We start from the raw sequence: 115,343 nt of genomic DNA, 5'->3' as shown, positions 1-115,343 counted from the left end.
AATCATTAAAAAAGAAAAAAACTGTGGTTTTACCATTACGTATCCTAAAATGAAAGCGACCATTTTTTTGACCTATAATCCTGTTCGCAACAACATAAACGCGTTATTGCGAGATGCGCAAACACTAACTTTTAAACACGTTATAAAAGCAGATGATATCTTGGAGCAGCCGTACTTGAATCCAGACAAAAAAGTGTATGGTATGTTTTATCAAGTGGATGGGAATGCTGCTACAAATTCACAATTTTATGTAACAGACAGTACGAGACATTTTGTAACGGGATCCGTATATTTTTATGCAAAGCCCAATTTTGATTCAATTATGCCTGCAGCCAGTTATATAAAAAATGATATGCAGCGCCTCATGGAAACTTTAAAATGGAAATAACAGATAGGTTATACTGATAATATCAAAAAAGCGTAACCTCTATCAACAAAAAAAAATCCTCTTTATGAGGATTTTTTCGTTTTGATATTCAATGTTTAAGATTTCATATCTTTTACCTTGTACGTTTTACCATCAGCGGCTGCCTCAACCACTTTGGTTAGTTTTTCAGGTGACTGAATGGTTTTGTCAAAAGTTACTTTGGCTTGTTTTGTTTCAAAGTTTACGGTGGCTTCTTGAACGCCTTCAAGTTGTGTTAAGTCTTCTTGAATGGTTTTGGCGCAACCTATAGCACAGGTCATTCCTTCTACTGCAAAGTTTGCCGTTTGTAAATTTGCTGCAGCAATTTTCTTTGGTTTTGCGTTTGGATCTTTTTTGCCTTCAGCATCAGCAGCAATTTCAGTTCCTGGTTGTTTGTTTTCTGCGTCTTTACATCCTACAAAAAGGGTGCAAGCAAACACTAATGCAAGTATTGATTTATTGAAATTCATGGTGTTATTATTAAAAGTTTATTTTCTAAATGTGTTCACAAAATTAATTAAAAAATGAAGGCGTAATTCATAAAAAAAGTACAATTTTGGAGTAAAATTATCTATATGGAATCAAAGCAGTTAAAGTGGGTGTATCTTGTTGTTCTAGCGCTTGTGTGGGGGAGTTCTTTTATTTTGATCAAAAAAGGATTGGTAGGGTTAACAGCCATGCAATTGGGTTCGCTCCGAATTATATTTGCCTCCATTTTTTTAATTTTTATTGGTTTTAAAAGTGCTGCTAAAATACCTTCGTTCAAATGGAAGTATATTGCGCTAACCTCTTTGTTTGGTACTTTTATTCCAGCCTATTTATTTGCAATTGCACAAACAGAAATTGATAGTTCTGTGAGTTCTATATTGAATTCTTTAACGCCTTTGAATACGCTTGTTATTGGAGCACTTGTTTTTGGTTTACAGTTTAAAAGAAATCAAACCTTTGGGATATTAATAGGACTTTTAGGGAGTGCATTGTTGATTTTGAACGGTGCTTTTCATCATCCTGAGCAAAATTATTACTACGCTATTTTAGTTTTGATAGCGTCAATTTGTTATGCTGTCAATGTAAATCTAATCAAGAAGTACTTGCATGATTTGAGTCCGTTGAGTATTACAACTGGAAATTTCATCGTGCTTTTGGTACCTGCTTTTACCGTTTTACTGTTTACCAATTTCTTTTCGCAAGTGGGTGAACTTAAAGTACAAGAGTCGATCTTGTTTATTATGATTCTTGGGGTAGTAGGGACTGGACTTGCAAATATTCTTTTCTTTAAATTGATTCAAATGTCTTCACCAGTTTTTGCTACATCAGTAACGTATTTAATTCCTGTTGTTGCTTTTTGTTGGGGATTGTTAGATCATGAAATGTTGACACCCGTGCAGCTTTTTGGTGCTTTTATTGTTTTAATAGGAGTCTATTTGTCTGCAAAGAAATAAATACTCTTGTGACGGTTTTGCGTGAGGGAAAGCAGCAAGCTACCGAAGTAGCGCGTATTGCCCGACAGCATAAAAAAAGGGACCAACTAGCCGGTAGTGCTGAGTAGGTCCCTTTTTTTATGGGGTCACGCCCAAGAAATTTTGAATCAAAAAAAGGTTGTCTATTGCTAGACAACCTTTATTATTTATGCGCTGTTTATTTATTGAAAATCAGTAGCAAGTACTCCTTCGTTAATTTTAACATCACTTATTTTAATGTCAATATCAAAACCTACGTTTTGAATCATGTTAAAAGGAACTTTAACGCCTTTTACGTCTCTGTAATCACTGTATGAGGTTGTTTTAGTCATGCTCTTGCCGCCTTGTTCTAATACAACTGATTCAGCTACTTTTAAACCTGAAGCCACATCATAGAACAATGTAGTTTTGCCATTTTTAATAGCGTAAGCATCTTTACCGTTGATTGGTTCAATGTTTACCAATGTAAGACCTTCTTTTGATGATAGTGTTAATTCTTTGAACGGAGTAGCTTCTGCTTTCATATCGTTTAGCATTTCGCCTTCAAGAATTTGTTTTTGTCCTTGTTGCATAACATAACCTCCTTTTTCATTTACCACTTGCTTCATTAAGCTCATCGTTCCCATAGCTAACTCTACCATTAACATTCCTTTTGAATCGGTTTTTGAAACAAAACTCAATGGAGCTGGTGCCTGTGGAATTGTAGTACTACCGTTCATCATTATGGTTTGTACTGCTTGTGCTGCTTGAAGTCCGCCAATAGCTTTGATGTAATTGTCAAGAACACTTTTTACTGTAACTCCTGCAGGAATAGCTTTCTTTAACTCTGGTTTTGCAGTTGGGTTACCGTATTTGTCAAAATATTGTACTGGGTATTTTAGTTTTTCTAATCCAGCAGCTACATCAGCAGCTTTACCAACTATAACAATACGGCTATTATCTGCTAAGAAATATTTATTGGCTACACGAAGAACGTCATCGGCAGTTACAGCACTAATGTTTTTAATGTAGTTTTCGTAGAAATCAGCAGGTAACCCTTGTGATTGTATTCTTAAAGCATAACCAGCAACAGTTTGAGGTTTTTCAATTTGCATTACAAACCTACCAATGTATCCCGCTTTTACGCTTGCTAACATTTCCTCAGAAACTTTTTCAGTTCTAATCTTTTTTAATTCTTTGAAAATTTCAACGACAGTACTGTCTGTAACAGCGTTACGCACCTGAGTAGAAGCGTTGAAAGTTCCAACTTTTTTGTCTCCATAAATGCTACTTCTGGCACCATAAGTCCATCCGTGAGCTTCTCTCAAGTTCATGTTGATGTAACTATTAAAATCACCACCTAAAATTTGGTTTGCAATTAAAACAGCAAAATAATCAGGATCTGTCATTTTAAGTTTAGAAATATTCACCACAGCAACTTCTGATTGTACTGCGTTAGGCATGTCAATAAAGTTAATTTGTGTTTGAGGAACATCCTTTGGATCAGTATATGAAATTGATGGTGCAATGGCTTTTTTCCAGTTGCCAAAGAATTTCTCAACCATTTTTTTAGTTTCGCTAAACTTTACGTCTCCAACAATAATAAGGTAAGCGTTACTAGGAACAAAATAGGTGTTGTAATTTGTTTTTACATCCTCTAGTGTTACATTTTTTAGCGTAGTTTCGCTTACAAACTCACCAGCTGGATGATTTTTCCCGTAGGTTAAAACATTTACAACTCTTCCAGCTACTGCTGAAACGCTTTTTTCATTTGCCTTTAATCCTTCAATAAATTTTGCCTTTTCTTTATCAAATTCCTCTTGGGTAAAAACAGGGTTCAAAGCGCCGTCAGCCATTAATTCTAATACGCGTCCTGCGTATTTTGAAAGAGAACTTGCTGATGCTCCATTAGAACTAAAATTGATGTTTGCTCCAAGAAAATCAACCTCTTCGTTGAAAGCGGTTTTAGAAATTTTTGTAGTTCCACTACCTATCAAAGCGCTTGTCATGTCAGAAACTCCTTTTTTATCCCCTTCAGTGTAAGGATCGTTATCTAAGGAAAGACTAAAGGATACACGTGGTAGTTTATGGTTTTCAACTACCATAACTTTTAAACCATTTTTTAATTCAAATGTTTGTGGTTTTCCAATTTTGATTGTTGGAGCTACTCCAGGTTTTGGCTGTGGGATGATTTGTCCTTGCATAATTATGGTTAAGAACAAGCTTGATATAATTAATATTGATTTTTTCATAATGAGATATCTTAGTTTTGAGCTTTGTCTTTAGATGGAACATAATCCAAAACTAACCTTTGGTTTGGATTCAAATATTTTTTTGCAACATCTCTTATTTCCTCACGAGTAATAGATTGGTAAATTTCTATCTCGGTGTTGATCAAGTTAATATCGCCGTACAATAAATAGTAGGTTGCAAGATTATCTGCAATACCATCAATTGTTGAATTGCTGTTTACGTATTGATTTTCGAACTTGTTTTGTAATTTTTGTAAATCCTTTTCAGAGATCAATTCAGTTTGAAGTTTTGCAATCTCGGTATCAATTTCAGTAAGAATATTTTCAACAGTATTTGGTGCTTGTGGCAAGCCATAAATAATGTAGCTTCCGTAGTCTTCTTGATTATTACTAAAAGCACCTATTTGCAAAGCCATTTTCTTATCGTCTACAATTTTCTTGTACAATCTAGAGCTTTTTCCGTCGCTTAATATTGATGAAATCATATCCAGTACTCTTGCATCTCTAGTTTTCATAGATGGCGTTCTGTAGGCAGCAACTATAGCAGGGATTTGGATGTTTGCATCCTCGTATTTTGCTTTTATAGTTTGTGTAATTGGCTCTTCAACGAATGTTTCTCTTTGTATTGGAGCTCCTTTTTGAATTGGTCCAAAATATTTTTGAATCCATTCTTTTGCTTGTTCTTTTTTGAAATCTCCTGCTACAATTAAAACCGCATTATTAGGAATGTAGTATTTCTTATTAAAAGCTTGGAATTCCTCCAGTGTTGCAGCATCTAAATGACTCATAGAACCAATAGTAGCCCAACGGTATGGGTGTTTTGTAAAAATGTTCTTTTTTACCTCTGCTAAGAAGTTACCATAAGGCTGGTTGTCCACTCGTAGTCTTTTTTCTTCTTTTACCACTTCGTTTTGAGTATCAACACCAATTTGATTGATAACTGGGTGTAACATTCTTTCAGCTTCCATCCACAATCCTAACTCTAAGTTGTTTGATGGGAAAACTTCATAGTAATACGTTCTGTCATCTGTAGTATTGGCGTTATTAACTCCTCCATTTCCAGTTACAATTTTAAACCATTCACCACGTTTGATATTCTCAGTACCTTCAAACAATAAATGTTCAAAAAAGTGAGCAAAACCAGTGCGTTCTGGATTTTCGTCTTTGGCTCCTACATGGTACATCACAGATGTAATCACTGTAGGTGCAGATGGGTCATTGTGTAAAATTACATGTAAGCCATTGTCTAATTTGTATTCCTCAAAAGCTACTTTCTGAGCAGAAGCGACTCCTCCTAGCATAAACAAAGCACCTAAAGCCATTAATGAATTTTTCATAAGGTTAATAATTTTATTAATATGACAATTAGTAGTTCAGATATTTATTTTGTTACAGTAAAAATGCGACCCAAATAAACTTTAACATCTGTTTGATTGATGATAGAGATTATGACCTTGAAAAGAAAAGTAAATCAGGTGTTTAGAGGTTTTAAATATTTTTTATAGTACGAATTGCAGGTTAAAAATATAATTGTATATTTGCAACCTTAAAAATTATTAAAACAATTCAGTATGTATGCAATCGTAGAGATAGCAGGGCAACAATTCAAAGTAAGCAAAGACTTAAAGGTTTATGTTAACCGTTTGACTAATGAAGAAGGTTCAAAAGTTTCTTTTGATAAAGTTCTTTTATTAGATGATAACGGAGCAATCACTTTAGGCGCCCCAGCTATAGAAGGTGCTTCAGTAGAAGCTAAAGTGTTACAACACTTAAAAGGAGATAAAGTTATCATTTTCAAAAAGAAAAGAAGAAAAGGATACAAAAAGAGAAACGGTCACAGACAATATCTTACTCAAATTGTAATTGAAGGTATTAGTGCATCAGGAACAAAAAAAGCAGCTCCAAAAGCTGAAAAAGTTGCTGAAGTTAAAGCTCCAAAAGCATCTAAAAAAGGTGATGATTTAAAAATCATTGAAGGAATTGGACCTAAAGCCGCTGAAGCATTAGTTGCAGCAGGAGTTGATACTTTTACAAAATTAGCTACTGCAACTTCTGAAGCTGTAAAAGCAATTTTAGAAGCATCAGAGTCTAAATTATCTCATTTAGATCCTACTACTTGGGCTCAACAAGCACAATTAGCTGCAGATGGTAAAATGGATGAATTGAAAAAATTACAAGATGAATTAAACGGTGGTAAAGCTGTTTAATTATTTTATTAACTAATATAAAACTTATACGTCATGGCTCACAAGAAAGGTGTCGGTAGTTCTAAGAATGGTAGAGAATCAGAATCAAAACGTTTAGGCGTTAAGATTTTTGGTGGTCAAGCTGCTATTGCTGGGAACATCATCGTAAGACAAAGAGGTTCAAAACATAATCCAGGTGCTAATGTTTACATCAGTAAAGATCACACACTACACGCAAGAGTAGATGGAGTTGTTTTCTTCCAAAAGAAAAGAGATAACAAATCTTATGTTTCTATACTTCCATTTGAAGTTGAAGCATAATTGATTTTCTCAATTATTTAAAACCCATTTCGAAAGAAATGGGTTTTTTGTTTTTAGCTTGATTGTGTTATTTCTGTATAGATACAAGGCAGGTAAATGACTTGGTTTAAAATTTAATTAATATAACGTTTTTGACCTTTTGAAGGCAAGAAGCCAAGAACTGAAATCTACAATAGAAAAAGATGTTGTGTTGATTGTTTTTGTTTTAGATATGAAGTTTTTAACTATTGCAATTTGAAATAAAACAATTCCGGATTTCCGCATACTAATTCAGTATAATTATCATCTATTTTTTCACCTAAATAGTATGCTTTTAATTCGCCGGTAGTTGAATTAATATTATAATCCCAAATTTCATTATTAGAATTCAGAAATTCAGTAAAGGAATATGATTCTGGATTTTCTGAAAATCGGATCTTATCGGTTTGTGTTAGTTTCCATTCTTTGGCATTTTTATACAATTCAAAAAACATAATTGATTCTGTAGTAATATGAATCATCTTGCCAACCAAATTATCTTCTCGTATTGCCCAATTGCCTTCTTTGGGGATCCATTTCCATTTTCCAATTAGTTCGTTGATTTTGTTCTGACGCAATATTCTTTTTAAGGAATCACCTTTTTTAATTGCAAAAGCTGCAATTTTAGCTTTAGGATTGATATTGTTGCTAATTGCAAAAGTTCTTATTGCTTCTAAATAATCACCGCCCTCACTCGTTTTTATTGCTAATTTATACAGCTGAGTTTGGTAGGCGCTTCGATCATTATCTTGTGCAGCCAAGCTTTGAAAAACAATTATTAAAAGTATAACTAAGTAGGGCTTAATGGTAGTCATAATGGTTTTTTTCTTATGATTTATTCTGGTATAATTAAATACATAGTTATGGAGTTTATTTGTTTTAATTTTTCGCTATAAACTAATTTATTTTGAATATCTCTTAAGTGTGATTGTATAACTAGCCCGTTTGGCATTTTCCTCGTTACTCTCCAAACCTCAAAAGCTGTTGAAAATGTCAATAGAGGTTGATGATCAAAATCAGTATCAAAAATATACTGTAAATTGCCTAATTTTTTCTTTTTGGCTCTTTTTAAATCATTACTTAAAAAAGAGATTTGTTTGAACGCTTTGTTGTTTAGAATGGTGTCATTAACTTCTGAAAAATGATAGTTATCTATTTGATATGTAAATGGATAAGGGTAGTTTCTGATCTCATTTTTCGCAATATAGATAATTTTATTGTTAAAAATTTTATGGCTAACTTTCTTTCGTAATATAGCTCCATTCGAGTCGATAAATTCGATTTCTGAATATATACTGTCTAAAACAGTTCTACAAATGGAATAGGAGTTGTCTTTTGAATTTGTGTAGTAGGTTTTAATACAGTTTTTACTTGGATATGAATGATTTGTGAATTCATATTCTATTTTATTATCAAAGAAATATTTGTTCTGGGAATAACAAATTGTAGAAATAAGTATTATTAATATCCAAAGATTCTTCATAACTGTCTTATGTAATTAAGGTTTACTCTAAAGTACTAAATAATTAATTGGCGCGATTGTAAATTTAACTTTTTTTAGCTTTGTATAACTTAACAGCATGAGGGATAGCAGCGGCATCCTTTTATGGAGCGCAGCGCAATAAAAGATACAGCGAAAAGCCCGACCCGCAGTTATGACGGAGGGTCATGCCCAAAAAACAAAAAACCCTCGCATTACTGCAAGGGTTTCTCTATTTTAATTTAGCTAGTCACTAAGGACTAATTTCTAGTATCTGTAGTACTCTGGTTTGAATGGTCCAGCTACTTCAACACCAATATATTCTGCTTGATCTTGACGTAAAGTTTCAAGCTCTACCCCTAATTTAGCAAGGTGTAACATAGCTACTTTTTCATCAAGGTGTTTTGGTAACATGTATACTTCATTATTGTAAGCAGCACTGTTTTTCCACAATTCGATTTGAGCCAAAGTTTGGTTTGTAAATGAGTTACTCATTACAAAACTTGGGTGACCTGTAGCACAACCTAAGTTTACCAAACGCCCTTCGGCAAGAACGATGATGTCGTTTCCAGCAATGGTATATTTGTCAACTTGTGGTTTGATTTCAACTTTTGAAGCTCCGTGGTTTGAGTTTAACCAAGCCATGTCAATTTCGTTATCAAAGTGTCCGATGTTACAAACGATAGTTTTATCTTTCATTTTCTCGAAGTGAGAACCTAAAACGATGTCTTTGTTACCTGTTGTTGTGATAATGATATCAGCGGTAGCAATTACAGTATCTAATTTTTTAACTTCAAAACCGTCCATTGCAGCTTGTAAAGCACAAATTGGGTCAATTTCAGTAACCGTAACAATAGATCCAGCACCTCTAAAAGAAGCAGCTGTACCTTTACCTACGTCACCGTATCCACATACTACAACTCTTTTTGCAGCAAGCATTACATCAGTTGCACGACGAACTGCATCAACTGCAGACTCTTTACAACCGTATTTGTTATCAAATTTAGATTTAGTAACCGAGTCATTTACGTTAATAGCAGGCATTGGTAATGTTCCCGCTTTAACTCTTTCGTATAATCTGTGAACTCCAGTTGTAGTCTCTTCAGATAATCCTTTGATGCCAGCAACTAAATGTGGGTAACGGTCAATAACCATGTTTGTTAAATCTCCACCGTCATCAAGAATCATGTTCAATGGCTGTCTGTCTTCTCCAAAGAAAAGTGTTTGCTCAATACACCAGTCAAAATCCTCTTCGTTCAAACCTTTCCAGGCGTAAACTTGAATTCCAGCAGCAGCAATAGCAGCAGCAGCTTGATCTTGAGTAGAAAAAATGTTACAAGAAGACCAAGTTACCTCAGCTCCAAGTGCAATTAAAGTCTCAATTAATACGGCAGTTTGAATCGTCATGTGCAAGCATCCTGCAATACGAGCGCCTTTCAAAGGTTGTTCGTCTTTGTATTCTGCTCTAAGCGCCATTAAACCTGGCATTTCAGCTTCAGCTAATTCAATTTCTTTTCGTCCCCAAGCTGCAAGGGAAATGTCTTTAACCTTGAAAGCCACGTATGGCATAGTTGCTGTACTCATTTATTGTATATTTGTAATTATTTTGACTGTTGGCCTGACAAATTCGGGCTAATTTTTTGCAAAATTACACAATATCTTAGGATTATAAAAACATTCACTTCTATTTATGAAATGTTTAGCGGTGTAAACTTTTAAAAATCAATAAAATAAAAAGTTTTCAAGCGTTCATTTTCGTTTGTAGGAGCTATTTCCCGCTTTTCACTGCAATCTTTTTTCCCGCTACAGAAGCGGATAAAAAAGGATTTCCGTTGCAATCGGGGCTAAAAATCAAGTTATTAACATGCCTTTATTTCAAGATACACGCCCGCAATTGGGAACTATAATGCTTATTTGGAAAGTCACGGAGTCGCTTACAGACTTGCAAAGTCAAATTCAATTAAGACCCGAAAGCCAAGCTCGGTTGGAGTCTATGAAGTCGGAGTTGCACCAGCGTGCTTTTTTAAGTGTTCGTATGTTGCTACTCGAGGCAGGTTACACGGATTTTGATTTATTCTACGACGCTTTTGGAAAACCGCACTTACAGGATGGTCAGCATATTTCTATTACACATTCGCATGAATTTGCAGCGATTATTATTAGCGTTCAAAAAGTAGGTATTGATATCGAATTACAGCGCGAAAAAATAAAAAGTATTGTTTCTAAATTTTGTGATGCTGAACTAAGTTTTCTAGTTGAACAAAGCCAAGATTTTATTCCGAAATTAACCGTTATTTGGGGCGCAAAAGAGGCCATCTTTAAAATCAGAAACGAAAAAGGGATCAGTTTCAAAGATCATATCAAAGTAAACTCTTTCGAGGTAGAAAGTAAAAAAACGATTGCTGAATTACATTTCCACAATTTGGTTAAGAGTTTTACTATTCATTTCGAAGAAATAGAAAACTTTATTTTAGTTTATGTTTTTGAAAAACAGGAGACAGTTTCCATCGAGCAGTTTGCTAACATCAAGAAGGAATAACGAATAATTAGAATCTGTATCAATCTGTAAAATCCGCGTCATCTGCGTGCCCATAAATGACAAATATTTATAACGAAATCACCGAATCAAAAGTTAAAAATCAAAAATTATTAGCGATCCTTCTGGATCCTGATAAAATTACCCTATCGCAACTGAGTGTTTTGATTCCAAAAATCAATCAATCTCCCGCTACGCATTTGTTCATTGGCGGAAGCTTAGTAACTTCCAACATTCTGGACGAATTAATAACTGTTTTAAAAAGAGATTGTGCTTTGCCGGTAGTTCTTTTTCCGGGTAATCCTTCGCAAATTTCGGATAAGGCCGATGGGATTTTGTTCCTATCATTAATCTCAGGTAGAAACCCTGATTATTTAATTGCCCATCAAGTACAGGCAGCTCCTATTTTAAAAAGAACGCAACTAGAAATCATTCCGACTGGCTATGTACTAATTGAAAGTGGTGCAAAAACTGCAGTAGAGCGTGTTAGTGAGACAAAACCTCTTGATCGCTCAAACATTGATTTGGTTGTCGCTACAGCACAAGCGGGTGAAATGTTGGGTCATCAGTTGATTTATCTTGAAGCGGGTAGCGGTGCCAAGCAAGCAGTGCCAATAAATTTGATTACGGCAGTTGCACAATATATTAAAATTCCTCTAATTGTAGGCGGAGGGATTAAAGATTTACAAGGAATTCAACTTGCTCATGATGCTGGCGCAGACCTAGTGGTTATAGGAACCGCATTTGAGAACGATATTAATTTTTTTAATTAACTTTCTATGTTTGATTATTTTTTTGCGCAATACAGCACTTATCCTCGATTAGATGTATACCTCGAAATTATTGCCGTAATATTTGGTCTTTTGAGCGTTTGGTGTGCCAAAAAAGATAATATTTGGGTTTTTCCAACAGGTTTAGTAAGCACTTCGATTTTTGTCTATCTACTTTGGAAATGGGTTTTGTGGGGCGATATGATGATTAATGCCTATTATTTTATAATGAGTATTTACGGCTGGTATCATTGGACCCGCAAAAAAGGAGATGAAGTGGCTTTTCCTATTGCTACAATTTCCGCTCAAGAAAAACGAATTGCCATATTTCTTTTTATATTTACGGTCGCTTTTGTTGTGGCGGTATACCATTTTTTTGATAAATTCACTACTTGGTATGCGTACGTAGACACTTTTATCACAGGGATTTTCTTTGTAGGAATGTGGCTTATGGCAAAACGAAAAGTAGAAAACTGGATATTTTGGATCATCGGAGATGTAATTTCGGTTCCTTTGTATTTTTTTAAAGGGTATACCTTTACCAGTTTTCAATATGTAGTATTTACAATAGTTGCCATATTTGGCTATTTAGAATGGAAGAAAATCTCAAACAACAAGCAAACAGTAAAAGTGTTGTAAAAATCACTTTATTTGGTCCCGAAAGTACTGGTAAAACAACTTTAGCCAAACAATTGGCAGAACATTACCGTACGCAATGGGTTCCTGAATTTGCTCGTGATTATTTACAAGAAAAATGGGAAAAAACAGGGGCTATTTGCTCTGTCGATGATATGCTGCCCATAGCATACGGGCAAACCAATTTAGAAAACGCGAGTGTTGAAAACGCCAATGCATTATTGTTTTGCGATACTAATTTATTGGTTACCAAAGTTTTTTCTGAGATGTATTACAACTACTGCGACCCTAAACTAGACCAAGCGGCTAGGGAGCATGAATACGACTTGTTTTTTTTGACTGATATTGATGTGCCTTGGGAGAAGGATGATATTAGAGATACTCCAATTGGTAGAGCAACTGTATTTGAGGTCTTTAAACAAGCTTTAGTAGAGCGCAATATGCCATTTGTAGTTCTTAGTGGTAATAAAGAAACCCGCTTTGAAAAAGCAGTAGCAATTATTGATGATTTAGTTTTGGCAAAAACATTAGGGTTTTCAACTGCTGATTTTTTACAAATTCAAGAGCATGGTGTAGCCATGAAAAATGTTGAGCAACAATTGCATTTTTTTAAAAATGGTGTTGCTCCAGCCCATTTGCTGCGTCCGGCAAAGTTGTCCGATGGCATTTTAAAACTATCTGAAAAAGAATTCCAAATGCACGCTTCTTTTTATGAAGCACACAAAGAAAAATTAACACTTTCTAAATTTGTACCAGCATCAGGCGCAGCAAGTAGAATGTTTAAATTTTTAACGGAATTCATTAACGATTTCGATGTTGAAAACGAATCGATTAACGCCTACATTAACCGAAAAAAAGCAAGCGAATTATCGATTTTTATTGTGGGAATGGATAAGTTTCCGTTTTTTGAAGCGGTTTATGAAACGTTGAAACAAGAATTCGAAAATTTTGATGCACTTGATCGTGATCTCAAAAACTATTATTTTATAAAAGTATTGCTGGCTTCGAATTACTTTAATTTTGCCAACAAACCAAAGGGAGTGCTTCCTTTTCATAAATATGCAACACAGATAGCAACTCCTGTGGCAGAACATCTCAAAGAATGTGTGCAATATGCCACTGCCAACAAGCAGTCTAATTTGCATTTTACAGTTTCGACCTCGCATCAATCGTATTTTGAACAAGAGGTGGCAACGCATTTAACAGAAGTTCAAAATCAAAACAATGTAGCTATTAATGTAACCTATTCGTATCAACACCCAAGCACGGATACGATTTCCGTGTCGCCAAACAATGAGCCTTTTAGAGATGCTGCTGGTCAGTTATTGTTTAGGCCAGGAGGTCACGGAGCACTAATCCAAAATTTAAGCGAAATTGATGCTGATATCGTTTTTATCAAAAACATAGATAACGTAGTACAAAATCATTTAGATAAAGTAAGCTTGTATAAAAAAGCATTGGCAGGAATGTTAATCGCTTTGCAAGAACAAGTTTTCAACTTCTTACGCGGCTTAGAAGATGCTGCAGTGAGCTCCACTTACATCAGTGAAATAGTAGTTTTTTTACGTGATAATTGTCAAATTGAGTTGGGGAATGATTTTCAAACGGCAACTCAAGAGTATAAAATTACAACCCTACAATCTATTTTAAACCGACCAATTAGGGTGTGTGGTATGGTAAAAAATGAAGGCGAACCTGGCGGAGGACCTTTTTGGGTACGCCATGCCAATGGTGTTGTTTCATTGCAAATTGTAGAAAGCTCACAAGTGAATCTTGATGATACAAAACAAAGAGAAATTTTACAGGCAGCAACACATTTTAATCCAGTAGATTTGGTTTGCGGATTAAAAGATTATAAAAATAAAAAATTTAATTTGTCTGATTTTGTTGATGAAAAAAGTGGATTTATAGTTGAGAAAAACACAGCTGGATTGCCTATAAAAGGTTATGAATTACCTGGTTTATGGAATGGAGCTATGGCCAACTGGTTCACTGTTTTTGTTCAAGTTCCATTGCTTACGTTTAATCCAGTGAAAACGGTAAATGATTTACTAAAATCGCTGCACCAAGGACATAATTAGGCTATTTTTAATTACCCAAATGGATAAAACGCAATTACAATCAGAGTTACAATATAAGGCCGTACGGAGCAGTGGCGCCGGTGGTCAAAACGTAAATAAGGTATCTTCAAAAGTGGTACTAAGTTTTGACTTGAAAAACACGCAGGGTTTGGATGAGCACGAAAAAGAATTAGCTTTGGTACAATTGCACAGCCGTTTAACCACCGAAGGTATTTTAAATTTAAATTGTGATGAAGACCGCAGTCAACTCCGCAACAAAGAGCTGGTGACCAAACGATTTTTTGAGTTGATCAAAAATGCTTTGGTTGTACCAAAGGAACGTAAGCCAACCAAGGTTCCGAAAGCGGTAATTAGAAAACGCATTAAGAATAAAAAAAGCCTATCAGAAGTAAAGAAAAATCGTCGAAAACCGGATTTTTAAAAATTATTGCAATTCGTAATTTGTAATTCACAATTTATAAGTAGTTTTGCGCTGTCTCAAAGGGGTGCTCTAAATGACGAGCTGAGATCATACCCAAAGAACGGGAACAGGTAATGCTGTTTACGGAAAAATTGACAAAACAAGGCAGTACATGCTGCGTTGCGTCATAGAAACAAATCATTTTATTAATTAAAAAACAAAAAGAATAATTCCCCCTTTTATTCGTAATCAATTTACGGATGAGAACTTTATTTTATTTTACAAGCCGCAAAAGCGCGCAGGCGAAACCGTCAAATTTATCATTGATTCGCCTATTTTCTATTTCCTTTTCTCTTTTTTCTTTTTCCACTTTTGCACAAGTAAAAGATACTACTAAGGTCAACCAGCTTGATGCGGTTTTAGTATCAGCAGTTCGTGTTACTACAAAAACTCCAGTTAGTTTTAGCAATCTCACAAAAAAAGACATTAAATTCAGAAATCTAGGGCAAGATATTCCTGTTTTAATGAACTATTTGCCATCTGTAGTCACTACGTCTGATGCAGGAAATGGTGTGGGCTATACAGGTATACGAGTGCGTGGTAGTGATGCTACACGTGTAAATGTAACCATCAACGGTATTCCTTATAACGACTCCGAAAGTCATGGAACGTATTGGGTGAATATGCCTGATTTTGCATCATCTGTCGAAAGTTTACAATTGCAGCGTGGAGTAGGAACGTCTACCAATGGAGCAGGTGCTTTTGGCGCAAGCCTTAACATGCTTACCGATAATTTTGCAACAAAAAGTACTGGCGAAATCTCAAATTCGTTCGGAAGTTTCAATACGCGTAAGCATACCGTAAAATTCAGCACCGGATTAATGAACGATCATTTTGAAATTGCAGGCCGTTTGTCAGCTCTAAATTCGGATGGGTTTATTGACAGAGGTGCTTCGGACTTGAAATCGTATTTTTTGCAAGGAACGTACGTTGATAAAACTACTTTAATCAAAGCTTTGGTTTTTGGAGGAAATGAAAAAACATATCAGTCTTGGAACGGAATTGATGGCGAAACCTTGAATACCAATCGCAGGTTTAACTCGGCAGGAGCTTTTAAAGATGAACAAGGTAATATGCGTTTTTATGATAATGAAACGGATAATTATCAACAAGATCATTCCCAATTGCATTGGAACGAAAAATTTTCGGATAAATGGAGTACCAATTTTGCTTTGCACTACACCAAAGGAAGAGGCTATTACGAAAATTACAAAGAAGATGCTGACTTTGCAGATTATGGTTTACAGCCTTTTGGTACAGTGACAACAACTGATTTAGTGCGTCAAAAATGGTTGGATAATGATTTTTATGGAACCACTTTTTCAGCTAATTATAAAGACGAGTCAGTAGATCTCATTTTTGGTGGAGGCTGGAACAAGTACGAAGGCAATCATTTTGGGGAAGTTATTTGGGCTCGTTTTGCTTCGCAAAGTGAATTGGGCGACAAGTATTATGATGATGATGCCATCAAAACCGATGGAAATATTTTTGCGAAAGCCAATTATCAAATTTCAAGTCAGTTGAGTTTATTTGGAGACCTTCAATTTCGATCTGTAAATTACAAAGCAGATGGTGTGCAAGCACTGCCGGTAAATGATACTTTTAACTTTTTTAACCCAAAAGCAGGTTTGACGTACACGGTAAACGCAAGCAATGCCTTGTATGCCTCGTACGCAAGAGCCAATAGAGAACCAAACAGAAGTGATTACGAAGGGGGCAATGTAAGACCAGAGAAATTAAACGACTTTGAATTGGGTTGGAGGTATACTGCTGAGAAAATGCAAATTAACACCAATGTGTATTATATGGCTTATAAAGACCAATTAATTTTGACGGGAAACCTAGATGATGTTGGCGCTCCAATTCGATCTAACAGTGAAAAAAGTTACCGATTAGGATTAGAAGTAGATGCGACTATTGCATTTAATGAGCAGTGGATTATTCGTCCTAATTTCACCTTGAGCGCCAATAAAAATAGAGACTTAGCTGTTGAAGGACAAAACTACGGCACTACAGATATTGCTTATTCTCCATCAATTATTGCAGGAAACATTATAGTGTATTCGCCTATTGAAAATCTGCATCTTTCATGGTTACAAAAATTTGTGGGTGAGCAGTACATGAACAATATTGAGTTGCCAGCAGCACGATTAGCTGATTATTTTGTCAATGATCTAAACGTGGCGTACACTTTTAAACCCAAAACCATATTTAATGAAATAGTCTTAACGGGCTTACTGAACAACTTTTTAGATAAAAAATACGTTTCAAATGGGTACATGTACGATATCTATCCGTACTACTATCCGCAAGCGGGGACTAATTTCTTGCTAGGTTTGACCTTGAAGTTTTAAAAGAAGAGTTTGTAATTGGAGTAAATCCTGATGGTTCGCTGTCAGGATTTTTTATTTGATTATCATACCCATTTTGAGGAACGATCTAGAGGTGAACTATAATTTAATTGCTTCTTTCTGTATAAAATTACTGTTTCAACCTGCGCTTTCATAAAAAAAAAAGATTGGTTTTTAAAGTTTTCAAACCGATGCGATTACCTCTGATTTTGACATTACTGTTGCAAAATTTTGGACGTTCAAATGCAGTTACGAAAATTTGAAAAACACCAATAGCAACAAGCAGAGTAATTTTTACGACATCGCAAATACATCGTTGCGTTACCAAAAAAAGAACAGTCCATTTGGATTTGAGTTAATGGCTAACAACCTTTTTGATAACAAGGTAAAAAATGATTTTTCCTTCTCGGATTATCTCATCAGTCAGCGTACCACTTTTGTACTGCCGAGGGTTTTCATGCTATCCGTTAGTTATAAATTATAATTTAGTTATACACACGTAATATATCTCCATTAACTTGAACTCGATATTGTTTCATAGGATATTGAGCACCGCCTTGAGCTTGTCCAGTAAACAAACTATATTCTTTACTGTCACAAGCGCAAACTACATTGATTCCTTTTAGAGTCATATTAGAACAAGAGTTCAAAGCTTGGTTGGGACAGGCTGCGTCAAAAGCATTATAGTTACCCGGTGCTGTACAAAACACATAAATTCCCTTTGCTCCTAATCCAGAAATATAAACTGCATTACTAACGAATTTTAGATTAGAGTAGGTAGGCAAATTTAAGTTTAGATCAATAGTGAAAGTATAGTTAGGAACAAAGGGATTGTTATTGTTAACGCCAGAATCACTGCAAGAAAAGATCAAGGGAATCAATGCAAATAAGAGATGAATTTTTTTCATTTTAAATTAGTGTCAAAGTATTAGTGAAACAAATTTAATTTATTTAACTTTGAATTATATATGATTAACATATATTTATAGACGAAAAAAAATAGTAGTATCTTTGTGGAAAGAAATCCCGTCCCGATGGGATTTTTTCTATTTATATAATTAATGAAATTATGAGTACAGTATCGTATTACACCGCAGAAGGATTAAAGAAATTAAGAGAAGAATTAGATTATCTAAAAAGCGTGATGCGTCCTAAAGCATCAGCAGATATTGCAGAGGCTAGAGATAAAGGAGATTTATCTGAGAATGCTGAGTATGATGCAGCCAAAGAAGCACAAGGTATGCTTGAGATGCGTATTGCTAAACTAGAAGAAGTACACTCAAACGCTCGATTAATTGACGAGTCCCATTTAGACCTTTCTAAAGTACTGGTTTTATCGAATGTGAAAATCAAAAACCAAACCAACGGAATGGAAATGAAATACACATTAGTAGCAGAAAGTGAAGCAGATTTGAAAACAGGAAAAATATCCGTTACTTCACCAATTGGGAAAGGTTTACTAGGAAAATCAGTAGGGGAAGTTGCAGAAATTACGGTGCCAAATGGTGTGTTGAAGTTTGAAATTCTTGAAATCACTAGAGACTAATTTTGAAATAAAAGTTGAGGTTCAACTCCTAAAATTGTAAATATGTCAAGTATTTTTACCAAAATTATCCAAGGAGAAATTCCATGTTACAAGATAGCAGAGGATGAAAATTTCATAGCTTTTTTAGATGTAAATCCAAACGCAAAAGGTCACACACTTTGTATTCCGAAACAAGAAATCAATAAGATTTTTGATATAGAAGACGATTTGTATTTGGGGCTAATGCAGTTTTCTAAAAAAATAGCAATTGCACTTGAAAAAACAGTTCCTTGTAAACGCGTCGGGATGGCAGTTGTAGGACTCGAAGTTCCTCATGCGCACGTACATTTGATTCCGTTAAACGAAATGGATGAAATGCGTTTTCAAAATAAAGTGAGTCTAACGACCCAAGAATTTACTACACTGGCAGCAGCAATTGCAGCCAACTTGTAAAAATTAAAACATAAAAAATAAAAAAAGGAATACGACAAAAACGTGTTCCTTTTTTTATGAATTAAAATTTGAGTCTTGTTTGATTTTTAGCAATACTTGCATGGTAGTTCCTTTGCCAATTTCAGAATGTAAAACTTTAATTGTGCCTTTGTGATATTCTTCTACAATTCGTTTGGTTAATGAAAGTCCCAATCCCCAACCGCGTTTTTTGGTGGTAAATCCTGGTTCAAAAATAGTTTGAAATTGTTTTTTTTGAATGCCGCTGCCTGTATCTGTAACGTTGATTTTTACCGTGTCAGCGTCGGCAACAATTGCCAGTTGGAGTTTTCCTTTTCCCTTCATGGCGTCAATGGCATTTTTGACTAAATTTTCTATCGTCCAGCTGTGCAAAATAGGGTTGAGTTGTACCCAAATCGGGTGATTTGGAGCGCTAAAAGTAAAGTCAATTTGTTTTGAAAACCGAGATTGTAAATAATCATATGCCTGTTGTGTTTCGTGAACAATATCAGTGCGTTCTAGCTTAGGTTCCGAACCAATTTTTGAAAATCGGTCGGTTATCGTTTGCAGGCGTTCGATATCTTTTTCTATTTCTTGCGTGATCGAGGCGTCCACGTCATCTGCTTTCAAAATTTCGACCCAACCAATCAATGAGGAGAGCGGCGTACCTATTTGATGTGCTGTTTCCTTTGCCATTCCGGCCCACAATTTGTTTTGAGTCGCCATTTTTGTGCTGCGGTAGTAATTGTAAACTAATCCACCAAAAAGAACAATAATTAAAACCAGCGCAAGGGGGTAATATTTTAATTTGTTTAATAGGGAAGAGTTGCCGTAATATAGTTTTTGAAATTTTCCAGGAACATATTCTATAACAATGGGATCGTTTTCTGATTTTAAGGTGTTTAGTATCGTGATCGCCTTTTTACTTTTTAACAAATTTTCCTCGTCAATATTAACAGTATTGATAATGCTGTCATTTTCAGTTAGCATAATTGGGATTGATGTGTTATTGCTAAAAATCTGTAATGGCAATTCAACCTCAGTATTTTCATCGGCGTTAATTAATGTTTTTTGGGCCTGCGCCCAAAGATTCATTTTCAAGCGTTCTTCATTCTTGAAAATTTGAAAAAAAGTATACGTATTCCAGAGAATTAAACTAATGATAAAAAACGATGCCAAAATAATAACCCAGCGGGTGTTAACTCTTCTTTCGGAAAATTGCATACTAATGGATTTTAGTGCTAAATATAACGAAATAAATGCGCTTGTATTTTAGTTTTTGATAAAGAATTTTTGGCAGCATCTCAAGCAAGATAATTTTGTTTAAAATGTAGCAAGCCATTCTAAAAACCAAATTCATTTACTTACTTTTGTATGATACAGTAAAAAAATATCTTTATGCTAACGATAGATCCTAAAAGTATTTCTACAGCTCAATTACAAGGTTATTTGCAAGGTTCAGTAGGACCAAGACCTATTGCATTTGCCAGTACGATGGATGAAAATGGCAATGCCAATGTTTCTCCGTTTAGTTTTTTTAATGTTTTTAGTGCTAATCCACCTATTCTTATTTTCTCACCGGCACGCCGCGTGCGAGACAACTCAATAAAACACACTTTGATTAATGCCGAGGCTACCAAAGAAGTAGTGATCAATGTAGTGAACTATGATATTGTACAGCAAATCTCGTTGGCTAGTACAGAGTATGCTGATGGGGTAGATGAATTTGTAAAATCAGGCTTGACGCCAATACCATCAGAGGTTGTAAAACCGTATCGAGTAAAAGAATCTCCGGTACAATTTGAATGTAAAGTCAATCAAATTATTGCTTTGGGTTCAGAGGGTGGTGCAGGGAATTTAGTCGTGTGTGAAGTAGTAAAAATTCATATTGACGAAGCCGTTTTAGACAGTAACGGCGCTATCGATCAACATAAAATTGACTTGGTGTCGCGTTTGGGCGGCAATTGGTATTCTAGATCCAATCAAGGACTTTTTGAAGTGCCAAAACCATTGGCAACCTTAGGAATTGGCGTAGATGCTATTCCAAATTTTATAAAAGAAAGTAAGGTTTTTAACGGAAATGATTTGGGGATTTTAGGAAATGTTGAAGCCTTGCCTACAACCGAAGAAGTTAGTATATTTGTACAGCAAAATTTTGCAGTTAAAGCTGTTTTGAGCTCAGATGATACTGAAAAAGTGCATCTTACGGCAAAAAAATACCTTAACGATAATGATGTAGTCTCGGCATGGAAGGTCCTTTTAGCCGATACTTTAAAATAGAGCATAACAATAAATATAGAGAAGATGGAAGTAACAGGAAAAATTAAAATGATCGATCAAACTAAAGAAGTTGGATCTGGAGGTTTCAAAAAAAGAGATGTTGTAGTAACAACTGATGAGCAATATCCGCAACATATTTCGGTTCAGTTTGTTCAAGATAAATGTGATTTGTTGAATAATTTTCAAGTAGGTGAAGCTGTAAAAATTGACATTAACTTGAGAGGAAGAGAGTGGACAAATGCACAAGGTGAAACGGTTTATTTTAACACTATTCAAGGATGGAGAATAGGGAAATTACAAGCGGAAAGTCCTTCTGCTCAGCAAATGCCTCCCATGCCATCTGCAGAAACATTTGCACCAGCAACTAGTTTTAACGAAGAGGAAGCAGACGATTTACCGTTTTAAGATAAATTTCCAAAGTATATAAATCCAAATTCCAAGTTGAAGCTTTCTTCATATTGGAATTTGGATTTTTTTTGAGCATTCCTACCGTTTTCTTTATAATTTATTCATCATGCATTATCTTTCTGATATTTTGGAATTTCCCGAAGTGAACCAAGCCAATCGCGATGGAATTCTTGCTATTGGTGGCGATTTGTCTCCTGAGCGCTTGCAGCTAGCCTACAAAAGTGGCATTTTTCCGTGGTTTGAAACTGGCGATCCTATTCTTTGGTGGTCGCCTAACCCAAGAATGGTTTTATTTCTTGAGGAGTTAAAAATCTCCAAAAGCATGCGCAACATTCTCAATAAAGGCGAATTTTCGGTTACCTTCAATCAAAATTTTAGAGATGTGATTTCCTACTGTCAAAAAGTAAAACGCGACGGTCAAAACGGTACTTGGATTACTAATGACATGATTGAGGCCTATTGCAAATTGCACGACTTAGGCATTGCAAAATCAGTAGAAGTGTGGCAAGATGACATCTTAGTTGGCGGTTTGTATGGCGTTGATTTGGGTCATATTTTTTGCGGCGAAAGCATGTTTTCGTTAGTTTCAAATGCTTCCAAAGTGGCGTTTATTGCCTTGGTAAACCATTTGAAAAAAGAAAATTATAAGCTGCTCGATTGCCAAGTATACAACCCACATCTCGAAAGTTTGGGTTGTCGTGAAATCTCTCGCGAGGAGTTTATGCAAATTTTGCAGCAGCAGTAGGGCCTAATTCCAGCTGTCTGTTACAAGTCCTCCCTCAAAGCCTTATTTTTTCTAAAGCCATCAAAGGAGCTTCCTGCCGGTCGCTCTTTGCTGTCTATAAAAAATAACCTTTTCAGTCCGGGCTTTTCACGTCCATCTGGGGCAAAACGCCTGTTTTTTCAGTGCTTAATAGATTGCTTGACACAATTAAAACTGCAACTTGGTAAAACTCCAATCCAAAGTTTGATACAGAACCAATTCATTTTTTAAAGTTGGTAAACCTATAATTAATTTTAAGGTTTCGTGTGCCATCATCGTTCCTATCATGCCCGGTAAAGTGCCCAGCACGCCATTCAAACTGCAATTCGGTACGTCTTTTGGATTGGGAGGCTCTGGAAATAAATCCCGGAGATTTTTACTTCCGTTATGATTAAAAACAGCTAGCTGACCTTCAAAACCTAAAATACTGCCATAAACCAAGGGTTTGCCCAAAGCTACACAAGTATCACTCACTAAATAACGAGTAGCAAAATTATCTGATCCATCCACAATCACATCAAAATCTTGGATGATTTGAACAGCGTTTTCAATAGTTAGTTTCGCTTCAAAAGCTGCTACTTTAATCAAAGGATTCAACGCTTCTAATTTTTCTTTGGCCATCAAAGCCTTAGATAAACCCACTTGATCATCGGTGTATAAAATTTGTCTATGTAAGTTGTGAATTTCTATTTTATCGAAATCAACAATTCCGATAGTGCCCACTCCTGCGGTCGAAATATATTGCAAAATAGGACAACCTAAACCACCTGCACCAATGACTAAAACCTTCGCTTGCTTGAGTTTTTCTTGTCCTGAGTCACCTATTTCGGGTAACATTGTTTGTCGGTTGTATCGTAAAAATTCTTGTATTACACTCATTTTATTGTGTCTTAAAGTTTGAAAATCTTATATTGGAAAGTCAAAAGCTAAACTATCAAGTAAAGTCGAGTACTTATGACATTCGACTTTATGAAATTTGACTAAATGTTCTATCCCAGTCTTTCCAAACGGGTTCGTAGCCTTGGCTAGAAATAAGAGCGGCAATTTCCGATGCTGAACGTTCGTCACTAATCTCAAATTGTTCCAAAGATTGCGGATCCACTACATAACCACCAGGATTGGTTTTGGAGCCAGCACTCATACTTGTTGTTCCAAGCGGAATAATGTTGTTTCTGAATTTTTCATTCTCGCGAGTCGATATAGAAATTTCTAAATCCTCATTCCATAACCGATAAGCACAAATCAACTGCGTCAAATCTTTGTCATCCATAATAAAGTTGTGTTGAATCACTCCTTCCGCGGGACGCAATCGTGGAAAAGAAACCGTGTATTTGGTTTTCCAATACGTTTTTTGGAGATAATCCAAGTGTAGAGCATTGAAAAAACTATCAGTGCGCCAATCCTCTAATCCTAACAAAACGCCCAAACCTATTTTATGAATTCCAGCAGTTCCAACCCGATCTGGAGTTTCTAAACGAAAATCGAAATTAGATTTTTTCCCTTTGGTGTGGTATTGCTTGTAAACATCCCGATGATAGGTTTCCTGATAAACTAAAACGGAATACACCCCAGCTTGGTGCAATTGTTCGTATTCTTCTGTGGATAAAGGTTGCACTTCTACCGAAATAGTCGAAAAATCATTTTTTATTTGATCAATTGCATTTAGGAAATAGTTGATGTTCACGGTATAATTAGCTTCGCCAGTAACTAATAAAACATGGTCGAATCCTGCTCTTTTCAAGGCTTCAACTTCTAGTGTTATCTCGCTTTCAGTCAGGGTTTTTCGTTTGATTTTGTTGTCTAAACTGAAACCGCAATAGGTACAAATGTTTTGGCATTCGTTGCTCAAATACAAAGGCGCATACATTTGAATGGTTTTGCCAAAACGCTTTTTGGTTAATTCGTGACTTATTTGAGCCATTTGTTCCAAATAAGGTAGGGCAGCAGGTGATATCAAAGCCAGAAAATCATCGAGATTGCGTTTGGTTTTTCCTAAAGCTTGTTCTACTTCTTTGGTAGTTGTTTGATAGATTTTAGCTTGAATTTTGTCCCAACTATATTGTTCGAAAACCGATTTGAAATTTGTCATTATTTGTTTTTTAAACACAAAGCGCACAAAGTTATTTCACAAGAGACACAAAGTATAGTGTGCTTTGCGTTCGCTTTGTGAACTTTGTGGTTAAATTATTATTCATATAAAAATGCCGTCAAAGGACTCGAAGCCACCGCTCGATTTACCTTTTGTGCCAATTGTGCTTCATATGCTTTTCGTCCTGCAATTACGGCTGCTGCAAAAGCTTCAGCCATCAGTTTTGGATTTCCAGCAACAGCAATAGCGGTGTTGACTAAAACAGCATCGGCGCCTAATTCCATTGCTTTTGCGGCATCAGAAGGTGCTCCAATTCCTGCGTCGATTATAACAGGGACTTTACTTTGTTCGATAATAATTTCTAAAAAATCAATTGTTTTTAATCCTTTGTTACTTCCAATTGGCGATCCTAAAGGCATTACCGCTGATGTTCCGGCATCTTCCAAACGTTTGCATAAAACAGGATCGGCATGAATGTATGGTAAAACAATAAAACCTAATTTAGCTAGTTCTTCTGTTGCTTTTAAAGTTTCAATCGGGTCGGGTAACAAGTACCTTGGATCGGGATGGATTTCTAGTTTGAGCCAATTGGTTTCCAAAGCTTCTCTTGCTAGTTGCGCTGCAAAAACAGCCTCTTTAGCATTTCTTGCTCCCGAAGTATTGGGTAATAAATTAATACGTGGATGTTTGAGGTGGGCTAAAATCGCATCGGTTTCGGTTTCTAAATCGATACGTTTTAGGGCTACGGTAACCAATTCACTTCCGGATGCCAAAATAGCTTCTTCCATTTGTTGGTTGGAGCCGAATTTTCCGGTCCCTAAAAACAAGCGTGATTCAAAGGTTTTATCTCCTATTTTAAATGGTAACATATAGTTTTTCGTTTAGTTGCGTGATTAATTCGGATGGATTTTCGCTTTGGGTAATTAAACCCGAAAGAGCAATCCCGTGAACGCCAGTTTCCATTATACTTTCAACGTTTGTAAGTTGGATTCCTCCAATGGCATAAATGGGCATTTGTATTTTTTTTGCTTTCATCTTTTCGATAATGCTGCGGTAGCCTTCTACCCCTAAAATGGGACTTAATTTTTCTTTTGTTGCTGTAAATTGGAACGGCCCTAAACCAATGTAATTACAGCCATTTTCAGTATGCTTTTGAATATCTTCAAAAGTATTGGCAGTTGCTCCGATAATTTTTTCACGACCTAAAATAGTTCTCGCCGCTGCTACATTCATATCGGTTAAACCTACATGAACTCCATCCGCATCTAATTGCTCTGCTAGGTGCACATTGTCATTGATGATTAAATAGGCAGAAAAAACGTCACACAAAATTTTTGCGGTTTCTGCAACATCAAAAAGTTCGGCGGTGGAAGCATTTTTGAAACGCAACTGAATCCACTCGCAACCGTTGTCAAGCGCTTTGCGAATATTGGACAATTGTTCTTCGACGGTGTTTCCTTGAGAAATATATTGTAGTTTATTGTACATAATGATATCCTAGTTTTGTTGGGTTAGATTGTAAGTAGGCTTCTATATATTTTTTGGCATTGGCACAAGCCGTTTTTAGTTCCTGTCCCAAAGCCAAATGAGCTGTAATCGCAGATGACAACACGCAACCTGATCCGTGTTTGTCGAAAATTTTAGTAGTCTTTGGCGCCAGTTTCAAATGTTCATTTTCTAAATACAAATAATCAAAGCCAATTTCGTTTGGATTGTGACCGCCTTTTAACAATACGGGGCAATGTTTTGAAAGCAAAATAGCTGTTGTTTCTGCATTAATTTCTTTAGAAGATAATTGCATAATTTCATTGTAATTGGGAGTGATCAAATCAATTTCTTTCAGTATTTCAATCAAAGTAGTTTGGTTTTCAATAGTTAAAAAATCGAATTCTGTTGTCGATTTTAAAACGGTGTCCCAAACTATTTTTGTTTCTGACGAAATCTTTTTTATCAGAAAAACAACTTCTTTTAAAAATTTTAAAGAAGGTACAATTCCAATTTTTACGGCTTTTATGTCGTAAGTATTAAATATTGTTTGAACAGATTGCAAAACAAAATCCAAATCCGTCCATTGTATGGCTACAAATTCATTTTCGGTTTGAATGGTATTTGCACTACTAATAGCAAAGCCATACACTTGATGTTGCTCGAACGTCTTTACATCTGCCAAAACTCCCGCACCTGCTGAAGGATCGAAGCCTGCAATGCTTACTACAAAAGGTCGTGACATAGTTTAAAATTTTCTATTGAAAGGTTGTTGTTCCAAATATTGCCTAAAAGAGCAACATCATCAAACCCAAATGTTAATGCAGTTTTGATATTTTCGGATGTAATTCCTCCAATAGCAATCAATGCAGTTGTGTTATTTTTTCGTTGTTCTAATTCTTTTTTGAAATCCAGATTTGAAACATAATTAGGTTTTGAAATACTTTCGAAAACAGGACCGAAAAAGGCGTAATCAAAGACACTTGATAGGGCTTCAAAATCGGACATTTTATGAATAGAGGTGGAGAGTATATATCCGCTTTTTTTCCATTTTTTTAATTGTTCTTCGGGTGTTTCTATTCTTGTTTTTTCTGTAAAATGAATGCGATTAATTCCTAATTCTAGCGCTAATTGATGATGACTATGCAAAGCCAATTGGTGTCTGAAAGCTGTTTTTATTTTCGATACAAATGTTTTCATTTCTGTTTCTGAAAAATCAGGTTTCCGAATATGAAGTAACTCCAATCCATTCTCAATGAGAGCGTGTATGGTGTGGATTTCGTTTGCTATTAAAGTTGGATTGGAAATGACTATCATTTTTGATTAGATTCTGAAAAGGAAAAAAGAGTATAGAATATAGAAAATACACTGTGATTTAGGTCTATTCTCTATATTCTTTTATCTATTCTCTCGCCTTAAATATAAATTTCTTTTCCTTGTTCAATAAACTCTTCTGATTTTGCTGCCATTCCTTTCTCGGCTTCGGCAACGTCACGAATTTCCTGCGATATTTTCATGGAGCAGAATTTTGGTCCACACATTGAGCAGAAGTGAGCCACTTTTGCACCGTCTGCAGGCAAGGTTTCATCGTGAAAATCACGAGCAGTATCTGGATCTAATGATAGGTTGAATTGGTCTTCCCAGCGGAATTCGAAACGGGCTTTGCTTAAGGCATTGTCTCGATATTGAGCGCCTGGGTGACCTTTGGCTAAATCCGCAGCGTGAGCAGCAATTTTATAAGTAATCACACCATCTTTTACATCTTTTTTGTTGGGCAATCCAAGGTGTTCTTTTGGGGTAACATAGCACAACATGGCGCAACCATACCAGCCAATCATGGCGGCTCCAATGGCAGAAGTAATGTGGTCGTAACCTGGAGCAATATCAGTGGTTAATGGCCCCAAAGTGTAAAATGGAGCTTCATCACAATGTTCTAATTGCTTGTCCATATTTTCTTTAATCATATGCATTGGTACATGACCAGGTCCTTCAATAAATACTTGAACATCGTGTTTCCAAGCTATTTTTGTCAATTCTCCTAAAGTTTCTAACTCGGCGAATTGTGCAGCATCGTTGGCGTCGGCTATTGAACCTGGGCGAAGTCCGTCACCCAATGAAAAGGCAACATCATATTGTTTCATGATTTCGCAAATCTCCTCGAAATGGGTGTAAAGGAAGTTTTCTTTGTGATGAAACAAACACCATTTGGCCATAATAGAACCACCGCGTGAAACAATTCCGGTAACGCGATTAGCGGTCAAATGGATGTAGCGCAATAAAACACCAGCGTGAATGGTGAAATAAGAAACGCCTTGTTCTGCTTGTTCGATTAAGGTATCACGGAAAACTTCCCATGTTAAATCTTCGGCTACACCGTTTACTTTTTCTAAAGCTTGATAAATAGGCACCGTACCGATGGGAACAGGGGAATTACGAATAATCCATTCTCTGGTTTCGTGAATGTTTTTTCCTGTAGATAAATCCATAATAGTATCAGCTCCCCAACGACAAGCCCAAACCGCTTTTTCTACTTCTTCTTCGATGCTTGAAGTGACTGCGCTATTCCCAATATTGGCGTTAATTTTTACTAAAAAATTACGTCCTACAATCATTGGTTCGCTTTCGGGATGGTTGATGTTGTTGGGGATAATAGCTCGACCTCTTGCTACTTCGCTACGAACAAATTCAGCCGTGATTTTAGTTTTTGGTGTATTTGCTCCAAAACTATTTCCAGCGTGTTGGCATTGCATTGCTTTGGTTTGCTCGTTTAGTTGGTCGATGCGTTGGTTCTCTCGAATGGCGATGTATTCCATTTCGGGAGTGATAATGCCTTGTTTGGCGTAATATAATTGAGTAACATTGGCGCCTTTTTTGGCACGCATTGGTTTGTGTAAATATTCAAAACGCAAGTGATCTAACTTTTCATCATTCAAACGGGATTTTCCGTATTCTGAGGAGATTTCGGTTAATTCTTCTACATCATTTCGGTCTAAAATCCATTGTTGGCGGATGCGTGGCAATCCTTTGCGAATATCAATTTCAAAATTAGGATCTGTAAAAGGGCCTGAAGTGTCGTAAACTGTTACCGGTGGATTCTTTTCTATTCTGCCATTGGTTAGTTTAGTATCTGCGAGCGAAATTTCACGCATCGCTACTTTTATGGGGTGGATTTCTCCATCGATGTATACTTTTTTCGAATTTGGAAACGGGGTTCTAGATATTTTTTCTTCTGTATTCATAGGTAATAGGATAGTGTTTAGTATTTTTTCTGCTAGGGATAGTAATGGAAAGCCCGTAAAGTGGACAGACGAATAAAACAAGGAGACAGTGAAGCGACCGTAAGGAAGCTTTAATGGCGACTGTGTTTTATAGGATGGTCACTGCGGACTTGTAATGGATAGCCCGCTCGAGCACAAGGTCATTAAGTTAAATAGTTGCTTTTTTGTCACGCAGATTTCGCGGATTTACGCAAAAAAATCAGTTAAAATCTATTGAATCTGCGTGCTGTTTTTTCTTTTTCCTCTTAACTTAATTAGATTGCGCTCGAGCAGCCGTCTCATCCACCTTGAGTTGCGGAGATGATAAGGATGGTGTCGGTTTCTTGTATGGGATGCAAATTCCAATTAGATTTTGGAATGACGATATTGTTAATGGCTACAGCAATTCCGTTTTGTTTTTCGGGAATTTCCAAGTCAAGAAGTGCTTGAACCGTTAGGCTCTTGGCGGCAAAATGTTTTGTTTGGTTGTTGATTTTTAGTTCCATTCCTTTTGAATTTAGTATATAGGTATACTTTAGGAATGGCTACGACGGTACCCAAATATGGTACAATGAAGTCATCTTACTTTTCCCTACGCTAGTATGAACTAGATCAGGTTCAGAGGGTAAAATCTCAGCCTACCGTGGTAGACACCCCTAAAGTGTGAAGCAAATGTAATGAAAATTATGAATTATCAGTTATAAATTATGAATTTCGTTTCCAACAATTTTCTACATGATCATTAATCATGCCTGTGGCTTGCATGAAGGCATACATAACGGTGGAGCCTACAAATTTAAAACCCCGTTTTTTTAAATCTTTACTTATAGCATCAGAAATTGGGGAAGTAGCAGGAATTTCTTTTAAGTTTTTTGGGGAGTTGTTAACCGGTGTGTGATTTACAAAAGCCCAAATGTATTGCGAAAAGCTGCCAAATTCTTCTTGGAGTGTAATGAAATGTTGAGCGTTGGTCACAGCTGAATAAACTTTGAGTTTGTTGCGAATGATACCCGCATCTTGTAATAATTCTTGAATTTTATCATCAGAATAGTGCGCAATTTTTTTATAATCAAAAGCATCAAAAGCATTGTAGAAATTTTCTCTTTTGTTCAAGATGGTAATCCAACTTAGGCCTGCTTGAAAGGTTTCGAGGAGTAAAAATTCAAATAGAGTAGTGTCATCATATACGGGAACGCCCCATTCTTCGTCATGGTATTTCATGTATAAATCACTGGAATGACACCAGCCACAACGTATTTTATCAGTTATAATCATTCTTTTTCGGAGGCTAAATAATTTTTGATCAAGTAGTGGCCTAAATAAATTAAAGGAGTCAAGAGTATGGCTGTTCCAAGCTTGAAAGTATAGCCGGTTAAAGCTGAAGTAAGAAACGTGTCAAAATTAATTTTTCCTGGCAACCAAAAAGCAATTCCCAATACGATAAAGGAATCAAAAAGTTGCGAAATGATGGTAGAACCCGTTGCTCTCAGCCATATTTTTTTATTTCCGGTTCGGTTTTTAAAAAACCAAAAAACAGCAACGTCTATTAATTGTGATATAAGAAAAGCAATAATACTGCCCACAATAATCCACATGCTTTGACCGAAAACGGCGGTAAACTGAGCATCATTTACTGGGCTAATTCCTTTAGCAGCTGGAATACTCATGGCCAGCAGTAAAATAATAAACGAGTAGGCAATTAATCCAGCAGTGATCAGGGATAATTTTTTCACTCCTTTTTCGCCAAAATAATCGTTGATTAAATCTGTAGTCAAAAACACAATAGGCCAAGGCAAAATACCGATGCTCATTACAAACGGACCTATTTGAATTAGTTTGCCGCCGATCAACTCGGCAGTAACCGCATTAGTGATAAATATCCCGGCAAGGATTATAAAGACAAGTTCTTTTTTGGTTTTGAACATAGAATTAACTTTCATCAAATTTAATAAAATAAAATAGAATTTTAGTGGTATGCTATTTCAAAGAAAAAGCCCCATTCCAACAGAATTGAAATGGGGCTTTGTATTTAAAAATGAAATCAAATAGCAATTATTTGAAATCAAATAGTGACTATCCTAAAGAAGCTCTTTTGAAACCTGTAATTTCAACATTGAAACCTTTAACATAATCACCTACTTTTTTACTATCATCTTTGATGAAGTTTTGATCAAGTAAAGCTTTTTCTTGGTCTAAAGTAGTGTTGTCAGAGATAAAACGTTGTACTTTACCAGGAATAATTTTGTCCCAAATTTGTTCTGGTTTACCTTCAGCTTTTAATTCAGCTTTTGCATCTTCTTCAGCTTGTTTAATAACTTCTTCAGTTAATTGAGAGAAAGAAATGTATTTAGGAACATTTTTTAAAGTTTTTCCTAAACGTTTTGCCTCTTCATTTTCTTTTTCAATGATCGCAATACGAGCTGCTAATTCAGACTCAACAAAAGCAGGATCAAAATCTTTGTAAGATAATGTATCAGCTCCCATTGATGCTACTTGCATAGAGACGTCTTTAGTCAAAACTTCTGCATTAGGTACAGCAGCAGAAATAGCAGTTAATGCAGCAATTTTGTTAACGTGAACATAAGATCCAACAAAAGCACCTTCTAAAATTTCAAAACCACCGATTTCGATTTTTTCACCGATAACACCAGTTTGCTCAATTAATTTTTCAGCAACAGTCATTCCGTTGAAATCTGATGCTAAAAATTCTTCTTTAGATGAGAAGTTGATCGCTTTCTCAACTAATTCTTTAGCCAAAGTTACGAAAGATTCATTTTTCCCTACGAAATCTGTTTCGCAGTTTAAAGTGATGATAGCTCCTTTAGTTTTATCAGCATTGATAAAAGAAACAGCAGCTCCTTCAGAAGACTCACGATCAGAACGGTTAGCAGCAACTTTTTGTCCTTTTTCTCTAAGGTTTTGGATTGCTTTATCGAAATCTCCATCAGCTTCAACTAAAGCTTTTTTACAGTCCATCATTCCGGCACCTGTAGTTTGTCTTAATTTGTTTACGTCTGCAGCAGTAATTGTTGCCATAATATTTTGAATTTTAATGTTAAAAGTAAAAATTCCAATCTTTAAATCCCAAATTCCAATGTTATCAGAAAGTTATTTTCTGATTTTGGAATTTGGAATTCAAAATTTGGAATTCAAAATTTGATTTATTCTTCAGTTGCAGTTGCAGCTGGAGCTTCTGCAGTTTCAGTAGCTGGAGCAGCAACTTCAGCAGTAGCTTCAGTTTCTTTTTCAGTACCTCTATCAGAAAGACCTTCGATAATTGCAGCAGTAACTAAAGTTAAAATTTTATCAATTGATTTAGAAGCGTCATCATTTGCAGGAATAACATACTCTACTTCACGTGGATCAGAGTTAGTATCAACCATTGCGAAAACTGGAATGTTTAATTTTTGAGCTTCTTTTATAGCGATGTGTTCTGCTTTGATATCTACTACGAACAATGCAGCCGGTAGTCTAGACATGTCAGCGATTGAACCTAAGTTTTTCTCTAATTTAGCACGAAGACGATCAACTTGCAAACGCTCTTTTTTAGATAAAGTCATGAAAGTACCATCTTTCTTCATTTTATCAATAGTAGCCATTTTTTTAACAGCTTTACGGATAGTTACAAAGTTAGTTAGCATTCCACCAGGCCATCTTTCAGTGATGTAAGGCATGTTTGCAGCTTTTGCTTTATCAGCAACGATGTCTTTTGCTTGTTTTTTGGTAGCAACAAATAATATTTTTCTACCTGATGCAGCGATTTTTTTCAAAGCTTCGTTAGCTTCTTCAATTTTTGCTGCAGTTTTATATAGATTGATAATGTGAATACCATTACGTTCCATATAGATGTAAGGAGCCATGTTTGGGTCCCATTTTCTAGTCATGTGTCCAAAGTGTACACCTGCTTCTAGTAAGTCTTTAACTTCTATTTTGTTTGCCATTTTGTTCTAGTTTACGTTCTGTTGATTAGCAATAAGCTTCTTTGATACGACTTTAGGCATGTGCCTTTAAGACTTTCGGCTTATTTAGATGCTAAACTATTTCCTACCTCGGTAGGAGAGCAACAACAACTGTGTTTTTAAATTTTTATGCTAAATTTATTTTAACATATTTCAGTTTAAGCTGATAACAATACCAGCGTTTGAACTTGATAATCTGAAAAATAACCAGATTGAATATTAACGCTTAGAGAATTGGAATCTCTTACGAGCTTTCTTCTGACCGAATTTCTTACGTTCAACCATTCTTGGATCTCTTGTTAATAAACCTTGTGGTTTAAGGATTCCTCTGTTTTCAGCATCAACTTCGCACATTGCACGTGCTAATGCCATTCTTACAGCTTCTGCTTGTCCTGTTGAACCACCTCCGTAAACATTAACTTTTACGTCAAAGTTGCTTACATTTTCTGTCATAGACATTGGTTGTAAAACTTTGTACTGTAAAGTTGCAGTTGGGAAGTAAGTTTCAAATGCTTTTTTGTTTACCGTGATTACTCCTGTTCCTTCTGAAACGTATACACGTGCAACAGCGGTTTTTCTTCTACCGATTTTGTGAATAACTCCCATTACTTAAGATCGTTAAGGTTAACTGTTCTAGGTTTTTGAGCTCCTTGTTTGTGCTCTGATCCTACAACAACATTTAAATTTCTAAAAAGCTCTGCTCCTAATTTGTTTTTAGGTAACATCCCTTTTACAGCTTTTTCAACTAATAATGCAGGGTTTTTAGATTGCAAAACTTTAGCAGTTAAAGTTCTTTGACCTCCTGGGTAACCAGTGTGACGGATGTATGTTTTTTCATCCATTTTGTTACCTGTAAGGTTAATTTTTTCTGAGTTGATAACAATTACGTTATCTCCGCAGTCCACATGTGGTGTGTAACTTGGCTTGTACTTACCTCTTAAAATCATTGCGACTTTTGAAGCAAGACGTCCTAAGTTGTGACCATCTGCATCTACAACAATCCACTCTTTTGTAACTGTGGCTTTGCTTGCTGACTGTGTCTTGTAGCTTAATGCGTCCATAATATTTTTTTAATTAAACATTCCATCCCCAATAAAGGGGTTGCAAAAGTACAATTAATTATTTTAAATACAAATACCTTAAAAGATTATTTTGTTATGTGCTTTGTACTGATTATCAAATGTATATTATTATTTTTTTTGCGTTTTCTAAATCATCTTTTCTAAATTGATTTTATTCCTCTATTTAATGATCTGTATTGGTGTATTTTTTTTGTTGTTACAATTACTTTTTTGAACTTAATGCGTTATTTTTGTCAATAGATTGAATTTTTTAGAAATTATACTATCTTGTACTTTAACTTTATACTGAATTCTTAATATGAAAGCCAAAGCAACTTTAAAGCAAATCGCGAAGGAACTCAACGTTTCTGTTTCTACCGTGTCTAAGGCATTAAACGATAGTCCAGAAATTAGTGAGCTAACGAAGGTTAAAATAAAGGAATATGCGAAGCTTAAAAACTACAAGCCAAATATTATTGGGTTGAATCTTAAAAATAGAAAGACAAAGACTATAGGCGTTATCATACCTAACATTCTTAATTCTTTTTTTGCCAAAGTATTTAGTGGCATTGAGAAGATTGCTGATGAAAAAGGGTATAATGTGATTATGTGTATTTCTAATGAGTCTCTGGATAAAGAAGCACATACCTTAGAGATGTTAAGTAATGGTACTATTGATGGTTTTATAGTGTCTGTATCTGAGGAAGCTCAGAAAGCTCAAGATTATCAGCATTTCACAACTATTATTAATGATGGAACTCCTATTGTAATGTTTGATCGTATTGCAGATGGGGTAGACTGTGATAAGGTAATTGTAGATGATTTTGATTCGGCACTTCATGCGACCCAGCAACTTTTGAACTTGGGTTGTAAAAATATTGCCTTACTTTCTTCTATTGATAATTTGAGTGTGGGTAAATTAAGAACTGATGGCTATTTAAAAGCATTATCTAATAATGGTATAGCTGTTAATCCTGATATTATGATTAGAACTGACTCAGAACTTGATCTTAAAAATAAAATGGATTCTATATTTGAAAACCCAATAGATGGAATTTTTGCATTGGATGAGAATGATTCAGTTGCAGCATTAAGAGTTGCATTAAAAAAAGGATTCAAAGTACCCGAAGACATTTCTATCATTGGTTTTGCTGATGGAATTTTAGCGTCAAGAAGATTGTCACCTAGTTTGACAACAGTTAGTCAACATGGTATAGAAATAGGTGAAGTAGCGGCCAAGTTGCTTATTAAGAGGTTGGAATCAGAGGAGGAGCACCTTCCTTATGAAACAAAAGTTATTAAAACGAAATTAAAAGAAAGAGAGTCGACACGTGTGGTGTAGTTTGATCTATTTTAAACTTTAAATAAAAAATCTCTAATTGCTTAATTAGAGATTTTTTATGTGCAGTATATTTTATTAATGAGCTTCTAGCCAGTCTTTACCGGTGCCAATTTCTACTTCCAGTGGCACAACAAGTTGGAAGGCGTTTTCCATTTCATGTTTAATCATGGGTTGTATTTTTTCCAGCTCTTCATTATGCACATCAAACACAAGTTCATCATGAACTTGCAATAACATTTTGCTTTTCCAATTTTCACTTTTTAACCTTTTATGAATATTGATCATTGCAATTTTGATAATATCGGCAGCACTTCCTTGAATAGGAGCGTTTACGGCATTTCGTTCTGCGCCACCACGCACGATGGCGTTTTGAGAGTTGATATCTTTTAAATACCTACGACGGCCTAAAATGGTTTGTACATAACCGTGGTCACGTGCAAAGTCTACTTGATCCTGTATATACGATTTTAATTTTGGATACGTTTGGTAATACGCCTCAATCAATTCGGCACTTTCTTTACGGGTCAAACTAGTTTGATTGCTTAGTCCAAATGCTGATACGCCGTAAACAATCCCAAAATTTACGGTTTTAGCATGACTTCTTTGTTCTCTTGTTACCTCTTCAAGCGGAACGTTAAATACTTTTGATGCCGTAGATTTATGAATGTCTTCGTTGTTTTGAAACGCTTTTATCATATTTTCTTCTCCACACAAAGCTGCAATGACGCGCAATTCAATTTGTGAATAATCGGCAGATACTAGGGTGTGATTTTCATCTCTTGCAACAAATGCTTTCCTAATTTGGCGACCACGTTCCGTGCGTATTGGGATGTTTTGTAAATTAGGATTATTAGAGCTTAACCTTCCGGTAGCTGCTACGGTTTGCATATAGTCTGTATGGATGCGTTTAGTAACGGCGTCAACTTGGTTTGGTAAGGCATCTACATAGGTGTTTTGCAATTTCACTAACTGTCTCCACTCTAGAATGTCCTTTACTATTTGATTTTCTGGGGCAAGATAGCTGAGTATTTCCTCGCCGGTAGCATATTGCCCTGTTTTGGTTTTCTTTTGTTTAACTCCGCCAATTTTTAATTTGTCAAATAAAATATCTCCTAATTGTTTAGGTGATGCCAAATTGAATTTTTCACCTGCAGTTTCATAAATGCTTGCTTCTAAAATTTTGATATCCTCATCAAGTGTTTTAGAAAGCGACTTAAGGAAATCTACATCAACCCGAATACCTTCTTTTTCCATATCGGCAAGTACTTTTACCAATGGGATTTCTATTTCTTCAAAAAGTTTTTTGGTTTCGGTTTGTTCTAGTTCTTGGGTAAAAATATTTTTAAGTTGCCAAGTGACATCAGTATCTTCAACGGCGTATTCTTTTATTTCTTCGAGAGCTACGTCACGCATTGATTTTTGATTCTTCCCTTTTTTTCCAATAAGAGCCTCGATAGATTGTGGCGAATATTTTAAATAAGTCTCGGATAAGATATCCATATTATGACGCATATCTGGATTAATTAGATAATGTGCAATCATGGTGTCAAATAACTTTCCTTTTACTTCTACCTTATAGTTGGATAGAATTTTCAAGTCGTATTTTAGATTTTGACCAATTTTTTCAATGCCTTCATTTTCAAAAAATGGAATGAATTTATCTATCAAAGCTTGTGCTTCTTCTTGATTTTCTGGAAACGGAACATAAAATCCTTTCCCTTTTTCATAAGAAAAAGAAATTCCCACTAGTTCTGCATGTAGTGCATCAAGCCCAGTAGTTTCGGTATCAAAACATACAGAGGTTTGTTTGTTTAAGTTGTTTAAAAGCAATTTTAGACCTAAATCACCTTGAATAATTTGATAGGAATGTTCAGTGTTTGTTAGCGTACTGTAAAATTGATTTCGATTCTCATCTGATGTAGCGTCTTGATCATTCGATCCAAAAAGATCAAATTGATCTTCATTTTTTGTAGACTTCTTATACAGTTTGGCATCTGTTTCGGATCCGTTATTTTGTGCAAGCGGAGATGGATTTTTAAAAATAGCGTCAAATTGCTCAGCCATTCTTCTAAACTCTAGTTCATTGAATAAGGCATCGGTTTTTTCTACATCAGGTTTAGAAAGCTCATAGTCATTTTCATTAAAGACAACAGGGCAATCCAGTAATATAGTTGCTAATGTTTTAGATAACAATCCTTTTTCTTTATTGGCTTCAATGTTCTCTTTCATTTTTCCTTTCAGCTTATCTGTATTTGCTAAAAGGTTTTCCATACTGCCAAATTCTTTTAACAATTTCTTTGCGGTCACTTCTCCTACGCCTGGTAAACCAGGAATGTTATCTGCCGTATCGCCCATCATGCCTAGAAAATCAATAACTTGTTCAGGTCTTTCAATTTCAAACTTAGCCAAGACTTCTGGGACTCCCCAAATTTCAATACCATTACCCATTCGGGCTGGTTTGTACATAAAAATATTTTCAGATACTAGTTGTGCAAAATCCTTATCAGGAGTAACCATAAAAACCTGGTAATTCTCTTTTTCAGCTTGTTTTGCAATGGTTCCTATTAAATCATCGGCTTCATAACCGCTTACTTCAATAATAGGAATGTGCATGGCCTTGAGTAATTCTTGAATGTAAGGAACCGCAATTTTTATCGCTTCTGGTGTAGCGTCTCTATTTGCTTTATACTCAGGAAAGAGGTCATTTCTTAAATCGCTTCCGCCTTTATCAAATGCTACAGCAAGGTGATCTGGTTTTTCACGTTTTATAACATCCATCAATGAATTCATAAAACCCATAATGGCTGATGTGTCCATACCTTTTGAGTTAATACGTGGGTTTTTGATAAAAGCATAATAGCCACGAAATATTAATGCATAGGCATCAAGTAAGAAAAGACGTTTTTGTTGAGACATAATATATTTTTTGAAAAGTTCAAAAGTACAAAACTTGAATGAGTATGAACCTTAGCTTTTTAATTTTTATGGATTTGTATTTTATGATATTGAAGTGATAATTTTTAAAGTTAAATATCTTTTAAGATTAAATTACGAACCATATAAAGTAAGAAAAAATACTATTTATTAATAAAATTATGTATTTCATCGATTAAATATGTATTTAAACGATAATTTGTTTTATATTTACAGCAGGTTTAAAATCAAAAGGAGTTGTAGTTTTTAATATTTTAATACATTTTGTCATGAGAAAAAATTATTTTCCAAAAAGAGTGTCACAAGTTGTTTTATTCTTTTTCTTAATAATATCTGCAAATACTTTTGCACAAGTAGGTATAGGGACAACAACACCTCATTCAAGTTCGGTTCTTGACGTTTCATCAACTACTCAAGGTATGCTTACGCCAAGGATGACCACCGCACAACGTTTAGCAATTGCATCTCCAGCCGATGGATTAATTGTTTATGATACAAATCTTAAATCATTATACCATTATAATCAAGGGATAACTTCTTGGAATCTAATTAATAGTGATGCTAACGGAAGGTTGAAGTTTAAACGTATCAGGTCTACTGATGTATTAGCTACTGTTTTAGCAACAGAACTAGCCGCAGGTGGTGGTACAAAGTATGTTTTAGATAGTGGTACGTATTATGAAATAAATGGGGTTATCAATGTGAATTTTCCAATTGATTTGAATAATGCTTACATAGTAGGGTTAGATGCAAATGAAGATGTATTATTTAAATCCAGTGGATTCCTATTTGAAGGAGCAATGGGAGGCACTATTAAAACACTTACTATTTCAGGAGGAAGTTCTGTTTTTAATTTGGTGGCAAGTGGCAATACCCAAAGTATTATTTTTAGAGATGCTATTGTTGCGAACTCGGCAAATGTGGGGACAATTAGTGGTTTTGGCTTAGTGTTTTTTTCAGTTATTAATTATGCAGCAAATGTAACAGGGATTACCTACACCAATAATACTCGAGTGCTGTTAAGTAACACGGCATGGTTTGGGAACAACGCAGGTACTTTTGAAAGGTTTACCGGTACATTTTCTTTGATCCAAAAACAAGGTGGTTTTTGTGAAGTAAATGGTGCTGCGGTTGGGGTAGATGTAAGTGCAAACCCAACTATAACTGGTGATGCTGTCATGGAATTAGTAGTTTTTACAGGTACACTTTCTACGGGAAAATATGTCAACGGTTACACAGCGGGTTCTTATACAGGCTATAATTTTGATAATAATTGGAATGTTCGATGCTCTGGTATTCCTACGGAAGTAGATGCATCGGCCACAGGAAACTTATACGATCCTAGTAACACAACTTCTACAAGAACTACAGCCACAACTCAAAATGTAGGTTATAAGGTAAATACAAACGTAACAACAACCGATGAACTTTTAAGAGTTAGTTCAAGTACTACGGGGAGACTTACTTACAGAGGAAAAAAAACACGTTCTTTTCAAATTAACTCATCAGTTGCCTTTATAGAATCAACAGTAGGAACTAACGCCGTGTTTGTGTTTTATTTTGTAAAAGTTGGCTCAAATGGAAGTACAATTACACCGCTTCCATCAACTGAAACGTATATTGATACAAATAGTGGCTTTACACAAGCTTTTCCAGTTACAGGTTCTGTAACATTAAATCAAAATGAGTCTGTAGAATTATGGTTAAAGAGAATCAATACCGGTACAAAGATCAATGTCGATACTTTTTCATTCAACATGACTTTAAAGTAAATCTAGTTTTATTACTTGTTTAATTGATATAATTTTAAAAAGCTGAAATAGAAATATTTCAGCTTTTAATTTTTTAAAATGACTTTTTAAGATCCAACTACTATATTTTAGTTAAATTTTGATTAATAAAAATTTATTATGATTCCATAATTTGTTATTTTGCTTAAAAATTATTGGTGATGATCTTTCGTGTAGTTATATTGTGTTTGTTTCTTTTGGTTTTAGAAATCTACACGTTCCAAGTTTTTAAAACCATTATTAAAAATAAGTCTTTTTTATATAGTATTCAAATTGCAAGTGTTGCTTTATCAGTTTATATTGTTTACTCCTTAATGCAGTTTGATAGGAGTGTAGGTCAAACACAAAAAACAATGTTTACTATGGCCTTGTTGCTATTAGTTTACCTTCCTAAGTTTGTTTTCACAATACTACTTTTAGGCGAAGATTTGTATCGTTTGTGTGTAGGGACTTTAAATTATTTTTCTAATTATGATGAAAGCAAAGATTTTTTTAACTCACGCAGAAAATTTATAAGTCAAATAGGATTGGGTCTTGCTGCAGTGCCTTTTCTATCACTTATATATGGTGTTACAGTTGGTAAGTACAATTATAAAGTAATCAAGCAGCGTATTTTTTTTCCGGATTTACCAGATGCTTTTGATGGATTTACAATTACACAAATATCAGATGTTCATAGTGGTAGTTTTGACAATCCAGATAAAATACAACACGCAATTGATTTGATCAATGAGCAAGGTTCTGATTTAATATTGTTTACGGGTGATATTGTAAATACGCATGCCAAAGAAATGCATCCTTGGATAGAAACGTTTAACAATATCAATAAACACGAGTACGGAAAATACGCTGTATTAGGGAATCATGATTATGGGGAATATGTAACTTGGAAAACCGAGCAAGAAAAAGAGGAGAACTTTGAGAATATAAAAAAGCTTTACGGACAAATAGACTTTAACTTATTGCTTAATGAGCATACTTTTATAAAGAAAGGCAATGATCAAATAGCTCTTGTAGGGGTAGAAAACTGGGGACACAATTTTAAACAAGCAGGCGATTTAGATAAGGCATCAGGCTTGTTAGAAAAACAAGATTTTAAAATATTAATGAGCCATGATCCTTCACATTGGAATAAGGTAGTTCAGCACGATAAAAGACATTTTCAACTTACGCTTTCTGGTCATACTCATGGCATGCAATTTGGTATTGAAATTCCAGGCTATTTCAAATGGAGTTTAGTGCAATATGTGTACGAACAATGGGCTGGTTTGTATGAAAACGTGGGACGCTATATTTATGTAAACAGAGGTTTTGGTTTTCATGCCTATCCTGGTAGAGTAGGAATCATGCCAGAAATAACAGTAATTGAACTAAAAAAAGCCCCTAATGTGGCATAATTCGTTAAAAATGTTACATTTGTATATTATCAATCTCTTGTATTACATTTAGAAAACTAAATATTAAGGTTTATGTCAAAATTTGGAGAACTTTTACATACTCAAGTGCCCGTATTAATTGATTTTTATACGGATTGGAATGAATCTTCGGTAGCCATGCATCCCGTTATTAGAGATGTAGCAGCTGCTCTTGGTGATAAAGCTAAGGTTATAAGGATAGACGTTGATAAAAACCAAGAATTAGCCAATGCACTTCGCATTAAAGGACTCCCAACATTGATGCTTTATAAGCAAGGCCAAATGATTTGGAGACAATCTGGAGAGCTCGATGCAAATACTCTTATTAGTATTGTTCAAGGACAGTATTAATTATCATTACCTATAACTTTCGTTTCATAGTTGTTATCTTGTAAATATTGTAAGGTTGCGGGTAACACGTATTTTAGTTTTTCAAAAGCTTTTATACTGTCATGAAAAACAATAATACTCCCTGGCTGCAAGTTCATAATTACATTGTTCAAGCATTCTTCATTGGTTATCTTTCCATCAAAATCGGCGCTTAAAACATCCCACATAATTATTTTATATCCCATTTTTAATAAAGCTCTAGACTGAGCTTTTTTTATTTTGCCGTAAGGCGGACGAAAAATTTTAGAATCAGAATTGTATTGCATATTCTTGTCTATTATTTCTTGACAAAGCTCCGTGTTGTCAATGTAGTTTTGCGTTGATGTCTTCCATCCGTTTAAATGATTGAAGGTATGATTCCCTACAGCATGGCCTTCACTTATAATTTTTTTAAATATTACGGGATATTTACGAATGTTATCACCTATACAAAAAAAGGTAGTTTTAAAATTGTATTTGTTCAATTCATCCAATACCCATGATGTTACTTCGGGTGTGGGACCATCATCAAAAGTGAGATAAACCACTTTTTTTGTGTTTGGAATGTCCCAAATCCATTTTGAGAACAGTGTCTTAATTAGTTTATTAGTTTTGACCCAGTACAATTTCATCTCAAAGAAAGTTAAAAAAAATAGCGACATGATTGCCGCTATTTTAAATGCTATTTTATTTATTCTCTATCACGTTCAAAACGTTCAAACATTTTTATGTAGGTATTAAATGTAGCTCTGTGCATATTGTAAAATGCTAGATCGTTATTTTCTTTCATTACTTTTAGCAAGCTTCTATATCGTTCTATATCTGTAACAATAGGAATCACAATGCTTGACTGCTCACTAGCTTTTAAACCACCATAATAATTAAGATTTTCACGGTATTTCTGGGTTAGTTTATCCAATAATTGTTGAGCTTTAGCTTTCTCACCTGTTTTGTAATATCCATCTGCAAATGGCTCCACAAGGGAGTAGTAACCAAAGTATTCTACTGGAAGTTTAGTCATTGCGAGATCTATAACTTTCTTTGCCTTATCGGTTTTGCCTTCCTTAATGAGTTGGTTCATCAATCTAGAAAGGTATGATCTGTAGTTGATACTGTTGCGTCTAGTTTCAGGATCATGATAAATGGTAGTACTTTCTCCGTTACCCCATTCCCATTTCATGACAATATCATACATTTTATCTGAATCCAATTGTCCCATGTCTAGTGGGCTAGCATCTTTAGGTAAAGTAGTTTTAACAGGAACCAGTTTGTATACCATTCCTTCTAGTTGAAGATACTCTTTCATCCAAATGTAATCTTCGTTATCAAATGCACCGCCACTAAAATAGATAGGGCGTTTCCAGTTGTTATTTGCAACTATATCTAGCATCATCAATCGGTTTTTGTACAAGGCATTTTTGCTAACATCAATGTCAATGTATGGAACTATTGAGTCAAAGTATTGCGCCGAAACAACTTTATTTTTGATAATTGTATTTTTATCAACTGGAATTCTGATTTTGTTTGTTGGATAAAAATGAATCGTTTGTCCGTTTTGCATTTCAACCGTTGATTTTGGATTTTTAATAAAATCAATCAAATCTTTAATGTCCCAACGGGTGTCTATTTTAGGGATAAATGCCACATAGTCTAATTTGTCACCCACGTATTGATCATGCGTAAATGAAATCGGCAAAGCATCTGATTCGTATGTTTTGGTTTTCATTTGATCGATATACCAATCGGTCATGAACAAACTAGTATTTACAATTTTAATGTCAGTTCTTACACCTTCAATTTCTTGGGCATACCACAAAGGGAAAGTGTCGTTATCCCCAATGGTGAACAAAATAGCATTAGGATCACATGAAGTTAAGTATGCTTTTGCCATAGCTACAGCAGTAGATTTCCCTGAACGGTCATGATCATCCCAGTTTTGAGATGCCATTAAAACGGGAGCTGCAAGTAAACAAGCACTAATCATTATTGGGCCAGCAATTTTTGGGGCTAAGTATTTTTGAGCGCTCTCATATAAAGCATATACGCCAAAACCAATCCAGATCGCAAACACATAAAACGATCCTACAAGAGCATAATCTCGTTCTCGTGGTTCAAATGGTCTTTCGTTTAGGTATATTTTCAATGCAATTCCTGTAAAAAGAAATAAGGCAAGTAGAACATAAAAACTTTTTAAATCTTTATTGGCGTGATACATTAAACCAATAAGTCCTAGAATAAAAGGCAAAAAGAAATATACGTTTCTACCTTTGTTGTTTGTCACATCTGAAGGTAAGTTTTCTTGACTTCCTAAATGTAATTCATCAATAAATGAAATACCACTCAACCAGTTTCCATCAAGATAATCATATCTTCCTTGCACATCGTTTTGTCTCCCTACAAAGTTCCACATTAAATACCTCCAGTACATATAGCCAAATTGGTATTCAACCATAAAGCCTAAATTGTCTGCTGTGGTAGGTTTTTCAATTAATAAATAGTCGCCATAACTTTTTAAGAATTTAACATATCCTTCATTGTCAATTTGTTGTTGTGCATACGCTTGTCTAAACTCGTTTACAATTTTTTCTGTTTCACTCTTTAGTTGCGCTATGGCTTTGTTATAATCTTCTTCGCTTAATTGGCTAGGGTCAATGCCGTATTTTGCAAGATCTTCTTCATAAGGATAATCAGGATTTAGTCTAAACGCTGGAGGATTAGTAAAATTCATATAATTCTCAATATGCTCAGCGCTCCACATTCTTGGCAAGATGGTTTTATGATTATCATCAGAATTTTGCTCTGCGTTTTTAAAATTATTTACAATAACATATTTGCCAGTTTTATAATCTCGCTCATAGTTTGGTGCTTTGTCCAAGTACGGATTATCCTTGTCTAAACCTGCAAAATTTTCAGTGTATTGAGGGCCGTAAAAAAGAGGATTAACTCCGTATTGTTCTCTATTATAGTAGGCGAGAACTTCGCGTGCATCAGATGGTTTATTTTCATTAATAACTGTATTAGCATTGGCACGAATAGGTAACATCATCCAGGTAGAAAAACCAATTAGGATGAAAAGTACACAAAGCAATAGAGTGTTGTATGTAATTAGTTGTTTTTTCTTCGTGTATTGCAAACCAAAATAAAACAAAACAGCAATAAGTATAGCAACAAACAATGTTCCAGAGTCAAAAGGTAATCCTAAATTATTTACCATAAAAACTTCGGTTTTACCAAAGAAAGCCATGGTAAGTGGCAGTAGCAATTTAAAAATAAATAACAAAATAGAAATCACTACGACATTTGCAATAATGAAACTCTTAACAGTTACTTTTTCATAATTTTTAAAGAAATATAAAAAACCAATAGCAGGAATGGTTAATAAAGCCATAAAGTGTACACCAAAAGAAAGCCCTACTACTAATGATATAATAAGCAACCATTTATTACCTCTTGGTTTATCCATATCTTGTTCCCAGCGTAAGCCAAGCCAAAACAATAATGCTATTAAAAGGGAAGCCATGGCATACACTTCGGCCTCTACGGCATTGTACCAAAAACTATCTGAGAAAGTGTACGCCAATGCTCCTACAAACGAACTTCCTAAAACAACAACATCATTGTTTTTGTTTAATGAAGGTGTTGATGCAAATCGACCAACAATTTTTCTCAAAATCATTGATGATGACCAAAACATAAATAAAATAGTAAACGCACTTGAAAAAACAGATACCATATTTACCATCAATGCAATCTTTGTATTATCTAATGCAAACATGGCAAAAAAGGCACCAATCATTTGGTACAATGGAGCACCTGGTGGATGGCCAACTTCTAATTTTGCAGCAGTGGCAATGTATTCTCCACAATCCCAAAAACTCATGGTGGGTTCAACCGTCAAACTATAGGTGATTAATGCTATCCCAAAAGTAAGCCAACCGATGATTGTGTTCCATTTATTGAAATTGAATGCTGTTTTATCCATGTATCAAGTATTATATTATTTAAGTTACAAAGAAAATGTTTTTTTGTTTAACCCACATCGCATTAACATTATTTTCTGTAAAACTATCTTCGAATACTAACCTATTGATAATGAATATTTTTCTTCTTTAACGAGTCCTTTTTTTTAATTTGAATGATTTTTTTTTGATAAAAATGTAAAAAAAATTTGTGCAAACTAAAAAATAGTATAAATTTGCACTCGCTAAGCAACAATAAAGCAAAGCATTTTACTGGTCTATGGTGTAATGGTAACACAACTGTTTTTGGTGCAGTCTTTCTAGGTTCGAGTCCTAGTAGACCAACTTAAAAAAAAACCTCTCAATCGAGAGGTTTTTTTTGTTTACAATACGTTTTGAATTTAGATTCTGAAAGTAAGAACCGGTCTAGATTCATGATTTATCAATCCTTGACTAATGCTCCCGCTAAAAAAGTGGGATAATCTTGTTCTTCCGTGTGTGCAAATGCTAATTAAGTCGGCTTCTTTGCTTTTAGCAAAATTAGTAATGCCGTTTTCAACATTCGTATCATTGTATACGTGGGTGGAGTAGTTTTCTAAATCATGTTTTCTAAGGAATTTTTCTAAAATTTGATCGCTTTTTTGAGTGGTTTTAAAACTGTTTGGAGTATTAATCATGACTAAAAGCAGTTTTGCATTTGTATCTTGACTAAATTTCAGCAGTTTCTTAAAAGGTTTTTTGGTTTCTTTCGAAAAATCAGATGCGAAAACTATTTTTTCGATCTGAAATTCGCCGGGATCTTTCTTGATAACTAAAACGGGAGCTTTGGATAGGCGAACTACTTTCTCGGTATTTGAGCCTATTAATAAGTGTTCTGTGTTTGAGCTTCCGTGTGAGCCCATAATAATTAAATCAATTTCGTTAGTTTCATTAAAGGATAAAATTCCAGAAAATGCTTTCTCTAGCTGAACGCTACTTTCTACCACAATGCCCTCTAGGTAAGATTGTGATTTTATATTCTCCAGTCTTTCATTTGCCTTTCGAATAAATAAAATTACTTCAGGAATGCTTTTTCCGCTCGAAACAGCATCGCTCATTTGGCTAGGAAGTTCTAATAAATGTAAGAGATAAATAGATGCGTTGTTTTTTTTAGCAAGTTGAGCTGCGGCTTTTAATGCGTATTCAGCTTGTTCAGAAAAATCAGTGGGAACTAAAATGTGTTTCATAATCAAATAGGTGTTAAATTATGGCAATCAACAAGTTGTTTTTAACTTGATATTAAAGATAAGAATTTTTTTTAAAGCGGTCAATTATTTTAATTTGTAAAAAAACACTATCTTTGCACCGTTATTTATTAAAAACTAGATAATGAGGGGACGAATAGTCCCCTCTTTTTATAAAAATATGACATTTAAAGAAAAGTTACATTCAGTTTTGAGCGACTGCTTAGCAGAGAAGCCCTCGATATTTCTAATTGACCTAGTAGTTACAGATGCTTTTAAAGTTATTGTTGCGCTAGATGGAGATCAAGGTGTGGCCTTGCAAGACTGTATTGATGTGAGTAAATATATTGATAGTAAACTAGATAGAGAAGAGCAAGATTATTCTCTTGAAGTGGCCTCAGTAGGAGTTGGATCTGCCTTGAAACAAGTAAGGCAATACAAGAAAAATATAGGTAGAACCTTGATTGTGAAGACAAATACAGAAATTATTGAAGCAGAATTAGTAGATGCTAATGATGATTTTGTAATTTTGTCATGGCAAGCAAGAGAGCCTAAAAAAATAGGTAAGGGGAAAGAGACAATTCAAAAGGAATTACAACTTCCTTATGGAGATATTAAAGAAGCAATTGTTACAGTAACATTTTAATTAAAGAATTCGCATGGAAAATTTAGCATTAATCGATTCATTTTCAGAGTTTAAAGATGATAAACTCATTGATCGTGTAACGCTTATGGCAATTTTAGAAGATGTATTTAGAAATGCATTGAAGAAAAAGTACGGTTCAGATGATAATTTTGACATCATCATAAATCCTGATAAGGGTGATATGGAGATATGGCAAAGAAGAGTAATCGTTGCGGATGAAGATTTAGACTTTGATCACCTTGAAATAACTTTAACAGAAGCTAGAAAAATTGAACCAGATTTTGAAATTGGTGAAGAAGTATCTGAAGAGGTAAAACTTATTGATTTGGGGCGTAGAGCTATTCTTGCTTTACGTCAAAACTTGATTTCAAAAATACATGAGCACGACAATACGAATCTTTACAAGCAATTCAAGGATTTAATTGGAGACATTTATACTGCCGAAGTACATCATGTGCGCCCTAGAGTTGTTATTTTAGTAGATGATGAGGGGAATGAGATTGTATTACCTAAAGAAAAGCAAATTCCATCTGACTTTTTCCGTAAAGGTGATAACGTTAGAGGTATTATAGAAAGTGTTGAATTGAAAGGGAACAAACCGCAAATAATTATGTCTAGAACTTCTGAGAAGTTTTTAGAGAAATTATTTGAACAAGAAATACCAGAAGTTTTTGACGGTTTAATTATGGTAAAAAAAGTGGTAAGAATCCCTGGCGAAAAAGCAAAAGTAGCCGTAGATTCTTATGATGATAGAATTGATCCGGTAGGAGCTTGTGTGGGAATGAAAGGTTCTAGAATTCATGGTATTGTTCGTGAATTAGGAAATGAAAATATTGATGTTATCAATTATACTAGTAATATTCAGTTGTTAATTACACGTGCTTTAAGTCCTGCAAAAGTTTCTTCAATTAAAATCAATGAGGAAACTAAAAGAGCTGAAGTTTTCTTGAAATTAGAGGAAGTTTCTAAGGCTATTGGTCGTGGAGGACACAATATTAAATTAGCTGGATTATTGACAGGATATGAATTAGACGTGATTCGTGAGGGTGATGTAGCTGGTGCTACTGCTGATGAGGATGACGTTGAGTTAACTGAATTCTCAGATGAAATTGAGGGTTGGGTTATTGAGGAATTTGCTAAAATTGGTTTAGATACTGCAAAAAGTATCTTGAGTCAAGATGTAGATGACTTAGTTAGAAGAACAGATCTAGAAGAGGAAACAATCTTAGATGTAATGAGAATATTAAAAGAGGAATTTGACAGTTAGTCAACAGGTCTTCAACTATAAACATGCCATTTTACAAATAATCTAGTTCGGTAGGTATCGGCTAGAAGTAAAGTGAGGAATAACAAAAAAGGTAAAAATAAAAAGGTTTTATGTCTGAAGAGAGAATTATTAGAATAAACAAAGTTTTAAGGGAATTGAATATTTCTTTGGAAAGAGCTGTGGATTATCTAAAAGATAAGGGAATTGCAATTGATGCAAATCCAAACGCAAAAATTTCTGATGATATATACAATGTTTTGTGCGGTCAATTTGCTGGTGACAAAGGGAATAAAGAAGCTTCAAAAGAAGTAGGAGAAGAGAAAAGAAAAGAAAAGGAAGCATTACGTTTAGAGCGAGAAAAAGAGATCGAGGATAAACGTAAACTTGATGAAGAACGAGCAAAACAACAAGAAGTTATAAAGGCAAGAGCCGTTTTGTCTGGACCAGTTCAAGTAGGTAAGATTGATTTGAATCCAAAAAAGGCTGCAATTGTTCCTCCTGTAAAAGAGGCCCCAAAAGTAGAATCTGCTCCTAAAAGTGTTGAAGTTCCTGCTGCAAAGATTACACCGGCAGAAAATAAAATTGTCCCGAAACCTTTGGATATCAAAACTACTTCAGATGTTAAAGAATCAAAACCTGCAAATGCTCCTAAAGAAGTAGTTAAGGAACCTGTAGCTGAAATACCTGTAGCTCCTAAGGTTGTTGAAAAAGTTGAACCGGTTAAATCTGAAGAGGTTGCTGCTGACGAAACTATTACCACTCAATACCAAAAATTATCTGGTACTACTCTAACAGGACAAATTATTGATTTATCGCAATTTAATAAGCCTAAAAAGAAAAAAGAAGAGCCAAAGATTACACCTAATAAACCAGGTGCTCCTGGTTCTGCGGCAGCTAATGCCAATAAGAATAAACGTAAAAGGATAGCTCCTAAACCAGGTGCGCCAAGGCCTCCTGCTGTTCCGGGTGCTCCAAATCCAAATAAAATTACGCCGAACACTGGTGGTGGTGGTTTTAATGCGAATAGAAGCGCAAGACCTGGTTTCGTAAAAGGAAACAGACCTGCAATTGTTGCAAAAGTTGAGCCAACAGAAGAAGAAGTTAAAAATCAAATTAGAGAGACTTTAGAAAAACTACAAGGTAAAGGTGGTAAATCTAAAGCGGCTAAATATAGAAGAGATAAAAGAGATACGCACCGTCAGAAATCTGATGATGAGCAAAGAGCTTTAGATGAAGGAAGTAAAACTATTAAGGTTACTGAGTTTGTTACTGTAGGTGAAATTGCAATCATGATGGATGTGCCAATTACTAAAGTTATTGGAACGTGTATGTCACTTGGAATCATGGTTACCATGAATCAGCGTCTTGATGCAGAAACGTTGACAATTGTTGCTGATGAGTTTGGTTATGAAGTTGAATTTATTACTGTTGATATCGAAGAAGCAATTCAGGTTGTTGAAGATAGAGAAGAAGACCTGGTTTTCAGAGCGCCAATCGTTACAGTAATGGGTCACGTCGATCACGGTAAGACATCATTACTGGATTACATTCGTAAAGAAAACGTAATTGCAGGGGAGTCTGGAGGAATTACACAACACATTGGTGCCTACGGAGTAACTCTTGATAACGGACAAAAAATTGCATTTTTAGATACACCGGGTCACGAAGCGTTTACTGCGATGCGTGCGCGTGGTGCTCAAGTTACCGATATTGCTATTATTGTAATTGCAGCAGATGATGACATCATGCCACAAACAAAAGAAGCAATTAGCCATGCTCAAGCAGCTGGAGTTCCTATTATTTTTGCAATTAATAAAATTGATAAGCCAAATGCTAACCCTGAAAAAGTAAAAGAAAGATTAGCAGGTATGAATTTACTTGTTGAAGATTGGGGTGGAAAAATTCAATCACATGATATTTCTGCAAAAGTGGGAACTGGTGTAAAAGAATTATTAGAAAAAGTGTTGCTTGAAGCTGAAATTTTAGATTTGAAAGCAAATCCTAATAAAGCAGCATCTGGTACTGTAGTAGAGGCTTTTCTTGACAAAGGAAAGGGATATGTTTCTACAATATTAGTACAAAATGGTTCTTTGAAAGTAGGAGATTATATGTTAGCGGGTAAGCATCATGGTAAAATTAAAGCCATGCATGATGAAAGAGGTAATGTTATAAGCGTTGCTGGACCATCTACACCAGTTTCTGTTCTAGGTCTTGACGGAGCAGCTACGGCAGGTGATAAATTCAATATTTTTGAAGACGAAAAAGAAGCTAAGCAAATTGCGTCTAAACGTTCTCAGTTAATGCGTGAGCAATCAGTACGTACTCAACGTCATATTACATTAGATGAAATTGGACGAAGAATAGCATTAGGTCAGTTTAAAGAATTGAACATTATTCTTAAAGGAGATGTTGATGGATCTGTTGAGGCATTGTCTGATTCGTTCTCTAAATTATCTACCGAAGAAATTCAAATTAATATTATCCATAAAGGTGTTGGAGCAATTACAGAAACTGACGTTATGTTAGCTTCTGCTTCAGATGCGATTATTATTGGATTTAATGTGCGTCCTGCTGGAAATGCAAGACAATTGGCCGATAAAGAAGAAATAGATATCCGTTACTATTCTATTATCTATGCAGCTATCGATGACTTGAAAGATGCAATGGAAGGAATGTTAGCTCCTGAAATGAAAGAAGAAATCCTTGGCACAGCTGAGATTAGAGAGATCTTCAAAATTTCTAAAGTTGGTTCTATTGCAGGAAGTATGGTTATGGATGGTAAAATTGTTAAGAATGCTAAGATGCGTGTTATTCGTGATGGTGTAGTTGTATTCACTGGAGAGTTATTAGCTCTTAAACGTTTTAAAGATGATGTTAGAGATGTAGCCAAAGGATACGATTGTGGTATTCAAATTAAAGGATATAATGACATTGAAGAACGTGATGTTATTGAATCATACCATGAAGTTGCTGTTAAAAAGAAATTGAAATGATTTTATATTATAGTTTTAAAATCCCGATTCGTCGGGATTTTTTTATTTTAATACTTTTTTGTAAAATGATATTTTATAATTGATCAAGTTTGATGTTTTGTTGAAATTCGGCAATAGTTTTTGTTGTTTATCATTATTTTAATTTACAAAGCTATGCCTTTTTATTAATTTTTTTTTTCTTCTTTGTATAAAGCAAAAAAGCCATTCAAAATGAACGGCTTTACCTGATATGCTTTTAGTTTTTGTATAATCTTTTATTTGTTTGGGCGAATCAAATTAAGATTTGGATATTTTTTTTTGATGACTATTATATGTCTTTCAGCTTCTATTCTAGATTTGAAATTCCCTATCCAAACTTTATAATTTGGGGCAAAGAATACAATGGTTCCCTCAATGTTATTAAACTCTTGTCTAAATTCATTTAATATTGATTTTGCCTTGTCGCTGTCGCCACTGTAGATTTGAATTTTAAAACGGTCATTTACAGTGTTTGATTGATTTGTTTTTCTTTTTTCTGTAAGTAGTTGCTCAAATTTTGAGTCTTGTTTTATGGAAATATTTTGCTGTTGCGCAGTTGATTTCGAATGAAAAAATGCTGTTGAAATAATAGTGATAAGTGTAGCTTTCAGGCTTAAATTTCTCATAATGTGTATGTTTTTATGCAAAATTAATATTTAGTGTTTAATACCAAATCAAATACGTTATTTAGAATAAATATAAATTGGAATTAAGGCTATTTTAGGGTTTTGAGAATAGTTCTTATATCGTATTTTTGTCCAATATTTTAAACAAAGGAGCAGTTCTTCTAAGTCTATTAGTAAAGACTGTGCCAATTTTTAGTAGATAATCATTATACTATATGAAAAAGGTGGGTAACCATAATTCGATCACAAGAAAATTATTTTTAGGCGTAGCCTTATCGTTAATTTTCTCTTTCACTTCATTTGCTCAAGAAGCTGCCGCTGTTGCTGCTCCTGATGCGGCCGCAGCTCCTGCTGCTGCTTCTGGTGGAGATGCTGCTAAAGGTAAAGAATTGTTTAATGCAAATTGTGCTGCATGTCACAAGTTAGATGCTAAAGCTACGGGGCCTGCACTTAGAGGTGTTGCTAGTAAGTATGAAATGGCATGGCTTTACAAATGGGTGAAAAACAGTTCAGACTTGATAAAGTCAGGTGATGCTCAAGCGGTTAAAGTTTTTGAAGAAAACAACAAGTCGGTAATGACTGCTTTTCCTCAATTGTCAAACGCTGATATTGATAATATCATTGCTTACACTTCTGAGCCTAAAGTTGATGTTGCTGCTCCACCTGCTGGAGGTTCTGCTGCAGTTCCTGGTGGACCAGTTGCTGATAGTGGTATTTCAAACAATCTTATATTAGCTGCTCTTGCACTAGTATTAGTAGTGTTGGTAGTAATGTTAGTTTTGGTAAACAAAGTTCTTACTAAAGTTGCAAAAGCAAACGGTGTAGTTGTTGAGCCAAAAGCTAAAACAACGCCAATTTGGCAAGCCTTTGCTAAAAATCAATTTTTGATTTTGGTAACTGTTATATTCTTACTTCTTACAAGTGCATATTATGTGTATGGTTTCTTTATGCAAGTAGGTGTTGATCAAGGGTATGAGCCTATTCAGCCAATACATTACTCGCATAGAATTCACGCTGGTGATAATGAAATTAACTGTAAATACTGTCACTCTGCTGCACGTGTTAGTAAAAATGGAGGTATTCCATCGCTTAATGTGTGTATGAACTGTCACAAGAATATTGCAGAAGTTGCTGAAACTACAGCAACACCTGAGTACAGTAAAGCATTTTATGACGGAGAGATACAAAAATTGTATAAGGCTGTTGGTTGGGACCAAGCGACTCAATCATATACTGGAAAAACACAACCAGTTAAATGGGTTCGTATTCACAACTTGCCTGACTTTGTTTACTTTAATCACTCTCAACACGTAACTGTTGGAGGTATTGAATGTCAAACTTGTCACGGTCCGGTTGAAGAATATGAGATTCAAAAACAGTTTGCTCCATTAACAATGGGTTGGTGTATTGATTGTCATAGAAAAACTGAAGTTAAAATGGAGGGTAATGATTATTACACTAAAATCCATGAAGAGCTTTCAAAAAAATATGGTGTAGATAAGTTGACTGCCGCGCAAATGGGTGGTTTAGAGTGTGGTAAATGCCACTATTAATCAAATTATTAAGATTTTAATATTTATATATGTCATCAAACAAAAAATACTGGAAAAGTGTTGAGGAACTAGACCAAAATAGTTCTATTGTTGAGGCGCTAAGAAATAACGAATTTGTTGAAGAAATTCCTACTGATGAATTTTTAGGTAATGGTGATGCATTATCATCTTCTTCAACATCACGTCGTGATTTCTTAAAGTACGTTGGTTTTAGTACTGCTGCTGCTACTTTAGCAGCATGTGAGGGTCCTGTTAATAAATCAATACCATACGTTCTTCAACCTGAGCAAATTATTCCTGGAGTTGCTGATTATTATGCTACTTCAGTTTTTGACGGATTTGATTTTGCAAATCTATTGGTGAAAACCAGAGAAGGACGTCCTATTAAGATTGATAACAATACTATTGCTGGTGCTAAATTCACAGCAAATGCAAGGATTCATGCATCTATCTTATCTTTGTATGATAGTATGCGTCTTAAAGAACCAAAGATTGAGGGGAAAGATTCAACATGGTCTGCTGTTGATGCTAAGATTAAATCTAGTATTGCAGATGCAAAAGCTAAAGGAGGACAGGTTGTTCTTTTAACTAATACATTAGCAAGTCCATCTACTGAAAGGTTGATTTCTGAATTCGTATCAAAAAATCCTAATTCTAAGCATGTAATCTATGATGCGGTGTCAGAGTCTGAAGCTCTTGATGCATTTGAAACGGTTTATGGTGAAAGAGCATTAGTGGATTATGATTTTTCTAAAGCTTCTTTGATTGTTTCTGTAGGAGCAGATTTTCTTGGAGATTGGCAAGGAGGAAGTTTTGATACTGGTTATGCTAAAGGTAGAATTCCAAAAGCTGGAAAAATGTCACGTCATTTCCAATTAGAGTCTAATATGACTTTGTCTGGTGCTGCTGCTGATAAGCGTTTGCCGATGTCTGTTTCAGCACAAAAGCAAGCTTTAGTTCATATATACAATATTGTTACAGGTTCTTCAGTTGCAGTTAAACTTGAAGATAAATTTAAATCAGAAGTTACCAAAGCTGCACAGCAGTTAAGAGCAGCTGGAAGTAAAGGTGTTTTAGTTTCTGGAATTCAAGATAAAAATGCTCAATTATTAGTTTTGGCTATTAATCAAGCTCTTGCTAGTGAGTCATTTGTTAGCGCAGGTTTAAGACAAATTAGAAAAGGTTCAGCATCTAATGTATCTCAATTAGTAGCCGACATGAAAGCGGGAAAAGTTCATACTCTTATCATGAGTGGTGTGAATCCTGTTTATACTTTATCAGATAGTGTAAGTTTTCAAGAAGGTTTAAAGAAGGTTAAAACTTCTGTAACATTCTCTTTGAAAGAAGATGAAACAGCTTTGTTGTCTACAGTAGCTGCTGCTGTTCCTCATTATTTAGAATCTTGGAATGACTTAAGTCTTGTTAAAGGAAGTTATTCTTTGACTCAGCCAACTATTCGTCCGCTTTTCAATACAAAACAATTTCAAGATGTTTTGTTGTCATTAAACGGAACTGCAGGTTCTTTTTATGATTATATTAAAAATACTAGTTCTTCAATTATTTCAGGATCATCTTGGAATAAAGTATTGCATGATGGTGTTTTTGTTTCTTCTGTACCAACGGTAGGTTCTGGAAGTGCTGATTATTCTGCAGCTGCAAATGCTTTATCTGCTTCTAAGTCATCTCAAGGTCTTGAATTAGTATTGTATACTAAAACAGGTTTAGGTGATGGGCAACAAGCAAATAACCCATGGTTACAAGAGTTTCCAGATCCTATTACAAGAGTGTCTTGGGATAATTATGTAACTGTATCTAATGCTGATGCAATTAAATATGAATTGTCTAATGAGATTGTTGCTAACGGAGGTTTAAACGGAAGTTATGCTACAATTACTACTGCAGATGGTTTAAAACTTGAAAATGTACCTGTTATTGTACAACCTGGTCAAGCTGTTGGAACTGTAGGCTTAGCTTTAGGTTATGGTCGTAAAGCTGCTTTGAAAGAAGAAATGATGGTAGGTTTAAACGCTTACTCTTTATATAAAGGTTTCAATAATGTTCAATCTATTACATTAGCCAAAGCTGACGGAGAGCATGAGTTTGCTTGTGTTCAAGGTCAAAAGACATTAATGGGTAGAGGTGATATTATTAAAGAAACATCTCTTGAAATCTTCAATACCAAAGATGCTCATATTTGGAATGAACAACCTGTAGTTTCTTTGGATCATAAAGAAGTTGAGGCTACTAAAGTTGATTTATGGGATTCATTTGATCGTTCAACTGGACATCATTTTAATCTTTCAATAGATTTAAATGCTTGTACAGGTTGTGGAGCTTGTGTTATCGCTTGTCATGCTGAAAATAACGTTCCTGTTGTAGGTAAAGCTGAAGTTAGAAGAAGTCGTGATATGCACTGGTTGCGTATTGACAGATACTATTCATCAGAAAGTACTTTTGAGGGAGATAATGAAAGAAAAGAAAATATTGCTGGTTTAACAAGTTCTTTGTCTACATTTAATGAAATGGAAAAAGCAGGAGATAATCCTCAAGTTTCTTTCCAGCCTGTTATGTGTCAGCACTGTAACCACGCGCCTTGTGAAACGGTTTGTCCAGTTGCTGCAACTTCACACTCTCGACAAGGTCAAAACCACATGGCTTATAACAGATGTGTTGGTACGCGTTATTGCGCTAACAACTGTCCTTATAAAGTACGTCGTTTTAACTGGTTCTTGTATAACAAAAACAGTGAATTTGATTATCATATGAATGATGATCTGGGTCGTATGGTTTTAAATCCAGATGTTAATGTTCGTTCAAGAGGTGTTATGGAGAAATGTTCTATGTGTATTCAAATGACACAAGCAACAATCCTTAAAGCCAAAAGAGAAGGAAGATCAATTGTTGATGGCGAATTCCAAACTGCTTGTTCAAATGCATGTTCTACTGGAGCTATGATATTTGGTGATGTAAATGATAAAGATGCTGAAGTTGCAAAACTTGCTGCTGATGATAGAATGTATCATTTATTAGAACATGTTGGAACTAAACCTAATGTGATTTATCATGTTAAAGTTAGAAATACTTAGTACAAAAAAAATTAATTAAGAATCAATATAAAGGATTATGTCGTCTCACTACGAAGCAACCATTAGAAAACCCTTAGTTATAGGTGATAAAACTTATCATGATGTAACTGTAGACGTAGCCGCACCTGTTGAAGGTAAGGCAAATAAACATTGGTGGATTGTATTTTCAATTGCATTAATAGCCTTCCTTTGGGGACTTGGATGTATCGTATACACTGTATCTACAGGTATTGGTACATGGGGTTTAAACAAGACAGTAGGTTGGGCTTGGGATATTACTAACTTCGTTTGGTGGGTTGGTATTGGTCACGCCGGTACACTTATATCAGCCGTGCTTTTACTTTTCCGTCAAAGATGGAGAATGGCAATTAACCGTTCAGCTGAAGCAATGACTATTTTCTCAGTTATTCAGGCAGGTTTATTCCCAATCATCCACATGGGTCGTCCTTGGTTAGCGTACTGGGTTTTACCAATACCAAATCAATTTGGATCATTATGGGTAAATTTTAATTCACCATTACTTTGGGATGTATTTGCAATCTCTACTTATTTATCTGTATCATTAGTTTTCTGGTGGACAGGTTTATTACCAGATTTTGCAATGCTTAGAGATCGTGCTGTAACTCCTTTTAATAAAAGAGTTTATTCAATTTTAAGTTTTGGTTGGAGTGGTAGAGCAAAAGATTGGCAACGTTTTGAGGAAGTTTCGCTTGTTCTTGCTGGTTTAGCTACTCCTCTTGTATTGTCAGTACACACTATTGTATCGATGGATTTTGCTACATCTGTTATTCCAGGTTGGCATACTACTATATTTCCTCCATACTTCGTTGCTGGAGCCGTTTTCTCTGGATTTGCGATGGTGAATACCTTGCTCATTATTATGAGAAAAGTTTCTAATCTTGAAGCTTATATCACGGTTCAACATATCGAACTGATGAATATCGTAATCATGATTACAGGTTCTATTGTTGGTGTTGCTTATATTACTGAGCTTTTTGTTGCATGGTATTCTGGAGTAGAGTACGAACAATATGCTTTCTTAAACAGAGCTACTGGACCTTACTGGTGGGCATATTGGGCAATGATGACTTGTAATGTATTTTCTCCTCAGTTCATGTGGTCTAAAAAGTTACGTACGAGTATTATGTTTTCATTCATAATATCTATTGTTGTAAATATTGGAATGTGGTTTGAAAGATTTGTAATTATTGTTACCTCTTTGCATAGAGATTATTTACCATCTTCTTGGACTATGTTTTCACCTACCTTTGTTGATATAGGTATCTTCATTGGTACAATTGGTTTTTTCTTTGTGTTGTTCCTTCTTTATTCAAGAACATTCCCGGTTATTGCACAAGCTGAAGTTAAAACTATTTTAAAAGCAACTGGAGATAATTACAAACGCGCAAGAGAAGCAAATAAAGATTCACATCATGAGTAATAAAGTAATATACGCCATTTATAATGACGATGATATTTTGATGGACGCAGTAAAGAAAACTAGAGCAGCTCATCATCATATTGAAGAAGTTTTTAGTCCATTTCCTGTTCACGGTTTGGATAAAGCTATGGGGATAGCCCCAACAAGATTAGCTATTTGCGCTTTCTTGTATGGTTGTGTTGGAATTTCGGTAGCAACTGCAATGATGAATTATATCATGATTCAAGATTGGCCTCAAGATATTGGTGGTAAGCCAAGTTTCAGTTATATTGAAAATATGCCTGCATTTGTGCCAATTATGTTTGAGCTTACTGTATTTTTTGCAGCTCACTTGATGGTTATTACTTTTTATATGAGAAGTAAATTATGGCCTTTTAAGGAAGCTGAGAATCCAGATGTAAGAACTACAGATGACCATTTTTTAATGGAAGTTGCTGTACATGATAACGAAGAAGAATTAGTTTCATTCTTTCAAAATACAGGTGCGGTTGAAGTTAAAGTAATAGATAAGCATTAATTATAGTTATGAAAAGCATATATAAAATAGCACTATTATTTGGTATCGTAATTTTAGTTTCATCTTGCCATGATAATAAGGCACCGAACTATCAGTATTTTCCAAATATGTATGAGTCTTTAGGTTATGAGACCTATTCAGAGTCTGATGCGTTTAAAAATGGTCAAGAAGCACAATTACCTGCAAAAGGTTCATTGAAAAGAGGTTTTGTACCTTACGAGTATGAAAATAGTACTGCTGGTTATGAGTTGGCTAAAGCTAACTTAAAATCACCACTTGATTCATTAGGTAGAAATATAGAAAAAGGTAAAGAGTTGTATGAAATTTATTGTATCAGTTGCCATGGTGCTTCTGGTAACGGTAAAGGTAAGTTAGTTGAACGTGAAAAATTTCTTGGAGTTCCAAGTTATAAAGATAGAGTTATTACTGAGGGTAGTGTTTTTCATGTTATAACTTATGGTTTGAATTCAATGGGTTCACATGCAAATCAGTTGAGTGCCCAGGAGCGTTGGTTAGTTACTGACTATGTTCTAAAATTAAAAAGTGAATTATAATTGTTGAACAAACTGATCGTAATAGATATGTATACATTTTCAAGTAAATTAAAAACTTTTTCTTTTGTCTTAATGGCCATTGGTTTTTTAGGCATAGGTTATGGTTTTTACACTGCACCAAAAGATATTAAAGAAGTAGAAGAAATTCTTGCTGCTGATAGTCATGGTACACACGCTGTTAAGAAAGAGCATGGAAGTACTAATGAAGCTAATTCTCATGAAGTTCATGGTTCAACAGAGGAGAAACATGTTGAGGCTAAGACATCTTCACAAAAACATGAAGTTTCATCTGATGATGAACACACTGAGCACTTAAATCATGTATTACATCAATTGCAAAATAAGCCTTGGTCTGCTTTATATGTTGCCTGTATATTTTTTATGCTTGTTTCATTAGGTGTTTTAGTTTTTTATGCAATCCAGCAAGTTGCTCAAGCGGGTTGGTCTCCTGTTCTTTTTAGAGTTATGCAAGGTATTACATCTTACTTACCTGTAGGAGCTGCTTTATTTTTCGTGTTGCTGATTTTATGTGGTTTGCATTTTAATCATATGTTTATATGGTTAGATCCTGAAGTAGTTGCAACTGATAAACTTATTGCTAATAAAACTGGTTATTTAAACTTTCCTTTTTGGATTGTTAGAGCTGCTATATTTTTAACTGGTTGGTCTCTTTATCAATATTATTCAAGAAAGAATTGTCTTGCTCAAGATGAGGCTAATGATGATTTGTTGTATAAGAAGAATTTTAAGTTATCAGCGATGTTTCTTGTCTTTTTCATCGTTTCTGAATCTATAATGTCGTGGGATTGGATTATGTCAATTGATCCACACTGGTTTAGTACTTTATTTGGATGGTATGTTTTTGCAAGTTTCTTTGTAAGTGGTGTTACTACCATAGCATTAGTTACATTGTATTTAAAGTCAAGAGGTTACCTAGAATTTGTTAGTAATAGTCACATTCATGATTTAGCTAAATTTATGTTCGGTTTAAGTGTTTTTTGGACTTATCTTTGGTTCTCACAGTTTATGCTAATCTGGTATGCTAACATTCCTGAGGAGGTAACATATTTTATAACTAGAATTCAATTATATAATTTGCCATTCTTTGGAGCAGTTGTTATGAATTTCTTGTTCCCATTGTTAATATTGATCAATACAGATTTTAAGAGAATTTCTTGGGTTATTGTAATGGCTGGTATTGTTATCTTAATGGGTCATTATTTAGATTTTTTCAATATGATTATGCCAGGTACGGTTGGTGACAGTTGGTCTATCGGTGTATCTGAAATAGCTTCCATCCTTTTCTTCCTAGGTTTATTTATTTATGTAGTATTTACTGCTTTATCTAAATCTCCTTTGCTAGCAAAAAGAAATCCGTTTATTGAGGAAAGTAAACATTTTCATTATTAATTTTTAAAGAAAAAAACAGATGACAAGTTTGTTAGTAATTATAGTTTTAGTTTTATTAGCTATTGCTTTATGGCAATTGACTAAAATCTTCGACCTAACGCAAGTTGGATCTTCTCCGGACAGTTCAGAAATCGCAAATGATAATGACAATAATGTTCAGGGTTATTTAATGTTTGGTTTTTTAGCCTTTATTTATATATTTTCCATTTATGGATTATTTAAATGGGGACATTTAGTATTGCACACTCCTGCTTCTGCTCATGGTGGCCAAGTAGACAATTTGATGAATATTACTTGGGTGTTAATCTTTATTGTTCAAGCTATAACTCAGGTTTTAGTTCATTATTTTGCTTTTAAATATAGAGGTAAAGAAGGACAAAAGGCTTTGTTTTTTGCTGACAATAATAAATTGGAAGCTGTTTGGAGTATCATACCTGCGGTTGTTTTAGCTGGTCTTATATTGTACGGTTTATATGCATGGACAAACATTATGTTTGTTGATGAGGATGAGGATACTGTTGTTATTGAATTATACGCACAACAATTTAACTGGAAAGCTAGGTATGCTGGTGAGGATAATGTATTAGGTAAAGCTAATGTTAGATATATAGAAGGTGTTAATGCTGTTGGTATAGACTTAGCAGATCCATATTCACAAGATGATATTGTTGTTACTGAATTGCATATTCCTAAGGGTAAAAAGATTCTTTTTAAAATGAGATCTCAAGATGTATTGCACTCTGCTTACATGCCACATTTTAGAGCTCAAATGAATTGCGTTCCTGGTATGGTTACACAATTCGCTTTTGAACCTATTTACACTACCTCTGAGTATAGAGAATTACCTTTTATGGTAGAAAAAGTTGCTAATATTAATGCTTTAAGAGCTAAGAAAAGTGAGGCATTAGTAGCTAAAGGTGAACCCGCTCTTGATCCATACACTTTTGATTATCTATTGTTGTGTAATAAAATTTGTGGTGCATCGCATTACAATATGCAAATGAAAATTATTGTTGATACTCCAGAAGATTATAAAGCTTGGTTGAAAGATAAAACAACTGTAGTTAATGAAGTTAAAGCTTCATTAGCTGCTCCAGCTGCAACTGGTGATACAAAAGCAGTTGACAGTAGTAGTGCAAAAAAAGATGATGTTGCTGTAATGGCAGCTAAATAATTATTAAGAAAATTTAAAGTATAAATATATGTCAGCAGAAGGTCACGATCACGCTATAGATCACGAACACGAACACCACCACAAAGACACTTTTATTACTAAATATATTTTTAGTATAGATCACAAAATGATCGCCAAGCAGTACTTGATTACAGGTATTTTCATGGGTATCATTGGTGTTGGTATGTCGTTGTTATTTAGAATGCAACTAGCATGGCCAGAAGAATCTTTTAAAATATTTAATATTTTATTAGGTGATAAATTTGCTCCTGATGGAGTTATGGCAAATGATATTTACCTTGCCTTAGTTACTATTCATGGAACCATAATGGTTTTCTTTGTACTTACTGCTGCATTGAGTGGTACGTTTAGTAATCTATTAATTCCGCTTCAAATTGGTGCTCGAGATATGGCCTCAGGTTTTATGAACATGGTTTCATACTGGCTGTTCTTTTTATCAAGTATTGTGATGATCAGTTCTCTTTTTGTTGAAGCAGGCCCTGCTTCTTCTGGGTGGACAATTTACCCTCCTTTGAGTGCTTTACCACAAGCTATACCTGGATCTGGTATGGGTATGACACTTTGGTTAGTTTCTATGGCATTGTTTATTGCTTCTTCTTTAATGGGGTCTTTGAATTATGTTGTTACGGTTATTAACTTAAGAACTAAGGGTATGACTATGACAAGGTTGCCTTTGACTATTTGGGCTTTCTTTGTTACTGCTATTATCGGTATTGTTTCTTTCCCCGTACTTTTATCCGCTGCTTTATTGTTGATCTTTGATAGAAGTTTTGGTACTTCTTTCTTCTTATCTGATATTTACATAGCTGGTGAAGTATTACATTACCAAGGTGGTTCTCCTGTTTTATTTGAGCACTTATTTTGGTTCCTAGGACATCCTGAAGTTTACATTGTATTATTACCTGCATTAGGTATTACTTCTGAAGTTATTGCAACAAATTCTCGTAAACCAATTTTTGGTTACAGAGCAATGATTATGTCAATTCTTGCAATTGCTTTCTTATCAACAATAGTTTGGGGTCACCACATGTTTATCTCAGGAATGAATCCTTTCCTAGGTTCCGTGTTTACTTTTACAACCTTATTGATTGCAATTCCATCTGCAGTTAAAGCATTTAATTATATCACTACGTTGTGGAAAGGTAACTTACAGCTAAATCCTGCCATGTTATTTTCTATTGGTTTGGTATCAACTTTTATTACTGGTGGTTTAACTGGTATTATTCTTGGTGATAGTACATTAGATATTAATGTTCACGACACTTATTTTGTTGTAGCTCACTTTCACTTAGTAATGGGTATTAGTGCTCTTTATGGAATGTTTGCTGGTATTTATCACTGGTTTCCAAGAATGTTTGGAAGAATGTTGAATAAGAACTTAGGTTATATTCACTTCTGGGTTACTGCTATTTGTGCTTATGGTGTATTTTTCCCTATGCATTTTATAGGTTTAGCTGGTTTACCAAGACGTTATTACACCAATACTAATTTCCCTTTATTTGATGATTTACAAAACGTAAATGTTTTAATTACAACGTTTGCTCTTGTTGGTGGTGCTTTTCAATTGGTTTTCTTATATAATTTCTTTAGTAGTATTTTCTACGGTAAAAAAGCAGTTATGAATCCATGGAAATCTAATACTTTAGAATGGACTGCTCCAGTTGAACACATTCACGGTAACTGGCCAGGTGAGATTCCTGAAGTTCACCGTTGGCCATATGACTACAGTAATCCTAATCATGAAGAGGATTTCGTACCACAAAATGTACCAATGAAACCTGGAGAACAGGTTCTTCATCACTAATATTTAAGCCTCTACTTTGTAGAGGTTTTTTTTTTTTTATTTGAGGAAGTGTTTTCTCTAAGTTCCTCTTTATTATCTTTGTACTATGAATGAGAATCTAGATCCTACTGGAAACAATTATAATCTTGAAGATTTCGATATCGAAAGGAAGCTTCGCCCTTTATCCTTTGATGATTTTGCTGGACAAGATCAAGTTTTAGAAAATCTAAAGGTCTTTGTACAAGCAGCCAACCAAAGAAATGAAGCTCTTGATCACACTCTTTTTCACGGTCCTCCAGGACTTGGAAAAACTACTCTTGCCAATATACTTGCGAATGAACTTCAAGTTGGAATAAAAATAACTTCTGGACCTGTACTTGATAAGCCAGGAGACCTTGCTGGTTTGCTTACAAATCTTGAAGAGCGTGATGTACTTTTTATTGACGAAATTCACAGGCTTTCTCCTATTGTTGAAGAGTATTTATACTCTGCAATGGAAGATTTTAAAATTGACATTATGATTGAATCTGGGCCCAATGCGCGCACGGTACAGATCAATTTGAATCCTTTTACCCTTATTGGTGCAACTACCCGTTCTGGGCTGCTTACGGCACCTATGAGAGCTAGATTTGGAATATCCTCTCGTTTGCAATATTACACTACAGAATTGCTTACTACTATTGTTGAAAGAAGTGCTGCAATTTTTAAAATGCCAATTTCTATGGAAGCGGCTATTGAAATAGCAGGTAGGAGTAGAGGTACACCTCGTATAGCCAATGCTTTGCTGAGACGTGTACGTGATTTTGCTCAAATTAAAGGAAATGGTTCTATTGATATAGAAATTGCTCGTTATGCTTTAAAAGCTTTGAATGTAGATGCTTTTGGACTAGATGAAATGGATAATAAAATTTTGAATACCATTATTGATAAATTTAAAGGTGGTCCTGTTGGTTTGAGTACTCTGGCAACTGCAGTTTCAGAGAGTAGTGAAACTATTGAGGAGGTTTATGAACCTTTTTTAATTCAAGAAGGTTTCATTATGAGGACTCCAAGAGGTAGAGAGGTTACTGATAAAGCGTATAGACATTTGGGTAAAATTAAAACGAATATTCAGGGTGGTTTATTTTAGAATTCTTTAAAATTACAATTATTCAAACTAGATCGAAGTATACAAATTTTATTAAGGACGAGGCTTCTAGACTTGGTTTCATGTCTTGCGGTATTTCTAAAGCTGAGTTTCTAGAGACAGAAGCTCCACGTCTTGAAAATTGGCTAAATTTAAACCATCATGGAAAGATGGCTTACATGGAAAATAATTTTGATAAAAGATTAGATCCTACGCTTCTTGTTGAAGATTCAAAAAGTGTTGTCTCATTATTACTTAATTATTATCCTAATGAATTTCAAAATGAAGACAGTTTTAAAATTTCGAAGTATGCCTATGGTTTAGACTACCATGACGTCATAAAAGGAAAATTGAGAGAACTTATTCATTCTATTCAAACTAATATTGGTGCCGTTTCTGGGCGTGCTTTTGTAGATTCAGCTCCAGTTTTAGATAAAGCATGGGCTGCTAAAAGTGGTTTAGGTTGGATAGGAAAAAACAGTAACCTATTGACTAAAAAAGTAGGTTCCTTTTATTTTATTGCCGAGTTAATAATAGATTTAGAATTAGAGTATGATTCGCCCACTACAGACCATTGTGGTTCCTGTACTGCATGTATAGATAGTTGTCCTACTAATGCTATTGTTGCTCCATATGTAGTTGATGGAAGTAAATGTATATCCTATTTTACAATTGAATTAAAAGAGAATATTCCGACGGAGTTTAAAGGAATGTTTAATGACTGGGCTTTTGGTTGTGATGTGTGTCAAGACGTTTGTCCTTGGAACAAATTTTCAAAGCCTCATAGTGAACCTCTTTTTAATGCAAATCCAGACGTATTGTCGATGTCTAAAAAAGACTGGATAGAAATAACAGAAGAAACATTTAAAGTTGTTTTTAAAAATTCTCCTATTAAACGTACAAAGTTTGCAGGAATAAAAAGAAATATTGATTTTATACAGTAGAAGCTATTTTCTTTTAGTTGTAGATTCTCTAGCAATCACTTTCGTTTCGAGTTCTATTGTTCTTGGTGTAAAAGGAATTTCTTTTTTGTGACAATTCATTTCTTCTAATAATAATTTAAAAGAAGTTACTCCCATTTCATGACTAGGTTGGTCAACTGTACTAAGTTTAGGGGTTAGCACCTGAGACATAAACCAATTACTAAAGCCAATTACAGCAACTTGTTCTGGAATTTTTATTCCTTTATCATTAAAATAAGAAAGTACGCCTACAGCAACAAGATCTGTGATGGCAAATATTCCTTCAACATCAGGATGGTCAATCATAATTTGTTTTGCGAAATCTATTCCTTCTTGAAAAGTTACTTTTTCACAAGTATAGACTAAAGAAGGATCAAAGGGAATGTTGTTTATTTCTAATGCTTTTTTATAGCCAATAAAACGATCAATAGCATTTTGTGGGTTTAAGGGACCTCTGATGTGTGCAATTTTTCGGTATCCGTTGTCTATTAAATGTTGAACCGCATTTCTGGCCGCAATTTGATCGTTAATAATCACCTTTGAACTGTGAATCAACTTTGCAATTTTATCAAATTGTACAAATGGTATCTTACGTGCTATAATTTCCATAAGATGGCTGTCATCGTTTGATTCATTTGAGAGTGAAATAATTATTCCATCAACTCTTTTATTGATAAGCAAAGCAACTTGTTTTTTTTCTAATTCTAAAGATTCATTTGACTGCAGAATGATGACTAGATAGCCATTTTTTTCAGCTTCAGCAACAATCCCGTTTATAACATTTGAAAAGAAATGATGAACAATTTCCGGAATTATTAAGCCAATGGTTTTTGATTCTTTTGTTCTTAGATTGACAGCAAAAGAATTTGGACTGTAGTTGAGTTCTTTTGCTAATGAAATGACCGCTTCTTTTGTCTTTAAACTAACGTCTGGATAGTCTTTTAATGCCTTAGAAACAGTGGTGATGGATATGCCCAATTTTTCTGCAATTTCTTTAAGAGTAGCTTCTTTCATTAAACAAATATGGTGAAATATTTTTTTATATCAAATCGAAAACGTTTTCGGGAATTCGAAAACGTTTTCGTTTGTGTGATTCGTTGTTTTGTTTCTTTATAATTATACATTTGATAATTAAACCAACTAAAATTTATTAACTAATTTATTTTAAAACCATGAAAAAGTCTATTTTATTCATCAGGCAAATAGGGGTTATTGTAGCATTACTACTATTTAATCTTTCTTTTGCGCAAAATTCGACCGTTACAGGAGTTGTTTCGGATGTTAATGGAGCACCAATACCAGGTGTTAATATTTTAATTAAAGATTCCTCAAAGTCAGTTGTTACAGATATCGATGGAAAATATAATTTTTCAAATCTTAAAAATGGAACTTTTGATTTTATTGCTTCATACATTGGATATAAAAATGTTATGTTTAAAATTGAAGTAAATGGAAATGTAATTAAGAATATAACTTTAACCGAAGATAATAATGTACTTGATGATGTTATTATTACAGGTGTAGTTAATCCTAGAACCAAAATTAAATCTAGTGTTTCTATCACTTCAATAAATACAAATGAAATAGAGCGGTCTGCACCAAGATCTACTGCTGAGATATTTAGAACAATTCCAGGTATACGCTCAGAATCATCTGGAGGAGAAGGAAACTCCAATATATCAGTTCGTGGTGTGCCAATATCATCTGGAGGTTCTAAATATTTGCAAATTCAAGAAGATGGCCTTCCGGTATTATTATTTGGAGATATTGCTTTTGCAACGGCTGATATCTTTACAAGATTTGATGGTAATGTGGCAAGAATTGAGGCTATTCGTGGAGGTTCAGCTTCAACATTATCTTCCAATTCTCCTGGAGGAATTATCAATTTCATTAGTAAAACTGGGAAAACTGAAGGAGGAACTATGAGTACTACTTTTGGACTAGATTATGAAAATTTCAGAACAGATATTGATTACGGGGCTAAAATAGGTGATGGATTGTATTTTCATGTAGGTGGTTTTTATAGAACAGGTGAAGGCGTTAGAAAAACGGGTTTTAATAGCAATAATGGTGGCCAAGTAAAATTCAATATTACAAAAGAGTTTGAAAAAGGATCAGTAACGGTTTATGCTAAATTTTTAAATGATAGAGCAGTAGCATATATGCCAATGCCTGTTCAGGTTTCTGGAACAAATGCTAATCCAAAATGGACGAGCGTAGATGGATATGATGCTACTAGAGGATCAATGCAATCTATTTATTTAAACCATAATGTAGGGCTTGGGACAGATGGAAATGTAAGAAGAGAAAAAGTTGCAAATGGAATGCACCCTATTTCAAAATCTATAGGTGCTAGTGCTACTTTTGATTTAGATAATGACTGGAAAGTTTCGGATAATTTACGTTATTCTGCAAACAGTGGTGGTTTTATATCTCCATTTCCTGCTGAATTGGGTACAGCTACTGCAATTGCAAATTCTTTTGGTGCAGGCGCTACGCTAAGTTATGCAAATGATGGGACAGCTTTTAATACTCCAAATGGATTAGTAGCTAGAGTTCATATGTTTGATACACAATTGAACGACATGAGTAATTTTATGAATGATTTGAGATTGACAAAGAAAATAGATAATTTAGGTGTTACTTTTGGATTTTTCAAATCGATGCAAAATGTTTCAATGTCTTGGTTATGGAACTCTTACTTACAAGAAGTATCAGACAATAATCCGCGTTTAATTAATGTAAAGGATGTTAACGGAAATCTATTATCTGAAAACGGACTCTATGCTTATGGAACTCCTGCTTGGGGTAATTTAGCTAGAAATTACGATACACAGTATAACGTATCTGCACCTTACGTAAATGTTTCATTTGATTTATCTAAAAACTTATCTTTTGAAGGTGGGGTACGATATGATAACGGAAAAGTTACTGGTTCTTTTACAGGCGGGACAGCAACAAGTTACGACATCAATAATGATGGAATATTATCAGCACCGGAGAACAATGTTTTTGCTGTAAATACTGCAAATGATGCTCCAGTTAATTATACTTACGACTATTTTTCATACACTTTAGGAGGGAACTATTTGTTAAATGCGAAACAATCATTATTTGCTAGAGTTAGTAGAGGAGCATCTGCAAAGGCTGATAGAATTTTATTTAATGGCTTGGATTATTTAGATGGAGATAAAATCAACGCTTTGGATTTTTTAATGCAATCAGAAATTGGATACAAACAAAAATTTAATAAAGGATATGTTTATGCAACAGCTTTTAGTTCTAAAACTGATGAGCAAGCAGGTTATGAAGCTGGTGCAAATGTGATTAGACAAAATAATTACAAATCTTTAGGTTTAGAGCTTGAGTCAGCATATGATTTGTCAGACAATTTGAACCTTAGAGGGTCAATGACGTATACTAAAGCAGAAATAACATCAGGTGCAGATAAAGGAAATGAGCCAAGAAGACAGCCTAAATTAATGTATGGTGTAATGCCAACGTTTAAATTTATGGATAAGAAAAATACTTTAGGTCTAAGTTTTATTGGTCAGACTAAAGCTTTTGCTCAAGACTCAAATCAACTTGTAATGAATGGTTTTGTAATTGTAAATGGTTTTGTAGAAGTAGGTTTGACAAAAGGTTTATCAGTGAATCTATCTGGTAATAATATTTTCAACTCATTAGCAATTACAGAGGCAGAAGAAGGAAATATAACTGAGAATACAGTAAACTATGTAAGAGCAAGATCATTGACGGGAAGATCAATTTCTATGGCTTTGTCATATAGATTTTAATGAAATGTTTCATGATTAATTAGTGATTAGACAATTCCTGTATTTTTAAATATAGGAGTTGTTTTTTTTAATTTTAAAAAAAGAATAGGAGCATGTTTAAAAAGGTAAAACTTAATTTTTGGCAAATATGGAACATGAATTTTGGGTTCTTTGGAATTCAATTCAGTTTTGGGTTGCAACAAAGTAACATGAGTGCAATTTATAAATATCTAGGAGCTGATGAAGGCAGTTTACCGATGTTATGGCTTGCAGGTCCTATTACCGGTTTAATAATTCAGCCTATTGTTGGAGCGATTAGTGACGGCACTTGGTCACCAAAATTTGGTCGCCGAAAACCATTTTTCCTTATTGGAGCTTTAATCTCAAGTTTTGCATTGCTGGTCATGCCTTTTTCTAATTCTATTTTTATGGCAGCAAGTTTGCTGTGGATTTTAGATGCTGCAAATAATTTGGCCATGGAGCCATATCGTGCCTTTGTAGCTGACAAATTAGATCAAAAACAACAATCATTAGGTTTTTTGATGCAAAGTTTCTTTACAGGATTAGGTATAACATTGGCTAATTTTACCCCTGCTATTTTAGTGGCATTAGGGATTTTGGCAATTACGGATAAATTAGCAAATGGAATTCCAACCTATACTTATTGGGCTTTTTTCATTGGAGCATTTGCTTCCATTGTTTCGGTTTTGATTTCAGTTTTTACAACAAAAGAATATCCACCCACTGAAGAGGAGTTAGCCGTAATTAATGAAAAGAAGAATCAAAATATTTTTAAAACGGTTTTTGTTGACATTGTAATGGCTTTCCAAACAATGCCCTTAACAATGAAACAATTAATACCGGTTAAATTTTTTACTTGGTATGCCATGTTTTGTTATTGGCAATACATCACATCTACACTTTCACTTTCAATTTTTAAGACTACAGACCAAGCATCACAAGGGTTTTCTCAAGCGCAATTGTTGACTGGCAGTTTAAATGGAACCTATAATATCATTTGTTTTATGGTTGCTTTTTTACTGGTTCCTTTAGCTCTTAAAATCGGGGCAAAAGGAGTTCATTTTTTCGCTTTATTATTGGGCGGAATAGGTTTATTGAGTATTCCATTTTTAAACAATGTAGATGTTCTATTTGTAATGCACAATCCGTTTGGAGAAAACATAGCCGTAACAACCATCTTTTTATACTCATTTGGTTTAGGAATTTCTTGGGCTTCTATGATGGCTATGCCTTATCAGCTTTTGGCTGGTTCTATTCCAAAAGATAAAACGGGTATCTATATGGGTATTTTCAACATGTTTATTGTTATACCAATGGCGATTCAAGTCTTGACCATGCAATACTTTGTATATGATTTATTAGGAAGAAATCCATTAAATGTGATTAAACTAGCAGGTGTCTTTTTAATTTTAGGTGCAATTTTCACTCTTTTTATAACTGTTAAAAACAGAAAAGAAGCAATAGTATAATGGAAAATATAGATTATAAAAAAGCAATTGAACTATTACATAATGCTTCGTCTAAAGCAGGGTTTTTAGCAAGTGCTCAAAACATTTCAAATTACAAAAGAGTTTGGGCTAGAGATGGAGTTATTTGTGGTTTAGCAGCATTAGCCTCTGCTGATGAAAAATTGATTGAGACCTTTGCTGATACATTAGAAACATTAGCAAATAATCAGCATCATAACGGTACAATTCCTTCAAATGTAATGATAGATGGAGATAATGTAGAAGTGAGCTATGGAGGTTTAGCAGGAAGGGTAGATGCGGTGACTTGGTTTATTATAGGTGTTTGTCAATACGCTTTTTATAAAAAGGACCACGCATTCATTCAAAAATATGAGAGTAATATTCAAAAGTGTTTACAGCTTTTAGAAGCTTGGGAATTTAATAATAAACATTTGCTTTATGTGCCTCTTTCTGGTAATTGGGCTGATGAATACATAACAGATGGATATGTGCTTTATGATCAATTATTGAGAGTATGGGCTCTTAAAAGTTATAATTATTTTTGCAAAAGTGATTTGATAGCAAGTAAAATTGAACAAATAACGCAACAGTTAGTAATTAATTTTTGTCCTGATTCAATAGGAGAGAAATACCACGAAAGGGCATACAAGGAAGCTAATATTCAAAATTTCATGCCTTGTTCGTTTTCGCCAGCAGGTTATAAGATGCAGTTTGATGCTTTTGCTAATTCCTTAGTGCTACTCTTAAAGATTGGAACACCTGCACTTCAAGAAGATGTAGTGTCGTATTCATTAGACTTGAAAAATAAAATGCCATTAAAATTGCTACCTGCTTTCTGGCCACCAATAAAAGAGAATGACCCTGACTGGAACTTGCTTAAAAATAATTATAAATACGAATTTAGGAACTTTCCAAACGAATTTCATAATGGTGGAAGTTGGTCTATGGTTAATGGTTTTTATGGACTCGCCTTATTATCTTCAGCAAAAAAAGAAGAAGCTATAGAAATACTTCAAGCTATAAATGCTATTAACAAAATTGATAATTATAGTTTTTACGAAAATTTCAATAGTAAAACCCAATTGCCTAATGGGGTTTTGTATTGCACATGGAGCGCAGCTGCAACTGTAATGTTGCATCAAAGTATTTACAGTGATTTTAAATATTTAGTTTAAAAAAATGAAAAAATCTATTGATATAATTTGTATTGGGGAAGTTGTAATTGATTTTATAGGTCATCAAATTGACACTTCAATAAATAGAACTAAAGATTTCCATCGATTTTTAGGTGGATCCCCTACAAATGTTGCTGTTAATGCAACAAGATTAGGCTTGAAATCAGCTTTAGTGGCCACTTGTGGTCAAGATGGATTAGGAGAGTATATCGTTCGTAAATTGAAGGCTAATAATGTCATTACTTCCTACGTTAAAAAAATTGATGATAAGCCAACTTCGGTAATATTTGTTTCTAAATCTACGGGGACCCCTGATTTTATTCCTTTTAGAGAAGCTGATTCTCAAATTGACCCGAGCCAGATTACAGATGATTTACTCGAAAAAGCCAAAATTTTTCACACAACATGTTTTGCACTAAGTAAAGAACCTGCTCGTACCACAATTCTTGAAAGCGCTAAAAGAGCAAAGCAATTGGGATTGAAAACAAGTATTGATATTAATTTTTCGGAACGAATTTGGAAGGATAGAGAGGAAGCTAAATTGGTATTGAAAGAGTATTTAGCTACGGATCCATTAGTAAAATTAAGTGAGGATGATTGCTACAGACTATTTTCAGAAGCAAAAACCGAAGATTTTATTTTTGAATTTTTTCATAACCTAGGTGCTTCAACAATTTGCTTGACAAAAGGAAAAGAAGGAGTGGTTTTGTCAGACAAAGAGTTTGGGCTTTTTCATCAAGAATCAATTCCAGTTCTAGAAATAAAAGATGCCACGGGTGCTGGTGATGCATTTTGGACAGGCTTTCTATATGCGCAACTTTTGAATAAAAATTTTAATGATACTATTACGATAGCTCAAAAACTTGCAGTTCTGAAATTGCAAAATGTCGGTAGACTTCCTACTAATATTGATATTGGTTCATTTATAGAATTAGATTAGCTAATTGCGCAAATATATTCTTATTGCAATTTATATCCTTTTATGTTTATTTTTTATAACTTTATCATTCACTAAATGAATTGATTATGACAGTAAACCAAATTTTAAGCACAAAAGGGAAAGAGGTATTCTCTATACTATCAACCCATACAGTCTACGAAGCTCTGACCATTATGAGTGAAAAAAACATTGGAGCCATCCTCATTATTGAAAACACAGAACTAAAAGGAGTTTTATCGGAGCGGGATTATGCCAGGAAAATTGTTTTAAAAGCAAAATCTTCAAAGAAAACATTTGTTCATGAAATTATGGAGACAAATGTGGTGACCGTAAAACCAACAGATAATTTGGATTTTTGTATGGAATTAATGAGTACAAAAAGAGTGCGTCACCTGCCCGTTTTAGAGAATGATATTGTAATAGGAATTATATCCATAAGTGATGTTGTAAAAGCAATAATAGAGTTGCAAAAAGATACCATACAGCATTTAAACACTTATATTACACAGTAAATTAATATTTTATAACAAAGAAATAGCTGCATTTATATGCGGCTATTTTTGTTTCTAAGGTAATAAATTAGCCCAAAATTTGAAAAGAATAGTATAAAAGCTGACTTTTTAAACCAAGTCTTCTATCTTTGTAATCTAGAATAAAAGCAAAAAAATGGACAAAAATAACAAAAGAAGAGAAGCATTATTATACCACGCTAAGCCTACTCCAGGAAAAATTCAAGTTGTTCCAACAAAAAAATATGCCACACAAAGAGATTTGTCACTAGCATATTCTCCAGGAGTTGCTGAGCCATGTTTAGAAATTGCAAAAGATATCAATAACGTTTACAAATATACCGCCAAAGGAAATCTAGTAGCCGTAATTACAAACGGTACCGCTGTTTTGGGTCTAGGGGATATAGGTCCCGAAGCCTCAAAACCAGTAATGGAAGGAAAAGGTTTGTTGTTTAAAATTTTTGCAGATATTGATGTTTTTGATATTGAAATAGGAACGAAAGATATTGAAGAGTTCATCCAAACAGTTAAGAATATTGCTCCTACTTTTGGAGGGATCAATCTTGAGGATATCAAAGCACCAGAGTCTTTTGAAATAGAAAGACGTTTGGTAGAGGAGTTAAATATTCCTGTAATGCATGATGATCAACACGGTACGGCTATCATCTCATCAGCTGCATTGTTGAACGCGCTTGAACTTGCTGACAAGAAAGCCGAAGAGGTTAAAATGGTGGTTTCAGGAGCAGGATCGGCGGCACTTGCTTGTGCTGATTTATATGTTTTATTGGGTGTAAAAGTTGAGAATATTTTCATGTTCAACAGCAAAGGTTTGTTAACAAGTGACAACCCAAGTTTGTCTGAACTGCAATTAAAATATGCAAAAAATATCCCTTCAATGTCTCTTGCCGAGGCTTTAGTAGATGCTGATATTTTTCTAGGATTGTCTACAGGAGGATTAATGTCTCCAGAGATGCTGCTTACAATGGCTGATAATCCTATCGTTTTTGCTATGGCAAATCCGGATCCAGAAATTGATTATAATGTAGCTATTGCAACACGTAAAGATGTTATTATGGCAACAGGAAGATCAGATTTTCCTAACCAAGTTAATAACGTTTTAGGTTTTCCTTACATTTTTAGAGGAGCTCTAGACGTACGTGCTACCAAAATTAATGAAGCTATGAAAATGGCTGCTGTTAAAGCACTTGCTTTATTGACTAAGGAATCTGTTCCAGAACAAGTTAATGTGGCTTATGGAGCTACAAAACTTAATTTTGGTAGAGATTACATCATTCCAAAACCTTTTGATCCAAGATTAATATCTATTGTTGCACCGGCTGTAGCCAAAGCAGCTATGGAGTCTGGCGTAGCATTAAACCCTATTACAGATTGGAAAAAATACGAAGAAGAATTGAACGATCGTTTGGGTAACGATAACAAAATGGTTCGTTTGATTACCAATAGAGCCAAGATGGATCCGAAACGTATTGTTTTTGCCGAAGCAGATCATCTCGATGTTTTAAAAGCAGCTCAAATAGTACACGAAGAAGGTATTGGTTTCCCAATTTTACTAGGAAACAAAGAAATTATATTGGAATTGAAAGAAGAAATAGGCTTTGATGCTGATGTGCCTATTATTGATCCAAAAATTAAAGAGGAAGAGTCAAGAAGGAATAAATTTGCCTCAACGTACTGGTCTACAAGACAACGTCGCGGCATATCACTTCTAGATGCTCAAAAACTCATGCGCGAAAGAAATTATTTTGCAGCCATGATGGTCAATGAAAATGAAGCCGATGCACTGGTAACAGGACATTCAAGAAGTTACCCATCTGTAGTGAAACCTATGTTGCAACTGATTGATAAAGCAGCTGGTGCTTCAATAATTGCTACAACAAATATGATGATGACGGCTCGTGGGCCAATGTTTTTATCAGATACTGCAATTAACATCAACCCGTCAGCAGATGATTTAGCCAAAATTGCAATCATGACTGCTAAAACGGCTAAAATGTTTGGAGTTGAACCAGTAATAGCTATGGTGTCGTTTTCTAATTTTGGATCTTCATCAAATGAGAATGCTTCAAAAGTACGTGAAGCTGTAGCCTTTTTGCATAAGAATTATCCAGACATGATCATTGATGGAGAAATTCAAGCCGACTTTGCTTTAAACCCTGAAATGTTAAAAGAGAAGTTTCCATTCTCTAAACTAGCTGGAAAAAAAGTAAATACGTTGGTTTTCCCAAATCTAGAATCGGCAAATATTACGTATAAACTATTGAAAGAACTTAACAAAGTAGATTCTATAGGACCGATCATGTTAGGAATGGGCAAACCGGTACACATTTTTCAATTAGGAGCAAGTGTTGAGGAAATGGTAAATATGGCAGCAATTGCAGTGATTGATGCACAAGAAAAAGCCATTAAGAAAGCCAAACAAATTTAATTTAATGCATTGTAAACAAATTGTAGCATAATTTTTTATCAGAAATTTATGCGTGTACAAATTTTGTTATATTTGGAACTATTTTATATACATCATGATAGCACACTTACAAGGGAAACTCGTAGAAAAATCGCCAACACATATTGTTATTGATTGTGCGGGCGTAGGCTACCATATAAATATTTCCTTATATACATATTCATTATTACCCAATACCGATTTTATAAAAGTATATACGCATCTTCAAATTAAAGAAGATGCGCATACACTTTTTGGGTTTATTGAAAAATCTGAAAGAGAAATTTTCAGACTCTTATTGTCTGTTTCAGGTATTGGCGCAAGCATTGCTAGAACAATGTTGTCCTCACTTGATCCCAAACAAATTACAAATGCCATAGGATCGGCAGATGTAGTAACTATTCAATCTATTAAGGGAATTGGTAGTAAAACAGCACAGAGGGTGATACTTGACCTCAAAGAAAAAGTATTAAAACTTTATGATTTAGACGAAGTTTCTATGTCTCAAAGCAATACAAATAGAGATGAAGCGTTATCAGCATTGGAAGTATTAGGTTTTGTACGAAAAAGTTCGGAAAAAGTTATCGAAAAAATCGTCAAAGAAAATCCAGATGCTACCGTTGAATCTATTATCAAACAAGCTTTAAAAAACCTATAAAAGGGATTTAAGAAACAGGAGTTATATGCATAAAAATTGTATTTTTTGGCTTGTTCTATTATGTGGTTACATATTGCATGCTCAAGTTAAAGAGGGAACTCAGGATACGGTAAGTAAGGGTTTCTCTAAGGGGAAATTACAGCTTAAAAACCCACCAAGTATACTTTCATCATATACGTATGATCCAGCTATAGATAGGTATGTGTACACAAGTTCTTTTGACGGGTTATCTATAAATTACCCTATCATATTGACTCCTAAGGAATATGAGAAATTAGTTTTGAAAGAGTCAATGCGCAACTATTTTAAAACAAAAGTAGATGCCATAGACGGTAAAAAAGAAGGTAGCCAAGACGCAAAAAAAGATTTATTACCGCGATACGTTATCAAATCAGGTTTGTTTGAATCTATTTTTGGTAGTAATACCATTGATGTAAAACCTACAGGATCTGTTGAAATGGATTTAGGTTTGCGTTTTACAAAACAAGATAATCCTTCATTTTCTCCTAGAAACAGGTCTAATCTTTCCTTTGATTTTGATCAAAGAATCAGCATGAGTTTGATGGGGAAAGTGGGAACAAGACTTAATGTAAATGCTAATTATGATACTCAATCTACCTTTGCATTTCAAAACTTAATAAAACTAGATTATGCACCTACTGAGGACGATATCATTCAAAAAATAGAAGTCGGAAATGTGAGCATGCCACTAAACAGTTCTCTGATTCGAGGAGCCCAAAGTTTATTTGGTTTCAAGACACAATTGCAATTTGGTAAAACAACTTTCACAGGGGTATTCTCAGAACAAAAATCACAAACAAAAAGCGTAGTTGCTCAAGGTGGAGGTACCATTGAAAACTTTGAAATGTTTGCTTTAGATTATGATAGTGATCGCCACTTTTTCTTATCGCAATATTTTAGAGACAGGTATGATAAGTCTCTTGTAAATTATCCTTTTATAGATAGTAGAGTTCAAATCTCAAGAATTGAAGTTTGGGTTACTAACAGACAAAATAGGGTAACTACAACCAATAATAATTTGAGGAACATTATTGCTATTCAAGATCTAGGTGAAGCCCAAATCACAGGTATTCCAGATAATGAAGTTGTTGTGCTAGACCCATCTACAGGAATCTTTAATGCTCCAGCTAATACTCCCTCAAATAATGCTAATAACGATTATGATCCAGCTCAAATTACTACTGGAACGGGTTTGTTAAATGCTAATATTAGAGAAATTGCTACTTCAAGTTCAGGGTTTAATACCACTGTTAGCGAAGGTCAAGATTACTCTAAGCTTGAGAATGCTAGAAAATTAAACCCAAATGAATTCACCTTTAATCCGCAACTTGGATTTATTTCTTTGCAACAACGTTTGGCAAATGATGAGGTTTTAGCAGTGGCTTACCAATATACCATTGGTGACCAAGTATATCAAGTAGGGGAGTTTGGTAATGACGGAGTAGATGCTACTGTGGTTACAGGAAACACTCCTGCAACACAAGCCATTATTTCTCAAAGTTTAATATTGAAAATGCTGAAAAGTAATTTAACCAATGTTAAAAATCCCATTTGGAACTTAATGATGAAAAACATTTATCAAATACAAGGTGGATATCAATTAAAACAAGAGGATTTTAGATTTAATATTTTATACGCAGATCCTTCTCCTATAAATTATATTTCTGAAGTTACAGGAACTCCATTTCCAGATAAAAATAATCCAACTTTAATTCCTCCAAAAGACTATACAGTTACTAGTACACCATTATTGAAAGTATTAAACTTAGATAAATTAAATTTCAACAACGATCCTCAAGCAGGTGGAGATGGTTTTTTTGATTTTATACCTAATTTGACTATTGATGCGCAAAACGGTCGCATCATGTTTACTACTAAGGAGCCTTTTGGGGAATTATTGTTTTCTAAATTGTCTAATTCTGCTATTGAAGATTACAGGAATCCATCTACATATAACGACAATCAGCGTAAATATGTGTTTCAAAGTATGTATCGTAACACGCAAGCAGGTGCGTTACAAGACAGTGATAAAAATAAATATCTATTAAGAGGGAAGTATAAATCTAGCGGAAGTGATGGAATTCCTATTGGTGCCTTTAATGTTCCACAAGGTTCTGTGGTAGTTACGGCCGCAGGCAGACGATTGGTTGAAGGGGTAGATTACAGTGTGAATTATCAATTTGGTCGTGTACAAATTCTTGATCCATCTCTTCAAGCCTCAAACACTCCAATAGAAGTGTCTTTAGAAAATAATTCTGTTTTTGGTCAACAAACCAGACGTTTCATAGGATTGAATGTAGAGCATAAAATATCAGATAATTTTGTAGTAGGGGGGACATTTTTAAAAATGACCGAGAGACCTTTTACGCAAAAATCAAGTTTTGGTCAAGAGTCTGTAAACAATACCGTTTTTGGATTAAATACAAATTATTCTACTCAAGTTCCTTTTTTGACCCGCTTGGTCAATATGTTGCCAAATTTAGACACTGATGTACCATCTAATTTATCCATAAGAGGTGAAGTTGCATTTTTAAGACCTGATACCCCAAAAGCAGATCAGTTTCAAGGTGAATCAACTATTTATGTAGATGATTTTGAAGGTTCTCAATCTACAATTGATATGCGGTCGCCGCAGGCTTGGAGTTTGTCATCAACACCAGAAAGAACAACAACAAGTTCGTATGATTTTAACGGTAGCGCAACCAATTTGAGCTATGGTTTTAAAAGAGCAAAACTGGCTTGGTATGCCATTGATCCTATCTTTTATACACAAAGGCCAACCGGAGTTTCTGATGATGATTTGTCATTCAATAAAACAAGAAGGGTTTTTAGTAGGGAATTATATCCCTTAACTGATATAGCTCAAGGGCAAACACAAGTAATAAGCACGCTGGATTTAACTTATTTTCCATCAGAAAGAGGACCTTACAATAATAATAGTGCTTTGGATGCTAATCCTACTGAAAATTTTGGTGGAATCATGAGAGCTCTTAATTCTACAAACTTTGAACAAGGAAACGTAGAGTACATTCAGTTTTGGGTTTTGGATCCTTATGTAGGGAATGGCCCTGCACCACAATCTAATACAGGAAAGATTTATTTTAACCTAGGTGAAATTTCCGAAGATATTTTAAAAGACGGTCGTAAACAATACGAAAACGGATTAGGGCCTGGTCAAGTTGTAGTGACTCCAAGACCGCTTTGGGGAGAAGTTCCTGCCTCACAATCCTTGATTTATGCATTTGATACAGATGTGAATAACAGGCAAAATCAGGATGTAGGTCTTGATGGTTTGTCAAATTCTAACGAAGGATCTGTGTATACAAATTTTGCATCAGAGCTTGATCCAGCAGCTGATGATTATACTTTTTATTTGAATGCCAATGGTACAATAATAGACCGATATAAAAATTATAATGGCGTTGAAAATAACTCGCCAGTTGATATTAATTCCGCTAACAGAGGTTCTAGTACTGTACCTGATGTTGAAGATATTAATAGAGATAATACCATGAATACTATCAATGCCTACTATGAGTACAGTATTGATATGCGCCCAGGAATGAATATAGGTCAAAATTATATTACAGACATTCGTAATACCCAAGTAACCTTGCCTAACGGTTCTACTACTGATGCAAGATGGATACAATTTAAAATACCAGTTTCTCAGCCTGAAAATGTTATAGGTTCCATCTCTGATTTTAGATCCATTCGATTTATGAGAATGTTTATGACAGGTTTTAATGATGAGGTTACGGTACGTTTTGGCGCACTTGACCTTGTGCGTGGAGAATGGAGACGTTACACTAATGCGCTTGATTTTAATGATCTAAATCCTGATGATGATGGCACTAATCTAGATGTTCTTGCCGTTAACATTCAAGAAAATAACGAGCGTTGTCCTGTAAATTACGTTACTCCACCAGCTGTGCAACGAGAACAATTATTTAACAACAACACGGTAATTAATCAAAACGAGCAATCACTTGCGTTACGTGCTTCGGGAGACGGGTTAGAGCCACAAGATTCTAGAGCAGTTTTTAAAAATGTAAGTATAGACATGAGACAATTTAATAAATTGAAAATGTTTTTACATGCTGAATCACTACCTAATGAGATTGCATTAAGTGATAATCAAATGGTAGGTTTTATCCGTTTTGGAAATGATTTTAATCAAAATTTTTATCAAATAGAGATTCCATTAAAAGTTACAGTACCCTCTGGCGGTAATACTTCAGATTGTGGTGCTTTGAGTCCAGAACTAGTTTGGCCATCCGAAAACGAAATAGATTTACCACTTGAATTATTGACTAGAATGAAAATTCTTGCCATGAAAGTAAATCCAAATACACTTCCGCTGGATGGGATTTATTATCCAGATAGTGATGCATCTCTTCCTGACGGAGACAAATCCACTACGCTTAAGTTAGGGATTAAAGGAAATCCTAACTTTGGTTTGGTTCGAACACTTATGGTGGGTATAAAAAACAATGATCCTCTTAATGACATAAAGGGTGAGGTTTGGTTTAATGAATTGCGTTTGGCCGATATGGATAATAAAGGCGGAATGGCTGCTGTTTTAAATGTTGATACTAATCTTGCTGATTTTGCTACCGTATCTGCATCGGGTAGAAAAACGACAATAGGTTTTGGTTCCCTAGAGCAAGGGCCAAATGAGAGAAGTAGAGAGGACATACAGCAATACAATATTGTAACCAATGTAAATCTAGGGAAACTATTGCCGCAAAAATGGGGAGTGAATTTACCGTTCAACTATTCTGTAGGCGAAGAAACTATCACTCCAGAGTACGATCCATTTAACCAAGACATTAAGTTGAAGCAGTTGTTAGAAAACACCACAAATCAAAATGAAAAAGATAATATTGCAAACAGAGCAATTGATTATACTAAAAGAACAAGCATCAATTTTATTGGAGTAAAAAAAGAACGTCAACCAGAGCAAAAACAAAGAGTGTATGATCCTGAGAATTTCACTTTTTCTCAGTCTTTCAATCAAGTAGAACGTCATGATTTTGAAATAGAAGATTTTGTGGATCAGCAAGCTAATTCGGCGGTGGATTATGCCTACACTTTTAAAACAAAACCTGTTGAACCCTTTAAAAAATCAAAGTTTTTAAATAAAAGTAATTATTGGAAAATGTTGAGCGATTTTAATTTTAATTATTTACCGTCAACCATTTCTTTTAATACGAATATCAATAGACAATACAACCGTCAACAATTTCGTCAAGTTGAGGTAGAGGGTATTGGTCTTGACCCTTTATTTAGAAGAAATTTTGCTTTTAATTATCAATATGGCTTTAATTACAACCTTACAAAATCATTAAAACTGAATTACACAGCATCTTCAAGTAATATTGTGAAGAGTTATCTCAATGAAGATAATGAACCTATTGATAGTTTTACAATATGGGACAGGTATTGGGATATGGGTGATCCTAACCAGCACATGCAACAATTAGTTGTAAATTATGAATTGCCTATTAACAAGATTCCGTTATTTAGTTTTATAAAAGCAACCTATTCCTATACGGGAGATTACAGCTGGCAACGAACATCTAATGCGTTGTCACAAATTACAATTGGAGGACAAGACTTTAATTTAGGAAATACCATTCAAAATGCGAGTTCAAGTAATTTGAATGCTAGCTTAACTATGGAAACTTTGTACAAGTACTTGGGAATTTCTAAAACGAGTAAGAAACCAGCACCTAAACCTAAGACAGGCCCGCCTAAACCGGGGGAGAAAATTGTTAATACAAATGTTGCTGCTGCTACTGCTAAAAACGGAATTTTTGTAGATGGATTGATAGGAATGCTTACTAGCGTTAAAAACATTCAGGTAAATTACACGCACAATAGCGGAACCGTTTTACCAGGATATACCCCAGGCATTGGCTTTCTAGGATCTTCTAGGCCTTCGTTGGGCTTTATTTTTGGCAGCCAAGACGACATTCGTTTTGAAGCTGCAAAAAATGGGTGGTTAACAAATTATCAAGATTTTAATCAAAATTATACTCAGGTAGATAATAAAATTTTGAAGGCTACAGCCAATGTGGATTTGTTTCCGGATATGAAAATAGATTTAACTTTTGACAGAGCATTGTCACAAAATGATTCGGAGCAATATGATGTTTCAAACGGGATATACAATCCAAGATCGCCTTTTAGTACTGGAATTTTTTCTATCTCTACGGTATTGATCAAAACGTCTTTTTCGGCAAGTGATCAAAACTCATCACAAGCATTTGATGATTTTAGAGAAAACAGACTCGCGGTTGCCAATAGATTAGCTACGGCTAGGGGAATAAATATTAACAATCCGGCAAATCTTGACGGCGAAGGTTATCCAAAAGGTTTTGGAAAAAACAATCAAGCTGTTTTATTACCTGCTTTTCTTGCTGCTTATTCTGGGAATGATGCAGGTGGCGCTTCATTGGGTATTTTCAGGAATTTACCACTACCTAATTGGGCCATTAAGTACAATGGTCTGATGCGCTATTCTTTATTTAAGAAAAATTTCAAGCGCTTTTCTTTGTTGCATAATTATAGAGCTTCCTATACTATTAATGCGTTCCGTTCTAATTTTGAATATGACAAAAATCCAAACGGAATTGATGCAAGTGGCAATTTTTTTAATAAAACTATTATGTCTAACATCAATTTAGTAGAACAATTCAATCCTTTGGTTCGAATGGATTTTGAGCTTAAAAGTTCGCTAAAAGTACTTACTGAAGTTAAGAAAGATAGAGCGCTATCAATGAGTTTTGACAATAATTTATTGACTGAGGTTAAGGGGCTTGAATATGTTGTTGGACTTGGATACAGGTTTAAAGACGTGATTTTTTCTTCAAGATTGGCTGACAATCCAACGGGAGTTATAAAGAGTGATATCAACCTATCCGCAGATGTTACGTATAGAAACAATGAAACGATAGTACGTTATTTGGATTATAACAACAATCAGCTGGCAGGAGGACAAAACATTTGGACCGTAAAAGTTAAGGCTGACTATGCTTTTAGTAAAAACTTGACAGCCATTTTTTATTACGATCACTCTTTCTCAAAGGCTGTTATATCAACTGCTTTTCCACTTACCAATATCCGATCTGGATTTACATTGCGTTATAATTTTGGAAATTAATTTTTAAATTCTAATCGGTAATTGAAAAGAAGATTGTTACATTTGTCAATAAATTCAAAAAAAATAAAAACTAATAAATAATTACAATTTAAATGAACATACCTGCAAATTTAAAGTATACAAAAGACCACGAGTGGGTTAGTATAGAAGGCGATATCGCAACAATAGGAATCACTGATTTTGCTCAAAAAGAATTAGGTGATATTGTTTATGTAGAAGTTGAAACTTTAGATCAAACACTTGATAAAGATGAGGTTTTTGGTACAGTAGAGGCAGTAAAAACAGTTTCGGATTTGTTTCTTCCTCTTGCTGGCGAAATCATTGCTTTTAATGATGACTTAGAGAGCAATCCTGAAAGTGTAAACTCAGATCCTTATGGAGCTGGATGGATGATCAAAGTAAAAGTGGCGAATGTTGCTGATTTTGACTCTTTACTATCAGAAGAAGCGTATAAAGAATTAATTGGTGCTTAAAAAAATATATCCATGGGCGCTAGTACTCTGGATAGGAACTATAACTTTTTTTTGTTTGGCAACCTTTAAAAGTGTGCCCTTAGGAAGCGTTTCTAATTTAGATAAAATCGTACATGCATTTTTTTATTTGATTTTTACAATTCTGTTTTACCTTTCTGTTAAAAATAACTTCTCAAATACGAGTAGTTTTAAAGCAATGGCATTATCGTTTTTTTGCGCGGTTTTGTACGGCGTATTAATAGAAATTATCCAAGATAAATTTACAGCTACACGCCATGCTGATATTTATGACGTTTTAGCAAATACTACTGGAGCAACTATTGCGGTACTACTAATTTACTTTTCAAATAAAATACTATCATCAGAATCAAAAAAAATCTCACACTAGTGGGATTTTTTTTTGAAGTGAAGTCATTCTATTTTTTTTAAAATAGAGTTCTGGAGCATTTATAGCACCCCTTTCAAATTGTAACTTTTAAGTGTCCTTAGTGTGGAGATAAAATGTATTTTTGTAAACAAGTTTAGTAAAATCAATAATCAAGACGACTATGGATATTAAGCAATATTTAGATGCAACCTATTTAAAAACTGCAGAACAAGCTGGCCTAACTCCAGAAGAAAATACAGTTGTTGTGAAAAAAAATGTTCAAGAAGCAATAGAGGAGGGTTTTAAACTAGTGATGATAAGGCCAGATATGGTTTCACTAGCAAAAAAAATGATAATTGATGCTAATGCGGTCTTGCAAGTAGGAACTGTTATTGATTTTCCTAATGGCGAATCCTCAGTTGAAGATAAATTAGAAGAAGCTCAAATAGCCATTCAAAATGGAGCTGATGATTTGGATTTTGTGTGCAATTATAAAGCGTTTAAAAATGGTGAAATAGATCTTGTCAAGCAAGAAATATTTGAATGTACACAACTTGGTTTAGATCATAATAAAGTGGTTAAGTGGATAATTGAAGTAGCAGCTTTAACAGATAAAGAGATTATTCAGATTTCTAGTATGATTAAAAATGTAGTGGTGACAGCTTTTAGTCAAGAACAATTCTCACGTGTTTTTGTAAAATCGTCCACAGGTTTTTATGAAACGGAGTTGGGTGTACCAAATGGTGCAACTTTACACACCATAAAAATAATGTTAGATAACGCTTCACCTTTGCCAGTAAAAGCAGCTGGTGGCGTGCGTACTCATGAAGAGGCGGTAACAATGATAAATCTTGGTGTGAAAAGAATAGGGACTTCAGGAGCTAAAATAATTTCCGATGGTCAAAAGGCCATAATGGGATACTAAATTGTACAAATATTAAGGATGAACAAAGTATTAATAACACTGCTATTTTTATTTTCTATTGTAAGTGCAACTGCACAAGACAACTCTAATAATGAAAACCGTCCAGTCAATTCGTCAGAACGTTTTCCCGTGTTTGCGGAGTGCAATTCCAAACAATCTAAGGAACTAGAAAGTTGTTTTTACAACCAAGTGCAAAGCTATATTACTTCTAATTTTAATGTACCTCAAGAATTAGTTTCTTCTAATTTCAAAGGGAATATAAAAGTGCTTTTTGAAGTAGACTCAAACGGAATCTTTAAAGTTATTCATGTAGATGCAAATGAGGAGAAACTTATTTTAGAAACCAAGCGTGTTTTTGGTAAAATGCCTAAAATTCAACCTGCAACATATAATGGGAATGCCACTTATTCTAGATTTACCTACATAATTGCAATTCCTTTGGTAAACAATGTTGTGACTGAAAATATTTCTTTGGCGAAAGCCAAATCCAGCATTACAAAAGATAAAACTTTGTCAGAACTTGATAGCATCGTATATAAAAAATTCGATGATCCAGAATTAGTAAGTCAATTGAACATTCCATTTTCGCATAGTTATTATGCACAATTTGATGCAGCGTTAAATCAAATGGGGAGTAATAATCATACAGCTTCAAAGCCATTTACATACGCAGAAGTATCTAAATATTACAATCTTAAAACAGTGCAAGCATCTCTAATGAAGAAAACTTCAAGCTGGTGGTCTCGAAAATTATGGAATGAGAACATGGTTGCCATTCAAGGAGAAGGATATTGGTTTGCACTTAATCCTATTGTAGATTTACAATTGGGGAAGGCTAGTAAAAGCAGTGATGCGTACACTTATGTAAACACAAGAGGACTTAATTTTAGAGGTGCTCTAGGGAAAAATCTTCATTTTACAACAACTGTTTTTGAAAGTCAAGGGCGTTTTGCTCCTTATTATAATGCTTATGCGGCATCTATAAAGCCGGCAGGTGGTAATCCTGCCATAATTCCTGGAATAGGAATTGCTAAGGATTTTAAAACAACAGGTTTTGATTTTCCTTCGGCAGATGCTAATTTGACTTTTACCCCAAGCAAACATATTGATATGCAATTGGGCTATGGTCGAAATTTCATTGGAGATGGATACAGGTCATTGCTAGAAAGTGATGGCGCTAGTCCATACCCATATTTTAAATTGAATACAAATTTCTGGAAGATCAAGTATACCAATACCTATATGTGGCTCAAAGACGTGCGTCCTGAGGTGACTCTTGAACGTACCTATGCAACTAAGTTTATGGCCAATCATTATTTGAGTTGGAACGTGTCAAACAAGTTGAATTTAGGTTTTTTTGAATCGGTGGTATGGACAAATACAAATGATAGAGGGTTTGATATGAATTTTGTTAATCCATTAATTTTTTACAGATCAGTCGAGTTTACGTCTTCGGCAAGAAGTGGGAATGCAGTTTTGGGTCTAACTTTTAAATACAAATGGAATAACCAAATCAATTTTTATGGGCAGTTTATCCTAGATGAATTCTCATTGAATGATGTCAAAGAGCGAAATAATAGTTGGAAAAACAAGTATGGGTATCAGTTAGGAGCAAAGTATTACAATGCTTTCGATGTTGAGAATTTAACATTGCAATTAGAATACAATCATGTGAGGCCGTATGTCTATTCTCATAGTATGCCAATTACAAATTACGCACACAACAATCAAAGTTTAGGGCATCAATGGGGGGCAAATTTTAGCGAGTTAATCCTTTTAGCCCGTTATCGAAAAGAACGATATTACGCTGACGCAAAATTTACAATGGGAACCAGAGGTTTTGATTTTGACACTGCCACAAACGGATTTAATTATGGAGGCAACATCTATAAAGATTACGACGAGAAAAGGCCCTTTGATTCAGATGTAAAAGTAGGTCAAGGTAATAAAACAGCAGTTTTTATTGCAGATCTTCAAGCTGGTTACATAGTTAATCCTTTGACAAACTTAAAGATATTTGCTAGCTATATCTACAGATCATTTGATCCAGCAGCAGCTACTACAGTTGCACAAAATCAAAATACAAGTTGGTTTAGTTTAGGTGTTAGAACCGATATTTTCAATTGGTATTTTGACTATTAATAGAAGGTCATTTATTTTTATACTTTTTTGTGAATTGTTTTTTGTCAAATCCCTTTTGATAGCCTACTTTTGCATAAGTTTTTAGAAATAAAATAAATAGTAGCATTGAGCGCATCACAAAGTACACTTTCATTAAAATCAGTTTACATAGACTTCAGGGAAATCACAAAAGCACGATTAGCGGTTAGTGTCGTTTTTTCGTCTGTTGCGGGTTTTATGTTGGGTATTTATGATTTTCAGTCTTTAGATTGGATGGTTTTGTTAAAACTTGCAATTGGCGGATATTGCATGGTAGGTGCTTCAAATGCTTTCAATCAAATCATAGAGAAAGATCTTGATGCTTTAATGGATCGTACCAAAGGTAGGCCTGTTCCAGCTGGAAGAATGAGTCAAACTACCGCGCTTTTAATTGCAATTTTGTTAACTATCATAGGTCTAGTGCTTTTATATACTATAAATGGAAAGTCGGCCATGTTTGGTGCTATCTCTATATTTTTATATACAAGTGTTTATACACCATTAAAAACGATGACTTCTTTGTCTGTTTTTGTAGGTGCTTTTCCAGGAGCAATTCCTTTTATGTTGGGTTGGGTTGCTGCAACTGGTGAATTTGGTATCGAAGCAGGAACTTTGTTTTTGATTCAGTTTTTTTGGCAATTTCCTCATTTCTGGGCTATTGGTTGGTTCCTATATGAAGATTATGAGAAAGCAGGTTTTTTTATGTTACCAACGGGAAAAAAAGATAAAGGAACAGCGTTGCAAGTGATTTTATATACCGTTTGGCTCATATTAGCTTCATTGTTGCCAGCTTTTGGATATACGGGTAGGTTGTATATAACGCCTATTGCAGCAGGAATTGTTCTCGTATTAGGATTATGGATGTTGTTTTATGGTGTTAAGCTTTATCAGTTAAGAACTGCAAAAGCAGCTAGAACACTTATGCTTGTAAGTGTTACCTACATTACATTATTACAATTAGTATACATATTTGATAAATTTTTAAGATAGTTATGGAAATGACAATAACGGCCGAAGAGCAAAAATCCAGAACAAATAGATCCTATAAATTGATCCTTTTGTTCGCAATGGCAAGTATGACCATGATGTTTGCGGGACTCACAAGTGCTTTTGTAGTGAGTAAATCAAGAGCAGATTGGTTGAAAGATTTTCAATTACCACCAGCGTTTTATTACAGTACTGCTGCTATTATAGGTTGTAGTGTAACATTTCATTTGGCAAAAAAAGCAATACAAAAGAACAATAATAGCACCACAACAATGTATTTATTAGCTACATTGGGACTTGGTATTTTATTTGTAATTTTACAATTTGTAGGTTTTGGACAAATAGTAGAAAGCGGTTATTATTTTACTGGTAGCGGGAGTTCAATTACAACTACATTTCTATATGTAGTAACGGTAGTTCACCTTATTCACCTTGCTGGAGGTGTGATTTCGCTTTTAATTATAATTTATAATCATTTTAAACAAAAATACAATTCATCTCAAACCCTTGGTATAGAACTTGGTGCAATGTATTGGCACTTTCTGGACTTATTGTGGGTTTATTTGTTTTTGTTTTTATATTTCTTTAAATAAGAAAAAAACGTAAATTTGGGAACTTTTTAACGAATAACTTTTATGGAAGCGACAGTTACTACTGCAAATAGTGAAGAAAAAACTTGGGGAGGCGGCAATGAGCCAATGGGAGCAAGTTACGGCAAATTAATGATGTGGTTTTTTATCGTGTCAGATGCTTTAACGTTCTCTGGATTTCTAGCGGCGTATGGTTTTTCTAGATTTAAATTTATTGAAACATGGCCATTGGCTGATGAAGTGTTTACTCACTTTCCGTTTTTACACGGAGTTTCGGCGCCAATGTATTATGTGGCATTAATGACTTTTATTTTGATTTTCTCGTCGGTAACTATGGTTTTAGCCGTAGATGCTGGTCATCAAATGAAAAAAGATAAAGTTGTTTTGTACATGTTCTTGACCATCATTGGAGGTCTTATCTTTGTTGGTTCTCAAGCTTGGGAATGGAAAAATTTTATCAAAGGAGAGTACGGAGCAATTGAAACAAAAGGGGGTAGTTTGCTTCAGTTTGTTGATAAAGACGGAAAACGTGTTGCACTTGCTGATTTTGCAGTGACTTTACCTGAAGAGCGTGAACAGCTTAAAAGAAACAAAGCTAAATGGTTCATGGAAGAAGGAGAATTGCCATCTTACTCTGTTGCCGAGGTACAAGCTGGTTTCAAAGCTCACCCAGATTTATTGATTAGAACTGAGGTTATCAATGCAAACAAACAAAAAACTATCCTTACTAGAAAAGATTCTGAGGCTAGACTTTCTCAGGCACATTATGTTGTAGAGGGTGCTAACTTAATCAGAAACGAATACGGAAGTAAACTTTTTGCTGATTTCTTCTTTTTTATTACTGGATTTCACGGATTTCACGTTTTCTCTGGAGTAGTTATCAATATTATTATCTTTTTCAATGTACTTTTAGGTACTTATGATAAGAGAAAAAGTTATGAAATGGTAGAAAAAGTAGGTCTATATTGGCACTTTGTAGATTTAGTTTGGGTATTTGTATTTACAGTTTTCTATCTAGTTTAATTTCTAAAAAAAATTATTATCATGTCACACGAACACGCATCAAACGTAGGTAGAATCTGGAAAGTATTCGGAATATTATCTGCTGTAACTATAGTAGAAGTTGTTTTAGGTATTTTTAAGCCAGAAGCACTTCACATGAATAATCTAATGGGTATGAACCTGCTTAACTGGATATTTTATTTGCTTACAATTTACAAAGCATATTATATCGTTTGGGCTTTCATGCACATGGAAGGCGAAAAAAGCTCATTGAGAAATGCAGTAGTTTTTCCACTTATTTTTCTGGTATTATACATTCTTTTTATCTTTTTGACCGAAGGGGATTATATTTATGAGGTTTTTAAAAACTCCACTATTAAATGGAATTTTTAACAAGATATTAATTCAATTAAAGGGTACGCATTGCGTACCTTTTTTTATTTTTGTACTATATATTTAAAATGTGATGAAAAAAAATATTGTCCTGTTTGTACTTTTTATTTTGCCTATAGTTGCTTATTTGTTTTTTGCTTCTGGAGTTAATGGGTATACTAAATTACCTATTATTACTCCTAATACTGCTGATTTTGGTCCTTGGAAAACTTTAGACAGCAAACCTATAACATTAAATGGTAAAGTCACCATTTTAGGTTTTTCAGGTTCTGAGTTATTAAAAAATAGAGGTAACCTTTTTAATTTAAATCAAAAAATTTACCAGCGTTATCATGAATTTAAAGATGTTCAGTTTGTAATGATATGCCCTTCTGGAACAGAAACGGATGCTAAAAAAGTAGTTGATGCTTTAGGTGCTTTTACAGATGTTGCTCAATGGAGATTTGTCTTTGCTTCGCCAGAAGATATTACGGCGTACTATTCTCAATTAAAATTAAAAGATCAACTAGATGATAAATTAGGTACGCCAAAGGTTTATATCGTTGATAAAAAAAGAAATTTACGAGGACGAAAGTTAGTCAAAGATGAGATGGAAGGTTATAATACTTTTCATCCAGCTGAACTAAGTAATGAAATGCTCGATGATTTTAAAGTTATCTTGTATGAATACAGAGCTGCTCTTAAAAAGAATAACAATGCAACAAGAAAAATTTAATTGTTATGTTTAAAAACAAATCATACATCGGAATTTCATTTGTTATTTTAGTATTTGGTATTTATGCCATTCCTAAAATTGTAGAGCGTATTAAGAACGATAAAGTCGTACAAGGCGACCGCCTTGATTTTGTAAATCCAGAAGTTATAGAGGAAGGAAAGCTTTTGAAAATAGGTGCTGCACCTAAGTTTGAATTAATAAATCAAGATAATGTTAAAATCACTAATGAGACATACAAAGGTAAAGTATATGTTCTAGAGTTTTTTTTTACAACTTGCCCTACTATTTGTCCTAAAATGAATGAAAGTATGTTGCTTATTGAGAAAAAATTCTTTGGTAATCCTAACTTTGGAATCGCTTCAATAACTATTGATCCTTTGACGGATACTCCTACAGTATTAAAAGCACATTATGATTTGTTAGGAATTAGATCTAAAAATTGGAATTTTTTGACTGGTGAGAAAGATTATATTTTTAAGTTGGCTAATAAAGGTTTTAACTTGTATGCTGGCGAGAATAAAAAAGTGGCTGGAGGATTTGAACATTCGGGTTTATTTGCATTGATTGATAAAAACGGAAACATTCGTTGTCGTAATGATGAATTTGGTAATCCTATTTTATATTATGATGGACTCGATAAAAAAGGAGTTAGAAACCTACAACAAGATATTAATATTTTATTAGAAGAATAGATATGAAAAACAATTCCTTAGAACAAAAATTCAATAAATACATCATTGCCGTATCTATAGTTATACCTGTTGTGGTAGCTATTTTATTTAAAATTAAACTAAAAGATTTTGGAATTGATGTAGCACCTTTATCTTTTTTACCGCCTATTTATGCAACTACAAATGGTATTACAGCGGTTTTACTTGTAGCTGCTGTTGTAGCTATTAGAAACGGGAATAGAAAATGGCATCAGTATTTTATGACTACAGCAATTGCTTTATCGCTTGCTTTTTTAGTGATGTATGTTGCGTACCACATGACCAGCGACTCTACTGTTTTTGGTGATATTAACCATAATGGCATATTAGAGGATTCAGAAAAAGGGAGTGTAGGATCTTTACGTATTGTGTACTTATTGATTTTGGTAACGCATATCATTTTATCTATTGCTATTATTCCTATGGTTTTGATTACTTATGTACGAGCAATAGGTCAAGATTTTGTGGCCCACAAGAAGATTTCGAAAATTACTTTTCCTATATGGTTATATGTTGCGGTTACAGGAGTGGTAGTTTATTTGATGATTTCGCCGTATTACGTTTCTTAATTTATAAGTAGAAAGATGAAATTACATAACAATAGTTATATGAAATTTTTGGGTTTTTTACTGGTATTTTTCATGACTGCCAGTATGAGTGCGCAGTGTGCCATGTGTAGAGCTGCGCTTACTAGTGGTGATAACACTACTCAAGCTGCAGCGGTAAATGACGGTATAGTTTACCTAATGGTTATTCCTTATTTACTGGTTGCCATCATTGGTTTTTTGATTTATAAAATGAAGAAAAATAAAGCTTCATAGTTTATAATGTATCTATCAATGTTTATTTCAAACCATTGATAGATACATTAATTTTACCTTTTACTTTTATAAATGCTATTATGGCTTGATTTGTTAGTTGGATTTTTTGAAACTCAATGTTCTCCATTTTTCCATTTACAAATACGCCTTGCATAGGAGAGTAATTCTTTAAATACGTTTGCATACTTTTTTGACCTTCGTCAAGGTTTGGTTGAATAGAATACCTGCAACTTTGTTTTATTTTTTTTAGGATTAATGATTGAGCAAGCCAGTTTGCGGTTCGCATTAATTTGTTTTTTGTGTCCAAGGCATAGTCAAGATCTTCAAAATAAACTTCTTTGGTTTTGTCATTATATTGTGGTAAGCCAGATAGATACAACGTGCCATTCACACTGCCCAAAACATCTAATGCAATAATCATTTTTCCTTTTTTGTGCCAAATGTCCACGTTTTGAACTTGAATTTTTTTGGACCCCGATCCAAATTCTTGCCCTTTAAAATTTTTAGTCATTATTTTAGACGCTTCTTGATAGGAGGAGATGGCAATAATATTGGCATTAATATCATTAGGTATTTTAGTAACTGGTTTTAATGATATCTTAGAGGCATTAAACTTTGATTCGGGTTGTTTTCCTATAAAAGTTTCCATGTTGCATTTCATGCCCATTTCAATAAGGAATGCGTCATTTTTTAAGCTTGCTGTAGTGGTGTAAATCTCTTGAGGAACGATGCGTAACCAACTTTCGTAAGTGTCATTCATTAAAAACGGAGTAGTTATTTTTTCTAATGCGCTTAAAACGTTTGGTTTAAAATCCATTGATTTGCTAATGGATTCATCTATTTTACGTTCTATTTTTGATTTAAATAACTTAATTCCGGGATTGATTAAGTAGGTTACTGGTACGTTTTTACCAAAGACAACCATGGTTGGGCTTTCGTTCCAGTCAAGGGATTTTAATTCGGTTTTAGTATTAAGAATCCAGTTTGTCAGTGTGACTTCGCTTGAAAGTGTGACAATCCCGTTTAAATTAAATTCTCTGGTGTCATATAATTCAACCCCCATTTTTTTGGTGCCAATCCTATATTTAATGATAGCTTTTAAAGGCAAAACAGTTTTTATTTTCCCCCCTGCTTCTGATGTGATTGTTATTGGGGCTTGTTTCCAAACTTTCATTTCAATATCATCATCCTCAATGGCACTGTCTTCATAAATAAGACCAGTCAACACTTGATTAGTTTGATTCTCGATATCTTTTAATTTTACCGATATAGGTAGATTGATAAAGGATGGAAGATTTTCATAAACCAATGGCACAGCATCATCTGGTTCTGGTTTTAAAGCGTTTATTTTATTTGTTGTGGCGCAGGATTCACACAAAATTACAGCTACAAAAACGAAAATGATTCGAGAGAATGCGTACATTTAATTAATTTTAGAAAACAAAATTAGTAAAACAATTCTTTTTTTATGATTTTTTGTAACAAATGGTACAATCGAAAGTCTTATTGTTTAATTATTGAATTTCAGATTGTAAAATTTATGATTTTGAAGACCATAATTAAGCTAAGTTAAATGTGTGTGACTTTATGTTGTGCAATTATTTAAAATATATGAAAAAAAAGAGTTTCTTTAGTTTATTCATTGTTCTTGTAGGATTGTCTGTAAATGGACAAACCAAAAAATGGACCTTGCAAGAATGTGTGAACTACGCCATTCAAAACAACATCTCTATTAAGCAATCTGCTCTTGATACTAAAACGGCATTGATTGATAAAAGAGGTGCCATTGGTAATTTTTTACCTTCATTGAATGCCAGTACTTCCCACTCTTGGAATATTGGTCTAAACCAAGACATTATTTCTGGTACATTGGAAAATAAAACCACACAATTTACTTCTGCTGGGGCAAATGTAGGAATTGATATTTACAAGGGTTTGCAAAATCAAAATACCTTACGCAGGTCTAATTTATCTCTAGTTGCAGCCAAGTATCAGTTGTTAAAAATGCAAGAAGATGTTGCCTTAAACGTAGCGAATGCCTTTTTACAAGTGCTTTTTAATAAAGAAAACTTAAAAGTACAAAAGCAACAGCTTGATATTAATGAAAAACAATATATACGTTCAGAAGAGTTAGTAAATTCAGGCTCTATACCAAGAGGTGATTTATTAGATATTAAAGCTACTATAGCAACTAATAATCAGAGTATAATTGCTGCCGAGAATGCTTTGCTAATTTCTAAATTGAGTTTATCACAATTGTTACAGCTTAAGGAATTTGAAAATTTTGATGTAGCAGACGATACTGATGTAAAGGATGAAAACAATATCATGATGCAAAATCCTAATGCAATTTATAACAAAGCATTAGAAGGAAGAACAGAATTGAAAATTGCTAAAACTAATTTAGAAATTGCTGAAAAAGATGTGGACATTGCAAGAGGTGCTTATCAACCTACTATTCAAGGTTTTTATAGGTTTGATTCAAGGGTAGCCTATAGTGGTAGACCAGTTGGAAGAATACAAAGCACTGAAAATCCCACCTCTCAAATAGGTTTTGTAGAAGGAACAAATCAAAATGTTTTGGCTCCTAATATTTTACCAGTTTTAGGGAAACCAGCTCCATTTTTTAATCAGTTTAGCGATAATAAAGGGCACTCTTTTGGAGTGCAAATCTCAATACCAATATTTAATGGGTTTTCTGTTAGAAACAATGTAGAGCGTTCAAGAGTAAATCTAGAGCGATCAAAAATTGCAGTAGAACAGCAAGACTTAGATTTACAAAGAAATGTTTACACGGCATTTGCTGATGCAAAAGGAGCTTTAAAATCATACGAATCGGCTGTAATTGCTGTTGAGGCAAGACAAAATGCTGTTGATTTTGCAAAGGAACGTTTTAATGTGGGGCTAATGAACTCATTCGATTACAATCAAGCCCAAACATTGCTTACTAATGCGCAATCTGAAGTATTGAGAACCAAATACGATTATATCTTTAAAATTAAAATATTAGAATTCTATTTTGGAATTCCTCTTATCAAAAACTAATTATTATGTCAAAAAAAACAGTTTATATCCTAATAGGTGGTGCAGTAGTAATTATTGCGGGTTTAATTGCTCTTTCTAAATCTGGGGTTATAGGTAAAAAAGATGTAGGTACGGAGGTAGAAACCGCACAAGTAATTCCATCTACAATAATTGAAACGGTATCTGCTACCGGAAAAATACAGCCTGAAATTGAAGTTAAAATTTCTTCTGAAGTTTCGGGAGAAATCATCGCCTTAAATGTAAAAGAAGGGCAAGTAGTGAAAAAAGGAGATTTACTAGTGAAGATCAATCCAGATTTATACACGTCTGGTTACAACAGATCAGTATCTAACTTATCCGGAACTAAAGCAAGTTTAAGTCAAGCAGATGCTTCTTTTAAAGAATCAAAAGCAAACTACGATAGAAACAAAACATTGTTTGATAAAGGAATCATTTCAAAATCGGATTGGGACAAGGCTATTGCTTCGTTTGAAGTTGCTAAAGCGTCTAAACAGTCAGCTTATTACAACGTTCAAAGCGCTTCTGCAACAGTAAATGAAGCCAAAGATAATCTAGGGCGTACAACTATTTATGCACCTGCTGACGGTACTATTTCTATGTTAAATGTAGAATTAGGAGAGCGTGTTTTAGGAACGCAACAAATGACAGGAACTGAGATTTTGAGAGTAGCCAACTTGAATAATATGGAGGTTGAAGTAGATGTTAATGAAAATGATATTGTAAAAATTAAAGTGGGGGATGAAGCTAATGTAGAAGTTGATGCTTATCTTAAAAAGCAGTTTAAAGGTGTTGTTACAAGCATTTCAAATTCAGCAAGTTCAGCTTTGACAGCAGATCAGGTAACTAATTTTAAAGTTAAAGTAAGAATATTAAAAGAATCTTACGAAGATTTATTAGAAGGGAAGCCAAATACATACTCTCCTTTTAGACCAGGAATGACAGCTACGGTAGATATAATTACTGAAACTAGAAGCAATGTGCTTGCTGTTCCAATTAGTTCAGTTGTAGTAAAATCAGATACTGCAGCCGTAAAAGAAATAAAAGTTGAGGATACAAGTGAGGATCAAAAAGATGCTGCCCCTAAAAGCGACAAGAAATTTGAGTGTGTTTTTGTTAAAGTAGGAGATAAAGCAAAAATTAGAATTATAAAAACTGGTATTCAAGACGATACTAATATTGAAATCCTGACTGGCTTGAAAAAAGGAGATGTAATTATTACAGGACCTTATGCCACAGTTACAAAAGAGCTAAACTCAGGAGATAAAGTGGCAATTGCTACTGATAAAGATAAAAAGGACAAGGACAAGAAGTAATCATTATACATACCATTTTGAAATCACAATCATAAAATCTAATTTTGTGATTGTGATTTTTAATTTAAACAAAAACCAAATTGAGTTATATACTAAACATTGAAACCGCTACTAAGAATTGTTCTGTTTCATTAGCAAAAGATGGCGTAACAATCCTTTGTAAAGAAATTGCAGAAGAAGGATACTCACATGCAGAGCGACTTCATGTTTTTATAGAAGAAATTTTTAAAGAGTCAGGTTGTAATCTCAAAGATTTATCTGCCGTTGCAGTTAGTCAAGGTCCAGGTTCTTATACGGGTTTGCGTATAGGCGTATCAGCTGCAAAAGGATTGTGTTTTGCATTAGATATTCCACTAATAGCTATAGATACGCTGGAAACTCTTGCGGCACAAGCTAAAATTAATAAGGGTTTAATTATTCCGATGATTGATGCCCGAAGAATGGAAGTATACAGTGCATTTTTTGATTCAAAACTTGAAAAAAAGCGTGAAGTTCAGGCCCAAATAATAGATGAGAATTCATTTAATGAGCTTCAAGATGATTTGTATTTTGTGGGAGACTGTGCTGTAAAATGCAAGAGCGTACTCAATAAAAGCAATCATTTTTTTCTAGAAACTTTAGTTTTTCCTTCGGCTAACGAAATGAGTTTTCTTAGTTTTGAAAAATTCAAAATAAACGACATTGTTGATGTCGCTTATTTTGAACCCTATTATTTGAAAGACTTTATGATAACTACTCCTAAAAAAAAGTAAATTATGCTCACTAGTTTTAGGTTGCAGTGTTTGATGTAAACGAAGACTCTTTAACAAAAGGTTGCATAGTAATTCCGGCAATATCAAAGGCTTCTTTGCATCCTTGAAGCGTTTCTGCACATACATTTCCAAAATCTTCATTTGTTGCCCATGGTCTAACAGCTAGTTGAATTGCATTGTCTGTTAATATTTTGACAGCAACTTCGGCTTCTGGTGTTTTTAAAACCTTAGGGTTGTTTTCCAAAACTGTAGTTATGATGTCTTTCGCAATTTTAATATTGGTGTCATAGGATATTGCAATAGTCAAATCGGCTCTTCTAATTTTTTCCATAGAATAGTTAATGATATTCCCATTTGATAAGGCACCGTTAGGAACAAAAATAGTTTGATTGTTACCTGTAATTAATTTGGTAACAAAAATTTGTATTTCACTTACAGTTCCTGTTACACCTTGTGCTTCTATTGTGTCGTTGACACGAAAGGGCTTGAATAGAATAATTAACATTCCGCCAGCAAAATTGGAAAGAGATCCTTGTAATGACAACCCCACCGCAAGTCCCATGGCTCCTAAAATTGCAACAAAAGAGGATGTTTCAATCCCTAATTTAGAGATAAACGATACAAACAAAATTACTCGTAAAACCCAAAGTAAAATATCAGCTAAAAACCGAGTTAGGGTAGGGTCTAGATCTCTCTTGACCATTAAGGTCCTAATAAATCGATTGATTAATCGGATGATGTACAATCCAGCGATTAGGATGATAAATGCCGAAATTAATTTTGGGGAATAATCAATTAATACTTGCGCAAAAGTATTGGCGTAGCTAGTGATTTGGTTTGGGTCTAGATTCATATTTGTAAAATAAAAAACCTTCTCAATAGGAGAAGGTTGGATTTGTGGGTCAAAAATACAATTATTTTACTTTTTATTAAATTAATCTGCGTCTTCTTCGATTTTATTTACAACTTCTTTTATTTCTGTTTTAGCAATTTCTTTTCCGTCGTCAGCTAAAGCTACAGTTTTCTCAGTTGTATTTTCAATCGCTTTTTTGGCATCTTCGGTACCGTTAGCAATTGCATCGCTAGTGTGATTCAATTTTTCTTTTACAGTATCCGTAAGGTTTTCTAAAGTTTCTTCGGCTTTATCAGCAAATTCAGCTACCTTTTCTTTTGCTTGTCCAGCAAACTCTTCTGCTTTATCAACAATAGGTGCTGCGTGTACTTTAACTTTATCAATGGTTTCTTCGGCAAAGTTTTCTGCTTTTTCAAGGTAAGGAGCTGCAGCTTCTTTGGCTTGCTCTAGTTTATCTTCAATAAAATCTTCGGCTTTATCTAGGTAAGGTGCAGCATTTGCTTTTGCTTGTTCTAGTGTTGCTTCGGCTTTATTGGCCAATTCAGTCGTGGTTTCTTTGGCAGAGCCAAATAAATTTTTAAAAAAAGAGGTTAGTCCCATGGTATTTTTTATTTGATTAGTCCTACAATGTTAGTGATTTTTTTTCAATTATAGTTTATCCTATTATTAATAATTTATTGAAAATCAGTTCTAAAATGTTTGTTATTTGTCAAAAGTGTTGATTTTACTCGTTTTGTGGGATGTTGATTTTGGGAATAATCAGACCTTTTATTTTAATTGGAATGTAAATTTGAATCGTGCTAGAACTTTCTATTCTATATAAAACACAAAAAAGCGCTTCGATAGAAACGCTTTTTTAAAATGAATAAAGTTTAAAATATTCTAGGGTTTAATCAATGCTAAACCAATGTAAAAGCACTTATGCATTAACGGCTTCTACTTTGATACTTTCATCGTTTAGCATACTTTTTAACATGTTTTCGATACCGCTTTTTAAAGTAAATGTTGATGATGGACAGCCGCTACAAGCTCCTTGTAAAATTACTTTCACCAGTTTTTCCTCCTCATTGTAGGAGTCAAAAGCTATATTACCTCCATCAGCCTGAACTGCTGGTTTTACATATTCTTCTAAAATATTAATAATTTGTTGAGAAGTGGTGTCTAAATTATCAAACTCTTGCGCCTTGATAGTTTCGGTTTCAGTAGAGCTTGCAATGTAGCTTTCATCTAGTACAATACCGCCGTTTTCTATATATTGTTTAATGAAACTTCTAAGTTCTAATGTGATTTCTTGCCATTCATTGATATCATATTTTGTAATTGAAATATAATTTTCATCAATAAAAATTTCTTTTACATAAGGAAATTTAAATAATTCCTTTGCTAATGGTGAAGCACTAGTTTGATCTATATTTTTAAATTCGACAGCATTTTTGGTCAACATTTTACTAACTACAAATTTTAATGCAGCTGGATTTGGAGTAGTTTCTCCATAAACATTAACAGGTTGCTTTTTTGTAGTAGTTTCACTTTTAGTTACAATTACGCCTCCGTCTATTATAAATTGTTCAATCTGCTCTGCAACTGCGTCCTTGACATCATCCCATTCTACAATGCTAAATCTTTCGATTGCAATAAAATTACCGGAGATATATACGGTTTTTACAAAGGGTAAATAAAATAATTTTTGAGCCAATGGCGAATCTTTTGCTTCGTCGATATTCTTAAACTCAAAATTTTCATTTTGTGTTATAAAATCTTCAAACTCAAATTTTAGTATGGTTGGGTTTTGCGTTTCTTTTATGGTGATTTTGCTCATGATTTTTGAAATTTTTACAAATTTACTAAAGTTATTTTCTATGAATACCTATATTTGATTTTTTAAAGAAGAAATTAACTTTTGTTATCAAGTTTAGGGTTTCAAGGTTTAGTTTTATCTTATAATAGCCATTGAATTCATTTGGTTAATTAAATTATTTTCGATGTATCAAAAACTTACTGTTTTACTTGTTTTTTTCTTTTGCCAAAATACTTTTGCTCAAGAAGGAATTCCTGTTTATTCCGATTATCTATCTGATAATTATTACCTTCTTCATCCTTCTATGGCAGGTGCCGCAAATTGTTCAAAAATAAGACTTACTGCTCGTAAACAATGGTTTGATCAGGAAGATGCTCCTGCTTTACAAACACTCAGTTTTAATGGTAGAATAAGTGATAATGCTGGTGCAGGTATTATTGTTTTTAATGATAAAAATGGATTTCATTCTCAAAAGGGTGTGAAACTTACTTATGCTTATCATTTGATGTTTTCTAGAGATGAAGTAGATCTTAATCAACTGTCTTTTGGTATGAGTGCGGGTTTTATTCAAAGTCAACTAGACCAAACTTCTTTTTTAGAGCCAGGACAAAGTGATCCCTCTGTAGATGGAACTGTGATCCTTAAAGAGGCTTATTTTAATACTGATATTGGTTTGTCTTATAATTATCTTGACTTTTATGCTCATGCTACTGTAAAGAACGCGATCGAATCTAGAAGAGCAATTTATAGTGATTACGAAAGTGACAATCTAAGAAAATATATGATCAGTGTAGGCTATAATTTTGGTAATCCAAAAGAATTGCTTTGGGAACCATCTGTTTTGTATCAACAAGTAGAAGCTACAAATGAAAAAGCAATAGATTTAAATTTGAAAGTTTATAAAAACATTGATTTTGGACGTGTGTGGGGTGGTCTTTCGTACAGACGTAGTTTAGAAGGAGCACAGTTTAATGATAACGGTGTCATTGGAACCCAAAAATTACAATATATTACACCAATTGTAGGGGTGAATGTTAATAAATTTATGTTTGCTTATACCTATTCTCAACTTTCGGGAGCCGTGCAGTTTGATAACGGTGGTTACCATCAAATTACCTTAGGGATTGATTTATTTTGTAAGCCAGCTAAATATTCATGTAATTGTCCAGCCATAAACTAATTTTTTATGATCATAAAATCGGTTCTAGGAAAAACTCCTGCTATACCTGAAGATTGCTATGTTGCAGAAAATGCAACCATTGTTGGCGATGTGAAATTTGGAAAAAATTGTAGTGTTTGGTTTAATGCTGTAATTAGAGGTGATGTAAATTTTATTACTATAGGAGATAAGGTAAATATTCAAGATGGTGCCGTTATTCATTGTACCTATAAAAAGTACCCCACAATTATAGGGAATAATGTTTCTATTGGTCATAATGCTATTGTGCACGGTTGTACCCTACACGATAACGTTTTAATAGGTATGGGAGCTATAGTTATGGATAATTGTATTGTAGAAAGTAACTCTATTGTAGCTGCAGGTGCTGTGATTACTCAAAACACAGTTGTAACTTCGGGTTCTATTTGGGCTGGAGTTCCTGCAAAAAAAGTTAAAGATATTGATCAGTCTGATTTTGCTGGAGAAATTGAACGTATCTCTAATAATTATGTGATGTATTCGAGTTGGTTCAAAGAAGAGTAATTTAATTTAAAAGTCTTTGCTAATGGCTGTAAAATTATTGCCAATAATTTCTTGTAGCACTTTTGGATTCGTATTCGTGTAAAATATATTTTCAGACCCTGAACTAGAACTAAAACCTACTTTTTCTCGTAGCACGTTTTGAGTTTGTTTGGCTACAGCCTGACCTGAATCTATAATTTGAATGTGATCAGGAAGTATTTTTTTTATTTGCGGAATCAAATAGGGGTAATGACTACATCCCAGCACAAGATAATCAATGTTTTCTCGAATCATTGGTGCAAGATAAGATTCTAGTAAAAGAGTCATTTCTGGGGAGTTTATCTTCCCGTTTTCTATCAATTGAACCAAACCGTGTCCTACTTGTTCAATTATTTTTGTATCCTGATATTTTTCAGTTGTTTTATTAAAGAGCTCACTATTGAGTGTCCCTTGTGTTGCTAAAATGCCAATTACTTGTGTTTTTGAATGCGTAACAGCAGGCTTTATAGCTGGTTCTATGCCAATGAACGGAATAGTATATTTGGCTCTTAATTCTTGAATGGCATTTGTGGTGGCTGTATTGCAGGCAACTACTATTAATTTACAACCCATATCCAATAAAAAATCAGTGTTTTTTATGCTCAATGTAATAATCTCTGATTTTGATTTTTGACCGTAGGGAGCATTTTTGCTATCGGCAAGGTATATTGTTTTTTCATTTGGAAGTAATTCGTGTATAGCACTCCATATAGAGGTGCCACCTATTCCTGAGTCAAAAATTCCTATCGGCTGATTGTTGTAATCCATAGTAACAAAGTTATGTGCTTAAATTTAATATTGCAATACTGTATTGAAACAAAAAACTGCTCAAACTTTAATAGTAGGAGCAGTTTTTGAAATATTAAGATAGATTTTTTTAGAAACCTAAATCTTTTTTTACATCAGCTGTTATGTTTGGTCCGTCAGCAAGTAATAAAGAAGATCCATCAACGATATATTGAAAACCTTTAGCTTTACCAATTTTTTGGATTGAAGCTCTTACTTTTTCCATAAGTGGTTTCATGATATCTGATTCTTTTTGTTGCAATTCTTTTTGAGCATTGTCTCTGTAATCAACAATTCTTTTTTGCATGTCTTGTACTTCTTTTGAACGTTCACCGTTTATTGCTTCAGTTACTGTAGAAGCTTCTGCTTCGTACTTTTTTAATTTCCCTTGGTACTCTTCTACCATTTTTTTGTATTCAGCATCATATGTACCACTCAATTTATCTAATTGTTTTTGACCATCTAATACTGCTGGCATTTTTGTCATAATCTCACTAACATCAACATGAGCTGTCTTTGCTTGTGCATTAACGGTTTGATTTGCTCCTAACATTAATAGTGCAGCAATTAATAGAGTTTTGATTTGTTTCATCGGTTTTAAAATATTAAGTAATTAATTGTTATTTGTGTTTTTCTTTTGTGATTCCTCTTTTGCTTTTCTTTGAGCTTCTCGATCTTCAAGGATTTTTTTCTTTTTATCCTCTAAAGCTTTCTTGCGCTCTTCAAAAATTTTCTTTTTCTCTTCTGCTGAATTTAATTTTACCTCTTCGGTTTTTTGAGTTGTTTTGCTTGCTTCATTTGTTGCGGTTTTAGTTGCGTCATCTGAAGTTGGTTTTGCTAAAACCGTGCCATTTTTTTTAGCTAATCTTTCCTCTTGAATTCTTTTTTTATTGTCCTCAAATTCTTTCTTCTTTTGCTCTTGCAAAGCTTTGCGCTCTTCAAAAGCTTTGTCTCGAGCTGTCTTTTTTTCTTCTAGAACTTTTTGTCTTTCTTGAACAAGTTCGTTATCAGCATCGGTATCTTCTTTGCTTTCCCTTGCCTCAGCATCTTTGAGTTGCTTTTTTGTGAGTTGCTCTCTTTTTTCGGCACGTGTAAGAACTCTTAAAACTTGATCGCTAATATCGAATTTTTTTGCGGCAAATAGCATGGTTAGGTCCGAAGATTTATCAAAAATAAAATCATATTTTAATCGGTCTGCAATATCCTGAACTGCTGTGAAAACTTGGTCTTGAATTGGTTTTATCAGTGTTTCTTTTTGCGCTATTAAATCACCGTTGGGACCAAATCTTTTTTGTTGATACTCTAAATTTTCATTTTCAAGAAACCTGATTTCTGTTTCTCTTTCTTCAATTAGCTCTTTTGTTAATAATGTTTTTTCGGCTTTTAATGCTTCCTTAAGCGTGTTGATTTCATTTCTTTTGGTGTCAATCTCAATTTTCCATTTTTGAGTTCTTTGTTCCAATTGATTTTTTGCCTCAATATAATCGGGTACATTTTGTAAAATATACTCCATATCTATGTACCCAAGTTTTGTTCCTTTGACTTGTGCATTCAATCCGTGGATAACAAATGCAAATACTACAAAAACGACTGTAAAATGTTTTTTCATAATGGTACTATTTTAAGTTGCAAAAAACGATTTTTAGAACTGTTGGCCTATAATGAAATGGGTTTCCCATCCATTTGCTTTTGGTTGTCCTGGAAGTGCATCAAATCCATGTCCAAAATCGATTCCTAATAATCCAAATGCTGGCATGAAAACTCGCAATCCAACACCCGCTGATCTGTTTAAAGAAAATGGGTTAAAGGATTTAAAATCTTTGTATGCTGAACCCGCCTCTAAAAATCCAAGTGCATATATAGATGCTGATTGTTTTAATGTGATAGGGTAACGCAATTCCATTGAAAACTTGTTAAATACAGTTCCACCAATTTGATCTCCTCTTTCATTTGTAGGAGTAAGAGAGTTGTTAGGGTAACCACGCAATTGAATGTTTTCACGTCCATCCATTGCAAAGTTTGCTAATCCGTCCCCACCTAAATAATATCTTTCAAACGGAACTGCTCCACGTTCTTGATTGTAGCTTCCTAAAAATCCAAACTCTGTTAATAAACGCAATACTAATTTACCATAAATTTTGGTATACGTATCAGCTTTGAATTTTACTTTATAGTATTCTAACCAGTTGAATCTTTTTTGGTCAACTTTACTTGCATCGGCTGCAGCCAAATTAAAATCAGTTACTTTATTACCATTAGCATCTATATAATCTCCAATGTTTACAATGTTTCCATTAGCATCTGGTATATTTTGTCTGTTTTCAGTATTCTTTAATTTATACTCTTCTTGATTACCAAGGTTAGCATAATCTACTCCATTGAACAACGAATAAGGAGGTGTCAGTTTTGCCGAAAGGCTAACCTCTGAACCGTATGTTGGGAAAATAGGGTTTACACCTTTACTGTTTCTGGTAAGTCCTATAGTGTATGACAAGTTTCTTGAAGTTCCGTTACCAAAAGTAAACAAACCGGTGTTGTAGTTGTTTAATGAATAGTGCTGGTAGCTTATAGATTGAGATAATACAAAGAAATCATCTGGTACAGTAAGTCTTTTTGCAAGACCTACAGATAAGGTTAGGATGTCAAAACTTCTTGTTTTATCCGCTCTTTGCGTAACAAAATTGTTCAAAAATTGTTTACTGTAGGATAGTGATGAACTAAAAGACACTGGTTTCTTACCTCCAAACCATGGCTCAGAAAAAGACATACTGTATGTTTGAAAAAAGGTACTAGCTTGCAAACGCAATGAAACTTTTTGTCCATCTCCCATCGGTAATGGCTTGTATGCTTCTTTTTTGAACATGTTTCTAGCCGAAAAATTGTTGAAGGATAATCCTAGCGTACCTATAAATCCACCACCACCATAACCTCCTTGAAGTTCAATTTGGCTTGATCCTTTTTCAACAAGATTGTATTCAATATCAACTGTTCCTGCTCCTGAATCTACATTTCTAAATTTTGGGTCAATAGCCTCAGGATCAAAAAATCCTAATTGTCCAATTTCACGGACCGTACGTACTAATTCGTCTTTACTGTATTTTTCCCCTGGTTTGGTTCTTAATTCACGGTAAATTACTCTATCATTAGTTTTGTCATTTCCAACTACCGTAATTTTGTTGAAATAAGCAATAGGTCCTTCGGTGATTCTAATCTCAAAATCAATGGTATCGTTTGCCGTTTTAACTTCAACAGCATTTACATTCGAAAATAAATAACCATTATTTTGATATAAGTTTGTTAAGTCTTCTGCATCTGGTTTAGACTTGTCAGCAATTCTTTTTTCTAGTAAAACACCATTGTAGGTATCTCCTTTTTTAATTCCTAAAACTCTACCTAAACCTTGATCGGTATAGATTGTATTTCCAAGGAATTTAATGTTTCCAAAGTAATATTTATTACCTTCTTCAACATTGATTTTTATATTTAGGAGGTTTTTTTCTTTATTGTACACCACAGAGTCAGATACGATTCTAGCATCTCTAAATCCTTTTTCTTTATAAGTGGCAATTACTTTTTCTAGATCGGCTTTGTATTTGTCTTTAATGTATTTTGATGGTTTAAGAATACGTGTAACTTTCTTCTTCTTAGTGTCTTTCATTGCACTTTGTAGTTTTTTATCACTTATCTTAGTGTTTCCTACAAAATCAATATTTTCTATTTTCACCTTGTCGCCTTTATCAATGTTTACAAGCATATTCACTTGATTGATAGTTGCGGTATCTTTTATGGTGTTAATGTTAACTTTAGTATTGTAAAAACCATCTTTTTTATATTTGTTTTCGATATAATTTTTAGTGGTTGTTATCAAGTTTTCATTAACAACTTTCCCTTTTGTAAGAGAGTTGTCTTTGATTAGTTCTTCAACTTTAGCTTTTTTAACACCTACAATTTTTACTTCACCTAGTTTAGGTAATTCAACAATGTTTAAATCAAGGTAAATACTATCGTTTTGAATTCTATTTACATAAAAAGAGATTTCATCAAATAAGCCAAGTTTACCTAGTTTTTTTATAGCAGTACTCACTTCTTCTCCAGGAATTGTGATTTCTTGACCTTTCTGTAATCCTGTAAAAGTAACTACAGTTTGGCTGTTAAAACTAATATCGCCTACAACGGTAACATCAGCTAATATGTATTTTTTTCCTTGATCAAAAGGGACTCTTTCTTGCGCTTTTACTTGTGTAAAACACCCGAAAATCAATACGCTAAGGGCTAATTGTATGCTTTTTTTTAACACTAAAAAATTATTTAATTTGTTCACTTGTTTTTCCAAATCTGCGTTCTCTTTTTTGATAACTAATGATAGCCTCATATAAATCTTGTTCTTTAAAGTCTGGCCACAATATATCAGTAAAATATAATTCTGCATAGGCTATTTGCCACAACAAAAAATTACTTATCCTATGTTCTCCACTTGTTCGTATTAATAAATCTACCTCTGGTAAATTTTGCGTGTAAAGATGCTCATTAATAATGGAATCGTCAATATTGTCTATTGAAATTATATTATTTTTAACTTTACTACAGATGTTTTTAACAGCCGAAACGAGTTCTTCTCTTGAACCATAGCTTAACGCCAAAGTCAAAGTCATTTGCGTATTGTTTTTGGTCTTTTCAATAACGTCAAGTAATTCTTTTTGAGCTGTTTTAGGGAGTTTTTCTAAGTTGCCTATTGCGTTGAGCTTAATATTGTTTTTTTGCAATGTGGTCAATTCTTTTTTTAAGGAATTTATAAGAACCTTCATTAAGGTTTCTACCTCTAGCTTAGGTCTATTCCAGTTTTCGGTAGAGAATGCGTATAATGTTAGGCACTCAATGCCTAATTTTGCTGTAGCTTCAATAATAACTTTTACTGATTTAGTCCCGCTTTCGTGACCAAAAGCGCGTAAAAATCCTTGTTGTTTTGCCCAGCGCCCATTACCATCCATAATAATGGCTAGGTGTTTGGGTAATCTAGTGGTGTCTATATTTTCTAATAAATTCATTTTTATTCAGTGCAATAACACGGTTTTTGTCCAAAAGTGTATGTAAGGCTTACTCCTGTAAAAACATACCAATCGTTATTATTTATATTCCCAAAATTTTGATTAAAACTACCGTCAATATTATCACTAAAGGTGTATCGAGCACCTGTTTCTAAAGCTAATATGAAATGTGGTGTAATGTTTGATTTAACTCCTATTATCATTGGTATTGCAACAGAATTTTTTCTTTCTGTTCTTCCATTTACTTTTAATCCAGTCTTGCTGTTGTTTAAGTTATAATCAGCAAAGATATAATTAATACCGGATGCCACATACGGAGTAATTTTAGTCGATGATTCATGAAGATTAAAGTCGAAAAAATTGAACTCTAGACCTAATGATACTTCTTGAATACTTGTTTTAAAATCATAACCTCTATTAGTTCTGCCTCCTTCCTTAGAATCTTGGTCTCTAGCAGTAAGGTGAGATTGGTTGTATGAAAACCTGTAAGAATGTCTCGGACTTTTATTCCATTTGTATAAAAAACCAAAAGCAGTTTCATTTGGTGCAATATAATTAGTTGTTCCTACATCACCTATGTAATTGCTTCCGCCCATAAAAATACCAACCTCATGTATTTGAGATTGTACTTCAGTAAAGGAAATAATAGATAATAATAAATAAAAGATCTTCTTCATTAACTCAAAAATTGCGTGCAAATATAATAATTATCAATTCGATACAATGCCCAATCTGTTAAATGTGTATTTTTTTAATAATTCACATAGTAACGTTCTTTAAACAAGGCGTTTGTTTCTTTTAAACGTAAAAAACTGATAAAATCGTATAGCCTTTTAAGTAAAATGATTTAATTGCGCTTGTCTTGACCCCAAAGTAGTTTGTTGCGAAGTGTTTTTAGGAAAGTTTCTTCGGGAATTTCAACCATATTAATTTGAAATGGTGTTTTATTTAAGGTTAATATCGATTCGTTTTTTATAGAGGTGACTCTTGAATCTAATGAAACCAAATAATTTTCTTCTCTACCAGATACTTTTAGCCTTATCTCTGTTTCGTCTGGTACAACAAGTGGTCTTGCGGTTAGGTTGTGTGGTGCAATTGGTGTAATAACAAGGCTTTTTACATCAGGAGTTAATATTGGACCACCACAACTTAATGAATATCCAGTTGATCCTGTTGGGGTTGATATAATGAGTCCGTCTGCCCAATACGAATTTAAAAACTCTCCGTTTAGATACGTGTCAATAGTGATCATAGAAGTAGTATCTTTTCTGCTCACTGTTATTTCATTCATTGCAAAATTAATTTCCTCTATGGCCTCGTTTGTGGGTGTGCAGGTTAATGTTAATAGAGTTCTTTTTGAAATGGTATATTTTTTGTCAATTACAAATTGCATAAATGCTGCAATATTTTCCTTTTGTACTGTAGCTAAAAAACCTAGTCTACCTGCATTTATACCTAATATTGGAATGCCAGAGTCTCTCACTAGTGTAGCAGCTCTTAATATGGTGCCATCTCCACCTATGCTTATCAACATATCAAAACTAGTGTCTAATTCAGTGTGCTTGCTAAAGGTATTGTATGTTTTTTCTACAATTTTCTTATCGTTTAATATTTTTAAAAATTGAGCTTCAATAACCATTTCAACCTTTTTTTTATTAAAAAAATCAAAGATATCATTGATAATTGGTTCTGTGCTGTTTTGATAATATTGACCGTAGATAGCAACTTTCATATTTTTTGAATAATCGTTTTATGGAATAATTGGTATAACACTTTTTGAATGTGAAATTTTGCACTAGATATTAAGGTATTTGTCTAAATAATCAGAGCGCTCTTTTAAGTTGTTGATGTAATTGTCTTCTTGGTGGTCTGATAAAATCTCGTAATTATATCGTCTAAATGTTTGAATGATTTCGTTCATAGCTCCCAAAGAAATTTTTAAAGTAACCACAATGCTATCAACTGCTGCTTCCGAAACGAATAAGCCAAGCAGTTTGCCATTATTACTTTCTACAATTTGAGTGATCTGACTCATCGAGTATTCTAAAATTGGTTTTTGAACCACTATGATTCCACCTGGTTCTTTTAAAAATGGGGTTTCATGAAAAAAGCGCATGACATCCTCCATTTCGTAATAACCAACATAGTTATTATTTGAATCTAAAACTGGTACCAAATTAGTATGGTTTTTGGCAAATACTTCTAAAACGTCTAACCAAATAGTAGTAGTTCGAACATAAAAACCTTCTAGAGTAAAACGATAATCAATGATTTTTTTATCACTGTCAAAGGTCTCGCTATCCTCTGCAGCAATACAGCCCAAGTACACGCCATCTTCTACCACAGGAAAGTGAGAGAACGATATATCACTAAAAAAGTCCTGAACTTCCGCAATAGTTTCTTGGCTGTCAAGGGCTTTATAGTCGTTGTTGATAAATTGGAGTAGGTCTGTCATAAGTTTGCGAGCAATATTTCATGCAAAATAATCAAAAAATAGCAAAATCTCCTAAGTTTTACTTTGTATTTTTGCTTTCAATTAAACACTAGTAAATCAAACTAAACCTGTATTCATGACAAAGTTAAGTGTAAACATCAATAAAATAGCAACTTTACGAAATGCTCGCGGCGGCAATGTGCCTGATTTGTTAAAAGTCGCTACCGATATTCAGCGATTTGGGGGTCAAGGAATCACCATTCACCCAAGGCCTGACGAACGACACATTAGGTACCAAGATGCCCGCGATTTAAAACCGATTGTTTACACCGAGTTTAACATCGAGGGTAACCCGCAGCATAATTTTATCGATTTGGTTTTAGAGTGTCAGCCTACACAAGTAACCTTAGTTCCTGATGCCATTGGAGCTATCACTTCTTCGGCTGGTTGGGATACGGTTAAAAATCAAGCTTACTTGACCGAGATGATTCAGGAATTTCAACGCCACAACATTCGAACTTCTATTTTTGTAGATCCACGACTCGACATGATCGAAGGTGCTAAAAAAACAGGTACTGATCGTATCGAACTATATACCGAAGCTTTTTCTCACCAATACAGCTTAGGCAATACTTCAGCAATTGAACCGTATATCGCTGCAGCCGAATTAGCCAATGAATTGCAGTTGGGTATCAATGCTGGACATGATTTAAGTCTGGATAACATTCAATTTTTCAAACAAAATATCCCTGGACTTTTAGAAGTTTCTATCGGTCACGCGCTTATTTCTGAGGCTTTGTATCTTGGACTCGAGAATGTTGTTAATATGTATTTGCAAAAGTTGAAGTAAATAAATGTAAATTAGTTTTAAAAAATAATAGCATATGCTTTTTTCAAAAATAGAAGGTTCTGGGCAACCGCTTTTAATTCTGCATGGATTTTTAGGCATGTCAGACAATTGGAAATCATTGGCAACGCAATTTGCAGCTCATTTTCAAGTTCACACGCTAGATCTTCGCAATCATGGTAGAAGTTTACATTCTAGTGAATTTAGTTACGCAATCATGGCACAAGATGTTTTTGAGTATTGTCAAACGCATGAGTTGTCTTCTATTTATATCATTGGGCACAGCATGGGTGGCAAAGTAGCTATGACACTGGCTACAACACATCCAGAATTAATAAGTAAGCTAATTGTTGCAGATATAGGTCCAAAATTTTATCCGCAACACCACCAACTTATTTTAGCGGGCTTAAATGCTGTTGATTTTTCTAAGAAACCAACTCGTAGTGATGCTGAGATAATTCTTGAAAAATTTATTCCTGATTTTGGTACCCGACAGTTTTTATTGAAAAACCTATATTGGAAAGAGCCTGGTCAATTGGCTTTTAGGTTTAATTTAGCAGCTTTTAATGAAAATTTAGACCAGATAGGACTAGCTTTGCCTGAACATGCACAATTTTCTAAACCTACATTATTCATAAGAGGTGGGAATTCGAATTACATTTTAGATAGTGATTTTAATGATATAAAAAAGCATTTTCCATTAGCAACGATACAAACCATAGCAGAAACAGGGCATTGGCTTCACGCCGAAAATCCAACGGTATTTTATAATGTGGTTGTTTCTTTCTTGATCTAATGTTATAACCATAAAAAAAAATAGAATTTTAATTTTAAATAAAACCTTCATCCCATGAATTTACTTCTAAAAATTATCATCACTTCAATAATCGTTTTAGTACTAGCAAACTTTTTACCGGGCGTTTACGTAAATGGATTTACAACAGCTTTAGTTGTTGCGGTGGTTTTAGGATTGTTAAATATTTTTATCAAACCTATTCTTGTTCTTTTAACATTACCTGTTACAGTGCTTACATTAGGATTGTTCTTGTTGATAATTAATGCGCTTATGATTGTTTTATGTTCAAAATTAGTAGATGGATTTAGGATAGATACTTTTCTAACGGCAGTTATTTTTAGTGTATTATTATCAGTTAGTCAATCTATAATGAATGGTTTATTAGGAATTAATAAGTAAAAAATAAATTTTAACACTCATTTAGCAACAAGATGCTGTGTTGTAAATGATTAATAAATACCTTTGTAAAATATAATTGAATACAATGTCAAAAAACCTATATATATTACTTTTAGTTGTTTTAGGATTCTTTATGAGTCCTACAACAGCTATGGCGTGTAATCAAAAAGGGGAAATGACGTGTTGTGCCAAAAAAAGTACAGCTAAAAAAGAAAAAAAAGATTGTTGTTCTAAAAAACAGTCTTCAAAAAAAGAATCTCATGACGGCTGCAATGGAGCTTGTAAAAGCATTACATGTGGTGGTTCTTTTGTTTGTCTAGGAATGACAAACAGCATACAATTAGAATTTAATAATCCTCTGTTTGATTTTTCTACAAAAAAACAGAACTTTTATTATTCCAATATCTTCGTATCTTCAGGATATAAATCCATCTGGCTTCCGCCAAAAATAGCATAATTGTATTGATGACAGCCAAAAGTCTGTCTTGTTAAAAAAGAATTAGCTAAAAAAAAATCAAAAATTTGTCGTGTCATTTATTCAACAATACATTTTTATGTACTGCTGGGGTATTTGACGGCATTATATCTCAAAAAAATAAATTAAGATGAAAACATTTCATAAAATTATAGTAGCCTTAGTCCTAATACTATCAGTAACAGTAAGCGCACAAAGTACTAATAAAGTAACCAAAACAGTGAAAATTTACGGAAACTGTAGTATGTGCAAAAAAAATATAGAAACGGCTGGTGGCCAAAAAAACGTAGCAAAGGTGCAGTGGGATACTGAGACTAAGATGGCAACCTTAGTATTCAATCCTGCCAAAACAAACCAAGAAGAAATTTTAAAAAGAATTGCAGCAGCAGGATATGACAGCGACAGTCATAAAGCTCCAGATGCAGCTTATGATAGTCTTCACGGATGTTGTCAATACGATCGAGTTGCTAAAAAACAAAAATAAAGATAGTAATTTAAACAAGTACCTACTTATTAAGTTGTGTTTTGCTCAATAAGTAGGTATCTTTTAAACGTATATAAAATGAAAAATATAATAGTAATACTCAGTATATTTTTAAATTTGGCTTTAGCCAATGCTCAAATTAAAACCGGCGATGCGTTGCCAAATATTCAATTAAATAACAATACAGATGTTGCAGTAACTCTTGAATCATTTAAAGGCAAAGTAGTTTTGGTTGATTTTTGGGCTTCATGGTGTGGACCATGCAGACAAGCCAATAAAAAATTAGTACCTTTTTATAATGCTCATAAAAATGAAAATTTTGAAATAGTAGGAATATCATTAGACACCAATAAGGCAAAATGGATTGCTGCTATTGAAAAAGATAAATTGGCCTATCCGCAATTGATAGATGCAAATGGATTTGATGCCAAAACGGCATTGCTTTTTGGAGTTGAAGGATTGCCAAGTTCTTATTTGTTTGATACTTCGGGTACATTGGTAGCTATAAACCCAACCGAGGAAATTATTTTAACCTTTTTAAAAAAATAACAAGATGTTTAGAGATAATTTAAAAGCAGCCATGTCTATTGGCTTAGTTTTGTTATGCGGTTTTACCAGTTTGGCGCAAATGCAAAAAGCCGAAATAAAAGCGACAGGTTTAACGTGTTCTATGTGCTCTAATGCTATAAACAAACAGTTAAAAGCCATGAGTGGTGTTAATACTGTAACTACAGATTTAAATACCAATTCGTTTTTTGTAGCCTTTGAAAACAACAATACCATCACGCCTAAAATGTTGAAAGATGCTGTTGAAAAAGCAGGTTTTTTTA

General features: G+C 34.2%; 104 protein-coding genes, 1 tRNA gene and 1 riboswitch (2 of these 106 cut by a window edge). Of the genes, 65 read left to right on the top strand and 40 right to left on the bottom strand.

Features of this window, described 5'->3' with window-relative positions:
* Positions 1-388: the 3' portion of a gliding motility lipoprotein GldD gene (gene gldD, locus LQ189_RS13420; RefSeq protein ID WP_086453638.1), read on the top strand. The gene continues 176 nt to the left of window position 1, outside the view; the window shows 388 of its 564 coding nt (coding positions 177-564); the start codon falls outside the window, past its left edge; its stop codon occupies positions 386-388.
* A gap of 95 nt (positions 389-483) precedes the next feature.
* Here the strand turns inward: gldD and LQ189_RS13415 are convergent, their stop codons facing one another.
* The gene (locus LQ189_RS13415; protein ID WP_086453632.1) at positions 484-876 is read right to left on the bottom strand and encodes a heavy-metal-associated domain-containing protein; all 393 of its coding nucleotides are present in this window, start codon (positions 874-876) and stop codon (positions 484-486) included.
* A 105-nt stretch (positions 877-981) separates the two neighbouring features.
* Here LQ189_RS13415 and LQ189_RS13410 point away from each other — a divergent pair, with 105 nt between their 5' ends.
* A complete protein-coding gene (locus LQ189_RS13410; RefSeq protein WP_230157838.1) occupies positions 982-1,848 on the top strand; it encodes a DMT family transporter in 867 nt (288 codons plus the stop codon).
* 200 nt (positions 1,849-2,048) lie between these two features.
* Here LQ189_RS13410 and LQ189_RS13405 read toward each other — a convergent pair whose 3' ends face one another.
* Together LQ189_RS13405 and LQ189_RS13400 are read right to left on the bottom strand one after the other, a co-directional pair.
* Complete coding sequence (locus LQ189_RS13405) at positions 2,049-4,097, bottom strand: pitrilysin family protein (protein WP_230157837.1); 2,049 nt, start codon at positions 4,095-4,097, stop codon at positions 2,049-2,051.
* An 11-nt stretch (positions 4,098-4,108) separates the two neighbouring features.
* Positions 4,109-5,434 carry a pitrilysin family protein gene (locus LQ189_RS13400; protein WP_086453629.1) on the bottom strand — a complete coding sequence of 442 codons (1,326 nt, stop codon included), beginning with the start codon at positions 5,432-5,434 and terminating at the stop codon, positions 4,109-4,111.
* 234 nt (positions 5,435-5,668) lie between these two features.
* On the opposite strand from LQ189_RS13400, the gene rplU reads away from it, so the two are divergent.
* Complete coding sequence (gene rplU, locus LQ189_RS13395; RefSeq protein ID WP_086453628.1) at positions 5,669-6,304, top strand: 50S ribosomal protein L21; 636 nt, start codon at positions 5,669-5,671, stop codon at positions 6,302-6,304.
* A gap of 33 nt (positions 6,305-6,337) precedes the next feature.
* Positions 6,338-6,604, top strand: coding sequence for a 50S ribosomal protein L27 (rpmA, locus tag LQ189_RS13390; RefSeq protein ID WP_086453627.1), 267 nt, complete (start codon positions 6,338-6,340; stop codon positions 6,602-6,604).
* A gap of 224 nt (positions 6,605-6,828) precedes the next feature.
* Here rpmA and LQ189_RS13385 read toward each other — a convergent pair whose 3' ends face one another.
* The 3 genes from LQ189_RS13385 to ahcY all read right to left on the bottom strand — a co-directional run bounded on the left by LQ189_RS13385 (position 6,829) and on the right by ahcY (position 9,686).
* Positions 6,829-7,437 carry a hypothetical protein gene (locus tag LQ189_RS13385; protein WP_086453626.1) on the bottom strand — a complete coding sequence of 203 codons (609 nt, stop codon included), beginning with the start codon at positions 7,435-7,437 and terminating at the stop codon, positions 6,829-6,831.
* Positions 7,438-7,457: 20 nt separating this feature from the next.
* Positions 7,458-8,105, bottom strand: coding sequence for a hypothetical protein (locus tag LQ189_RS13380; protein WP_086453625.1), 648 nt, complete (start codon positions 8,103-8,105; stop codon positions 7,458-7,460).
* A gap of 264 nt (positions 8,106-8,369) precedes the next feature.
* Positions 8,370-9,686: an adenosylhomocysteinase gene (gene ahcY, locus LQ189_RS13375; RefSeq protein WP_086453624.1), complete on the bottom strand. Its 1,317-nt coding sequence runs from the start codon at positions 9,684-9,686 to the stop codon at positions 8,370-8,372.
* Between the two features lie 280 nt (positions 9,687-9,966).
* Here ahcY and LQ189_RS13370 point away from each other — a divergent pair, with 280 nt between their 5' ends.
* The 6 genes from LQ189_RS13370 (at position 9,967) to LQ189_RS13345 (ending at position 16,939) form a co-directional block, all read left to right on the top strand.
* Positions 9,967-10,641, top strand: coding sequence for a 4'-phosphopantetheinyl transferase superfamily protein (locus tag LQ189_RS13370; protein ID WP_230157836.1), 675 nt, complete (start codon positions 9,967-9,969; stop codon positions 10,639-10,641).
* 56 nt (positions 10,642-10,697) lie between these two features.
* The gene (locus LQ189_RS13365) at positions 10,698-11,411 is read left to right on the top strand and encodes a geranylgeranylglyceryl/heptaprenylglyceryl phosphate synthase (protein ID WP_230157831.1); all 714 of its coding nucleotides are present in this window, start codon (positions 10,698-10,700) and stop codon (positions 11,409-11,411) included.
* A gap of 6 nt (positions 11,412-11,417) precedes the next feature.
* On the top strand, positions 11,418-12,047 hold the full coding sequence (pnuC, locus tag LQ189_RS13360) for a nicotinamide riboside transporter PnuC (protein WP_230157829.1): 630 nt from the start codon (positions 11,418-11,420) through the stop codon (positions 12,045-12,047).
* Positions 12,002-14,125, top strand: coding sequence for a DUF4301 family protein (locus LQ189_RS13355; protein ID WP_230157826.1), 2,124 nt, complete (start codon positions 12,002-12,004; stop codon positions 14,123-14,125). Before pnuC ends, LQ189_RS13355 begins: the two co-directional genes overlap by 46 nt.
* Positions 14,126-14,144: 19 nt before the next feature.
* Positions 14,145-14,546: an alternative ribosome rescue aminoacyl-tRNA hydrolase ArfB gene (gene arfB, locus LQ189_RS13350; RefSeq protein ID WP_230157821.1), complete on the top strand. Its 402-nt coding sequence runs from the start codon at positions 14,145-14,147 to the stop codon at positions 14,544-14,546.
* 239 nt (positions 14,547-14,785) lie between these two features.
* Positions 14,786-16,939, top strand: a complete 2,154-nt coding sequence (locus LQ189_RS13345) for a TonB-dependent receptor (protein ID WP_230157819.1) — start codon at positions 14,786-14,788, stop codon at positions 16,937-16,939.
* A 482-nt stretch (positions 16,940-17,421) separates the two neighbouring features.
* Here LQ189_RS13345 and LQ189_RS13340 read toward each other — a convergent pair whose 3' ends face one another.
* Positions 17,422-17,844, bottom strand: coding sequence for a hypothetical protein (locus LQ189_RS13340; RefSeq protein WP_230157817.1), 423 nt, complete (start codon positions 17,842-17,844; stop codon positions 17,422-17,424).
* Positions 17,845-18,005: 161 nt separating this feature from the next.
* Between LQ189_RS13340 and greA the strand changes: the two genes are divergently transcribed.
* Together greA and LQ189_RS13330 are read left to right on the top strand one after the other, a co-directional pair.
* A complete protein-coding gene (greA, locus tag LQ189_RS13335; protein ID WP_086453643.1) occupies positions 18,006-18,482 on the top strand; it encodes a transcription elongation factor GreA in 477 nt (158 codons plus the stop codon).
* A gap of 42 nt (positions 18,483-18,524) precedes the next feature.
* Positions 18,525-18,914: an HIT family protein gene (locus LQ189_RS13330; protein ID WP_230157815.1), complete on the top strand. Its 390-nt coding sequence runs from the start codon at positions 18,525-18,527 to the stop codon at positions 18,912-18,914.
* A 54-nt stretch (positions 18,915-18,968) separates the two neighbouring features.
* On the opposite strand, the gene LQ189_RS13325 is transcribed toward LQ189_RS13330, so the two are convergent.
* Positions 18,969-20,135 carry a HAMP domain-containing sensor histidine kinase gene (locus LQ189_RS13325; RefSeq protein ID WP_230157813.1) on the bottom strand — a complete coding sequence of 389 codons (1,167 nt, stop codon included), beginning with the start codon at positions 20,133-20,135 and terminating at the stop codon, positions 18,969-18,971.
* Between the two features lie 174 nt (positions 20,136-20,309).
* Here LQ189_RS13325 and LQ189_RS13320 point away from each other — a divergent pair, with 174 nt between their 5' ends.
* The 3 genes from LQ189_RS13320 (at position 20,310) to aat (ending at position 22,344) form a co-directional block, all read left to right on the top strand.
* On the top strand, positions 20,310-21,191 hold the full coding sequence (locus LQ189_RS13320) for a flavin reductase family protein (protein ID WP_230157811.1): 882 nt from the start codon (positions 20,310-20,312) through the stop codon (positions 21,189-21,191).
* A 24-nt stretch (positions 21,192-21,215) separates the two neighbouring features.
* Positions 21,216-21,596: a DUF3127 domain-containing protein gene (locus LQ189_RS13315; RefSeq protein WP_086453648.1), complete on the top strand. Its 381-nt coding sequence runs from the start codon at positions 21,216-21,218 to the stop codon at positions 21,594-21,596.
* A gap of 109 nt (positions 21,597-21,705) precedes the next feature.
* Positions 21,706-22,344 (top strand): leucyl/phenylalanyl-tRNA--protein transferase, encoded by a 639-nt coding sequence (gene aat / locus LQ189_RS13310; protein ID WP_230157809.1) that lies wholly within the window; start codon positions 21,706-21,708, stop codon positions 22,342-22,344.
* 186 nt (positions 22,345-22,530) lie between these two features.
* Here the strand turns inward: aat and LQ189_RS13305 are convergent, their stop codons facing one another.
* From LQ189_RS13305 to rplM, 14 genes are all read right to left on the bottom strand, one after another.
* Positions 22,531-23,241 carry a HesA/MoeB/ThiF family protein gene (locus LQ189_RS13305; protein WP_230157807.1) on the bottom strand — a complete coding sequence of 237 codons (711 nt, stop codon included), beginning with the start codon at positions 23,239-23,241 and terminating at the stop codon, positions 22,531-22,533.
* 88 nt (positions 23,242-23,329) lie between these two features.
* Positions 23,330-24,451 (bottom strand): 2-iminoacetate synthase ThiH, encoded by a 1,122-nt coding sequence (thiH, locus tag LQ189_RS13300; RefSeq protein WP_230157805.1) that lies wholly within the window; start codon positions 24,449-24,451, stop codon positions 23,330-23,332.
* 98 nt (positions 24,452-24,549) lie between these two features.
* Positions 24,550-25,320: a thiazole synthase gene (locus LQ189_RS13295; RefSeq protein WP_230157803.1), complete on the bottom strand. Its 771-nt coding sequence runs from the start codon at positions 25,318-25,320 to the stop codon at positions 24,550-24,552.
* Positions 25,307-25,939 carry a thiamine phosphate synthase gene (locus LQ189_RS13290; RefSeq protein WP_230157799.1) on the bottom strand — a complete coding sequence of 211 codons (633 nt, stop codon included), beginning with the start codon at positions 25,937-25,939 and terminating at the stop codon, positions 25,307-25,309. The genes LQ189_RS13295 and LQ189_RS13290 overlap by 14 nt, the downstream gene beginning before the upstream one ends.
* Complete coding sequence (locus LQ189_RS13285; RefSeq protein ID WP_230157797.1) at positions 25,929-26,681, bottom strand: hydroxymethylpyrimidine/phosphomethylpyrimidine kinase; 753 nt, start codon at positions 26,679-26,681, stop codon at positions 25,929-25,931. The genes LQ189_RS13290 and LQ189_RS13285 overlap by 11 nt, the downstream gene beginning before the upstream one ends.
* The gene (locus tag LQ189_RS13280; RefSeq protein WP_230157795.1) at positions 26,663-27,253 is read right to left on the bottom strand and encodes a thiamine phosphate synthase; all 591 of its coding nucleotides are present in this window, start codon (positions 27,251-27,253) and stop codon (positions 26,663-26,665) included. The genes LQ189_RS13285 and LQ189_RS13280 overlap by 19 nt, the downstream gene beginning before the upstream one ends.
* Positions 27,254-27,351: 98 nt before the next feature.
* On the bottom strand, positions 27,352-29,175 hold the full coding sequence (thiC, locus tag LQ189_RS13275) for a phosphomethylpyrimidine synthase ThiC (RefSeq protein WP_230157793.1): 1,824 nt from the start codon (positions 29,173-29,175) through the stop codon (positions 27,352-27,354).
* 317 nt (positions 29,176-29,492) lie between these two features.
* Positions 29,493-29,699: a sulfur carrier protein ThiS gene (thiS, locus tag LQ189_RS13270; protein ID WP_230157790.1), complete on the bottom strand. Its 207-nt coding sequence runs from the start codon at positions 29,697-29,699 to the stop codon at positions 29,493-29,495.
* 66 nt (positions 29,700-29,765) lie between these two features.
* Positions 29,766-29,861, bottom strand: a riboswitch (TPP riboswitch).
* A 37-nt stretch (positions 29,862-29,898) separates the two neighbouring features.
* A complete protein-coding gene (locus LQ189_RS13265) occupies positions 29,899-30,468 on the bottom strand; it encodes a DNA-3-methyladenine glycosylase I (protein WP_230157788.1) in 570 nt (189 codons plus the stop codon).
* Entirely contained in the window at positions 30,465-31,118 is a 654-nt protein-coding gene (locus LQ189_RS13260) for a queuosine precursor transporter (protein WP_230158679.1), read from the bottom strand. Before LQ189_RS13260 ends, LQ189_RS13265 begins: the two co-directional genes overlap by 4 nt.
* 148 nt (positions 31,119-31,266) lie before the next feature.
* Complete coding sequence (gene tsf / locus LQ189_RS13255; protein ID WP_086453660.1) at positions 31,267-32,229, bottom strand: translation elongation factor Ts; 963 nt, start codon at positions 32,227-32,229, stop codon at positions 31,267-31,269.
* Between the two features lie 125 nt (positions 32,230-32,354).
* A complete protein-coding gene (gene rpsB, locus LQ189_RS13250) occupies positions 32,355-33,134 on the bottom strand; it encodes a 30S ribosomal protein S2 (RefSeq protein ID WP_230157786.1) in 780 nt (259 codons plus the stop codon).
* Between the two features lie 237 nt (positions 33,135-33,371).
* Positions 33,372-33,758, bottom strand: coding sequence for a 30S ribosomal protein S9 (gene rpsI / locus LQ189_RS13245; RefSeq protein ID WP_086453662.1), 387 nt, complete (start codon positions 33,756-33,758; stop codon positions 33,372-33,374).
* On the bottom strand, positions 33,758-34,213 hold the full coding sequence (gene rplM, locus LQ189_RS13240) for a 50S ribosomal protein L13 (RefSeq protein WP_086453663.1): 456 nt from the start codon (positions 34,211-34,213) through the stop codon (positions 33,758-33,760). The genes rpsI and rplM overlap by 1 nt, the downstream gene beginning before the upstream one ends.
* A gap of 319 nt (positions 34,214-34,532) precedes the next feature.
* On the opposite strand from rplM, the gene LQ189_RS13235 reads away from it, so the two are divergent.
* Entirely contained in the window at positions 34,533-35,555 is a 1,023-nt protein-coding gene (locus LQ189_RS13235) for a LacI family DNA-binding transcriptional regulator (protein WP_230157783.1), read from the top strand.
* A 75-nt stretch (positions 35,556-35,630) separates the two neighbouring features.
* Here LQ189_RS13235 and polA read toward each other — a convergent pair whose 3' ends face one another.
* The gene (gene polA, locus LQ189_RS13230; protein ID WP_230157781.1) at positions 35,631-38,471 is read right to left on the bottom strand and encodes a DNA polymerase I; all 2,841 of its coding nucleotides are present in this window, start codon (positions 38,469-38,471) and stop codon (positions 35,631-35,633) included.
* 287 nt (positions 38,472-38,758) lie between these two features.
* On the opposite strand from polA, the gene LQ189_RS13225 reads away from it, so the two are divergent.
* The 3 genes from LQ189_RS13225 to LQ189_RS13215 all read left to right on the top strand — a co-directional run bounded on the left by LQ189_RS13225 (position 38,759) and on the right by LQ189_RS13215 (position 42,045).
* Positions 38,759-40,261, top strand: a complete 1,503-nt coding sequence (locus LQ189_RS13225; protein ID WP_230157779.1) for a hypothetical protein — start codon at positions 38,759-38,761, stop codon at positions 40,259-40,261.
* A gap of 179 nt (positions 40,262-40,440) precedes the next feature.
* On the top strand, positions 40,441-41,676 hold the full coding sequence (locus LQ189_RS13220; protein ID WP_230157774.1) for a metallophosphoesterase: 1,236 nt from the start codon (positions 40,441-40,443) through the stop codon (positions 41,674-41,676).
* A 72-nt stretch (positions 41,677-41,748) separates the two neighbouring features.
* On the top strand, positions 41,749-42,045 hold the full coding sequence (locus LQ189_RS13215; RefSeq protein WP_086454349.1) for a co-chaperone YbbN: 297 nt from the start codon (positions 41,749-41,751) through the stop codon (positions 42,043-42,045).
* On the opposite strand, the gene LQ189_RS13210 is transcribed toward LQ189_RS13215, so the two are convergent.
* Positions 42,042-42,725 (bottom strand): polysaccharide deacetylase family protein, encoded by a 684-nt coding sequence (locus LQ189_RS13210; protein WP_370634866.1) that lies wholly within the window; start codon positions 42,723-42,725, stop codon positions 42,042-42,044. The genes LQ189_RS13215 and LQ189_RS13210 overlap by 4 nt on opposite strands.
* 29 nt (positions 42,726-42,754) lie before the next feature.
* Complete coding sequence (locus LQ189_RS13205; protein ID WP_230157771.1) at positions 42,755-46,045, bottom strand: DUF2723 domain-containing protein; 3,291 nt, start codon at positions 46,043-46,045, stop codon at positions 42,755-42,757.
* Positions 46,046-46,296: 251 nt separating this feature from the next.
* Here LQ189_RS13205 and LQ189_RS13200 point away from each other — a divergent pair.
* Positions 46,297-46,367, top strand: a tRNA-Gln gene (locus LQ189_RS13200).
* 56 nt (positions 46,368-46,423) lie between these two features.
* Here LQ189_RS13200 and LQ189_RS13195 read toward each other — a convergent pair.
* Positions 46,424-47,248: a universal stress protein gene (locus LQ189_RS13195; RefSeq protein ID WP_230157769.1), complete on the bottom strand. Its 825-nt coding sequence runs from the start codon at positions 47,246-47,248 to the stop codon at positions 46,424-46,426.
* 178 nt (positions 47,249-47,426) lie between these two features.
* Between LQ189_RS13195 and rimP the strand changes: the two genes are divergently transcribed.
* The 3 genes from rimP (at position 47,427) to infB (ending at position 52,151) form a co-directional block, all read left to right on the top strand.
* Entirely contained in the window at positions 47,427-47,891 is a 465-nt protein-coding gene (gene rimP / locus LQ189_RS13190) for a ribosome assembly cofactor RimP (RefSeq protein WP_086454356.1), read from the top strand.
* 13 nt (positions 47,892-47,904) lie between these two features.
* Positions 47,905-49,158: a transcription termination factor NusA gene (gene nusA, locus LQ189_RS13185; RefSeq protein ID WP_086454353.1), complete on the top strand. Its 1,254-nt coding sequence runs from the start codon at positions 47,905-47,907 to the stop codon at positions 49,156-49,158.
* 110 nt (positions 49,159-49,268) lie between these two features.
* Positions 49,269-52,151, top strand: a complete 2,883-nt coding sequence (infB, locus tag LQ189_RS13180) for a translation initiation factor IF-2 (protein WP_230157767.1) — start codon at positions 49,269-49,271, stop codon at positions 52,149-52,151.
* A gap of 254 nt (positions 52,152-52,405) precedes the next feature.
* On the opposite strand, the gene LQ189_RS13175 is transcribed toward infB, so the two are convergent.
* Positions 52,406-52,795, bottom strand: coding sequence for an SPOR domain-containing protein (locus LQ189_RS13175; RefSeq protein ID WP_230157765.1), 390 nt, complete (start codon positions 52,793-52,795; stop codon positions 52,406-52,408).
* 215 nt (positions 52,796-53,010) lie between these two features.
* Between LQ189_RS13175 and LQ189_RS13170 the strand changes: the two genes are divergently transcribed.
* The 10 genes from LQ189_RS13170 to queG all read left to right on the top strand — a co-directional run bounded on the left by LQ189_RS13170 (position 53,011) and on the right by queG (position 66,404).
* A complete protein-coding gene (locus LQ189_RS13170; RefSeq protein ID WP_230157763.1) occupies positions 53,011-54,348 on the top strand; it encodes a c-type cytochrome in 1,338 nt (445 codons plus the stop codon).
* 29 nt (positions 54,349-54,377) lie between these two features.
* Entirely contained in the window at positions 54,378-57,434 is a 3,057-nt protein-coding gene (locus tag LQ189_RS13165) for a TAT-variant-translocated molybdopterin oxidoreductase (protein WP_230157761.1), read from the top strand.
* 37 nt (positions 57,435-57,471) lie between these two features.
* Positions 57,472-58,875 carry an NrfD/PsrC family molybdoenzyme membrane anchor subunit gene (gene nrfD, locus LQ189_RS13160; protein ID WP_086454119.1) on the top strand — a complete coding sequence of 468 codons (1,404 nt, stop codon included), beginning with the start codon at positions 57,472-57,474 and terminating at the stop codon, positions 58,873-58,875.
* Entirely contained in the window at positions 58,868-59,392 is a 525-nt protein-coding gene (locus LQ189_RS13155; protein WP_086454118.1) for a DUF3341 domain-containing protein, read from the top strand. Before nrfD ends, LQ189_RS13155 begins: the two co-directional genes overlap by 8 nt.
* 8 nt (positions 59,393-59,400) lie before the next feature.
* Positions 59,401-59,946, top strand: a complete 546-nt coding sequence (locus tag LQ189_RS13150; protein ID WP_086454117.1) for a cytochrome c — start codon at positions 59,401-59,403, stop codon at positions 59,944-59,946.
* A gap of 27 nt (positions 59,947-59,973) precedes the next feature.
* Positions 59,974-61,356 (top strand): quinol:cytochrome C oxidoreductase, encoded by a 1,383-nt coding sequence (locus tag LQ189_RS13145; protein WP_230157759.1) that lies wholly within the window; start codon positions 59,974-59,976, stop codon positions 61,354-61,356.
* Positions 61,357-61,375: 19 nt separating this feature from the next.
* Positions 61,376-62,530: a cytochrome c oxidase subunit II gene (locus LQ189_RS13140; RefSeq protein ID WP_086454115.1), complete on the top strand. Its 1,155-nt coding sequence runs from the start codon at positions 61,376-61,378 to the stop codon at positions 62,528-62,530.
* 28 nt (positions 62,531-62,558) lie between these two features.
* On the top strand, positions 62,559-64,355 hold the full coding sequence (locus LQ189_RS13135; RefSeq protein WP_086454114.1) for a cbb3-type cytochrome c oxidase subunit I: 1,797 nt from the start codon (positions 62,559-62,561) through the stop codon (positions 64,353-64,355).
* 85 nt (positions 64,356-64,440) lie between these two features.
* Entirely contained in the window at positions 64,441-65,463 is a 1,023-nt protein-coding gene (gene ruvB, locus LQ189_RS13130; RefSeq protein ID WP_086454113.1) for a Holliday junction branch migration DNA helicase RuvB, read from the top strand.
* A 17-nt stretch (positions 65,464-65,480) separates the two neighbouring features.
* Entirely contained in the window at positions 65,481-66,404 is a 924-nt protein-coding gene (gene queG, locus LQ189_RS13125) for a tRNA epoxyqueuosine(34) reductase QueG (RefSeq protein ID WP_230158675.1), read from the top strand.
* Positions 66,405-66,407: 3 nt separating this feature from the next.
* On the opposite strand, the gene LQ189_RS13120 is transcribed toward queG, so the two are convergent.
* Positions 66,408-67,436 (bottom strand): LacI family DNA-binding transcriptional regulator, encoded by a 1,029-nt coding sequence (locus LQ189_RS13120; protein ID WP_230157757.1) that lies wholly within the window; start codon positions 67,434-67,436, stop codon positions 66,408-66,410.
* A 158-nt stretch (positions 67,437-67,594) separates the two neighbouring features.
* On the opposite strand from LQ189_RS13120, the gene LQ189_RS13115 reads away from it, so the two are divergent.
* The 20 genes from LQ189_RS13115 to LQ189_RS13020 all read left to right on the top strand — a co-directional run bounded on the left by LQ189_RS13115 (position 67,595) and on the right by LQ189_RS13020 (position 93,766).
* Positions 67,595-70,219, top strand: coding sequence for a TonB-dependent receptor domain-containing protein (locus LQ189_RS13115; RefSeq protein ID WP_230157753.1), 2,625 nt, complete (start codon positions 67,595-67,597; stop codon positions 70,217-70,219).
* Between the two features lie 92 nt (positions 70,220-70,311).
* Positions 70,312-71,688 carry an MFS transporter gene (locus tag LQ189_RS13110; protein ID WP_230157752.1) on the top strand — a complete coding sequence of 459 codons (1,377 nt, stop codon included), beginning with the start codon at positions 70,312-70,314 and terminating at the stop codon, positions 71,686-71,688.
* Positions 71,688-72,863, top strand: coding sequence for a glycoside hydrolase 100 family protein (locus LQ189_RS13105; protein ID WP_230157751.1), 1,176 nt, complete (start codon positions 71,688-71,690; stop codon positions 72,861-72,863). Before LQ189_RS13110 ends, LQ189_RS13105 begins: the two co-directional genes overlap by 1 nt.
* A gap of 4 nt (positions 72,864-72,867) precedes the next feature.
* Complete coding sequence (locus LQ189_RS13100) at positions 72,868-73,803, top strand: carbohydrate kinase family protein (protein WP_230157750.1); 936 nt, start codon at positions 72,868-72,870, stop codon at positions 73,801-73,803.
* A gap of 86 nt (positions 73,804-73,889) precedes the next feature.
* Positions 73,890-74,315, top strand: coding sequence for a CBS domain-containing protein (locus LQ189_RS13095; protein WP_230157749.1), 426 nt, complete (start codon positions 73,890-73,892; stop codon positions 74,313-74,315).
* 154 nt (positions 74,316-74,469) lie between these two features.
* Entirely contained in the window at positions 74,470-76,758 is a 2,289-nt protein-coding gene (locus LQ189_RS13090; RefSeq protein ID WP_230157748.1) for an NADP-dependent malic enzyme, read from the top strand.
* Positions 76,759-76,852: 94 nt separating this feature from the next.
* Positions 76,853-77,434 (top strand): Holliday junction branch migration protein RuvA, encoded by a 582-nt coding sequence (ruvA, locus tag LQ189_RS13085; RefSeq protein WP_230157747.1) that lies wholly within the window; start codon positions 76,853-76,855, stop codon positions 77,432-77,434.
* 25 nt (positions 77,435-77,459) lie between these two features.
* Positions 77,460-84,623, top strand: coding sequence for a cell surface protein SprA (gene sprA / locus LQ189_RS13080; RefSeq protein ID WP_230157745.1), 7,164 nt, complete (start codon positions 77,460-77,462; stop codon positions 84,621-84,623).
* A 92-nt stretch (positions 84,624-84,715) separates the two neighbouring features.
* The gene (gcvH, locus tag LQ189_RS13075) at positions 84,716-85,096 is read left to right on the top strand and encodes a glycine cleavage system protein GcvH (protein WP_086452894.1); all 381 of its coding nucleotides are present in this window, start codon (positions 84,716-84,718) and stop codon (positions 85,094-85,096) included.
* Positions 85,089-85,484 (top strand): VanZ family protein, encoded by a 396-nt coding sequence (locus tag LQ189_RS13070; protein ID WP_230157744.1) that lies wholly within the window; start codon positions 85,089-85,091, stop codon positions 85,482-85,484. Before gcvH ends, LQ189_RS13070 begins: the two co-directional genes overlap by 8 nt.
* 160 nt (positions 85,485-85,644) lie before the next feature.
* On the top strand, positions 85,645-86,388 hold the full coding sequence (gene deoC / locus LQ189_RS13065) for a deoxyribose-phosphate aldolase (protein WP_230157742.1): 744 nt from the start codon (positions 85,645-85,647) through the stop codon (positions 86,386-86,388).
* An 18-nt stretch (positions 86,389-86,406) separates the two neighbouring features.
* Positions 86,407-88,530, top strand: coding sequence for a capsule assembly Wzi family protein (locus LQ189_RS13060; RefSeq protein WP_230157740.1), 2,124 nt, complete (start codon positions 86,407-86,409; stop codon positions 88,528-88,530).
* 105 nt (positions 88,531-88,635) lie between these two features.
* Positions 88,636-89,538: a heme o synthase gene (gene cyoE / locus LQ189_RS13055; RefSeq protein WP_230157738.1), complete on the top strand. Its 903-nt coding sequence runs from the start codon at positions 88,636-88,638 to the stop codon at positions 89,536-89,538.
* A 2-nt stretch (positions 89,539-89,540) separates the two neighbouring features.
* Positions 89,541-90,128: a cytochrome c oxidase subunit 3 gene (locus tag LQ189_RS13050; RefSeq protein WP_230157737.1), complete on the top strand. Its 588-nt coding sequence runs from the start codon at positions 89,541-89,543 to the stop codon at positions 90,126-90,128.
* 42 nt (positions 90,129-90,170) lie between these two features.
* Positions 90,171-91,148, top strand: coding sequence for a cytochrome c oxidase subunit 3 (locus LQ189_RS13045; protein WP_086452900.1), 978 nt, complete (start codon positions 90,171-90,173; stop codon positions 91,146-91,148).
* Positions 91,149-91,169: 21 nt separating this feature from the next.
* Positions 91,170-91,520 (top strand): cytochrome C oxidase subunit IV family protein, encoded by a 351-nt coding sequence (locus LQ189_RS13040; protein WP_086452901.1) that lies wholly within the window; start codon positions 91,170-91,172, stop codon positions 91,518-91,520.
* A 73-nt stretch (positions 91,521-91,593) separates the two neighbouring features.
* Positions 91,594-92,235, top strand: coding sequence for a hypothetical protein (locus LQ189_RS13035; RefSeq protein ID WP_221917827.1), 642 nt, complete (start codon positions 91,594-91,596; stop codon positions 92,233-92,235).
* A gap of 5 nt (positions 92,236-92,240) precedes the next feature.
* Positions 92,241-92,927, top strand: a complete 687-nt coding sequence (locus LQ189_RS13030) for an SCO family protein (RefSeq protein WP_230157736.1) — start codon at positions 92,241-92,243, stop codon at positions 92,925-92,927.
* Positions 92,928-92,929: 2 nt separating this feature from the next.
* A complete protein-coding gene (locus LQ189_RS13025) occupies positions 92,930-93,514 on the top strand; it encodes a DUF420 domain-containing protein (RefSeq protein WP_230157735.1) in 585 nt (194 codons plus the stop codon).
* A 15-nt stretch (positions 93,515-93,529) separates the two neighbouring features.
* On the top strand, positions 93,530-93,766 hold the full coding sequence (locus tag LQ189_RS13020) for a hypothetical protein (protein WP_086452905.1): 237 nt from the start codon (positions 93,530-93,532) through the stop codon (positions 93,764-93,766).
* A gap of 22 nt (positions 93,767-93,788) precedes the next feature.
* Here the strand turns inward: LQ189_RS13020 and LQ189_RS13015 are convergent, their stop codons facing one another.
* Positions 93,789-95,189, bottom strand: a complete 1,401-nt coding sequence (locus LQ189_RS13015; protein WP_230157734.1) for a DUF4403 family protein — start codon at positions 95,187-95,189, stop codon at positions 93,789-93,791.
* A gap of 188 nt (positions 95,190-95,377) precedes the next feature.
* Here LQ189_RS13015 and LQ189_RS13010 point away from each other — a divergent pair, with 188 nt between their 5' ends.
* From LQ189_RS13010 to tsaB, 3 genes are all read left to right on the top strand, one after another.
* Positions 95,378-96,811 carry a TolC family protein gene (locus tag LQ189_RS13010; RefSeq protein WP_230157733.1) on the top strand — a complete coding sequence of 478 codons (1,434 nt, stop codon included), beginning with the start codon at positions 95,378-95,380 and terminating at the stop codon, positions 96,809-96,811.
* A gap of 5 nt (positions 96,812-96,816) precedes the next feature.
* The gene (locus LQ189_RS13005) at positions 96,817-98,124 is read left to right on the top strand and encodes an efflux RND transporter periplasmic adaptor subunit (protein WP_230157732.1); all 1,308 of its coding nucleotides are present in this window, start codon (positions 96,817-96,819) and stop codon (positions 98,122-98,124) included.
* A gap of 80 nt (positions 98,125-98,204) precedes the next feature.
* Positions 98,205-98,876 carry a tRNA (adenosine(37)-N6)-threonylcarbamoyltransferase complex dimerization subunit type 1 TsaB gene (tsaB, locus tag LQ189_RS13000; RefSeq protein WP_230157730.1) on the top strand — a complete coding sequence of 224 codons (672 nt, stop codon included), beginning with the start codon at positions 98,205-98,207 and terminating at the stop codon, positions 98,874-98,876.
* Between the two features lie 16 nt (positions 98,877-98,892).
* Here the strand turns inward: tsaB and LQ189_RS12995 are convergent, their stop codons facing one another.
* The 3 genes from LQ189_RS12995 to LQ189_RS12985 all read right to left on the bottom strand — a co-directional run bounded on the left by LQ189_RS12995 (position 98,893) and on the right by LQ189_RS12985 (position 101,548).
* The gene (locus LQ189_RS12995) at positions 98,893-99,729 is read right to left on the bottom strand and encodes a mechanosensitive ion channel family protein (RefSeq protein WP_230157729.1); all 837 of its coding nucleotides are present in this window, start codon (positions 99,727-99,729) and stop codon (positions 98,893-98,895) included.
* An 81-nt stretch (positions 99,730-99,810) separates the two neighbouring features.
* Positions 99,811-100,329: an apolipoprotein A1/A4/E family protein gene (locus LQ189_RS12990; protein ID WP_230157728.1), complete on the bottom strand. Its 519-nt coding sequence runs from the start codon at positions 100,327-100,329 to the stop codon at positions 99,811-99,813.
* Between the two features lie 319 nt (positions 100,330-100,648).
* Positions 100,649-101,548 (bottom strand): NifU family protein, encoded by a 900-nt coding sequence (locus tag LQ189_RS12985; RefSeq protein WP_230157724.1) that lies wholly within the window; start codon positions 101,546-101,548, stop codon positions 100,649-100,651.
* Between the two features lie 163 nt (positions 101,549-101,711).
* Between LQ189_RS12985 and LQ189_RS12980 the strand changes: the two genes are divergently transcribed.
* On the top strand, positions 101,712-102,707 hold the full coding sequence (locus LQ189_RS12980) for a type IX secretion system membrane protein PorP/SprF (RefSeq protein WP_230157722.1): 996 nt from the start codon (positions 101,712-101,714) through the stop codon (positions 102,705-102,707).
* A gap of 6 nt (positions 102,708-102,713) precedes the next feature.
* Positions 102,714-103,229 carry a gamma carbonic anhydrase family protein gene (locus LQ189_RS12975; protein WP_230157720.1) on the top strand — a complete coding sequence of 172 codons (516 nt, stop codon included), beginning with the start codon at positions 102,714-102,716 and terminating at the stop codon, positions 103,227-103,229.
* Positions 103,230-103,235: 6 nt separating this feature from the next.
* Here LQ189_RS12975 and murI read toward each other — a convergent pair whose 3' ends face one another.
* The 8 genes from murI to LQ189_RS12935 all read right to left on the bottom strand — a co-directional run bounded on the left by murI (position 103,236) and on the right by LQ189_RS12935 (position 111,533).
* Positions 103,236-104,015, bottom strand: a complete 780-nt coding sequence (gene murI, locus LQ189_RS12970; RefSeq protein ID WP_230157718.1) for a glutamate racemase — start codon at positions 104,013-104,015, stop codon at positions 103,236-103,238.
* A gap of 109 nt (positions 104,016-104,124) precedes the next feature.
* On the bottom strand, positions 104,125-104,625 hold the full coding sequence (locus LQ189_RS12965; protein WP_086452916.1) for an OmpH family outer membrane protein: 501 nt from the start codon (positions 104,623-104,625) through the stop codon (positions 104,125-104,127).
* Between the two features lie 21 nt (positions 104,626-104,646).
* Positions 104,647-105,642 (bottom strand): OmpH family outer membrane protein, encoded by a 996-nt coding sequence (locus tag LQ189_RS12960; protein ID WP_230157717.1) that lies wholly within the window; start codon positions 105,640-105,642, stop codon positions 104,647-104,649.
* A 33-nt stretch (positions 105,643-105,675) separates the two neighbouring features.
* Positions 105,676-108,405, bottom strand: coding sequence for an outer membrane protein assembly factor (locus LQ189_RS12955; RefSeq protein ID WP_230157715.1), 2,730 nt, complete (start codon positions 108,403-108,405; stop codon positions 105,676-105,678).
* Complete coding sequence (locus LQ189_RS12950; RefSeq protein ID WP_086452919.1) at positions 108,338-109,078, bottom strand: isoprenyl transferase; 741 nt, start codon at positions 109,076-109,078, stop codon at positions 108,338-108,340. The genes LQ189_RS12955 and LQ189_RS12950 overlap by 68 nt, the downstream gene beginning before the upstream one ends.
* Positions 109,079-109,080: 2 nt before the next feature.
* The gene (locus LQ189_RS12945) at positions 109,081-109,755 is read right to left on the bottom strand and encodes a DUF6089 family protein (RefSeq protein ID WP_230157713.1); all 675 of its coding nucleotides are present in this window, start codon (positions 109,753-109,755) and stop codon (positions 109,081-109,083) included.
* 170 nt (positions 109,756-109,925) lie between these two features.
* Complete coding sequence (locus LQ189_RS12940) at positions 109,926-110,810, bottom strand: NAD kinase (protein WP_086452921.1); 885 nt, start codon at positions 110,808-110,810, stop codon at positions 109,926-109,928.
* A 63-nt stretch (positions 110,811-110,873) separates the two neighbouring features.
* Positions 110,874-111,533, bottom strand: a complete 660-nt coding sequence (locus LQ189_RS12935; RefSeq protein ID WP_230157711.1) for a CBS domain-containing protein — start codon at positions 111,531-111,533, stop codon at positions 110,874-110,876.
* Positions 111,534-111,648: 115 nt separating this feature from the next.
* On the opposite strand from LQ189_RS12935, the gene LQ189_RS12930 reads away from it, so the two are divergent.
* From LQ189_RS12930 to LQ189_RS12900, 7 genes are all read left to right on the top strand, one after another.
* Positions 111,649-112,362: a pyridoxine 5'-phosphate synthase gene (locus tag LQ189_RS12930; RefSeq protein WP_230157708.1), complete on the top strand. Its 714-nt coding sequence runs from the start codon at positions 111,649-111,651 to the stop codon at positions 112,360-112,362.
* A 34-nt stretch (positions 112,363-112,396) separates the two neighbouring features.
* Entirely contained in the window at positions 112,397-113,155 is a 759-nt protein-coding gene (locus LQ189_RS12925; protein WP_230157706.1) for an alpha/beta fold hydrolase, read from the top strand.
* A gap of 54 nt (positions 113,156-113,209) precedes the next feature.
* Entirely contained in the window at positions 113,210-113,554 is a 345-nt protein-coding gene (locus LQ189_RS12920; protein ID WP_086452925.1) for a phage holin family protein, read from the top strand.
* Between the two features lie 85 nt (positions 113,555-113,639).
* On the top strand, positions 113,640-114,011 hold the full coding sequence (locus LQ189_RS12915) for a hypothetical protein (RefSeq protein WP_230157704.1): 372 nt from the start codon (positions 113,640-113,642) through the stop codon (positions 114,009-114,011).
* Positions 114,012-114,159: 148 nt separating this feature from the next.
* Positions 114,160-114,513: a heavy-metal-associated domain-containing protein gene (locus tag LQ189_RS12910; protein ID WP_230157703.1), complete on the top strand. Its 354-nt coding sequence runs from the start codon at positions 114,160-114,162 to the stop codon at positions 114,511-114,513.
* A 78-nt stretch (positions 114,514-114,591) separates the two neighbouring features.
* Entirely contained in the window at positions 114,592-115,062 is a 471-nt protein-coding gene (locus LQ189_RS12905) for a TlpA disulfide reductase family protein (protein WP_230157702.1), read from the top strand.
* Positions 115,063-115,066: 4 nt separating this feature from the next.
* On the top strand, positions 115,067-115,343 hold the 5' portion of the coding sequence (locus LQ189_RS12900; protein WP_230157701.1) for a heavy-metal-associated domain-containing protein. It continues 230 nt past the right edge of the window; only the first 277 of its 507 coding nucleotides appear in the window; the start codon lies at positions 115,067-115,069; the stop codon falls past the right edge of the window.

The organism is Flavobacterium sp. CECT 9288, from assembly GCF_918731615.1.
Classification (GTDB): Bacteria; Bacteroidota; Bacteroidia; order Flavobacteriales; family Flavobacteriaceae; genus Flavobacterium.
This window is presented reverse-complemented; position numbering and strand designations above follow the sequence as displayed.

Excerpts from the sequence above, each read along its gene's own strand:
- LQ189_RS13415 (WP_086453632.1), bottom strand. The coding sequence starts at position 876 with ATGAATTTCAATAAATCAATACTTGCATTAGTGTTTGCTTGCACCCTT.
- LQ189_RS13410 (WP_230157838.1), top strand. The coding sequence starts at position 982 with ATGGAATCAAAGCAGTTAAAGTGGGTGTATCTTGTTGTTCTAGCGCTT.
- LQ189_RS13405 (WP_230157837.1), bottom strand. The coding sequence starts at position 4,097 with ATGAAAAAATCAATATTAATTATATCAAGCTTGTTCTTAACCATAATT.
- LQ189_RS13400 (WP_086453629.1), bottom strand. The coding sequence starts at position 5,434 with ATGAAAAATTCATTAATGGCTTTAGGTGCTTTGTTTATGCTAGGAGGA.
- rplU (WP_086453628.1), top strand. The coding sequence starts at position 5,669 with ATGTATGCAATCGTAGAGATAGCAGGGCAACAATTCAAAGTAAGCAAA.
- rpmA (WP_086453627.1), top strand. The coding sequence starts at position 6,338 with ATGGCTCACAAGAAAGGTGTCGGTAGTTCTAAGAATGGTAGAGAATCA.
- LQ189_RS13385 (WP_086453626.1), bottom strand. The coding sequence starts at position 7,437 with ATGACTACCATTAAGCCCTACTTAGTTATACTTTTAATAATTGTTTTT.
- LQ189_RS13380 (WP_086453625.1), bottom strand. The coding sequence starts at position 8,105 with ATGAAGAATCTTTGGATATTAATAATACTTATTTCTACAATTTGTTAT.
- ahcY (WP_086453624.1), bottom strand. The coding sequence starts at position 9,686 with ATGAGTACAGCAACTATGCCATACGTGGCTTTCAAGGTTAAAGACATT.
- LQ189_RS13370 (WP_230157836.1), top strand. The coding sequence starts at position 9,967 with ATGCCTTTATTTCAAGATACACGCCCGCAATTGGGAACTATAATGCTT.
- LQ189_RS13365 (WP_230157831.1), top strand. The coding sequence starts at position 10,698 with ATGACAAATATTTATAACGAAATCACCGAATCAAAAGTTAAAAATCAA.
- pnuC (WP_230157829.1), top strand. The coding sequence starts at position 11,418 with ATGTTTGATTATTTTTTTGCGCAATACAGCACTTATCCTCGATTAGAT.
- LQ189_RS13355 (WP_230157826.1), top strand. The coding sequence starts at position 12,002 with ATGGAAGAAAATCTCAAACAACAAGCAAACAGTAAAAGTGTTGTAAAA.
- arfB (WP_230157821.1), top strand. The coding sequence starts at position 14,145 with ATGGATAAAACGCAATTACAATCAGAGTTACAATATAAGGCCGTACGG.
- LQ189_RS13345 (WP_230157819.1), top strand. The coding sequence starts at position 14,786 with ATGAGAACTTTATTTTATTTTACAAGCCGCAAAAGCGCGCAGGCGAAA.
- LQ189_RS13340 (WP_230157817.1), bottom strand. The coding sequence starts at position 17,844 with ATGAAAAAAATTCATCTCTTATTTGCATTGATTCCCTTGATCTTTTCT.
- greA (WP_086453643.1), top strand. The coding sequence starts at position 18,006 with ATGAGTACAGTATCGTATTACACCGCAGAAGGATTAAAGAAATTAAGA.
- LQ189_RS13330 (WP_230157815.1), top strand. The coding sequence starts at position 18,525 with ATGTCAAGTATTTTTACCAAAATTATCCAAGGAGAAATTCCATGTTAC.
- LQ189_RS13325 (WP_230157813.1), bottom strand. The coding sequence starts at position 20,135 with ATGCAATTTTCCGAAAGAAGAGTTAACACCCGCTGGGTTATTATTTTG.
- LQ189_RS13320 (WP_230157811.1), top strand. The coding sequence starts at position 20,310 with ATGCTAACGATAGATCCTAAAAGTATTTCTACAGCTCAATTACAAGGT.
- LQ189_RS13315 (WP_086453648.1), top strand. The coding sequence starts at position 21,216 with ATGGAAGTAACAGGAAAAATTAAAATGATCGATCAAACTAAAGAAGTT.
- aat (WP_230157809.1), top strand. The coding sequence starts at position 21,706 with ATGCATTATCTTTCTGATATTTTGGAATTTCCCGAAGTGAACCAAGCC.
- LQ189_RS13305 (WP_230157807.1), bottom strand. The coding sequence starts at position 23,241 with ATGAGTGTAATACAAGAATTTTTACGATACAACCGACAAACAATGTTA.
- thiH (WP_230157805.1), bottom strand. The coding sequence starts at position 24,451 with ATGACAAATTTCAAATCGGTTTTCGAACAATATAGTTGGGACAAAATT.
- LQ189_RS13295 (WP_230157803.1), bottom strand. The coding sequence starts at position 25,320 with ATGTTACCATTTAAAATAGGAGATAAAACCTTTGAATCACGCTTGTTT.
- LQ189_RS13290 (WP_230157799.1), bottom strand. The coding sequence starts at position 25,939 with ATGTACAATAAACTACAATATATTTCTCAAGGAAACACCGTCGAAGAA.
- LQ189_RS13285 (WP_230157797.1), bottom strand. The coding sequence starts at position 26,681 with ATGTCACGACCTTTTGTAGTAAGCATTGCAGGCTTCGATCCTTCAGCA.
- LQ189_RS13280 (WP_230157795.1), bottom strand. The coding sequence starts at position 27,253 with ATGATAGTCATTTCCAATCCAACTTTAATAGCAAACGAAATCCACACC.
- thiC (WP_230157793.1), bottom strand. The coding sequence starts at position 29,175 with ATGAATACAGAAGAAAAAATATCTAGAACCCCGTTTCCAAATTCGAAA.
- thiS (WP_230157790.1), bottom strand. The coding sequence starts at position 29,699 with ATGGAACTAAAAATCAACAACCAAACAAAACATTTTGCCGCCAAGAGC.
- LQ189_RS13265 (WP_230157788.1), bottom strand. The coding sequence starts at position 30,468 with ATGATTATAACTGATAAAATACGTTGTGGCTGGTGTCATTCCAGTGAT.
- LQ189_RS13260 (WP_230158679.1), bottom strand. The coding sequence starts at position 31,118 with ATGTTCAAAACCAAAAAAGAACTTGTCTTTATAATCCTTGCCGGGATA.
- tsf (WP_086453660.1), bottom strand. The coding sequence starts at position 32,229 with ATGGCAACAATTACTGCTGCAGACGTAAACAAATTAAGACAAACTACA.
- rpsB (WP_230157786.1), bottom strand. The coding sequence starts at position 33,134 with ATGGCAAACAAAATAGAAGTTAAAGACTTACTAGAAGCAGGTGTACAC.
- rpsI (WP_086453662.1), bottom strand. The coding sequence starts at position 33,758 with ATGGGAGTTATTCACAAAATCGGTAGAAGAAAAACCGCTGTTGCACGT.
- rplM (WP_086453663.1), bottom strand. The coding sequence starts at position 34,213 with ATGGACGCATTAAGCTACAAGACACAGTCAGCAAGCAAAGCCACAGTT.
- LQ189_RS13235 (WP_230157783.1), top strand. The coding sequence starts at position 34,533 with ATGAAAGCCAAAGCAACTTTAAAGCAAATCGCGAAGGAACTCAACGTT.
- polA (WP_230157781.1), bottom strand. The coding sequence starts at position 38,471 with ATGTCTCAACAAAAACGTCTTTTCTTACTTGATGCCTATGCATTAATA.
- LQ189_RS13225 (WP_230157779.1), top strand. The coding sequence starts at position 38,759 with ATGAGAAAAAATTATTTTCCAAAAAGAGTGTCACAAGTTGTTTTATTC.
- LQ189_RS13220 (WP_230157774.1), top strand. The coding sequence starts at position 40,441 with ATGATCTTTCGTGTAGTTATATTGTGTTTGTTTCTTTTGGTTTTAGAA.
- LQ189_RS13215 (WP_086454349.1), top strand. The coding sequence starts at position 41,749 with ATGTCAAAATTTGGAGAACTTTTACATACTCAAGTGCCCGTATTAATT.
- LQ189_RS13210 (WP_370634866.1), bottom strand. The coding sequence starts at position 42,725 with ATGTCGCTATTTTTTTTAACTTTCTTTGAGATGAAATTGTACTGGGTC.
- LQ189_RS13205 (WP_230157771.1), bottom strand. The coding sequence starts at position 46,045 with ATGGATAAAACAGCATTCAATTTCAATAAATGGAACACAATCATCGGT.
- LQ189_RS13195 (WP_230157769.1), bottom strand. The coding sequence starts at position 47,248 with ATGAAACACATTTTAGTTCCCACTGATTTTTCTGAACAAGCTGAATAC.
- rimP (WP_086454356.1), top strand. The coding sequence starts at position 47,427 with ATGACATTTAAAGAAAAGTTACATTCAGTTTTGAGCGACTGCTTAGCA.
- nusA (WP_086454353.1), top strand. The coding sequence starts at position 47,905 with ATGGAAAATTTAGCATTAATCGATTCATTTTCAGAGTTTAAAGATGAT.
- infB (WP_230157767.1), top strand. The coding sequence starts at position 49,269 with ATGTCTGAAGAGAGAATTATTAGAATAAACAAAGTTTTAAGGGAATTG.
- LQ189_RS13175 (WP_230157765.1), bottom strand. The coding sequence starts at position 52,795 with ATGAGAAATTTAAGCCTGAAAGCTACACTTATCACTATTATTTCAACA.
- LQ189_RS13170 (WP_230157763.1), top strand. The coding sequence starts at position 53,011 with ATGAAAAAGGTGGGTAACCATAATTCGATCACAAGAAAATTATTTTTA.
- LQ189_RS13165 (WP_230157761.1), top strand. The coding sequence starts at position 54,378 with ATGTCATCAAACAAAAAATACTGGAAAAGTGTTGAGGAACTAGACCAA.
- nrfD (WP_086454119.1), top strand. The coding sequence starts at position 57,472 with ATGTCGTCTCACTACGAAGCAACCATTAGAAAACCCTTAGTTATAGGT.
- LQ189_RS13155 (WP_086454118.1), top strand. The coding sequence starts at position 58,868 with ATGAGTAATAAAGTAATATACGCCATTTATAATGACGATGATATTTTG.
- LQ189_RS13150 (WP_086454117.1), top strand. The coding sequence starts at position 59,401 with ATGAAAAGCATATATAAAATAGCACTATTATTTGGTATCGTAATTTTA.
- LQ189_RS13145 (WP_230157759.1), top strand. The coding sequence starts at position 59,974 with ATGTATACATTTTCAAGTAAATTAAAAACTTTTTCTTTTGTCTTAATG.
- LQ189_RS13140 (WP_086454115.1), top strand. The coding sequence starts at position 61,376 with ATGACAAGTTTGTTAGTAATTATAGTTTTAGTTTTATTAGCTATTGCT.
- LQ189_RS13135 (WP_086454114.1), top strand. The coding sequence starts at position 62,559 with ATGTCAGCAGAAGGTCACGATCACGCTATAGATCACGAACACGAACAC.
- ruvB (WP_086454113.1), top strand. The coding sequence starts at position 64,441 with ATGAATGAGAATCTAGATCCTACTGGAAACAATTATAATCTTGAAGAT.
- LQ189_RS13120 (WP_230157757.1), bottom strand. The coding sequence starts at position 67,436 with ATGAAAGAAGCTACTCTTAAAGAAATTGCAGAAAAATTGGGCATATCC.
- LQ189_RS13115 (WP_230157753.1), top strand. The coding sequence starts at position 67,595 with ATGAAAAAGTCTATTTTATTCATCAGGCAAATAGGGGTTATTGTAGCA.
- LQ189_RS13110 (WP_230157752.1), top strand. The coding sequence starts at position 70,312 with ATGTTTAAAAAGGTAAAACTTAATTTTTGGCAAATATGGAACATGAAT.
- LQ189_RS13105 (WP_230157751.1), top strand. The coding sequence starts at position 71,688 with ATGGAAAATATAGATTATAAAAAAGCAATTGAACTATTACATAATGCT.
- LQ189_RS13100 (WP_230157750.1), top strand. The coding sequence starts at position 72,868 with ATGAAAAAATCTATTGATATAATTTGTATTGGGGAAGTTGTAATTGAT.
- LQ189_RS13095 (WP_230157749.1), top strand. The coding sequence starts at position 73,890 with ATGACAGTAAACCAAATTTTAAGCACAAAAGGGAAAGAGGTATTCTCT.
- LQ189_RS13090 (WP_230157748.1), top strand. The coding sequence starts at position 74,470 with ATGGACAAAAATAACAAAAGAAGAGAAGCATTATTATACCACGCTAAG.
- ruvA (WP_230157747.1), top strand. The coding sequence starts at position 76,853 with ATGATAGCACACTTACAAGGGAAACTCGTAGAAAAATCGCCAACACAT.
- sprA (WP_230157745.1), top strand. The coding sequence starts at position 77,460 with ATGCATAAAAATTGTATTTTTTGGCTTGTTCTATTATGTGGTTACATA.
- gcvH (WP_086452894.1), top strand. The coding sequence starts at position 84,716 with ATGAACATACCTGCAAATTTAAAGTATACAAAAGACCACGAGTGGGTT.
- deoC (WP_230157742.1), top strand. The coding sequence starts at position 85,645 with ATGGATATTAAGCAATATTTAGATGCAACCTATTTAAAAACTGCAGAA.
- LQ189_RS13060 (WP_230157740.1), top strand. The coding sequence starts at position 86,407 with ATGAACAAAGTATTAATAACACTGCTATTTTTATTTTCTATTGTAAGT.
- LQ189_RS13050 (WP_230157737.1), top strand. The coding sequence starts at position 89,541 with ATGGAAATGACAATAACGGCCGAAGAGCAAAAATCCAGAACAAATAGA.
- LQ189_RS13045 (WP_086452900.1), top strand. The coding sequence starts at position 90,171 with ATGGAAGCGACAGTTACTACTGCAAATAGTGAAGAAAAAACTTGGGGA.
- LQ189_RS13040 (WP_086452901.1), top strand. The coding sequence starts at position 91,170 with ATGTCACACGAACACGCATCAAACGTAGGTAGAATCTGGAAAGTATTC.
- LQ189_RS13035 (WP_221917827.1), top strand. The coding sequence starts at position 91,594 with ATGAAAAAAAATATTGTCCTGTTTGTACTTTTTATTTTGCCTATAGTT.
- LQ189_RS13030 (WP_230157736.1), top strand. The coding sequence starts at position 92,241 with ATGTTTAAAAACAAATCATACATCGGAATTTCATTTGTTATTTTAGTA.
- LQ189_RS13025 (WP_230157735.1), top strand. The coding sequence starts at position 92,930 with ATGAAAAACAATTCCTTAGAACAAAAATTCAATAAATACATCATTGCC.
- LQ189_RS13020 (WP_086452905.1), top strand. The coding sequence starts at position 93,530 with ATGAAATTACATAACAATAGTTATATGAAATTTTTGGGTTTTTTACTG.
- LQ189_RS13015 (WP_230157734.1), bottom strand. The coding sequence starts at position 95,189 with ATGTACGCATTCTCTCGAATCATTTTCGTTTTTGTAGCTGTAATTTTG.
- LQ189_RS13010 (WP_230157733.1), top strand. The coding sequence starts at position 95,378 with ATGAAAAAAAAGAGTTTCTTTAGTTTATTCATTGTTCTTGTAGGATTG.
- LQ189_RS13005 (WP_230157732.1), top strand. The coding sequence starts at position 96,817 with ATGTCAAAAAAAACAGTTTATATCCTAATAGGTGGTGCAGTAGTAATT.
- LQ189_RS12995 (WP_230157729.1), bottom strand. The coding sequence starts at position 99,729 with ATGAATCTAGACCCAAACCAAATCACTAGCTACGCCAATACTTTTGCG.
- LQ189_RS12990 (WP_230157728.1), bottom strand. The coding sequence starts at position 100,329 with ATGGGACTAACCTCTTTTTTTAAAAATTTATTTGGCTCTGCCAAAGAA.
- LQ189_RS12985 (WP_230157724.1), bottom strand. The coding sequence starts at position 101,548 with ATGAGCAAAATCACCATAAAAGAAACGCAAAACCCAACCATACTAAAA.
- LQ189_RS12980 (WP_230157722.1), top strand. The coding sequence starts at position 101,712 with ATGTATCAAAAACTTACTGTTTTACTTGTTTTTTTCTTTTGCCAAAAT.
- LQ189_RS12975 (WP_230157720.1), top strand. The coding sequence starts at position 102,714 with ATGATCATAAAATCGGTTCTAGGAAAAACTCCTGCTATACCTGAAGAT.
- murI (WP_230157718.1), bottom strand. The coding sequence starts at position 104,015 with ATGGATTACAACAATCAGCCGATAGGAATTTTTGACTCAGGAATAGGT.
- LQ189_RS12965 (WP_086452916.1), bottom strand. The coding sequence starts at position 104,625 with ATGAAACAAATCAAAACTCTATTAATTGCTGCACTATTAATGTTAGGA.
- LQ189_RS12960 (WP_230157717.1), bottom strand. The coding sequence starts at position 105,642 with ATGAAAAAACATTTTACAGTCGTTTTTGTAGTATTTGCATTTGTTATC.
- LQ189_RS12955 (WP_230157715.1), bottom strand. The coding sequence starts at position 108,405 with ATGAGGCTATCATTAGTTATCAAAAAAGAGAACGCAGATTTGGAAAAA.
- LQ189_RS12950 (WP_086452919.1), bottom strand. The coding sequence starts at position 109,078 with ATGAATTTATTAGAAAATATAGACACCACTAGATTACCCAAACACCTA.
- LQ189_RS12945 (WP_230157713.1), bottom strand. The coding sequence starts at position 109,755 with ATGAAGAAGATCTTTTATTTATTATTATCTATTATTTCCTTTACTGAA.
- LQ189_RS12940 (WP_086452921.1), bottom strand. The coding sequence starts at position 110,810 with ATGAAAGTTGCTATCTACGGTCAATATTATCAAAACAGCACAGAACCA.
- LQ189_RS12935 (WP_230157711.1), bottom strand. The coding sequence starts at position 111,533 with ATGACAGACCTACTCCAATTTATCAACAACGACTATAAAGCCCTTGAC.
- LQ189_RS12930 (WP_230157708.1), top strand. The coding sequence starts at position 111,649 with ATGACAAAGTTAAGTGTAAACATCAATAAAATAGCAACTTTACGAAAT.
- LQ189_RS12925 (WP_230157706.1), top strand. The coding sequence starts at position 112,397 with ATGCTTTTTTCAAAAATAGAAGGTTCTGGGCAACCGCTTTTAATTCTG.
- LQ189_RS12920 (WP_086452925.1), top strand. The coding sequence starts at position 113,210 with ATGAATTTACTTCTAAAAATTATCATCACTTCAATAATCGTTTTAGTA.
- LQ189_RS12915 (WP_230157704.1), top strand. The coding sequence starts at position 113,640 with ATGTCAAAAAACCTATATATATTACTTTTAGTTGTTTTAGGATTCTTT.
- LQ189_RS12910 (WP_230157703.1), top strand. The coding sequence starts at position 114,160 with ATGAAAACATTTCATAAAATTATAGTAGCCTTAGTCCTAATACTATCA.
- LQ189_RS12905 (WP_230157702.1), top strand. The coding sequence starts at position 114,592 with ATGAAAAATATAATAGTAATACTCAGTATATTTTTAAATTTGGCTTTA.